This is a genomic window from Paenibacillus sp. LS1, from assembly GCF_026013365.1.
Classification (GTDB): Bacteria; Bacillota; Bacilli; order Paenibacillales; family Paenibacillaceae; genus Paenibacillus.
This window is the reverse complement of record NZ_JAPDOE010000007.1, coordinates 115343-230685: the sequence shown is the minus strand read 5'-3', so window position 1 is coordinate 230685 and position 115343 is coordinate 115343. Positions and strand designations below refer to the sequence as shown.

At 44.0% G+C, this 115343-nt stretch carries 96 protein-coding genes and 1 riboswitch (1 of these 97 cut by a window edge); of the genes, 65 read left to right on the top strand and 31 right to left on the bottom strand.

The genetic code is table 11. The features are described 5' to 3' along the window. Positions 1-123 precede the first annotated feature (123 nt). Positions 124-864, bottom strand: coding sequence for an NADPH-dependent oxidoreductase (locus tag OM416_RS22665; protein ID WP_264933251.1), 741 nt, complete (start codon positions 862-864; stop codon positions 124-126). A 258-nt stretch (positions 865-1122) separates the two neighbouring features. Here OM416_RS22665 and OM416_RS22660 point away from each other — a divergent pair, with 258 nt between their 5' ends. Continuing rightward, positions 1123-1443: a winged helix-turn-helix transcriptional regulator gene (locus OM416_RS22660; RefSeq protein WP_264933250.1), complete on the top strand. Its 321-nt coding sequence runs from the start codon at positions 1123-1125 to the stop codon at positions 1441-1443. A gap of 667 nt (positions 1444-2110) precedes the next feature. Here the strand turns inward: OM416_RS22660 and OM416_RS22655 are convergent. The 3 genes from OM416_RS22655 to OM416_RS22645 all read right to left on the bottom strand — a co-directional run bounded on the left by OM416_RS22655 (position 2111) and on the right by OM416_RS22645 (position 6117). After that, positions 2111-3364 (bottom strand): NAD(P)-binding domain-containing protein, encoded by a 1254-nt coding sequence (locus OM416_RS22655; protein ID WP_264933249.1) that lies wholly within the window; start codon positions 3362-3364, stop codon positions 2111-2113. A gap of 26 nt (positions 3365-3390) precedes the next feature. Further along, on the bottom strand, positions 3391-5061 hold the full coding sequence (locus OM416_RS22650; protein ID WP_264933332.1) for an FAD-dependent oxidoreductase: 1671 nt from the start codon (positions 5059-5061) through the stop codon (positions 3391-3393). Between the two features lie 339 nt (positions 5062-5400). Continuing rightward, on the bottom strand, positions 5401-6117 hold the full coding sequence (locus OM416_RS22645) for a hypothetical protein (protein ID WP_264933248.1): 717 nt from the start codon (positions 6115-6117) through the stop codon (positions 5401-5403). 165 nt (positions 6118-6282) lie between these two features. Between OM416_RS22645 and OM416_RS22640 the strand changes: the two genes are divergently transcribed. The 11 genes from OM416_RS22640 to OM416_RS22590 all read left to right on the top strand — a co-directional run bounded on the left by OM416_RS22640 (position 6283) and on the right by OM416_RS22590 (position 29537). Further along, positions 6283-6618: a hypothetical protein gene (locus OM416_RS22640; RefSeq protein ID WP_264933247.1), complete on the top strand. Its 336-nt coding sequence runs from the start codon at positions 6283-6285 to the stop codon at positions 6616-6618. 155 nt (positions 6619-6773) lie between these two features. Then, a complete protein-coding gene (locus tag OM416_RS22635) occupies positions 6774-7577 on the top strand; it encodes a TnsA endonuclease C-terminal domain-containing protein (protein WP_264933245.1) in 804 nt (267 codons plus the stop codon). Positions 7578-7589: 12 nt separating this feature from the next. Beyond that, entirely contained in the window at positions 7590-9743 is a 2154-nt protein-coding gene (locus OM416_RS22630) for a Mu transposase C-terminal domain-containing protein (protein WP_264933243.1), read from the top strand. After that, positions 9733-11469: an ATP-binding protein gene (locus OM416_RS22625; RefSeq protein ID WP_264933241.1), complete on the top strand. Its 1737-nt coding sequence runs from the start codon at positions 9733-9735 to the stop codon at positions 11467-11469. Before OM416_RS22630 ends, OM416_RS22625 begins: the two co-directional genes overlap by 11 nt. Then, entirely contained in the window at positions 11470-13233 is a 1764-nt protein-coding gene (locus tag OM416_RS22620; RefSeq protein ID WP_264933239.1) for a TnsD family transposase, read from the top strand. 51 nt (positions 13234-13284) lie between these two features. Next, positions 13285-14877, top strand: a complete 1593-nt coding sequence (locus OM416_RS22615) for a TnsD family Tn7-like transposition protein (protein WP_264933236.1) — start codon at positions 13285-13287, stop codon at positions 14875-14877. Positions 14878-15194: 317 nt separating this feature from the next. Then, a complete protein-coding gene (locus OM416_RS22610) occupies positions 15195-16970 on the top strand; it encodes a hypothetical protein (RefSeq protein ID WP_264933234.1) in 1776 nt (591 codons plus the stop codon). A gap of 460 nt (positions 16971-17430) precedes the next feature. Then, positions 17431-21165, top strand: coding sequence for an NACHT domain-containing protein (locus OM416_RS22605; protein ID WP_264933232.1), 3735 nt, complete (start codon positions 17431-17433; stop codon positions 21163-21165). 467 nt (positions 21166-21632) lie between these two features. Beyond that, the gene (locus OM416_RS22600) at positions 21633-22556 is read left to right on the top strand and encodes a helix-turn-helix domain-containing protein (protein ID WP_264933230.1); all 924 of its coding nucleotides are present in this window, start codon (positions 21633-21635) and stop codon (positions 22554-22556) included. Between the two features lie 32 nt (positions 22557-22588). Next, positions 22589-28903 carry a DUF4297 domain-containing protein gene (locus tag OM416_RS22595; protein WP_264933228.1) on the top strand — a complete coding sequence of 2105 codons (6315 nt, stop codon included), beginning with the start codon at positions 22589-22591 and terminating at the stop codon, positions 28901-28903. After that, positions 28794-29537 (top strand): hypothetical protein, encoded by a 744-nt coding sequence (locus OM416_RS22590; protein ID WP_264933335.1) that lies wholly within the window; start codon positions 28794-28796, stop codon positions 29535-29537. The genes OM416_RS22595 and OM416_RS22590 overlap by 110 nt, the downstream gene beginning before the upstream one ends. Positions 29538-30289: 752 nt before the next feature. Here the strand turns inward: OM416_RS22590 and OM416_RS22585 are convergent. Beyond that, complete coding sequence (locus OM416_RS22585; protein WP_264933226.1) at positions 30290-30940, bottom strand: nitroreductase family protein; 651 nt, start codon at positions 30938-30940, stop codon at positions 30290-30292. Between the two features lie 129 nt (positions 30941-31069). Between OM416_RS22585 and OM416_RS22580 the strand changes: the two genes are divergently transcribed. Next, on the top strand, positions 31070-31435 hold the full coding sequence (locus OM416_RS22580) for a MerR family transcriptional regulator (RefSeq protein WP_264933224.1): 366 nt from the start codon (positions 31070-31072) through the stop codon (positions 31433-31435). A gap of 41 nt (positions 31436-31476) precedes the next feature. Here the strand turns inward: OM416_RS22580 and OM416_RS22575 are convergent, their stop codons facing one another. Together OM416_RS22575 and OM416_RS22570 are read right to left on the bottom strand one after the other, a co-directional pair. After that, the gene (locus OM416_RS22575; RefSeq protein WP_264933222.1) at positions 31477-32151 is read right to left on the bottom strand and encodes a VOC family protein; all 675 of its coding nucleotides are present in this window, start codon (positions 32149-32151) and stop codon (positions 31477-31479) included. A gap of 28 nt (positions 32152-32179) precedes the next feature. Further along, positions 32180-33040, bottom strand: coding sequence for a LysR family transcriptional regulator (locus OM416_RS22570; protein ID WP_264933220.1), 861 nt, complete (start codon positions 33038-33040; stop codon positions 32180-32182). Positions 33041-33223: 183 nt separating this feature from the next. Between OM416_RS22570 and OM416_RS22565 the strand changes: the two genes are divergently transcribed. Then, a complete protein-coding gene (locus OM416_RS22565) occupies positions 33224-34420 on the top strand; it encodes a CynX/NimT family MFS transporter (RefSeq protein WP_264933218.1) in 1197 nt (398 codons plus the stop codon). A 27-nt stretch (positions 34421-34447) separates the two neighbouring features. On the opposite strand, the gene OM416_RS22560 is transcribed toward OM416_RS22565, so the two are convergent. Next, entirely contained in the window at positions 34448-35479 is a 1032-nt protein-coding gene (locus OM416_RS22560; RefSeq protein WP_264933216.1) for a helix-turn-helix transcriptional regulator, read from the bottom strand. Positions 35480-35566: 87 nt separating this feature from the next. On the opposite strand from OM416_RS22560, the gene OM416_RS22555 reads away from it, so the two are divergent. Then, positions 35567-36010, top strand: a complete 444-nt coding sequence (locus OM416_RS22555) for a VOC family protein (protein WP_264933214.1) — start codon at positions 35567-35569, stop codon at positions 36008-36010. A gap of 153 nt (positions 36011-36163) precedes the next feature. Next, positions 36164-36757 (top strand): TetR/AcrR family transcriptional regulator, encoded by a 594-nt coding sequence (locus tag OM416_RS22550; RefSeq protein WP_264933212.1) that lies wholly within the window; start codon positions 36164-36166, stop codon positions 36755-36757. 61 nt (positions 36758-36818) lie between these two features. Here the strand turns inward: OM416_RS22550 and OM416_RS22545 are convergent, their stop codons facing one another. Then, positions 36819-38762: an NAD(P)/FAD-dependent oxidoreductase gene (locus tag OM416_RS22545; RefSeq protein ID WP_264933210.1), complete on the bottom strand. Its 1944-nt coding sequence runs from the start codon at positions 38760-38762 to the stop codon at positions 36819-36821. A 782-nt stretch (positions 38763-39544) separates the two neighbouring features. Between OM416_RS22545 and OM416_RS22540 the strand changes: the two genes are divergently transcribed. The 9 genes from OM416_RS22540 to mmuM all read left to right on the top strand — a co-directional run bounded on the left by OM416_RS22540 (position 39545) and on the right by mmuM (position 54385). Continuing rightward, the gene (locus OM416_RS22540) at positions 39545-42649 is read left to right on the top strand and encodes an ATP-binding protein (protein ID WP_264933208.1); all 3105 of its coding nucleotides are present in this window, start codon (positions 39545-39547) and stop codon (positions 42647-42649) included. Then, positions 42627-43751: a response regulator gene (locus tag OM416_RS22535; protein ID WP_264933206.1), complete on the top strand. Its 1125-nt coding sequence runs from the start codon at positions 42627-42629 to the stop codon at positions 43749-43751. The genes OM416_RS22540 and OM416_RS22535 overlap by 23 nt, the downstream gene beginning before the upstream one ends. Positions 43752-43897: 146 nt before the next feature. Beyond that, on the top strand, positions 43898-46378 hold the full coding sequence (locus OM416_RS22530; protein WP_264933204.1) for a bifunctional diguanylate cyclase/phosphodiesterase: 2481 nt from the start codon (positions 43898-43900) through the stop codon (positions 46376-46378). Positions 46379-46541: 163 nt separating this feature from the next. Continuing rightward, positions 46542-47462: a methyl-accepting chemotaxis protein gene (locus tag OM416_RS22525; protein ID WP_264933201.1), complete on the top strand. Its 921-nt coding sequence runs from the start codon at positions 46542-46544 to the stop codon at positions 47460-47462. Positions 47463-47610: 148 nt separating this feature from the next. Continuing rightward, complete coding sequence (locus tag OM416_RS22520; RefSeq protein ID WP_264933199.1) at positions 47611-49323, top strand: spore germination protein; 1713 nt, start codon at positions 47611-47613, stop codon at positions 49321-49323. A 38-nt stretch (positions 49324-49361) separates the two neighbouring features. Next, complete coding sequence (locus OM416_RS22515) at positions 49362-50462, top strand: spore germination protein (RefSeq protein ID WP_264933197.1); 1101 nt, start codon at positions 49362-49364, stop codon at positions 50460-50462. Next, a complete protein-coding gene (locus OM416_RS22510; protein ID WP_264933195.1) occupies positions 50459-51661 on the top strand; it encodes a Ger(x)C family spore germination protein in 1203 nt (400 codons plus the stop codon). The genes OM416_RS22515 and OM416_RS22510 overlap by 4 nt, the downstream gene beginning before the upstream one ends. A gap of 72 nt (positions 51662-51733) precedes the next feature. After that, a riboswitch (SAM riboswitch) is annotated at positions 51734-51835 on the top strand. A gap of 92 nt (positions 51836-51927) precedes the next feature. Then, positions 51928-53340, top strand: a complete 1413-nt coding sequence (mmuP, locus tag OM416_RS22505) for an S-methylmethionine permease (protein ID WP_264933193.1) — start codon at positions 51928-51930, stop codon at positions 53338-53340. Next, a complete protein-coding gene (gene mmuM / locus OM416_RS22500) occupies positions 53318-54385 on the top strand; it encodes a homocysteine S-methyltransferase (protein WP_264933191.1) in 1068 nt (355 codons plus the stop codon). The genes mmuP and mmuM overlap by 23 nt, the downstream gene beginning before the upstream one ends. Positions 54386-54466: 81 nt before the next feature. On the opposite strand, the gene OM416_RS22495 is transcribed toward mmuM, so the two are convergent. From OM416_RS22495 to OM416_RS22475, 5 genes are all read right to left on the bottom strand, one after another. After that, entirely contained in the window at positions 54467-56869 is a 2403-nt protein-coding gene (locus tag OM416_RS22495) for an ABC transporter permease (protein WP_264933189.1), read from the bottom strand. Positions 56870-56871: 2 nt separating this feature from the next. After that, entirely contained in the window at positions 56872-57630 is a 759-nt protein-coding gene (locus OM416_RS22490; protein ID WP_264933187.1) for an ABC transporter ATP-binding protein, read from the bottom strand. 145 nt (positions 57631-57775) lie between these two features. Beyond that, positions 57776-59224 (bottom strand): ATP-binding protein, encoded by a 1449-nt coding sequence (locus OM416_RS22485; protein WP_264933185.1) that lies wholly within the window; start codon positions 59222-59224, stop codon positions 57776-57778. A 20-nt stretch (positions 59225-59244) separates the two neighbouring features. Beyond that, positions 59245-59946 (bottom strand): response regulator transcription factor, encoded by a 702-nt coding sequence (locus tag OM416_RS22480; RefSeq protein WP_264933183.1) that lies wholly within the window; start codon positions 59944-59946, stop codon positions 59245-59247. A gap of 242 nt (positions 59947-60188) precedes the next feature. After that, positions 60189-61019: a helix-turn-helix domain-containing protein gene (locus OM416_RS22475; RefSeq protein ID WP_264933181.1), complete on the bottom strand. Its 831-nt coding sequence runs from the start codon at positions 61017-61019 to the stop codon at positions 60189-60191. 198 nt (positions 61020-61217) lie between these two features. Between OM416_RS22475 and OM416_RS22470 the strand changes: the two genes are divergently transcribed. Beyond that, on the top strand, positions 61218-61994 hold the full coding sequence (locus tag OM416_RS22470; protein ID WP_264933179.1) for a sugar phosphate isomerase/epimerase family protein: 777 nt from the start codon (positions 61218-61220) through the stop codon (positions 61992-61994). A 55-nt stretch (positions 61995-62049) separates the two neighbouring features. Further along, entirely contained in the window at positions 62050-63069 is a 1020-nt protein-coding gene (locus OM416_RS22465; protein ID WP_264933177.1) for a Gfo/Idh/MocA family protein, read from the top strand. 271 nt (positions 63070-63340) lie between these two features. Here OM416_RS22465 and OM416_RS22460 read toward each other — a convergent pair whose 3' ends face one another. Continuing rightward, entirely contained in the window at positions 63341-64288 is a 948-nt protein-coding gene (locus OM416_RS22460) for an aldo/keto reductase (protein WP_264933175.1), read from the bottom strand. A gap of 20 nt (positions 64289-64308) precedes the next feature. Continuing rightward, positions 64309-65313 carry a Gfo/Idh/MocA family protein gene (locus OM416_RS22455; protein ID WP_264933173.1) on the bottom strand — a complete coding sequence of 335 codons (1005 nt, stop codon included), beginning with the start codon at positions 65311-65313 and terminating at the stop codon, positions 64309-64311. 118 nt (positions 65314-65431) lie between these two features. Here OM416_RS22455 and OM416_RS22450 point away from each other — a divergent pair, with 118 nt between their 5' ends. The 3 genes from OM416_RS22450 (at position 65432) to OM416_RS22440 (ending at position 67464) form a co-directional block, all read left to right on the top strand. Beyond that, on the top strand, positions 65432-66271 hold the full coding sequence (locus OM416_RS22450; RefSeq protein ID WP_062836372.1) for an AraC family transcriptional regulator: 840 nt from the start codon (positions 65432-65434) through the stop codon (positions 66269-66271). Between the two features lie 106 nt (positions 66272-66377). Next, positions 66378-66785: an RrF2 family transcriptional regulator gene (locus OM416_RS22445; protein WP_017692155.1), complete on the top strand. Its 408-nt coding sequence runs from the start codon at positions 66378-66380 to the stop codon at positions 66783-66785. 229 nt (positions 66786-67014) lie between these two features. Continuing rightward, positions 67015-67464 carry a nuclear transport factor 2 family protein gene (locus OM416_RS22440; RefSeq protein WP_062836373.1) on the top strand — a complete coding sequence of 150 codons (450 nt, stop codon included), beginning with the start codon at positions 67015-67017 and terminating at the stop codon, positions 67462-67464. 193 nt (positions 67465-67657) lie between these two features. Here the strand turns inward: OM416_RS22440 and OM416_RS22435 are convergent, their stop codons facing one another. Then, on the bottom strand, positions 67658-69037 hold the full coding sequence (locus OM416_RS22435; RefSeq protein WP_264933168.1) for an MFS transporter: 1380 nt from the start codon (positions 69035-69037) through the stop codon (positions 67658-67660). A gap of 206 nt (positions 69038-69243) precedes the next feature. Between OM416_RS22435 and OM416_RS22430 the strand changes: the two genes are divergently transcribed. The 5 genes from OM416_RS22430 to OM416_RS22410 all read left to right on the top strand — a co-directional run bounded on the left by OM416_RS22430 (position 69244) and on the right by OM416_RS22410 (position 72979). Then, positions 69244-69567, top strand: a complete 324-nt coding sequence (locus OM416_RS22430) for an ArsR/SmtB family transcription factor (protein ID WP_062836375.1) — start codon at positions 69244-69246, stop codon at positions 69565-69567. A 145-nt stretch (positions 69568-69712) separates the two neighbouring features. Continuing rightward, on the top strand, positions 69713-69901 hold the full coding sequence (locus OM416_RS22425; RefSeq protein WP_076334054.1) for a hypothetical protein: 189 nt from the start codon (positions 69713-69715) through the stop codon (positions 69899-69901). 83 nt (positions 69902-69984) lie between these two features. Continuing rightward, complete coding sequence (locus OM416_RS22420; RefSeq protein WP_264933165.1) at positions 69985-70905, top strand: helix-turn-helix transcriptional regulator; 921 nt, start codon at positions 69985-69987, stop codon at positions 70903-70905. A 28-nt stretch (positions 70906-70933) separates the two neighbouring features. Continuing rightward, positions 70934-71932 (top strand): C39 family peptidase, encoded by a 999-nt coding sequence (locus OM416_RS22415; protein WP_264933163.1) that lies wholly within the window; start codon positions 70934-70936, stop codon positions 71930-71932. Positions 71933-71956: 24 nt separating this feature from the next. Beyond that, positions 71957-72979: a hypothetical protein gene (locus OM416_RS22410; RefSeq protein WP_264933161.1), complete on the top strand. Its 1023-nt coding sequence runs from the start codon at positions 71957-71959 to the stop codon at positions 72977-72979. 81 nt (positions 72980-73060) lie between these two features. On the opposite strand, the gene OM416_RS22405 is transcribed toward OM416_RS22410, so the two are convergent. Next, a complete protein-coding gene (locus tag OM416_RS22405) occupies positions 73061-74635 on the bottom strand; it encodes an FAD-dependent monooxygenase (protein ID WP_264933159.1) in 1575 nt (524 codons plus the stop codon). A gap of 222 nt (positions 74636-74857) precedes the next feature. Between OM416_RS22405 and OM416_RS22400 the strand changes: the two genes are divergently transcribed. Further along, positions 74858-75574 (top strand): MarR family transcriptional regulator, encoded by a 717-nt coding sequence (locus OM416_RS22400; RefSeq protein ID WP_264933157.1) that lies wholly within the window; start codon positions 74858-74860, stop codon positions 75572-75574. 283 nt (positions 75575-75857) lie between these two features. Beyond that, entirely contained in the window at positions 75858-76046 is a 189-nt protein-coding gene (locus OM416_RS22395; RefSeq protein WP_264933155.1) for an aspartyl-phosphate phosphatase Spo0E family protein, read from the top strand. A 64-nt stretch (positions 76047-76110) separates the two neighbouring features. Here the strand turns inward: OM416_RS22395 and OM416_RS22390 are convergent, their stop codons facing one another. The 3 genes from OM416_RS22390 to OM416_RS22380 form a co-directional block, all read right to left on the bottom strand. Then, a complete protein-coding gene (locus OM416_RS22390) occupies positions 76111-76989 on the bottom strand; it encodes a carbohydrate ABC transporter permease (RefSeq protein WP_017692164.1) in 879 nt (292 codons plus the stop codon). A gap of 34 nt (positions 76990-77023) precedes the next feature. Further along, complete coding sequence (locus OM416_RS22385) at positions 77024-77944, bottom strand: ABC transporter permease (RefSeq protein WP_036668173.1); 921 nt, start codon at positions 77942-77944, stop codon at positions 77024-77026. Positions 77945-78250: 306 nt separating this feature from the next. After that, positions 78251-78532 carry a hypothetical protein gene (locus tag OM416_RS22380; protein ID WP_264933151.1) on the bottom strand — a complete coding sequence of 94 codons (282 nt, stop codon included), beginning with the start codon at positions 78530-78532 and terminating at the stop codon, positions 78251-78253. Between the two features lie 158 nt (positions 78533-78690). Here OM416_RS22380 and OM416_RS22375 point away from each other — a divergent pair, with 158 nt between their 5' ends. The 3 genes from OM416_RS22375 to OM416_RS22365 all read left to right on the top strand — a co-directional run bounded on the left by OM416_RS22375 (position 78691) and on the right by OM416_RS22365 (position 83813). Further along, the gene (locus OM416_RS22375; protein WP_264933148.1) at positions 78691-80451 is read left to right on the top strand and encodes a sensor histidine kinase; all 1761 of its coding nucleotides are present in this window, start codon (positions 78691-78693) and stop codon (positions 80449-80451) included. After that, the gene (locus OM416_RS22370; protein ID WP_264933146.1) at positions 80426-82018 is read left to right on the top strand and encodes a response regulator transcription factor; all 1593 of its coding nucleotides are present in this window, start codon (positions 80426-80428) and stop codon (positions 82016-82018) included. The genes OM416_RS22375 and OM416_RS22370 overlap by 26 nt, the downstream gene beginning before the upstream one ends. Positions 82019-82160: 142 nt before the next feature. After that, the gene (locus OM416_RS22365; protein ID WP_264933144.1) at positions 82161-83813 is read left to right on the top strand and encodes an extracellular solute-binding protein; all 1653 of its coding nucleotides are present in this window, start codon (positions 82161-82163) and stop codon (positions 83811-83813) included. Positions 83814-83935: 122 nt separating this feature from the next. Here OM416_RS22365 and OM416_RS22360 read toward each other — a convergent pair whose 3' ends face one another. Continuing rightward, positions 83936-84178 carry a hypothetical protein gene (locus tag OM416_RS22360; RefSeq protein ID WP_047841627.1) on the bottom strand — a complete coding sequence of 81 codons (243 nt, stop codon included), beginning with the start codon at positions 84176-84178 and terminating at the stop codon, positions 83936-83938. A gap of 279 nt (positions 84179-84457) precedes the next feature. Here OM416_RS22360 and OM416_RS22355 point away from each other — a divergent pair, with 279 nt between their 5' ends. Both OM416_RS22355 and OM416_RS22350 read left to right on the top strand, forming a co-directional pair. Continuing rightward, positions 84458-86173 (top strand): DUF6138 family protein, encoded by a 1716-nt coding sequence (locus tag OM416_RS22355; protein WP_264933141.1) that lies wholly within the window; start codon positions 84458-84460, stop codon positions 86171-86173. Between the two features lie 80 nt (positions 86174-86253). After that, positions 86254-87303 carry a hypothetical protein gene (locus OM416_RS22350; RefSeq protein WP_264933139.1) on the top strand — a complete coding sequence of 350 codons (1050 nt, stop codon included), beginning with the start codon at positions 86254-86256 and terminating at the stop codon, positions 87301-87303. A 143-nt stretch (positions 87304-87446) separates the two neighbouring features. Here the strand turns inward: OM416_RS22350 and OM416_RS22345 are convergent, their stop codons facing one another. Next, positions 87447-88556, bottom strand: coding sequence for a copper amine oxidase N-terminal domain-containing protein (locus tag OM416_RS22345; RefSeq protein ID WP_264933137.1), 1110 nt, complete (start codon positions 88554-88556; stop codon positions 87447-87449). Between the two features lie 199 nt (positions 88557-88755). Next, positions 88756-88962 (bottom strand): hypothetical protein, encoded by a 207-nt coding sequence (locus OM416_RS22340; protein WP_264933135.1) that lies wholly within the window; start codon positions 88960-88962, stop codon positions 88756-88758. A 334-nt stretch (positions 88963-89296) separates the two neighbouring features. Here OM416_RS22340 and OM416_RS22335 point away from each other — a divergent pair, with 334 nt between their 5' ends. The 6 genes from OM416_RS22335 (at position 89297) to OM416_RS22310 (ending at position 94338) form a co-directional block, all read left to right on the top strand. Beyond that, positions 89297-90919 carry a copper amine oxidase N-terminal domain-containing protein gene (locus tag OM416_RS22335; RefSeq protein ID WP_264933327.1) on the top strand — a complete coding sequence of 541 codons (1623 nt, stop codon included), beginning with the start codon at positions 89297-89299 and terminating at the stop codon, positions 90917-90919. Positions 90920-91108: 189 nt separating this feature from the next. Next, positions 91109-91558, top strand: coding sequence for a disulfide oxidoreductase (locus tag OM416_RS22330; protein ID WP_264933133.1), 450 nt, complete (start codon positions 91109-91111; stop codon positions 91556-91558). Between the two features lie 19 nt (positions 91559-91577). After that, complete coding sequence (locus OM416_RS22325; RefSeq protein ID WP_169481422.1) at positions 91578-92021, top strand: FixH family protein; 444 nt, start codon at positions 91578-91580, stop codon at positions 92019-92021. 179 nt (positions 92022-92200) lie between these two features. Continuing rightward, positions 92201-93688, top strand: a complete 1488-nt coding sequence (locus OM416_RS22320; protein ID WP_264933131.1) for an alpha/beta hydrolase family protein — start codon at positions 92201-92203, stop codon at positions 93686-93688. 26 nt (positions 93689-93714) lie between these two features. Further along, positions 93715-94116 (top strand): MerR family transcriptional regulator, encoded by a 402-nt coding sequence (locus OM416_RS22315; protein ID WP_076333610.1) that lies wholly within the window; start codon positions 93715-93717, stop codon positions 94114-94116. Positions 94117-94152: 36 nt separating this feature from the next. After that, positions 94153-94338 (top strand): hypothetical protein, encoded by a 186-nt coding sequence (locus tag OM416_RS22310; protein ID WP_264933128.1) that lies wholly within the window; start codon positions 94153-94155, stop codon positions 94336-94338. Between the two features lie 132 nt (positions 94339-94470). Here OM416_RS22310 and OM416_RS22305 read toward each other — a convergent pair whose 3' ends face one another. The 4 genes from OM416_RS22305 to OM416_RS22290 form a co-directional block, all read right to left on the bottom strand. Beyond that, positions 94471-95148: a succinylglutamate desuccinylase/aspartoacylase family protein gene (locus OM416_RS22305; RefSeq protein WP_264933126.1), complete on the bottom strand. Its 678-nt coding sequence runs from the start codon at positions 95146-95148 to the stop codon at positions 94471-94473. A gap of 96 nt (positions 95149-95244) precedes the next feature. Continuing rightward, complete coding sequence (locus OM416_RS22300; protein ID WP_264933325.1) at positions 95245-96213, bottom strand: ATP-binding cassette domain-containing protein; 969 nt, start codon at positions 96211-96213, stop codon at positions 95245-95247. Positions 96214-96235: 22 nt separating this feature from the next. Then, the gene (locus OM416_RS22295) at positions 96236-97036 is read right to left on the bottom strand and encodes an ABC transporter permease (protein ID WP_264933125.1); all 801 of its coding nucleotides are present in this window, start codon (positions 97034-97036) and stop codon (positions 96236-96238) included. Further along, positions 97033-97809, bottom strand: a complete 777-nt coding sequence (locus OM416_RS22290) for an ABC transporter permease (RefSeq protein ID WP_264933124.1) — start codon at positions 97807-97809, stop codon at positions 97033-97035. Before OM416_RS22290 ends, OM416_RS22295 begins: the two co-directional genes overlap by 4 nt. Positions 97810-98115: 306 nt before the next feature. Between OM416_RS22290 and OM416_RS22285 the strand changes: the two genes are divergently transcribed. From OM416_RS22285 to OM416_RS22240, 10 genes are all read left to right on the top strand, one after another. Continuing rightward, positions 98116-98967, top strand: a complete 852-nt coding sequence (locus OM416_RS22285; RefSeq protein ID WP_264933122.1) for a DegV family protein — start codon at positions 98116-98118, stop codon at positions 98965-98967. 206 nt (positions 98968-99173) lie between these two features. Next, entirely contained in the window at positions 99174-99839 is a 666-nt protein-coding gene (locus OM416_RS22280) for a response regulator transcription factor (protein ID WP_413775818.1), read from the top strand. After that, positions 99836-100768: a sensor histidine kinase gene (locus OM416_RS22275; RefSeq protein WP_264933120.1), complete on the top strand. Its 933-nt coding sequence runs from the start codon at positions 99836-99838 to the stop codon at positions 100766-100768. The genes OM416_RS22280 and OM416_RS22275 overlap by 4 nt, the downstream gene beginning before the upstream one ends. 126 nt (positions 100769-100894) lie before the next feature. Beyond that, positions 100895-101818 (top strand): ABC transporter ATP-binding protein, encoded by a 924-nt coding sequence (locus tag OM416_RS22270; RefSeq protein ID WP_264933118.1) that lies wholly within the window; start codon positions 100895-100897, stop codon positions 101816-101818. Next, complete coding sequence (locus tag OM416_RS22265; protein ID WP_264933116.1) at positions 101811-102509, top strand: ABC transporter permease; 699 nt, start codon at positions 101811-101813, stop codon at positions 102507-102509. The genes OM416_RS22270 and OM416_RS22265 overlap by 8 nt, the downstream gene beginning before the upstream one ends. A gap of 105 nt (positions 102510-102614) precedes the next feature. Next, entirely contained in the window at positions 102615-103427 is an 813-nt protein-coding gene (thiD, locus tag OM416_RS22260; RefSeq protein WP_264933114.1) for a bifunctional hydroxymethylpyrimidine kinase/phosphomethylpyrimidine kinase, read from the top strand. A 251-nt stretch (positions 103428-103678) separates the two neighbouring features. After that, positions 103679-104359 (top strand): response regulator transcription factor, encoded by a 681-nt coding sequence (locus OM416_RS22255; protein WP_169481435.1) that lies wholly within the window; start codon positions 103679-103681, stop codon positions 104357-104359. Then, positions 104356-106104, top strand: coding sequence for a sensor histidine kinase (locus OM416_RS22250; RefSeq protein ID WP_264933110.1), 1749 nt, complete (start codon positions 104356-104358; stop codon positions 106102-106104). The genes OM416_RS22255 and OM416_RS22250 overlap by 4 nt, the downstream gene beginning before the upstream one ends. Positions 106105-106125: 21 nt before the next feature. Further along, entirely contained in the window at positions 106126-106671 is a 546-nt protein-coding gene (gene pssA / locus OM416_RS22245; RefSeq protein WP_076333600.1) for a CDP-diacylglycerol--serine O-phosphatidyltransferase, read from the top strand. Between the two features lie 13 nt (positions 106672-106684). After that, positions 106685-107170: a DedA family protein gene (locus OM416_RS22240; protein WP_062836407.1), complete on the top strand. Its 486-nt coding sequence runs from the start codon at positions 106685-106687 to the stop codon at positions 107168-107170. A gap of 288 nt (positions 107171-107458) precedes the next feature. Here the strand turns inward: OM416_RS22240 and OM416_RS22235 are convergent, their stop codons facing one another. Further along, positions 107459-108112 (bottom strand): transcriptional regulator, encoded by a 654-nt coding sequence (locus OM416_RS22235; protein WP_264933107.1) that lies wholly within the window; start codon positions 108110-108112, stop codon positions 107459-107461. Between the two features lie 217 nt (positions 108113-108329). Continuing rightward, on the bottom strand, positions 108330-109520 hold the full coding sequence (locus tag OM416_RS22230) for a cation:proton antiporter (RefSeq protein WP_264933106.1): 1191 nt from the start codon (positions 109518-109520) through the stop codon (positions 108330-108332). 379 nt (positions 109521-109899) lie between these two features. Between OM416_RS22230 and OM416_RS22225 the strand changes: the two genes are divergently transcribed. The 6 genes from OM416_RS22225 (at position 109900) to OM416_RS22200 (ending at position 113534) form a co-directional block, all read left to right on the top strand. Further along, positions 109900-110472 (top strand): DUF420 domain-containing protein, encoded by a 573-nt coding sequence (locus tag OM416_RS22225; RefSeq protein ID WP_017692198.1) that lies wholly within the window; start codon positions 109900-109902, stop codon positions 110470-110472. 72 nt (positions 110473-110544) lie between these two features. Beyond that, the gene (gene gpmA, locus OM416_RS22220; RefSeq protein WP_264933103.1) at positions 110545-111288 is read left to right on the top strand and encodes a 2,3-diphosphoglycerate-dependent phosphoglycerate mutase; all 744 of its coding nucleotides are present in this window, start codon (positions 110545-110547) and stop codon (positions 111286-111288) included. 216 nt (positions 111289-111504) lie between these two features. Beyond that, positions 111505-111675: a hypothetical protein gene (locus OM416_RS22215; RefSeq protein ID WP_165980418.1), complete on the top strand. Its 171-nt coding sequence runs from the start codon at positions 111505-111507 to the stop codon at positions 111673-111675. Between the two features lie 180 nt (positions 111676-111855). Continuing rightward, positions 111856-112764 carry an aldo/keto reductase gene (locus OM416_RS22210; protein ID WP_264933100.1) on the top strand — a complete coding sequence of 303 codons (909 nt, stop codon included), beginning with the start codon at positions 111856-111858 and terminating at the stop codon, positions 112762-112764. Positions 112765-112849: 85 nt separating this feature from the next. Next, complete coding sequence (locus OM416_RS22205) at positions 112850-113176, top strand: thioredoxin family protein (protein WP_017692202.1); 327 nt, start codon at positions 112850-112852, stop codon at positions 113174-113176. A 175-nt stretch (positions 113177-113351) separates the two neighbouring features. Continuing rightward, a complete protein-coding gene (locus OM416_RS22200; protein WP_264933097.1) occupies positions 113352-113534 on the top strand; it encodes a hypothetical protein in 183 nt (60 codons plus the stop codon). Between the two features lie 269 nt (positions 113535-113803). On the opposite strand, the gene bacA is transcribed toward OM416_RS22200, so the two are convergent. Further along, on the bottom strand, positions 113804-114613 hold the full coding sequence (gene bacA, locus OM416_RS22195; protein WP_169481443.1) for an undecaprenyl-diphosphate phosphatase: 810 nt from the start codon (positions 114611-114613) through the stop codon (positions 113804-113806). Between the two features lie 214 nt (positions 114614-114827). Between bacA and OM416_RS22190 the strand changes: the two genes are divergently transcribed. Further along, positions 114828-115343: the 5' portion of a TetR/AcrR family transcriptional regulator gene (locus OM416_RS22190; RefSeq protein ID WP_076333597.1), read on the top strand. The gene runs 117 nt beyond the window's last position; only the first 516 of its 633 coding nucleotides appear in the window; the start codon lies at positions 114828-114830; the stop codon falls past the right edge of the window.

The following is a 115343-nucleotide window of genomic DNA, read 5'->3' as shown; positions in this document are numbered from 1 at the left end:
ACTTGAATGCTGCTATCTAGATACTCTGTATAGATTAAAAAACTGACGCCAGCGTAGTGCCGATGTCAGTTTTTTTATTTATCTCTGAATCCTTCGAGAAGGATACTTAAATGAAATCCATATTTATTTGTAACTGAATTTTTGTTTTTTGAGCACTTCGCTGGATTTAGGCAGACCTTGTTCGCGAGCAAAATAAGCTGCAACTCCACCGGTCCATGTTTTAGTGGGAAGATAATTCTCTCTGTGTTTCAAGTATTCCGTATACGTTTTTTCGTATTCCTCAATATATGGCAGCTGCTCCGTGTTATATGTTTCTTGATGGAAGAAAGAATTGTAGGGAAGTCGCGGTTTTACATTTGTTTGCTCAGCCGGATGTCCAATAACCAATCCTGCGATTGGAAATACGTACTCGGGTAAACCCAACAATTCTATAATCTCAACTGTACGAGCTCGAATGGCGCCAATAGGTACAACACCAAGACCCATTGATTCAGCGGCAGCTATTGCAAATCCCATTGCAATCCCGACATCCGTTGATCCTACTAACAAAGTATCTACATTGTCTTTAGCTACGAACTCCTGGCCGTTATGTTTAAGAGCTTCACTAATTCTGTAAAAATCCATGTTGAACGATAGAAATACGGGTGCTTCTTCAATCCAGTGCTGACCTCCAGTTAGTTCAGCAATTTTCTTTCTTGTTGAATCATCTCTAACCCCTACGATACTTAGTTGCTGACTGTTACCCCAAGTAGGCCCAGACTGAGCTGCTTTGATGATTGTCTCCAATTGCAGGTCAGTAATATCCTCAGATGTATATTTACGAGTGGATTTATGATTGTTTAATACGGACAGTACTTCGTTCATTTTATATGCCCCTTCGTCTATGGTTATTTTCTTTCCTAATAAAGACTACAATAATATTACTTTCTATAAATCAAAAACGCAATTACTACGATTAATGATACGTAGTATCATTATTCATACGTACTATCATTTATAGTACCATTGACTACTATCGATTTTTTACGTTATCATTGCTGTACTTAACCAATGTACACTAGTAATACTTGATCTCACTATTACAAAAAAAGGTCTAACTTAAGAGGGTGAGGAAACAATTCAATGGAAGAAAAAAAGGATTACGTAGTAAATTGTGCGCTTAATAAAGTGCAAAAAGTAATTGGTGGTAAATGGAAGTTGTTGATTTTATGGTATTTATTAGATCGCCCCAAACGGTTTGGAGAGATTAAACGTGCATTTCCTGACACTACCCAATCTATGCTTACAAAACAACTGCGTGAGCTAGAGGAGGACAATTTGGTGCATAGGGAAGTATTCAAAGAAGTACCTCCTCATGTCGAATACTCCCTAACTAATTTAGGTAAAGGATTCGTTCCTATTCTGGAAAGCATGAATGAGTGGGGTCAACTCAATTTGAACTAGTCATTCTTTTATTAAATCGAGAACGTTAGTACCACCTTTGTAATCTCCTTGAGATATCAGAGGTGGTTTATTTTTGAAGAAGTGCAATGGATTTTAGATATAAGCGAAGCAATCTGGTCGCATTGTAACTAAATAAAAGAAAAAAGCACACAACACATCCTCGTGTAATTGCGGAGTGAAGGGAAGGAATCTGACCGAGAGCTTCCGTATTCCTCTAGGTACTCACAGTAGAGTAGTTAAACTACCCGAGATTCGGGATTTCTGTTAGGGAATTATCTGCTAATACTTTTTACACATGTCAGTGGAGAGCATGAACTGATTGCAGACAAAGATCCTTAGGAAGCATAAATCATTGGTGAGACCAAGAACGTTACTTAATACATTAAGGCTAATACAACACAATTCGGACTTACAGGTGGATACACAGATGTTGTGGCACAAAGACAAGGGGTTTATGTTATGAATGTAGTCGAATTAATCCTTCGCTTGAGATTGTCTTCGTAACAAGGATTTTGACACAGCTTTATGTTCTATACGGATATTCTGGATATGAATGAAGTAGTGATTATGAATGATCTACTCCAGCTCCTCTAAGAGGAGGAATAAAAAAAGTCATACCAGTTGTTAACTGGCATGACCTATTCCATATTATTAGAGATGGAGAAGGTTAAGAGGGGGTCATCCATTCTTCTGGAAAAGAAATAACAACACGGTCAGCATCTGCTTGATTCCCTGTGATTGAAGCCACCACAGATCTAGCTTGTTCATACCCGTTAATTAAGAAAAAGGAGGGAGAGCGACCGAAGCTTTTGGCTCCTATAATATAAAAATTCTCCTCCGGATGTCTTAATTCTCTCTCACCATGTGCAGCCACGACGCCTTTTTTTGCTGCAATCGTGGCAGCTAGCGACCTGGTGCATTCCATGGATGGATCGAGGTCATATCGCAGTTCTCGGAAGAGATGCAGGTCCGGACGGTTACCCGTATTGGCAATGACTATATCAATTTGACCAATCTCTTTCTTCTCATTATTTATAGTGCCTGTAATGGTAAGTTGACCGTCATGGTCCTGATTGATATGTTCGATATCGTAAGGATTCCAAATTTGTAGGATGCTGTTGTTCAACAATTCCTGCAACTGTTCACCTAAACGATAACGAGCTAAAAAACCATGATTTATTTTAGCGTAAGCTTCCTCCGCAGTGGCCTTCCTGTTCAACCAGGTAATTTGAGACGGCGCGAGCTCAGGTTTTCTTTTACGCAGTGAGTTCAATTGGATCAATGAGTTAATCGCCGAATGGCCACTTCCGACGACAACCACATGTTTGTTTTCAAATGAAGATTGATCCTTTCCCAGCACGTCAGGAATGGTGTAGAAGATAGATGATGCCGCTTCACGCTCATTATTGGTCCAAATTCCACTTGAGACAAGCGGATTTGGATTATGCCATACACCTGAAGCATCAATAACAGCTTTGGCTTCAAAGATTCGCATTCCTTCTTGAATTTGAATATGAAGTACAAATGGCTGCTCATTTCTTGTAGTAGATTTCAATTTGTCCATCCGTTTCCTGCTCACGCTTTGAACTTCTGCCTTGACGTAAATATGGGGTTTTATCTGTGGCAGATGACTAAAAGGCGCCAGATATTGCTCAACAAGATCTCTGGCGTAAGGCAGCAGGTTATTTTTGGGTTCATTCCATTCTGTACTGGATCCAAGTAATCGGTTAATGGCAGGGTCCATATTATACATCCAGGGTGAGAACAGGCGAACATGCCCATACTCTTCAAAATGAGTACCGATATGCTCCCCTTTTTCAAACAAAATAAACGATTCCCCTGCTTCTACCAAATGTGCAGCTGCGGCTAATCCAATGGGGCCACCTCCAATGATAGCTACAGGTAAGGAAGACCTCTCCATTTGAACACCTCCATGCTAGTCTGGACTTATTTCTTCTTCGCGGAATCCAAGTAACGGAGGTACTGCTGATAATTCTTATTGCCTCCGGACAGGTTGTATACTTTATCAAACCCCAGATTAATGAGTATGTTCTGTGCTGCATTCCCGGTAGTCCCCTTATTACAATAGGTGATCGTTGGCTTCTTGGAATCCAATGTTCCGGCCTTCTCCCTGAGGTCACTTAGGGGAATATGCTGAGCACCATGAACATGACCTACATTAAATTGCTTCTTGGAGCGTGTATCAATAATTTGATAATCTGCTTCATTACCCACTAGTTCAGAAGGAGATAAGAGGGAACGATCATGACGGATAGCATTATCTAGTGCCATCCCAGTATATAAGACAGGGTCCTTCGTTGTGGAGAAGGGAGGAGCATATCCCAGATCCAGATGAAAGAGATCTTTGACATGAGCTTTAAAATGTAATGCTGTCGCTAGTACGTCCAGGCGTTTGTCGACTCCTTCTTTACCCACGATTTGAGCACCTAATAAACGGCCGCTTGCTCGGTCCGCTATGGCTTTAATCAACAATTCACTGCCATTCATATATTCAGGCTTGGATGGTTTGAGATTGTATAGTACTTCAACGTCCCAGCCATCTGCACGTGCTGCTTTTTCAGTCAGACCCGTTGTGGCAACAGCTAGTTCAAACACGCGGAAAATGCCGGTACCTAGAATTCCTTGAAATTCTAAATCTCCCCCTGTGATCACATCCCCAGCAATCCGGCCTGTTTTGTTTGCTGTGGAACCGAGTGGATGGTAGAACGGCTTCCCAGTAATTGATAAATAACTTTCAGCCGCATCCCCGACTGCGTAGATATGTTCATGACTTGTTTGCATACGCTTGTCCACTTGAATAGCACCTGTCACGCCTAGCGTTAGACCGGCTTGCTTCGCAAGTGTCACGTTAGGTTTAACCCCAGTCGCCAGAATGACCATATCAGCATCGTAACGATGACCACTTGTCGTTTCAACGGCATAAATATGATTAGATTCATCCTTATGGATGTAGCTGACCTCTTCATTCGTATGAACTTCTACACCATTTTGTTGCACGTAGTCCTGTACCCGGAAAGCAACCTCTGGATCAAAAGAAGACATGATTTGACTTCCTCGCTGCAAGAGAGTAGACTGAATCCCTTTTTTCGTAAACTGTTCGACGATCTCCAATCCTATATAGCCTGCACCAATAATTAGGGCTTGTTTCGGCTGGTTGGTTTCAATAAACGAGTCAATTTGCCGCGTGTCCTCCATCGTTCGTACAGGGAAAACATTTGAATATCGGGTATTAAAAACATCCGGAATGACTACATTAGCACCTGTAGCGAGAACCAACTTATCGAATGATTCTTCATGTATTGCTCCACTAGTCAAATCAGTTACAGTTATGGTCTGTTTCACCGGATCAATGGAGTTGACTTCATGGTTAATGTTCATCTGGACGTTGTAGCGTGCTTCAAACCATTTCTTATCACGAGGGATCAGTTCTGATATTTCAGACACTTCATCACCTAAGAAATATGGGATGCCGCATATGGAGTATGAAATATCCGGTCCCTTTTCATAAACAATAATTTCAGCTGATTCATCATTTCTCCTAGCTTTAGCTGCCACGGATGTTCCAGAAGCGACAGAACCTACAATAACAATCTTCATCATTCATCCTCCTTAATTATTATATAAACATATTATCATTCACTTATACAAAAAGAAACCAGATTCATTGCTCTATAGAAGGTGCTGGAGCAGATGACTTAAACAGAACATAAAGCTTAAAGGCTGCTGAGTGTTGCCAATCAAGGGAAGGAGAAACGAAGATATGTTTATTTTGTCATTTTAAGTTTCATACATTCAGAAACCTATGTGTTAAATCATTCCACATTAAGAGGTGAATAATTAAACTCATTTATTAAATAATTTGAAACTGAACCAACTAATAGTGGATTGTATAATACCAATGTCCCTTTCCTTGCGAAGAACATTGGTATATATTATCTAAAATTTAGGGAATGTTTTGGCTGTTCGTAAAATCCTAGCAAGTTCGAGATAGTTGTTTGGTTTAGAGAAGATGAACAATTCAACATTTTGTCTCCAGACCCAAATCCCCATAGGAAGGAGAATAGCAAACAAAACTAAAGGAACAATTTGATCAATTTCTGTCCAATTTAAGTATTTGCTTACTGTTTCATTCCAGAAGGGAAAGATGAAAGCTGTAAAAATAGCAAAAGGAACCCATCCATTTTTTTTAATGGATTCTCCTTCAATGGAATAATAAGCAATGAGATCATCTAGTGCATTATAATCGTAATCATTGTTCTTCAGATAATAGTAAACTTGATCACATCGAATAGAGAAGAGTACCTCTCGATCCAGTTTAAATTTATTTTTACCAATCATAAAAGCTAAATCCTTGTACTGTGATTTGATATGTATACGAGAAGACGAAATGGTAGCTAACATACAACAAAGAGAAATAACCAATAAAGAAACCATAGTTATTCCGTACATAGGGCTTAGATCCGCGTTCCAAAAAGCCATTAACACTCCAGAAACCATGAGTAAAATAATACAAGCCGCTAGTGAGAGTAGAAAAATGCCTTCAAACCATTTTGTACGCTTATTGAATAGCGTATTCTGCAATGTAACATCTTCGAAGCAAATTTTGTACAATTCTCTTTTTAATTTTTGATGTTGAACTGAGTGTCTATACATTTCTATCAACTCTCCTTTATATACCTTATCGGAGAAAGATAATATAAAAATTACTGTTGGAATGAAAGCAAAACAAAAACAATTTAATCGATATCACGATAATTATGTATAAATTATCCGAATGCGGATATAAAAATAGTAATAAAGGATAGGGGAGGATGAAGGATGGATGATAGAGTTGTGGACCAGGAACAGTTCGCATTAGTCACAATACAAGGGATTTGTTTCCGAGATCAATACTACTCTTGTAGAGAAGCCTTGAGGGAACGCTGGTACGAGAAAGCGATGATTAAGGGCTGGATGATAACTATTTCTAAATACAATGTACATGAAGACAAACTGATTCTAAGACCTAATCAAAACAAACCAGATATTATTTGTAGTCGTATCCACGATGTAGAAATCAATACAAAGAATAGGGATGCATACTTTACACAAATGCAACAACTCAAGAGGATGCCACGAAGAAAAAGGCAGAGAAAGGATCGTAACAAGCTGTAGATGTGAGGAGAATATATCTAACTTGCCCATTAGACAAGTTTTTACAAAAAGAGTTAAAAATTCTATTTATCTGTGATATGATGAGGAAAATATACACCATTAGAGGGACACATAACATCAAAGTTATGTGTCTTTTTTTAAGGAGAGTGTGAGAATTGTCAGTTAATAAGACTCACGTTAATCGATTGAAGGATGGACGAGGGCAAGGTAGAGGTGAACAGTATGTTCCTTTCATCCAAGCGAATGACAATAAAGTAGCTTCAGAGGGATGGCTCACCCGTACTTTAGGGTGGCACTCTAATCGGATACACCACACACTCTCAAATTATGAATATCAGTATTTACTTGTTCAGGATTGGTCTGATCAAGTCGTAGATATTAGGGAGCAATACCCTCTAACACCCATTGAAGCTACTCAGAAAATTGCAGCTAGGCTGAATATCAAACATCCTCAACATAAAGGAGAGGATGTAGTTATGTCCACTGATTTTATGCTTACTACGATGAGTGTACATGGTGAGCTTCAGGAGCATCCACGTACCATCAAACCTATTCATAAACTGAACAAAAGAACATTGGAACTATTCGAGATTGAGCGCCAGTACTATAAAGAGTTGAATTTAGGGTGGAAAGTTGTTTTTGATGTTGGGAGGCCTATTTCATTCATACGAAACATTGATTGGTTATACGACGCGAAGCGATTGGAAGGTAGGCCGGGTATGGATCTTGAAGTGGTTAACATGTTAGCAGAACCTCTACTGTATAAACTTCAATCTCTCAGTCGGACAATGTCGATAAGTAAAAAGTGTCTTAACTGTGATAATCAACTGGGTGTAGAACCTGGGACATCGATGTTTATGATAAAACACATGTTAGCTAATAAGAAATGGACAACTTCAATCATGGAACCTATACGAGAGAGTGCGCCTCTTCATATTGAACGTTCAAAAAGTAAATAGGTGGTGTAAATCGTGATTTATATTAACTCTGTTGTTGCTTTTCAAAAGTGTATTTCGGATGACCATGAGGAGATCTCGCTTGAACGGGTTCTCTGGATTTCTCCTGATCAATCATACGTGGTATTAGTAAACATAGACGATAAGCATAAATTACAATTACCCTATTTTCGAGATTATGGAGAACTGCTTCGTTTACTTGAGATGGAGGAAGTGAGTATTTCCTCTTATGAACCGGATCTATTGTTTTTAAATCCTACTGATGAGTATTTAAACAAATATGGAGCTGAGAGAGACCAGAAATTTGAATTAATAAAATCTATTGCGAATAAAGAACCAGAAATTTTCTGGAGCGAATCAAGGGGGAAGCTAATTAGAAGTGAATCAGATCGAACAGGAAAACCACAGAAAACGATTTATCGACTACTGAAAAGGTATTGGTTCTATGGGAAATCAATTAATGGTTTATTACATGACTATAACGATGTAGGGGTCACGGGGGACAATAGAAAAATAAACATAAAAACAGGGCCAAAAACAGAAGACCACAACTTTATTGTGACAGCTAAAGATAAAGAAATATTTAAGTCTGCTATACAAAAATATCATTCGGCATTGAAAATGAATTTAACTGCTACGCACAAACATATGTGTGAAGAGCATTATAATGAAGGATTCTATAGAAAGCATGAGGTTAAGGTCCCTATTATAAATATGACTAACTGTCCATCTATAAAGCAATTCAGATATTGGTATCAAAAAGAGTATAACAAAAAAAGTCGTTTGGCCGCTAAAGTAGGCAACCGAAAAGCAGAGATAAAAGCGAGAGCTTTACTGGGTTCACCTATTGAGGAGATTCATAATCCGGGAGCACTGTATGAAACGGATTCTACACCTGCTGATGTACTTTTACTTTCTTCTGATTATCTTACAGTCATTGGGAGACCTCATGTTTATTTTGTCAAAGATGTAATGAGTCGTTTAATTGCGGGCATGCATATATCTAAAACGAATTCCTGGGTAGAAAGTATGATGGCGTTAGAAAATGCTTCTACGGATAAGGTGGAGTTTTGTGCTAAATATGGAGTGAGCATTAATGAAGAGGATTGGCCATCTAAACATCTTCCTCAAAAGATCGTTGGGGATCGTGGAGAGATGAAGAGCAAGAATTCGAATAATTTAGTGAATTTAAATGTTCGCTTAGCTAATCCTCCTTCGTATCGAGCAGATCTGAAACCATATATCGAACAGCAATTTAGAAACTTTTGTGGACGTGTAAAAGAACTGATACCCGGAGCGGTCCATAAGGAACATCGTGAAAGAGGGGAACTTGATCCTTCCAAAAAGAGTGTCTATACCTTCGAGGTATTTACCAAGATCGTTATTTTATTTGTACTGGAGTATAATCGCAAAGCGCTTAGTGATGATTTTCTAGTAACCAGTGAAATGGCTAGAGATAATGTGGATTTAACACCAATATCCATGTGGAATTGGGGAGCTAAGCGAAGCTTACTCCATGAAGAACCTCGAGAGCTGATTCGATATGTTCTCTTACCTAAAGAAGAGGGAGTTGTAACAAGACGAGGGATTAATGTAAATCAACTAAATTATGCATGTGAGCTTGGGGTTAAGGAAGGTTGGTTCGAAGATGAACAAATAGAGGGTAAACATCAAATTGAAGTTAGCTACGATCCTAGAAATTCCAGTAGTATTTTCATTCGACTCAAAAATGGCTCTATTGTGCAATGCAGTCTAACGGCAAAATTTAAGGAATATGAAGGTATGCATATTGATGATGTGAAATCTATACTAAATTTCAAAAAGAAAAAATTACAAATGGCAAAAAACGAGCGTTACCAAATTGAGTCCGAATTAGATGCTGCTGCTAAATATTTGACTAAGTTGGAAAGAGAAAAAATGAATGAGAAACAAAAGGGAATGCCAAAGTCTAATAGATATAAAAATAAGCGGGCTAAAAGAAAACTAGAGTCTCGTATTACTGGAAGTGAGACTTCTTGGACTGCCCGACGTCAAACGGATGAGAAGGTTTTCACATGTACTGAATCTAAATCAACGTTACAGGAAGATACTTCCAATCCCCCTTTGAGTAAAATGCAACTTTTTCTCTTAAGTAAAAGTAAAGAGAGGCGGTTACCGAATGAACAATAATTCGGATCGATATGTATATCTTAAAGGAAGACAAATAGAGGCAGAGTATTATCCACAAATCATAGATGCATATCAAAATAATCCACTCATAGAAGCTATTCCTCCTAGATTAACTCAAGAGCAACTTTATCAACTTTTATATTCGGTACCCCGATTTACAGGTGATCTATCTCAACTTGATGATGAAGAACGACTAGAACTTGTCCAACAAATTAAACCGATGTATTGGCAACCCCTAGTATCCCATTTCGAAAAATACAGAAATCTATACACAATGATTAAAATTGGATATCAATCTAGAAATCCCATTAGTCCCATGTACCAAAGACAACTTTCCATTGGCTTAGATAAAATATTGTCCGCTGGAACCAATGAATATGGAGAAAATTTAATGGGCAATGTTCAAACAGCTCAACAGATGGCTGATATAGGGTTGAGTGGAATGGGGAAATCTAAATCCTACGAGAGAGTTCTGAGTCTAATACCTCAAGTTATTCACCATACCAGATACAAATCAGACTATTTAGCTTGCAAGCAGGTACTATGGCTTCATATCGAGTGCCCAAGTAATAAATCTGTGGGTGCACTTTGTCGTAATTTCTATTTTGCCGTAGATAAACTCTTAGGCACTTCTTATTATGATGATCTTGCGGAGAAGGATGGTCGAGCTGAGGTGCTGGCGAAAAGAATGTCAAAAGTAGCTGGTCAAATTAATTTAGGTGTGCTTGTTATTGACGAAATCCAACGAATTCATAAAGGACATTCTGGTGGAGAAGCAAAAATGATTGATTTCATCACCGAACTTACCAATTCTATTGGGATACCGATTATTATGATTGGGACATTTAAAGCGTTGTATCTGTTTAAGACATCTTTGGCAAACACAAGGAGGGGGATACCAGATGGTTATGCAGAAAATATAACAGATCGAATGAAGGATGGCGTTGAATGGGATTTGTTTGTACAAGGTCTTTGGGATCTGCAGTACACCAAAAAATTCACTCCTCTTACACCTGAATTAAAGGCAGCGTTGTATTATCATACCTTAGGAATTCCCGATTTTGCAGTGAAACTGTTTATGCATATTCAGTGTCATGCAATATTGTATGAGGAAACAGAATCAATCACTATAGAGATGCTAGAGTCGGTAGCAAGTAAGACTTTCCGACTGGTTCAACCTATATTTGAACGTATACGGGGAGAGGAGAAAGTTGATCCTGATGAATATGAAGATTTGAAGCCCGATTGGATTGTTTTCAAAAAATATATCATGGATGCTCAGCATCGAATAACGATTGACGGTCAACTTTCTGAAGAACACAAGTTAATTTTAATCCAAAATAACCGCAAAGTATTAATTGACCAATTATGTGCCTTTGCAATGAAGATGGGAACTACGTCTGAGAAAGCGATGGCTTTTTCAGAGCAGATTGAATTAGAGAATAGAAATGAAAAAGTCGATGTAGAACTTCTGTATTCCCTGATCGCGCAGAAGGTTCTTGCATATAAAGACTCAGAAACAGAAAATAAAGTAGATCCGATCACAGAAAGTAAACCTCGAAAAGCCAAAATGAAAACTAAAGGAACCTTAGATGCAGATGATATACGTTTCATTTCCTATGGGGCTAATAGACAAGAGAGAACCATTGATGAAGCTCTCAAGCTAGCTGGACTTGTCGCAGCATTTGACGAGTTTGTTGAATTTGCTATTGAGGAGGAACAATAGATGGGGAAGATTATTTATTTCCCACCAACATATCCAGATGAGGACTTCCGTAGTATTCTTCATAGGTATTATTTGAGATCTGCAAAAACATTCACTAAGTGTAAAATGGAACTTTTAGGCGGAAATTCACCAAAAAAGGTGGTGTATCCCATAAATCTTACACAAATAGCACTAGAATTAGGGGTATCAGAAGATTTTACAGATAAGATCATTGAAAATCACACTTTCTTCCCCGTAGTTAAGATTTTTCTCACAAAGATACAACAAGAAAATTTATTACAAGGAATGAAAATATATTCATTAAGAAAAAAACTACTGAACAAAAAATTCAATTCTCAAATCAGTAAAGTGGAAAGATATTGTCCTGAATGCATGTTGGGAGATTTTACTCAGTATCAGATAGTTTATCTTCATAGGATGCATCAATTTGTTTTTCTAAGCCACTGTTTAAAACATGGTGGAGAACTCATTTCTGTATGTACTCATTGCGGAGAACGTTTGGTTCAAAAAGATGGAAAAGAAATGTTAATAAGTCTTAATTGTAACTATTGTAATCATTATATCCCGATAGATAGGGATGTAAGAGTTGAAAATATAGATCAAGGAATACGAGACGATATTGAAACAATAATGAATGAAAAAGAGACAGGAATAAACTTGTTATACTATAAATTTATGATGTGTCTCGGGGCTCGAAATTATATCGATTTTAGAGGAGAGTTTAATTCAGATAAAGACATAATATCCAATTTAACTGAGTTCTACGGTGAAAATTGTTTATCTAAATTTGGTCTATCAGAAGAAAAATTAATTCGGGAGTTTAGGGAAAAACGTTTATTTAACAAAAGTCACATGGGGAATTTTATTGTTATATACATTCTATTGATGCGATTCTTTTCCGGATCAGTACAATCATTTCTAAGTCAAACCGAAATTTATTCAAATAAAATCCCTTTTGGCACGGGTCCTTGGCAATGTTTCAATCCAGTATGTACTTATTATAATAAACCTGTAATTACCAGTATAAAACGCCAAGTACATGAATTAGTCACTGGGAAATTTAAATGTTCATATTGCGGTTGTATCTATATTAAAAAGATGAAATTTAATGAAATGGAGACATCTGAATATGTTATTGAAACATGGGGATCTTTATTTGTACAGAAAGTAATTGAATACTGGGATAAAGGATTAAATTACACAGAAATTAGTGAAGAGCTAGGAATTAAAAAGAGTATATTATACAAATACATGAGGCCTTTTGTTGATTTAAAAAGAAATGCACTTTTAGATAATGAAAAGGATGTCAGATTAGAAGTAGCTTATGCTGAAGCAAATCTTGAAAAAGCAGATAAAGCAGAAAAATACAAAGAGGTTGTCATGGAAACCATAGGGGCACTTGGTCCTGGCACAACTCGATCTCAAATTTCTGTATATACACAAACTCAATTTTCCTGGCTAATGAAGTATGAAAGTGATTGGATGGAGATGCATCTTCCTTCAAAAGAAGCATCTGCTAAAGAGATTAACACTGAAATCTTAGACAGTGAAATTTATGTTGAACTAGAGCGAGCAATTGTTACAATTTATAATGCTAATCCGGTTAGATGGATCGCTAGAGATTCCATTCTTGAACTCCTCCCAAGAATCAGAAGAATCCAGTACAATCGAAACTTGTCCTTACTGCCGCGTAGTAGAGCCCTTCTTGAATCAAATATCGAAACAGATGAAATGTATAAAGTAAGGAATTCTCATATGAGATGAGTTTTTATCCTTTAAGCAATGCAAACAAACATAGGAAGGAAAAAAGAGACCATGATCAACTTTCCTACTCCTTTACCGGATGAATTATTATACAGCATTTTTGCTAGGTACCATGTTAATTCTGGAAATGAAAATAATAGAAAAACATTATTAGATCTATTTTCTAACTCAAATGTTTCTGCTACAACTGCCTACTCTGGTTATCTTCATACGTTAAACACTCACATACCAGGGAGGGCAATACCTATTGTGTATTTATTGGAGCATCACACGCTAATTCCATATTATCGTCCCTTTATTCAAGAAGCTCGATTTAATCGAATATTTTACACGTTGGTACACTCCAATTGTCAATCTATTTATATGTGGCTAGGACTACCTCCAAGCGGAGTAGAAAGGCCTCTTTTTCTTAGGTACTGTGGTCAGTGTGTTTCAGCGGATCGTTTAAAGGTTGGTGTTGCTTACTGGCATCGTTCTCATCAACTAACTGGTGTTTCGGTGTGTATTGAACATCAGTGTTACCTTTTAGATTCTTCGATTCACTATGCACAAAAAGGAAAGAAACATGAGTTTATACCACTAGAATCTATACTTCCAGAAAATATTCCGCTCGCTCTCGAAGGAAGTAATAAGGAAGTTGATATTGCTCAAAGATCTATTGATCTTTTAACAATGACTTATGAGCCACTGGGGCTTGAAGCAGTCAGAAAACACTACTTATACAAGCTTCAAGAGATGGGATTTCTAACTGCTGGAGGAAACATCAGATTTATGGATCTTATTCCCGAGTTGAATTCCTTCTATGGTTCAGCTTATCTTAGAAATCTAGGCAGCCCTCTAGATATAGGTAGCCAGTGTACATGGCTACACAAAATGTTGAGGAAACCTCGGCATGCAACACATCCTTTAAGGCATATTCTAATGCAGTATTTTTTAGATATGAATACTAGGGACCTAGTGGAGAAGAAACAGTACAGTAAGGCTAATGCTTTTGGTAATGGTCCATGGCCCTGCTTAAACAAAGCAGCATCCCACTTTGGGAGCAAAGTAATTGAATCTGTCCGTGTGACAAGGTGTTCGGATACCTCAAAACCTGTTGGCACGTTCCAGTGTAGCTGTGGCTTTATATATTCACGTAGAGGGCCGGATCAATCTGAAACGGATATTTTTCGAGTTGGCAGAATTAAGCAGCTAGGTGCCGAATGGATGGAGAAATTAAATGAATTATCTCTGAATCCTGCTTTGAGCTTACGAGAAAAGGCCAGAAGGTTGGGGGTTGATCCCGGAACCGTCAAAAAATACTTGAATTATTCAGAGTCAGCTAAGGATTGTTCAAGTACTAATCGAAGTATTCGTCACAAACCTAAGCGTCAAAGGAAAAATTATGGTGACAAGAGAGTGCCATACCAACGTGTAGATTGGAAAAAAAGAGATGAAATTTTAGCGCAGAATATTGAAAAAGCAGCTACTACATTGAAATCAAAATACAATCGTCGGATATCGCGTTCAATAATCGTACAAAAGCTTCATTGTACGACGATGATTCACACTAAACGAGAAAAATTACCTCTTAGCCGTGCGAAGCTTGAGCAGGTAATTGAAACAACGGAACAGTATCATGAGCGTAAGCGTTTGATGGGATAATATGAGTCTACAACAATCTAAATGAGCAATGTATGTATTGTCTAGATCTGTTTTTTAATGAAACTCAGATGATAATAACAATATTAGGAGTGAATTAGGTGATATTCGAAATAACTGATGATATGATAGAACAAATTAAAAATTGGGATTCATGTAAACCTATTGATGTTTCAGGGGCGAAGTTCTCGTACATTTTTATTCCCACAGCCATTGGTCTTGTGATTCAAGTAGAATGCGATGTTTGTAAGAGAAAATTAAAGTTTTGTGATGATGATTAAAATAATCATTCTGGATATTTTCAAAAGGAGAATTGGCTGATGATAAAGTTTGTAATGATTAATAAGAAAGACAGCAGTAACTTTGATTTTTACTCCTATACAGAACAAATTATGGAAAAAGTGAAATTAGATTTGAATTCAAATAGTTTAGAGTTCTATTCAAATAAAGAGGCAATACGTAAAGCGACCTTTGAATACAAGCAAACGGATTTTTTTGTTAACTTTACTGTCCTTGCTACTTATGAAACCATCCAACTTAAAGTAGATGTTATTCTTCCATCTAAAGATCCATCGAATCTTGAATTACATGATTTAAAGATAAAAATTAAAGATTTGATGATTGATGACTGGGAGCAATGTGTTTGGTTGGAGGATACTCAATCTGAACTTTTTGCCGAAGAATTATATAAGAAAGTACATAATGTAGAGAATTCTCTGAGAAGACTTATCAACAGTATAATGTTCTTTGAGCTCGGGGGGGACTGGTGGGAGAAGTATATGCCAGCTGACTTGATCAATAAATATAACGAAAGAAGTGACAAATACAGACGTCGAACTCCTAGTTTTGACAATATACATACAAACCTGATGTCTATTGATACAGGTGATTTAACTCGAATTTTGAATTTTAAGACATATAAGATCAAGAGAAATAGTTTTTTTCGCGATCCTGATGGTTTGAATCCATTTGAAGATTTTGCTGAACCGATAAATGTTTTTTCTCGAGACGAAAAAGAAAGGCTTTTTATTTTCCAGAACTTAATGAACAGTATCTTTTTTAACACTAAATCAATTGAGAAATTACACCCTACCTTAATAAGGGAATTAAAAGAACAAATGGAAGTAGATAAAAATTTTTGGGAAGATTATTTTCTTCCATGGTTTTCATGTGATTTCAGAAAATTTGATGGTCTTTGGAGCGAGTTTAAGACAGATCGTAATCATGTAGCTCATAATAAACTTATAGATTTAAGATTAAGGGATAAGTTCAATAAAAGCATGAATGAGCTCCAAAAATTGATCGCAGATGCCGAGGAGAAGTTTGATGCATACACGGAGACTGAGGCAGCAAGTTACGTGGAAGAAATAAGATTTGAAGCAGAAGTTATGGAAAGGCAACAAGCTGATGATTGGAGAGATACTATAGAAGAAGCAACTGGTATTCGTATTCTTGATGAGAGTGAGATTATTTATGAATTCGATGAGCATTTAAGCACCATTTTTGATCACCTGAGAGACATGTTTTATTATCGATCCGATTTGGAGATCTCATATTTTGAGACTACTCTTAAAGAGGAAGCTATTATCTTCATCATTGAGCATAATATAACAAGAGATGATATAAAAGTGAGTGTTCTGCCGGATATCAATTCATCTGCAGGGGAACTAAGTACAATAACTTTACAAGTGATAACAAATGATAAAGAGGAAATGTTTGATATATATTATACAAATGGAGAAGCAGAGTATAACGACGAGCAAACCAATTATATGCCTTTAGTTTATGATCACTGGGAGGTCACATCTGGATTATCTAAAATGGAAAAGTTCATCTCATCTTTGGTATCTTCAGATTTTCCAGAAATCACAGAAGATCAGATCGCTAGTGTACCTTGTCGTTATTGTGAATCCCGTTCGGTTTATTTTAGTGAGGAAGATTCAGACGCAGAGAGTACGTTAAGATATAAGACCGGGGAATGCCTGAATTGTGGAAGAGTAAATACACTAGGTTTTTGTATGAGATGCGATAAAACTCTAAACCAAGAAAAGGACGGACTTTGTGATGGTTGTGTAGCACACATGGATGCGCAATAAAATGAATAAATATAATATAACTTATATGTGACATTGGTAACTGTTAGATCAAAAGAATCAGTAAATAAATAATGTCAAAACAAAATAATGGTCCTAATGACGACAAGTCATCCGGTAAGTAAGATCATTAGAGATATGAGTGGTCAAAAAGCTCATTATAAGGATCTATTTGATAATGAATATCTCGAAATTACTCAAACCAAGAATAACTTTTAGAATTCGACACCATGATTATATTTATAAGCGATGTCTTTCATTGATTTCAATTTCAATTCAATACTTGGATTAGTCCTATAGATGCACCCACATTTGCTCCTTTTTGATTCACCATACTAAACAAAAAGAAACCTTGCGGAACAAGGTTTTCTTTTTGTTGTCTTTTGAAGGTAGATAGCATTTTTTTGTCGAAATACAAACTTAGCATGATGATTGAGAATATGGATATGAAAAAGGAGTTACTATGAGCACGACTCAATATAATTGGACCCGTTATTGTTATCCAAGAGGAATAGATCCCAACTCTTTTTTGCATGACGGTTTTCTAGTTGACCCAGATGAGAGCTTTACGGCACAGCAACATCCTGAACTGGTGACGTTATCAGAACTGCAGGACCAGCAATGTCTAATTTTGCTGGGTGAGCCAGGCAGCGGTAAAAGCACCGTTTTCGTTGAAATGAAAGATCAGTTAGAAAATACAAATTCATACGTAATTTTCGTAGATCTAAAAAAGATTACCACCGACCAATTCTTAAACAACAGCATCATTAACAACGAAAAGTATGCGGATTGGAAGCAAGAGCAGAACAGTAAATTATATTTGGTGTTTGACAGCTTTGATGAAGGATTCATGCAACTACAAGTCCTATGCAATTTGTTGGAAGACATTTTGGATCAACTGGACGTTTCCAGACTATACCTCCGAATCGCTTGCAGAACTGGGGCGTTTCCGAGTGGCTTGGAATATAATCTGGAGTGTAAGTTCTCAAAAGGCAACGTCCATTTTTATAGACTTGCGCCGCTCAGGGAGAAAGACGTGAAAGAAGCTAGCATTAATCACGAGCATGCGTCTCAAACATTTGTTTCTCAAGTGAAAAAGCATCGAATTGAAGCGTTAGCTAGCCGACCAGTTACGCTGCACATGCTTCTGAATACATGGAACGATCAGCCGATAGTCAAGAAGGAGCTATACGATCGAGGTTGTTATAAGCTTTGTGAGGAAGTAAACCCGGATCGAAGAGCAAAGAGGTTTATTGCTGGGCGACTATCCGTGGCGCAAAAACTGGAATACGCAGCGAAGATGGCAGCGGTTTGTATGTTGACGAACCGACATATCATTCACACTGGCTTGGAAGGAGGAGCGCACCAGATCGGCACCATCCAATTACGGGACGTGCAGAACGAATATGACACGAGAGTGATTACTGAAGCCGATTGGAATGAAGTACTGACTACAGGGCTATTCGTCGATAACGGACCCGAGCAGTTGACGTGGGCCCACAAATCGTATGAAGAGTTTTTAGCCGCCTATTATTTGAATGCTAGTGGAGTGAAGACAAAGCAACTACTACATTTTTTTATGCACCCCGGCGATTTTGAAGGCCAATTCGTTCCTCAACTTCATCAAACAGCCGCCTGGCTCGGTGAATTTAATGAGTCTTTTCTGAATGAACTTGTTGACAAACAGCCGGAGCTTCTGTTTCTTTTCGATCGGTTTCAGTTAACAGTTGATACAAAGAAAAAATTCGTTTTGTCGGTGTTCAACAAGTCGGATCCGGATTACTCCAGGCATTATTGGGATAGTGATCTCATTAAAGAGCTTAGGATTCCAGAAATCATAGATATCGTAAACCATTGTCTTAGCGATCCGGCAAGTTCGGATTTGGCTAAAAGAACTGCTCTGAATTTTGTCTATTACAGCGATATGACCGAGACGATAAGTACGATACTTGATTGTTTCCACAACTGGGATGGAGACTTGCTAGACGAAGTATTCCCCGTCCTGTATAAATTATGTCCAGATGAGCAGTTGCGGCCGATGAAGTTTTTTCTTGATAACTATACCTATCGGTACGATCATATGTGCTTTCCCCTGTTAAAAAGATTGTATCCGAATCATCTGACATTAATGGAATTATTGGAATACATGCTCGACTTATACGTACGAGAAGATACAGTTTCTGAGCATATTCGTTCAATTGTCCAATCATTATGCTCGGAACAACTAGTAACGCTTAGTGATACGATACTTGATTCACCCGAATATGTGAATCGGAAAAATTCATCCTCTGTCTATTTGGAAGTGTACAAAGTATTGCTCAGTAAATTTGACGAAAGTGAAGAAGAGTTGAAGAAACGTATTGTGAGGCTAGAGGACAGCTTAAGAGAAAACAATTTCCTAAAGTGCGCGAGTAAGCCTGAAAAGGAACAGTTCACTGAAAAACCAGCAAAATGGTCGCATACCCCGCCAGTTTTTCAGCAAGAGGCAGCATTGGAACTATTAGATCGGATGGAAAGTGGACAAACCAATGCCTGGGGCTCATTAATAAAACAATTAAATCCTCGTGATTGGAGTAATTTATTCAGCTCTGATCCAAGTGATTTCTCGCAATTCTTAGGTTGGAAACAAGCCAACGAGGATTTGAGAGCGCGTATACTGCTAGCAGCAAAGCAGTTCATTATCACTCCTTCTGCAAGTATAGAAAACTCCGATCGGTACGGATACATAATGAACATGCTTGACGCCATTCAGCTTGTTTTTATGAATGAAAGGATGTTTTTTGAAACGTTGTCTCCAGAAGCTGTGCATCGATCCTTAGATGCCGTCACCAACCCACGAATCAGTCAATATGTGGATGGTATGGAGATCCTCAAGATGTTTCATTGTCTCCATCGGTTGGAGACGTTAAATGGTATTTTTCGTTACGTACGCCAGTTATCTTGGGGATGGGGAGCTCGATATACAGTAATCAGTCAACTCGTGAACTGTTGGGACGAGGATACTGCTACGCGGTTGCTAACACTAATGCAGGACGAAACGATTGATCTAGAAGCTTTCGGGCTTATCATCAGCATCTTACTTGAGCAGCGTCATCCTATGATAAAGCAAATCGTGGAGTCACTTGTGGACAAAGGACGGAACCCTTCCAACGTACAAGTAAGAGAACGTGCATCAGAGGCACTGGCAATTATGATGGATTTCTCTGAAGACGCAGGTTGGGCACTACTGAGGCCAATCATGCAAGAAGATAAGGAATACGGCAAAAGCATCATCGAACGTTATTTAGCAACATTCCGAAACTATTCCTTTCAGGAAAAGTGGTCATCGGAAGCAATTGCCGAGCTGTTTGAATGGCTAAACGTTAACGAAATTGATTACTCCTATACATTTAATAATTTAAAAGCACTGTTAATTAGTGAGTTGAAGGAGCGTAACACGGAGGAGTCCTATCGACAGATCAAATTTCTTAGTAAGAAGTTGCCGAATTCGGAACATGTACAATCAGTGTGGTCATTCATACGCAATGACTACTTGAAAAAATCGTGGAATCCTCCGCTACCTGAAGCAATTATAAAGACGGTTCACGGGAAAAAGAGAATGCCGATAATTAATGGGCAGCAACTTATTGAAGTCGTCAAAGACATTTTGGAGGACTACGAGAGAATGCTTCACTCAGATAATCCGCTCATCTTCACAATGTGGAATAAAATTGACGACAAGCAAGTTCCGAAGACAGAAAACGAGTTTTCTGATTTAATCAAAGCGCGTCTAGCAGATAAACTGCTTGAATACGGAATCATCGTCAGTCGGGAAGTGGAACAAAGTCGATATGATTACGCAGGAGGGAGAAGGGGAGAGAGGATCGATATTAAAGTAGATTTGTGTACGACCCAAAAAGAAACGATCTCACTGATAATAGAAGTAAAAGGTTGCTGGAATGACTCACTGAAGACTGCAATGGAGAAACAATTGGTCAGCCGTTACATGGAGAACCAACATTGTGACTACGGCATATACTTGATAGGGTGGTTCCTATGTGCTGGATGGAAGGACCCTACTGATACCCGACTCAAGAAGACTCCAGCTATGCAAATTAACGACGCCAAACAGTTCTTTAGTCAGCAGGCTGAGGATTTGTCTGGTGCATTTAACAAGCATGTCAGTTCGTATGTCTTTGATGCCACGATTAGAAGTTGAACCGGTGAGACATAAATATTGATTCGAATTCATAATCAAATTCCTACTTTATAATGGTTAAAATTTGTACAACTGAATTGAAAATTTCAACATATTCAAACAGGGGGTCCGAGACATTAAGTTGGGCTCCCTTTTTTAAATTTTGAAAATATATTGTACGTCTTATTGAGTTCAAAAGTGCTGATTCATAGAGAGATATAAGTATCGAAATGAACATCGCAGAGAGCTGTAGAACATTTCTTTATTAGTGGGTAACTATAATGAAAATTATTTATCAACTAAGTAGTGAATTAGAAGAGCAATAAGTACATTAGCAAGATCAATTCTCAATTTTTCAAAATACTTTATAGTTCTTATTAGATGAGAACTTTTGTGAATAAAGTAGGATTTTCTTGCATGATGTCGAATTTTTACAGTAAAGATGTAAATATATAGTTTGTTGTACATAGATGTATAGTGAGGTGCCTATGGATAAGATTGTTGAGTTAATTGAATCAGGGTATGAGTGCGAATTCCTGGACTTTAAAGAGAGACAATACCATAAAGACAAAAGTATGGATTTGCTTATGGATATAATGGCAATGGCCAATTCTCGGCATAATGGAGATAAATTCATTATTATTGGAGTCAAGGATCGACCAGAAGGCAAGGATATAAAAGGAATTGATCCAAAAGAATTTATAGACTCATCTAATTATGTGCAGTTGGTTTTAAATAATATCGAACCCGAAATACAGTTTGATTATTTCAAATACGAATATAAGGGTCTAGTGTTAGGTATTTTTAAAATTTACGAAACAGACAATAAACCATATATGATGAGAAAGAACTTCAGTGGATTGAAAGAGGGACTTTGCTTAATTCGTAAAGGAAGTATGAATACAATTGCTAAACGAAGTGACTTCGACTATATGTATTTAAACAAAGGACAATTTGAAATAAGTTTTCTTGAACAGACACTACACGCCGTACACGTTACAGAAGGTTGTGCTTCTATAGAAGTTGTATTAACAAATACAACAGAATTGCCTATTACGATAATTGGTGGCACCTTATATGTCCGCAATGATCAAGGAATAGAACTCTCAAGGCATCATGTATATGGATTTGATAAATTTATAGGTGCAGACTTCAAATTAGTGTTATCACCAAAAACCGAAAAAGTTGGACACTTAATGGTGGGCTTTGAATCATCAGACCCATTTAGACTAAATATTGATGAACACGGAATATGTGCTGAGGAATACGTATTTGAGCTTCTATTAGTGGATGCACGAGAGAAAAAATATTCTGTAAATATCAAAAATGCGAAAATTTTTGCAATTGGTGACTTTCTTTGGAAGGTGAAACGGCAGAAGGGGATCCCGCATAAGTTTCGGATGCATAGATAATTAAAAATACTGAATAGTTGGGTGGATAGTTTATGGAGAACGAACTTGTTAGATATTCAAGGGCTGGTGATGTTTTTCACTATCGATGGGCTGCCCGCCGTTGTCTGCAATTAATCTCACCCCAATCTCGAATCAATAGAATTGTGATTGAGGGTTCTAAGGAGAATAAACTTGCAGGAGAGTATGTTATTGATGTTGCTGAGTACTCTAGCTCTTTAACGAGAGATGGATTTCAAGATGTAGCATACTATCAGTTAAAACACACTACGGTTCATAAAAATAATCCATTTGATCTTAGTGGACTTAAGGGAACATTTGAAGGATTTGCTCAGAGATTCCTAGATATGAGTGGTTCCACAGCAAAAATTGATGGTGTCATTTTTGCTATTGTTACAAACAGACCGATTAATCGCAATCTTAAAAATAATATTGAGAAAATATCTGCTGGTGAAAAATCCAGTTTGAATTATATAAAGACATTAGCAAAATATACTCAGTTAACTGGTGAAGATCTAAAAAGATTCTGTTCTTGTATAAAATTCGTTGACGGTGAAGGGGACTACAATACACAGAAGTATAAACTTCATGTAGAAATCTCTCAGTTAGTTGCAGGAATCATTGATAACCCAGAAATAGAGAGTATAACAGGGCTAGTTCGCGATAAGGCATTACCTGGTACCAACGGTGACATTATCCGTGAAGAAATACTAGAGAAATTTAACATAACCTCCGAACGTGATCTTTTTCCTGCTCCAGCTGAGTTTGAGGAACTTGAAACCTTCGTACATAGAGAACAACATGAAGAGTTGTTGAAAACCATCTTAGAATCATCTGACCCCATAATCATACACGCTCCTGGAGGAGTAGGAAAAACGACATTTTCTCGTCAGCTAGCTAAATCATTACCTGTTGGATCTTTGGGTATAGTATATGATTGCTTTGGTGGTGGACGTTATCGTAACCGAAGCGAATTTAGGCATCATCATCGCCAAGCATTTGTTCAAATTGTTAATGAATTGGCTGTACAAGGTCTTTGCGATCCACTTATAGTGAATTCCGGTGCATCTGAAACAGATATATTGAGGAAGTTCCTCGATAGAATTGAAACTGCAGTTATTGCTATGAAGAAATCAGATAGCAAGGCAGTACTGGTGTTCCTATTAGATGCAGCCGATAATGCTGAAATGGCTGCGGCAGAATTTAATGATAACTGCTTTGCTCATGAGCTTCTCCGTGAACGTATAATAGAAGGAGTTAAAGTAGTTGCCCTTTGTAGAACTGAGCGCATACATTTACTCCAGCCGCCTAGTAACATCATAAGGCTTGAGTTGAAGCCATTTTCGGAGAAAGAGTCTTTTGATTATTTAAGGTCCTATCACATCCAAGCATCTATAGAGGATGGATTGGAATTTCATAGGCTTACCAGTGGCAATCCACGTGTACAGTCAAATGCCTTAAGTTTAAATGGTAGTACGCTTACTGAAGTATTCGCCAGTCTTGGAAAAATGGGATCCACTGTCGATGAACAAATTGAAGGACAATTAATGTCAGCAATCGATTCAATAAGAGATAAACTTCATGATAACTACAGAAAACAAATCGATTCCATATGTATTGGTCTTGCGACATTACCTCCCTTTATTCCTCTGAAGGTGCTATCTAGAGCAGCTGATGTTGAGGAATCTACTATAAGAAGTTTTGTTGCAGATATAGGACGTCCCTTATGGCTTTCTGATTCCTCAGTTCAGTTTAGAGATGAGCCTACGGAAACTTGGTTTAGGGAAACTTATGCAGCATCGAAGGAACAAATAGAGTTTTTAATTGAACAAATCAAACCATTTGCTAACGAGTATTCATATGTCGCTTCTGCTATGCCTTCTCTGTTATTACAAGCAGGGAAGAACACCGATCTTGTTGAATTAGCTTTATCCGATAATTATCTTCCCGATAATCCCATTGATAAGCGAAATATTCGAGTATTTCGTCTTCAATTTGCGTTTAAGGCTTCGTTGAAACAAGAAAGTTTTGTTGAGGCAATAAAATTAGCTTTACGAGCAGGTGAAGAAGCAGCCGGTGATAAACGACAGTTCGAACTTCTTGTAAGCAATATTGATCTGATTGCGCCTTTACAAGATGAACAACGTGTACAGGAATTTGCTTTTCGTCGTTTGTTTAGTGGTTCTTGGAGAGGATCAGAGAATGTTTACTCAGCAGCGTTGTTATCAACAGTCAATAATTTTAGAGGGGAAGCCAGAAGCTTTCTTAGGGCTGCTGAGAACTGGTTAAGTCTATACTTCCAGGATAGAGATAAGAAAAAAGAAGAAGATATTCCATTTCATCATGAAAAACTAAAAAATGAAGAAATTATGGAACTCGTATACGCACATTTTAATTTACATGGGGTAGAGAGGGCCTTCAAATTTCTTATGAGTTGGCGACCGAAGAAGGTTATCTATCATGTTTCTAGGCAACTATTTAGACGGCTTATGGACCTAGGGGAACTATCTGCTGCAATGCAGTTTGCAAAACTTGGTTCACGTAATCAGTATTTAATAATTGCTTTTGTACATGAGTCCTTAGATATCGGACATATTCCCAATTCTGATGTAATCTGCTCTTGCCTTGATTTACTCACTACAAAACGGGCTAGAATTTCAAAAATACAAAATACCTTTCAAGACACGACACTTCAATCTCTTATCTCATTTCTTGAATCTTGCGCAGCAAACAAATTACCGAAGGGGAAAATCATCAGGGTTCTGAATCATTATTTCCCTCAAAGTGCCTCACGGTCTATTACAGGCGATTACGATAATAAAGATCGTGCAATTTTTATGCGTGCCCTGGCATTAAAAAAAGTATTACTTTCAGATCTCGAATTTGATATTAATGAATTGCTTCCAAAGGATCTACAACAGAATAGAAAATATAAGGATGAACAAGAGATACGGGAAATAAAAGAGGTAATTGGAGGATTATTACCTTGGTATGTGCTGCGGATACGCTGTTTAGCAGGGGACATTCTTGATTTTGATAATGAAGTAGGGGAAGTAAAAAAGAAGTCAGGATCAGCAACATCAATTCGATATAGAGAGTATGATAGTTTACCAACGGAAATAGCTAGAATATGTTGTGACATCTTGATGTTTCATGAATTTTTAGGACAAATGTCAATCAAGACTTTTTATGAAGATTATATAAAAAATAAAAAAATATATCTTCCTGATCATCTGAAATTAGTTCGTTCTGCTTTTCGATTAAGTCACTTAGCTGAACAAAAGCGAGACTTTGAACAAAGTGCTTATGAAGCAATCCTTTCTGCTACAGACATTGGCCCAGAGGAAAGGGCAAACTGCTACATTGATCTTGCAAGAGCATTAATTAGTGTAAATCGTGATGATGCGGCGGTTTATTTCAATTTTGCCATCGATGCTGTTTCTAAATTTGGTGATGAGATGGTCGAGAGATGGGAAGCAGTTGTTTCTCTAGCTAACCAAAGAAAGGTAGATGAATTTGCATCTAATGATTTAGCTTACAGATTTATACGTTGTGCAGAGCTTATTGGAGAAAATGTAGCCCGAGAAAAGTATTGGAACAGAGACGAGGCTATTAGAACTTGTATTCGATTGTCTCCGATAACTGGAATAGCAGCATTGAGTAGATGGAGAGACCGGGAAGTTGGTTGGTTTAATCAACAATTAAATGCTTTATCTGAGGAAATTGTAACAAGAGGGTATGTTGGACCAGCTGTAGCATGGTCTCTGTCTGCGTTTATGACAGAGTTTGAAATAGGGGATTTCTCAAGACTTTGTATAGAGAAGGAAACAGAATATGAAAACCGGAAGTATATTTTTGATTCAGTCATTAGAGAACTAAGGATAAACGGAGTAGAAGGGGAAGTTTGGAAGAGAATTAGTGAAACGGCGAAAAAGTATTCTTTACAAAGTGATCTGTTGGATGAAGTTAATGCTTATAATCGCCAGTTTATTGAAGAAGAATCTAATGCTTCAAAGCAAGAAAGTGAAAGTACTTTCTCGCTCCCTGTTCAGTTGGAAGAAAGCGCAGCAATTGATTGGAGCGAACTACTTCATGATTTGGACTTGGTCTCATCTAATGGATTAAGACAAGCTATCCTACGTTATGAAGGAATTCCTCAGACTTTGCGAAACAGCAAATCCTTATGGAGTGAAGTCTACAAACGAATTCCGGACAGTGAAGCGAAGAAATTTTTGTATGAGCTTATAAAAGTTGATGAAGCTGATTTCTATGATATAGAAAATGCACTTTGGTTAGTGCCCGATGAGTGGCATCGCAAAATGAGTATTAAAATTGAGTGGTCTCAAATCTTACAATTCGTAGGGAAAAGATTTGCAATGTATCTGCTCGAGAGAGGATCAATTTCATTTTTCACTAGTAGACTTCATCTAGGAGCGGAAAACATACCCTCTATTCAAAAAGGAATAATCGAAGGGTTAGCAACCCATGGAGATTTGGTACATGCAAGTACATTTTTTGGATTTGTAGCCGTTGCTTCAAAACATATCTCGACACAGGAAGCAACTGATTTACTTGACTTTGCATTATCAAGATTTGAACTTCATATTGATTCTGATTACGCTGATGGACCCTTTACACAAACGCTCTTACCGTCAGTTCAAATGGATAGTGCGTTTGCAGGTTTTATTTGGTCGGCTTTAGGTTCTCCAAAATCTTCAACTAGATGGTGTGCAGTTCATTGCGTTCGTAGACTTGCAGAAGCTCAATGTACTGGAGAAATCGATGCATTAATAGAGTGGTTAGAAAGGGATAATGTTGATTTATTTGGGGCGGCTAAATTTCCTTTCTATAACTTACATGCGAGACTATATTTATTCATTTCATTTGCTCGAGTATCCATGGATAACCCGCAAATTTTACTACGTCATAGCAATGTGTTCTACAAATATGCCTTGAAATCTTCTCCTCATATGCTTATTGAAAAATATGCAACTGATATTGCACTCAATATAGAGAAGGCTTACCCAGGGACTTATTCCAAAGATGTGGTTGAATCTTTGCAAAAAGTGGGGAAGAGTCAATTCGATAAGGTTGAATTAGATGGACGTTGGGACAAGCGAGATAGTTATTGGCATGCTAATGAGACGATTGATACTAGTTTAGATTTTCATCATGGGTACGATATTGATAGCTACTGGTTTGAACCATTAGGGAGAGTATTTGGTATCTCCAATAAACAAGTGGAGGATCTTGTTACCGATATTGTTATTAACGAATGGAATGTGGAACATGATGGAGGGTATAAAAATGATCCGCGTCACTCATTGTGGAGATCGTCTAGTGAACAACAACAAACTTATCATAGCCAAGGAAGTTATCCAAGAATAGACAATTATAATTTTTATCTGTCATATCATGCTATGCTTGGCGTAGCTTCGAGGCTGTTGGAGAAGATGCCCGTTGTTCACAGTTCAGATTGTTACCAAGATGAGTGGTATGAGTGGTTACACAGGCACTTATTGACTCGTATTGATGGTTATTGGCTATACGACCGTAGAGATCCTATTCCTCTGTATAGAAGGGATTGGATTAATGAAGTGAGAAATCCAGATTGGCGCGAAGAGTTATCAACTGATGATTTTCTTGATGGTGTATTGTCTGAAAGAAACGGAGAACTATGGCTAAACGTGTTCGGATCTTGGGAGGATGGAGATAGTGAGAGATCCGAGAGTTTCAACATTGCAAGCTCTCTCGTATCATCTGCCACTGCTCAATCCCTTTTGTATGCATTGAGCACATGTTCAAATCCTCATGATTTTAAGTTGCCTGCTTACGAAGAAGATGAAATGGAAATAGAAGTTGGTTCTCATAAGCTTAAAGGTTGGGTATATCAAGAAGAAGCATATAAGCGTCTGGAAAAGTTCGATCCACATTCTGCTAAAGTAGACTATCCGCCTTATAAAATAGGGAGCTCAATCACTGAGAGAATGAAGATATCTTCTGACTATGAGAAGAGAGAATGGACTTTGGCTGATGAGAGTGGAGCATCAATAGTTTGCGAAATCTGGGCGCCTATTCATGATAGTCATGAAAATGAGGAAGCGCGCAACGGTAATCGACTAACAGCATCACTCTCATTTCTAAAAAGACTTTGTATTGAATTCCAAAGTGAATTAATTATTGAAGTTCAAATTCAAAGAAGATATAGACAGAAGTCATACATGAGAGGGAGTGAATCAGATGAGTATAAGCCACCGCTTAGCAAATTATTTATCTTCTCAGCCGATGGAAGACTCAGAGATACAGAAACGTACTATGAACTTAGGCAAATCGCTAGTCAAAGAGCTTAATTTGGATGACGGTGTAGATACTCTTGCTCGTTGGATGGCGCACTATATTTCGGAACAAATTGTAATCGCCGAAAATAGTTCAGGTATTCAGAAACAAGAGGCAGAAGAACGTTGCTTTGAAACGATATTAAAATTATGGAATCATAGATCAGCTTTCCCTAGGGGTTCAAGGCCATTTGAAAGTTTTGATCCTATACTTCGAACACTAGCGCGACTTGATCCTGAGAATGATCGTCATTTCTTCTTTGAAAATAGAGAGGATACAACAGACAAATTCCCGGAAGAAGTTCAGAAGTGGCTAGATATTGCCGATGGAATTGATGAAGCAACGCGTGTGTGGCTAAAATATGTTTTTGAACAAGCTGCCTTAGCTGCAACTGATGATTTTACAATTGAATGGTTAGAAAATTCAGCAGTACTCCAGGAAGAAGACAACTTCTCTCTAATATTTCGAGAATTGCATAGTGATATTGATGATATTTGGGGAGAAGGGCAAAAAGAAAATGAAAGGAAGCGAAAGATTATAGAATCCAGGATTGGGAAATTAGAGTCTTTTTCAGAGTTGAACGAATTGTTATTGGGTGAGTATAGGGATGAACTTAAGAGTATGAGTAAGGATACAGCGAGTAAGTAATATCAGTAAACTTATCTGTTGATTAAAAGCTCTGTAAAATATTTCACATCGGTAACGAATAATGATGTATATAAGTATCAGTTACTGAAGAATTGGATTAAAATGTTGTTTTCGTTAAAAGAGTGATGAGTATGTCGTTTCTCAATGAAGCACTTAATTTAGCGTATTTATTTAATTGAAAAATTGTATTATTATGGGTTTACCAACTATAATGTAACTTTTCAATATGGAATAATTTCATTTACCAACTATAATGGCACTGTAATTTGAGTCAAAACGCTGAAAAAGTGCGATAATACGCGATTTTTCATTTACCAACTATAATGTCACTGAACATTTAAGTTATGTAAAAAGGGTCCTGATGACAGTTGTCATTAGGACCCTTTTTGTTATGAAACCTTTCCATTATGAGCATATCCATTATGAATCTATCATTAAAGTTCCTATGTCGAAATCAGTAGAGGAGAGGGCACATTTATGAAATCCTAAGACTGATAGCAGAGGCTATAGGATAAGTACTCTGATGTTATAGGGACGCACAGAGAGTTTATCTATTTCTCAAGAATAATATACAAAAATAGTTGTTATATGAACTTATATCCTTAATTCAGAGATAATACATATTAATGACTCTCCACAAGATCAGTTTTTAACGGTATGCCTATGAGCAACAGGATGATTTGCAATGAGTGTGAGTAATGCTCATAAATAGCGTTCTCCATTGTCATGTTTGTTTTGAAATTTACTATTGGTTACGCCCAAGTCGTAATCGTTTCAACCGGGAGACGATAGGAAGGATAGCCTTCTTTGGCTGCTTTCCCTATGGAGATCAACATCACGGGCTGGAAGCGTTCTTTATCCAAGCCAAAAACTTCAGCAATCTGGTCTTTGTCATAGCCGGCCATAGGGTTCGTATCATAGCCATGAGCACGGGCAACGAGCATGAGCTGCATGGATATGAGGCCTGAGTCAATGAGGTTCATATCACGCAATTCGGATGCGTTTATGTTCGCATAATAAGGTTTTACCTGCTGCATCTGAATATCCATGATGTCTTGTGGCATATATCCAAGTTCGACTGATTTGCTGAAAATCTCTTCCATGTATTCAACGTTGTTGGCATCGTAAAACACGGCAATGACAGCGGAAGACGTTAGTGCCTGTGTCTGGTTAAAGGAGGCCAGTGGTGCAAGCTTCTCTTTGCCTTCAGCACTGTCGATAACAAGAAAACGCCAAGGTTGCATGTTAATGGCCGAAGGGGCACGTGAAGCTTTCGCCAGTATTTCGGTCATCTCCTCGCGGCTGATCTTCACTTCAGGGTCGTAGACTTTAATGGAATGGCGCTCCAAGACGATGTTATCAAAATCATTTGTTTTGTTGAATTGGCCGGTAATCGTGTTCATATTGAAATCTCTCCTCGTATCTATATTGGTGAGAGTGGGGTATAAATTATATCTCCGTCTGTCTCACTATCAGGATTGTAAACTATGAAGTATACTTTATAGCAAGAAAAAGAAATGAGGATGTTCCATATGAAAATTAGTGAAGTGGCGAGCAGGGTAAACCTTCCGATATCCACGATTCGGTACTATGAGAAAATAGATATTATCACGGATGAACATGTGCTGAGAGATCATAATAATTATCGAATATATGCGGATAGCATTATTCAGCATCTAGAAGTGGTCAAACAATGCTTAGCTGTTGGTTTTACGATCCATGAGATCGAATCCATGATCTCTAAAGACGGGTTTTCAAGTAATGATCAAGCGAGCATTATCCAAGCGAAAATATCAGAAATTGAAGAAGCACAAAAACAATTAGAGAATTCCAAACAAAATCTGTACGAAATTCTCAAATCGGATATCACGTGTGAGGATGGTTTTGGTAAGTATTGAGCCGGACCTCCCTCTTGAGCTTGTCTTAGTACGTTCTAACATCAGATCGATTTAATTGTGTACAAACCGTCCTGTAAATGTAGACTACCGGGCTGTCCCGTTTCAACCTTCACCTTAGTGGCAAATATACCGGGCATGCGGCCGTCTGGGAACCAGGGCATCTGTTTATCAATAACAATAAACATGCCTTCTGCATCACCCGTGGGGGAAAATTTCTTCCCGTCTCCGGCAAAGGGTTCAAGGTGATAATGCCCATTCAATGTGCTCATCGTCTCAGGAACATCGTCGACAGGCAGACCAATTTCACTAATACATAGCAGATGCTTCGCTTCGAAAGCTTCATTGACTGCATTATCGAGTGAGTGGTGAGCGATGAATTCCATCAAGTTACCATTTGGATCATAGAAATAGAAGGCTGTTGCATCCCAGTAGGGGAAATAAAATTCATCTTGTCCATCTTTGGAAAGCAACGTAAGGTTACGGTCGTGGGCCCACGTTTTCGCATCAGCGAGTGTATTCGTTGGAATCGTAAACGCTACATGATAGTACGGCTTCTCCTTTTCTGGAGCCTTCTTGAATGAAAGGACCGAGTCTCCTACACGAAATGAAACGAATGTTGTATCATCCTCCACAAGCTCCAACTCCAGTCGTGTACCGTAAAACTCCTTTATGGCCTCGATCTGATGTGCCAACAAACACACTTCTCTTATTATCATTTCAGTCTCTCTCCCTTTAAACTCATCTTTAATTGAAATACTCGATCGTTTTCTCAATAAATGCTTTTGCTGATTGTGTCAGATAACGGTCGGAGCGATGGATGATCTCAAAGTGTCGGTATGGCGGATCGTCTGTAATTCGAATACAACGTAGCGTGGGCTCATTCATGGCCTGGATCAGAGGATAAGGCAGCAGTGTTCCTCCCACGTTGGCTTTGACCAGGCTAATGATGGAGGTCGCCGAGCTGGTCTCCATGATGGTGTTTAGGGTGAATCCATATTTACGGCAATAACCGTCGACCAATTCTCTGCCCGTAAATCCTTCGGGGAACATCACCGTTTGGATATCACGCAGTTCCTGGATTTCAATTGTGCTGCGTTCAGCCCAATCATGATTCTCGGAAACGACAAGTACATATTCTTCACTGCACAAAGGAATGCGGACAAGCCGATTATCAGGGGCAGACGTGATCTCGATGCCAATGTCGACTTCATTTTCCAATACTTGATTCACGACATAGATCGAAGAGATCACCTTCAATTGTACCTTGGGGAATCGGGCATGAAAATCAACGAGCAGTGGAGTGAGACGGTAATCCAAATCTGATGGAAGAACACCGATAACTAATCGACCTCGCTGATCATTGCGGAATTCAGCTAGCGCATCCTGAGTATTCTGTAAATGCCGAATCATCTGTACACAGTGCTCCAGAAACAAAGTTCCAGCCTGGGTCATCACAATCTTTTTGCCGACACGGTCAAATAAAGGAACACCAAGCTCATCCTCCAACCCACGTATTTGTTGACTCAACGTAGGTTGAGATATGCCAAGTTTCTCAGCTGCCCGAGTAAAATGAAGCTCCTCGCACACGGTAATAAAGTTTTCCATCTGACGAAACTCCATGTAATCACCTCTAATCATTGGTTTTAGTAATCATTTTAATAGAAACAATAGTATTGTTCAATCATTATGATGAATCTATACTTAGTCATGTACCACTCAAAGATCCTGGTATTAACAAATAGGATCTTTGGTGAAGGCAAGAATACTACTACCATGAGGTGATTCATAATGAAAATTTTCTATATTGTCTTGGCTCTTATTCTGGCTTCACTGAACTTAAGACCACCGATTACCTCCATATCTCCTCTCATGAGCACCATACAGAATGATCTGGGTTTGAGTGGTATGACCGCCAGTCTGTTAACGACATTACCTGTATTATGTATGGGCATATTTGCTCCGTTCTCTGTAAGACTAAGTAGAAGGTGGGGGAACGAAGGTGCCATTGTGCTGGCTTTAATCTTTATTGGGATAGGGACAGGATTACGTTTGTTCGTGGGCGCAACTCCATTGATGATGTTCACTTCTTTTCTGTCCGGTGTAGGGATTGCATTGGCAGGTCCGCTTTTGTCCAGCTTCATTAAGCAGTATTTCCCTAACCGAGTGGCAGCCATGGTGGGCATCTACTCTACTGCAATGGTGATGGGGGCCAGCATTAGTGTGGGATTATCGGTTCCGCTCCAGCATACGCTGGATGGATCTTGGAGAGGGTCTTTAGCCACATGGGCATTACTCGCAGCCATTGCGTTGCCGATCTGGTTGAAATTAGCTTGGTCTGCGCGCACAGAGCGACAATCTGGACAAACTTCAGCTGTCATTCATGCATCACTTCCGGTAAAGAACAGGCGTGCATGGGTGCTAACATTGTTCTTCGGGCTGATGGCAGCAATCTTCTATTCATTAACCGCTTGGCTTGCGCCAGTCATTCAAAGCCAGGGATATAGCCAGGAGACTGCTGGTAACATCCAAACGTTATTTACATTGATATCGTTGCCCTCAACGTTATTCATTCCGATGCTTCTACATCGGTACCAAAGACGTGTATTTTGGCTTGTCGGATGTGCAATGTTGGAGTTGATTGGTGTCCTGATGTTGAATCTCTCTGTCAGCCCGTGGCTCGCGGCGATCCCGCTCGGTATTGGTGCAGGTGGACTGTTCCCGATTGCACTGATGTTACCGATCGATGAGACAAGCAATGCTCAGGAAGCCAGCAGCTGGTCTGCTATGACTCAATCCGGTGGCTACATTCTTGGAGCACTTGGGCCGCTTGCGATTGGTTGGCTCCACGACCTGACAGGCAGCTTCATACAAGCATTTTATGGTTTGGCTATCATCATCGTGCTGCAGATTATCGTTCAAATAGCTATTGGTAATAAGAAAATCTCAAAAGTTGTTGACCATGAGCAGGAGCTAAAAGGCATGTAAAGTAAAATGGATATAGAAATATGATCTTTATACATGATCCAACAAGTCCATATAGTACTGCCTTAACGCTTTCTGTAAGATGATGGGCTCCATAATCTTCATCGATTTACCATAACTCGCAAGATATCTCACAATGAAATCAAGCTCATGAGGTTCATACGAACCTACAAGAAGCATTTGTCCCGGTTCATTGCCCGATTCGTTGGCGTGTATGATCTGCATGGATGGAAAATGTTCTTGCTGGAAAAGTTCAACCCCGGCTTCGTCGATCCGACATTGAAATGGAATAGCATCTTGTGATGGTTCCCACAACGAATGGGTATCCTGTACATGAAGTTCAATAACAGGGGCCAAAGGTTCGATGTCGGACAATTCAGCTGAAGTGATGCGGTCGCAACGGAATACACGATATGCTTGCTTTTTCAGATCATACGCCTGGCAATACCAATAACCTTTCCTGGCATAGATCGTGATGGGTTGGATCGTGCGGATGTTGGAGTTGGGTGGCCGCGAAGATGAATCCGATTGCTCAGTATCAGGATGGTTTGCAGCAGATGACCTTTGATCAGGTGATCTCCGTTGTCCAGGATACGTAATCTGGATCACTATATTCTGCACAGCAGCCATCAACAAAAACTCCAAATACGCACTATCGCGGATCTGCTCCGTATGTCGGAAGGAAACCCGATGTTGAATGTTCTCAATATCCTGTCGCTGCTTGTCGGATAGTGCGCTCATAAATTTCTCATGAATGGTCCGGAAAGAAACCTGAAAGGGCAAGCTGGTGAAGCTGCGGAGGGCCTGCATTGCAAAATAAAGGGCATGAAGCTCACCCGTATTAAACGAAATGGGAGGCAGCTGCATCTGTTGCAGCAGTCGGTATCCGCCGTAGCGTCCATATTCGGCATAGATGGGTGCACCCAACTCTTCCAATGAAGCGATATCTCTTAACGCGGTCCGCTTGGAAATCTGGAACTCCTGCATGAGATCTTGCAGGGTGAACTGTTGTTTTTGATTAATAAAGCGAAGCATCTGGTTCATGCGTTCTGATTTTTTCATATCGAACCCTCTTAATGGTGCCATGAGTTGGCACCTTTCGTAGTTATAGTGATAAGTGTAATCCAATAGGAACAAGGAGGCAATATAATGAATTTTGAAGTGATACCATTTTTGTCGATGAACGGGGATGCGGCGGCAGCCATTGCTTTTTATGAGGAGTTTCTGGGCGCCAAGGTGATATTCAAGAAAAGCTATAAAGAGATGAAGGAGATGAACCCGGGCTTCGAGTACCCTGCCGGTCAAGATGAATATATTACACATTCGGTACTGGAGATTGGGGTCAACAAAATCATGATTGCGGAAGAAGCAATGGACACAGAGAGAGCATGGCAGCTGGGAAACAGCACATCATTATGTATCCAATCCAAGGATAAAAGTACAATCGATCAACTGTATCATTCTCTGGTGCAACATGAGGGTGTGAAGGTACTGGTACCTTACGAGCAAAATGAATTCAGCCCAGGATACGGCATTGTGCGTGATCCGTATGGCATTGCGATTCAGCTGTGTGTGACGGTGCATGATTTTTAGAATGAGGTGAGGAGTCGTTTCATTCATTTATGCCTCAAGTGAACATTCATCACTAAAGCTTCACTTCAGTAGCCCCATAGATTAGGTATAATCTACAGTAGAGGTTTGGACAACAGAGCAGGATGTCTGAGCAGAGAGGGGCTGGGGGTTGAAGTGAGAAAACAAGGAGCTATTGGCAAAGAGAGCAGGCTTCGTCTCCTGGAGGCAGCAGCAGAGGAGTTTGCATTGAGTGGGTTCTACCAAACAAAAATAAGTTCAATTGTTGCTCGGGCAGGGTTAACACAACCTGCATTTTATCTGTACTTTGAGAGCAAAGAAGCTGCTTTTGCAGAGCTGGTGGCAGATTTTCGCAATGGCCTCAGTCAAGCAGTTCGCGATAGTCATATCGGGCCGGGAAAGAATAGGGAGGACCTTAAGGAAGCGGTCGTGGCCTCGTTGGAGCAGATCTACCGATTCCTCGGACGGAATCCGGCATTGACCCGAATTGGATTGTATCTGTCCCCGGAGTCCGTGGGCATCAAGGCTGAGATTGCCGGACTCATGGAACAGAATCTGATTGAAGAACAGCAAGCCGGATATTATCGGCAGGATCTTGATGCGATTTTCTTTGCGGAATGTCTGCTGGCCATTATTGAACGGTTAACCCTGATTAAGCTGTTGCCGGGTCACGAAACGCCTTCGCAGTTGGCACGGCAGACGCAGGATCTCTTTTTCTACGGCATATTGGACATGCAACAGCGAAGCTAAATGAGTTCAACAGGAAGAGCCAGACCCGTATTATCGGAGTCTGGCTCTTTTTGGATACGAGCTAAATGGCGCTCGCTGCGTAAAATCCCGAACGAACGGCAGTACCTACTTTGCCAATCTTAACGCAGTCGCCCATAAGGCTGGTTTTGGTTCCATACTTGGCCCGGATCAGCTCAGCGATCGTTGTATTCTTTCTCATCCCAAAGGCGTTAATGATCGTATCCGCTTCAATGAATACTTTGGAGCCATCGGCTCTCTCTGCATGTAACCCATTGGCTTCAAAGGAGAGGACCTTGTGTCCACCGAGAATGGTCACTCCGTAGCGATCGAGCATAGGCATCAGTGTTGCACGGTTAATGTACATCACATCTTGCCCCGCTTCCGGGCGCATCTCGATGATGGTGACTTTTTTGCCTTCCATAGCCAGCTCAAGTCCCAGATCGCAACCGGTTAAACCCCCACCAGTAATGACAATATGTTCGCCGCGCACAAGTTCTTTTTGTAAATGGGCCTCAATGGCTCCCACGACATTATCGTTATCGATTCCAGGGATTGGAGGCACAAGAGGTACCGCTCCTGCACCGATGAAAATATGATCAGCGGCTTCAAGTGCCGGGTCATCCGGCTTGATCTCATGATTTAACTTCACTTTCACGTGAAGCTGTGTTAACTGCCGCTCATACCAGCCAATCAGGGCGCGTAACTGGCCTTTGAATTCCGGGGTTGCTGCACTGGTGACCTGTCCACCGACAGAGGCCTCTTTTTCGTATAGTGTAACTTCATGCCCTCTGAGTGCTGCTACACGTGCCGCTTCCAGACCGGATGGTCCTCCGCCTACAACAACGACCTTCTTGGCAGTCTCCGCCGGATGAATGGCGAAGCGTTTTTCGTTGGCTGCCTGAATGTTGACCGCACAGCTGATTTTGGTATTCCGTTCGATGATCCGACCGATGCATTCCTCGTTACAACGAATACAAGGACGAATATCCTCCCTCAAATTATCCCGCAGTTTGTTTGGAAGCTCGGCATCGGCAATCAATGCGCGACCAAACATGACGAAGTCCGCATTCCCGGATTCGATTAAGCGGACAGCACTCTCCGGTGTATGGCTTCCCGAGTTCAAAATAGGAATGTTCACAACCTGACGAGCAGGCTCACACATATAGTCCATACAAGCATCACCCAAGTAAGCTGGCGGGAAAATGTAATCAATTCTTTCGTAGGAGCCTGCATCAATATCAACGGCATCTACGCCAGCACGTTCGAGAATCTGCAGCATCTCCAGACTGTCCTCGACTGTACGTCCCCCTTCAAAGCGATGATCCAGTGCCATCCGGAACAAAATGGGCATGTCCGGACCCACAGCTTGGCGTATGGCCTTTACGATCTCAACCGCGAATCGCATCCGTTTCTCTGTCGTGCCGCCATATTCATCTTCACGTTTGTTCCAGATCGGCGACATAAACTGATCGATCAAATAACCGGCATGGGCATGAATTTCGATCCCATCAAAGCCCGCCCGTTTCAGTCTGGCTGCCGAATCGGCGAATTGCTCCATAATGGTCTTTATTTCTTCCACCGTAAGTGGATGGCATAGAACTTCCGGATTATATATGGCGGGGATGGCCGAAGCCGATACGGGAGGTTTCCCCGAACGGTCTGGTAGCGCGTTGCGTCCGGTGCCGCAGCTGAGCTGAGCGATAATTTTGGTGCCATAACGTTGGACTGCATCGACCAGATCCGTGAGCAATGGAATGACATAATCCTTCTCCACAATGCCTTCCAATACACCCTGGGCCAGATCTTCCGTCAAAAATTGTGCCCCTAGAATGATCATACCCGCGCCGCCTTTGGCGCGTTCCTCATAATAATCGATTTCTTCCAGGGAGATGCGGCCATCGGGGCTAGCCGAATTGGTTCCCATAGGAGACATGACAATTCGATTCTTCACTTCCATGGTTCCGATGCGGAATGGGGTGAACAGCTTTTCATAAGGATAATTCATGTGTGTGTCCTCCTGTTGTTAATAAGTATTGGATGAATTGAATAGACAGAAATATTGGATAGAAGTACAGGTTACTCGCGAGTAATATAAGTGATAAACCCATCGTAAACGTTCAGCAATAAATTATAAGTGAAATAAATCACAATCAATTCATGTTGTCTACATTTATGGAGCAGAGTATAAGTTATGAATCATTTGGCATGAAAAAATAGCAGACTTAGGCGCAGATGGAAGAAGTGATGGTTATAGCGGACCTCTTTTCGTGTAAATCATATAGGTAAGGATTTCGCAGTGTATAAGCATGTTCTATGGATAAAGGAAGAAGGGATAATAGGATTACGAGAGGTATCGACCATATTGGAATAACTGTGCCGGATATGGAGCAGGCAATCAGTTTGTGTATGGAAGGGCACCGTGGGGGATGCTGATCGAGCTGATCTCCTACCCTGCAGGCATACAATATCCCAAACACAGTGAAGCAAAGCGCTGGACACCACCTGGCAGCGCGATATGAGGAAAGACCAAGTAAATGCAGGCCGAAAGAACGAAGTACGTTAAAGATGAAATTAATTAAAGAAACAGGACGATGTTATGATAAATCGTCCTGTTTCTCATGTTTACAGAGTAAGAACAGCCCCTAAAGAATAGGCAAAATGTTAGCAATGTAGAAGTGTATGCTCCTATGCTTTGTGTTACGATACGTACATGTAGACAGCGATCGGAAGGTTGTTCTGTCATCACATGATTAATCACAGGTACGTTTAACGGATGGGGATAAGCTATTGAGTCGCACACGTTTTATTACATTTATTATAGGTGTCGTTGCCTTGTTTATCGCACTAAATGTGCTCTCTTTTCTGGAGGATGAGCATGCTCCGAAGGCGCATGAAGGGGTACTGGATCTGCGTCAGGTCGGAGGTTTGAAGGAGGGCGATATCGCCCTTAATGGAGAGTGGTTGTTTTATCCCGGGCAGTTACTGGATGGAACAGAGAAGACGAGTGCTCACGAATATATCGCGACCGTTCCTGGCAATTGGCAGTCCGTCATTGAACCTTATCTTCACCAGGGTGCGTTCGGGTATGGGACTTATCGTTTGAAAATATTGCTGGATGCCGAAGGAGAATCTGCACAGCAGATTGCCTTGCGTGTTCCCTTAATTCGTACAGCCCACACGTTGTTTGTTAATGGGATACAGATTGGTTCGAACGGAGTTGTCTCGACAAGCGCTGGACAATATACTCCCCAAGTAGAGCCCTATATCTCACATACGGAGATAAGCGGTTCCGAAGTGAATATTGATGTACAGGTAGCCAATTATGATTTTGCGAATAGCGGGGGAATGATCGAACCCATTCACATCGGCAGTATGGATGCTATATACCAATTGCAGCAGAGGAATGTGGCTTTTGAATTTGGTATTCTGGTTGTATTTGGTTTTCTGAGTATGATTTTTGGATTCATGCATTATCAGTCACCGCGAAGCGGCTGGATCTATATGTCTCTTTTTTTCATTAGCATGATGGTCACCAGCTCGTATCAGGGAACCAGATTATTATTCTGGCTATGGCCTGACCTTACATATGCTACGGGCTTCATTGTATATTTTCTGTCCATAGTCGGTCTCACGTTCTGGATGTTTATGTTTGTCGCCTGTCAATTGGAAACGGTGATTAGACGTTGGGTGAGATACGCGGTGTACATCTTCAACGCGGTCTTCATTATCTTGCTATTTATCTTGCCAATTGACATGGTGTCACATCTGGTCGTGACATTGGTGATCCAAAATGTAGCCGTATATAGCTACTCTTTAGTAATCCTGCTTCGGAGTTTCCGAGGTGGCGATCCTGTTGCTGGACATCGTTTTTTGGCCTTTTTTATATTTGCCGCACATAGCTTGTCCAATCTATTATTACAGCTCGGTCTCACCCACATGGGTGACTGGTACTTTATTCAGGTCTTTCTCTTCTCGGGTTTGTTTATTCTAATGTTTGTGCAGCAATTTGTACTGACCTATAGACGCTTGAAGCGGCTATCCATTGAGATGAAGCGTGTCGAGCGGTTCAAGAATGAATTCATGGCCAATATTTCGGATCAAATGAAGACCCCGCTTCAGGCGTTAATTAGTATCGCGGATGCACGCCTTCAATCAGACCATCACCTTACAGCCGACCAGAGACAGGACCTGCAATTGCTTACATCGGTCGGCTGGATGATGCGCAGCATGGTGGATGATTTACTCGACTTTTCGCAAATTCGTGAGCAACAAATATATTTGACGATCCGGTCCGTTGATTTCTACGCATTAGTAGATGAAGTGGTGGAACGTGTCCGATATATGGTATATGACCATTCCATAGAAATTACAAGTCGTGTGGATAAGACACTGCCACGCGTAGCTGCCGATGAGCAACGCTTGCATCAGATTCTGGCAGGTGTGCTCCAGCATAGCTTGAAGGTTACCGTTACGGGGACGATCCAGGTTGAAGCTGCAGTAGTGAACGGGATGGTTGAAGTTCGTGTCCATATGCAAGGGGATGTCATTTCATTGGAGCAGACCGCGCTTACCCGTGCGTTGTTCGAATCCAGGCTGGATCAGGATCATGCACATATGCATCAAAATCCGGATGCTCCAGGGTTATATCTGGTCAAGGCATTAACGGAATTGCATCATGGAACGGTACATGTACCCGACAGTGCATCTGGAGTAATGGACATCATACTTACGCTACCGTTAAGTGCAGATTCATTCAGAAATGAAACACAAGTTGTATTGTCACCTATGGTTGAGCAGAAGGCGGCAGTTCAATCGGTTGATAACCATGCTCTGAATTTGCCAGTGAACCGAAGTAATCGATCTCTATCCAGTATGTACCATATTATGATTGTGGATGATGATGCGCTGAATTTGAATCTTTTGCTGCCTATTCTGAATCTGGATGATTATCGTGTGACTGTGGTGAGAAATCCAGAAGAAATCATGCAGAGCATGCATCCATTGGATGAAATGGACCTGATTATCGTGAATCGTACGTTGTCTGGCATATCAGGTACCGTCATCTGTGGCAAAATCCGTGAACAGTACACTATGTTTGAGCTGCCCATCCTGTTACTCATTTCTGCATGGCAAGGGGATCGCGCTTTGGAAACGGGTCTGGCCGGGGCTAACGATTTTCTGCGCAAACCGGTGGAAGGTTCCGAACTTCGTGTACGTGTACGTACCTTGTTACAGATGAAACGTTCAGTTGCCGAACGCATTCGCATGGAACTGGCCTTTCTACAGGCGCAGATCAAGCCGCATTTTCTGTTCAATACTCTGAATTCCATTGCAGCACTAAGCAAAAGCAAACCTGCACAGATGAATGAACTGCTCAATGAATTGGGCAATTACCTGCGGGAAAGCTTCCGATTTGACAACACGAATCCACTGACGCCTTTTGATCGGGAGTTAAAATTGGTGCAATCCTATCTACATATTGAAAAGGTTAGATTTGACGATTGGCTGGACTTTAAGATTGAAGTGTTGACCTCAACTAACTTCCGGGTCCCTCCCCTGACCATTCAACCTTTGGTGGAGAATGCCGTACGGCATGGTATTATGCGACGTGCTGAGGGAGGACGCATTCTGATTCGGGTTACGCGGGAAGAACCATTCATTCTGATTACGGTGAAGGATGATGGAGTAGGCATGTCGACGGAAACACTGGAACGGATTATGGAGGGGCCGACGGTCGAAAGTGGAATCGGCATCCGAAATATTGAGCGTCGACTCAAACAGCTATTCGGATGGGGACTGCTCATACATAGTTCCCTGGAACAGGGAACCGAGATTCAAGTCCGGCTTCCAATAGAAAAGGTGGGATTTCATGAAAGCGATACTGGTGGATGATGAACCGCTCGCGTTGAATCATCTTGCGGAGGAACTGGAGCGCATTAGCGATCTGGACATTATTGGGAAATACCGCAGTCCCAGACAGGCTCTGGAGTATATCATACAGGTTCGACCGAATGTGGTTTTTCTGGATATCGAGATGCCTGAGATGAGCGGAATTGAGCTGGCTGAGCGCATTCTGCAACAACTTCCAGCGACCCAAATTGTGTTTGTCACGGTATATGATGAATATGCAGTCAAGGCGTTTGAACTCAATTCTCTGGATTATCTGCTGAAACCGTTGCAGACAGAGCGGCTGGAGAAGACGATTCATCGATTGTTGCTCACATCAGATCCTACTGAACGGTTCCCGGATTCACAGGTTATACTTCATTGCCTTGGTCCATTGCAATTTGAAAAGGCGGGGAGTCCGCCGATCACTATACGTTGGAAGACGTTCAAAGCCCAGGAACTATTCTCGTTCCTCCTGCAATATCGAGATAAACCTGTTCGCAAGCAGGTGCTGCTTGAACAACTGTGGCCTGAGATTGAATGGAAACGTGGAGTGACCCAGCTCTATACGGCCATCTACCAGATTCGCAAACAACTGCAGGCTGAGCAGGTTAATATCCAGATTTCCAATCTCGATGAAGGATATATGCTGCAATTGAACGGGGCATCCCTGGATATGGACATGTGGGAGAAAAGGGTAGCCGAAGCGCCTGCCGTTACAGCGTTAACGATGGATCTTCATTTACAAATTTCATCTCTCTACAAGGGTCCATATCTGGGGGAAACAACGTATCTGTGGGCCGAAATGGAGCGACGCCGACTGCGCAATCTCTGGCTTCGCCATGAGAAACAAATTGCAGATTATTATATCGCTGCCCATCAGGATGAAGATGCGGTTGCACATTATCTCAAAATACAGCGCATGTTGCCTGATGAGGAAAATATATATGTGGTTCTGATGAACCTGTATCATCGACTCGGTGATCGACGTTCGGTCGAGGTTCAGTATAGCCTGCTATGTCGTATGTTGAGTCAGGAAATGGATATGCTCCCTCATCCCGCTGTTCAGGAATGGTTCGAAAGCTGGAAATCCAATCGTTCAACCTAAGCCTACTTGCCCTAGCAAGTGGGTTTTTCTTACGGTCCACTGCCTGCGGAAGTCATTTTGCTTGGGACTTATGGTTCAGGTTTCAGAAATGTTTCAAATCGATGTTCTATAATGAAAGAAGTAACATGTAGAGAGAGGCATCGATAATGGAACATACCCTGGAACACAGTATTCAACATGGCATGGGTTCACATGATAACGTACTTGTCCTGATTTCATATTTGATTGCTGTTGTGGCTTCGTATAACGTTCTGGACCTCACCAGCAGAATTAACAAAGCCAGCGGTAAAAGTCGTTGGTTATGGCTATTTTTTGGAGCAATTATCATGGGTATGGGCATCTGGTCCATGCATTTCGTTGGCATGATGGCGATGTCACTGCCATTTCCCGTTTCTTATGATCTTGTCATTGTGCTGATCTCTGTAGCTGTAGCCATTGTGGCATCTTTTGTGGCGTTGCTTGTAGTCTCCCGGCAGAGGCTGCCACTGTTACAGTTATTGGGTGGTGCCTGTCTGTTTGCGCTCGGTATCGTGTTGATGCATTATATCGGGATGTATGCGATGCAGGTGGAGATTCGATACGATCCTATGTATGTCATGTTATCGATTATGATTGCATGTGCAGCTTCAATTACAGCACTGTGGTTATCGCTATATTTTCTTAAATCGGATACACGTCATGATGTTTGGAAAAAGGTTGGAAGTGCCCTCATCATGGGAGGGGCTATTGCGGGTATGCATTATACAGGCATGATGGCAGCGCACATCGAATCGGATATGCCCCCGAACCGGGTGATATCTTCGCTAAACACAATTCTCGACCAGAAGCGTCTAGCCTATTTTATTTCCATGGGTACGTTATTTACGCTGGGATTGTCGATTGTTGGTCTGTACATATCAAGACTGTTTTCCAAACAGGAGTCGGAGAAGCAAGAGAATGAAAAATGGTATAAATCGCTCTATGAGCATAATCAGGATGGTATTATTTCTATCGATCTTCACATGCGAATTGTCGGAATTAATCCAGCAGCAGCTCGAATTGGTGGTATTAAGGAGAAACAATTAAAGGATCAATCCGTAAGTACTCTATTAACCATGGTTGTGGAGGAGGATCGGGAACGCATCAGGCATATGTTCGTACGTGCTACGGATGGTGAAGAGATGAAGTACGAGACTGTCATCTATAGCGCCAAGCAAGAACGGGTTGAACTTGGCGTTGTGCTCGCACCTGTCATTGTAGATGAACAAGTCGTGGGAAATTATATTATTATGAAGGATATCACGGACGAAAAACGCGTAAAGGTGAGAAACTATCATCTGGCTTTTCATGATGAGTTGACCGGACTGCCCAATCGCAGAATGTTTAATCAGAGGTTATCGGAGACGATTGAATCTCATCGTTATGAGCAAAAACAGTTTGCCGTCATGGTCCTTGATCTTGACCGATTCAAAGTTATTAATGACTCTCTTGGACACATCTATGGAGATCTGTTTCTTCAGGAGATGAGCCGACGGATTAAGGATGAACTGAATGGTGAGGATGTAACGCTTGCCCGAATGGGTGGAGATGAGTTCGCGATTCTTGTTCATCAGTACACTAGTCTAGGAGATATCACCCGCGTGGCGGAACGCATCATTCAGGCGATTGCGAAGCCTTGTTATCTAAAAGAGAGCGAGTTCTATGTTACGGGCAGTATTGGTATCGCCGTATTTCCGGACCATGGGCAAGATGCTGTAGAATTGCTGCAGCATGCGGATACGGCCATGTATGAAGTGAAGAAGAATGGCAAGAACGGATATCAATTCTTCTCTGCCGAATTGCATCACGAGCTGCGGGAACGAATGGTGCTGGAGAATGACCTTAGAAAAGCATTGGATCGAGGGGAATTCGTGTTACATTACCAACCTCAGATTCAGACAAGTGAAGTCAGCATGATTGGTGTCGAAGCCTTGGTACGGTGGAATCATCCGACCCGTGGATTATTGTATCCCGGCACGTTCATTTCGGTTGCAGAAGAGACGGGCATGATTATTGAGCTGGGTAACCGGGTGCTGCGGGAAGCCTGTATCCAGATGCGAAATTGGCATGAGGCAGGGGGACCTTTGATTCCGGTGTCCGTAAATCTGTCCTCTCAGCAATTTCATCAATCCAATCTGGTGGAACAGGTTCATCAGATTTTACTTGAAACGGGCTTGAGCCCGCAGTATCTGGAATTGGAAATCACGGAAAGCATGATGATGGATGCGAGGGCTTCCATTGAAATTTTGAACCAGTTAACCAAGCTTGGAATCCGGATCAGTCTGGACGATTTTGGAACAGGTTACAGTTCATTTAGTTATCTAAAAATGTTCCCGATTCACAAAGTGAAAATTGACCGCTCTTTTATCCAGGATATTGCGGTTAATCATAGCGATAGAGCCATTGTTTCGACTATGATTACAATGGCGAAACAATTGAATATGGATGTCATTGCAGAAGGCATTGAAACGAAGGGACAACTGGATATTCTGACCGAACAGGATTGCAATGAAGTGCAGGGGTACTACTACAGCAAGCCATTGCCAGCGGATGAGGTGGAGCAGATTTTCTTTTTGCCCCAGCGGTCGGGTAAAGTATTGACGTTCTGAAAAATGACACATAAAAAATAAACGGCAACAGGTGATCCAAAGTTCTGCAAATCGGGTATCAATAGTAGAGTCATTTAGAACCTGATGGATACATATGTTGCTGTGATCGTTGTTTTGCTGGTTAAAGGCTGTTTATTATGGAATAAACTGTGGGGGTTATGAAGTGCCTATATTAGATATGGAAAAGAAAGATGTTGTCACCGATGCACTGGTCATCAAGGCGATGGAGAAAAGTCTGGCGATCATTCGATTCGATATGGATCGACGGGTAACTTATGTGAATGAAGTCTTTGCCCAGACGATGGGATATACGGTAGATGAGATGTATGGCATGAAGCATCAGCAGCTATGCTTCGGGCATTTTGTGAACACCCCAGACTATGACGCTTTTTGGAATAGCATATTTAATGGTGTCAGCTTCCAGGACAAGGTTGAACGCAAGGATGCAAAGGGAAATCCGGTATGGCTTGAGGCGACCTATATGCCAGTCTTTGATGAGACGAATCAAAAAATATTGGGTGTTTCCAAAATCGCCACTAACATTACCAATCGACAGAACAATATTTCAGTCGTGGTGAATGAATTGAAAAGCATGTCCCATGAGCTAAATGGGCAGGCAGATGTAGGTATTGAGCGAAGCCAGGAATTAATGTCCAGTATTTCTTATATCTCAGAGGTGTCGGCTTCTAACCGTGCAACGCTGACTCATTTGCAGGAACAGGCTGGGTCGATTCAGGGCGTAGTACGAACCATACGCGAGATTTCATCACAGACGCAGCTGCTTGCGTTAAATGCTGCCATTGAGGCCGCACATGCAGGAGAATTCGGACGAGGATTCGATATCGTGGCCAAGGAAGTAAGGAAGCTGTCTGCTATGGTGGAGAATTCAATTAATGAGATTCGTGATAGCGTAACGGGGATAACGAAGGAGATTAGTAATATCACAGGCGGTACAAAAAAGGTAGAGGAATATGTGGAGCAGAGCCAGAAGCGGATTGAGATCGCTTTGAATGATTTTACGGCCATTGCTTCATCAGCTCACTTGCTGGATGCCAAGGCAGAGCATGTGACCAGAATCGTATAATAATATATAGCAGAGCGGTTCCTTATACAGGAACCGTTTTTTTGTCGTTCTGTACACAAAGAAACGGGAATTTTTGTGAACAATCCGGGAAACAATACTCTGGAATACCTGCAGGTTTATCAAGTAGAGAAATGTTGGGGTGAGGGTGATGTGGTCAACAATTGTATCCTACGTGCCGGAAAGTTCCATATGGATTCAGGCATTTTTGGTCTTTATCATTCCGATTGGCATTACCTTGACCATGCGCGGGATCAATGCTGCCATTAAGCGTGGAAGCTTCTCTCGTACGAAGCGACCTTCCGTATCCTCGAAGGATATCTCGCCAGCAGCCGCAGGGCAGGGACAGGGAACCGAGACAGGGCACTATGCCAATATTAAATTAACCGATAAGTACAATACAAATTTGACTAGTGTAAAAGAAAGTTTTGGACTCAATTCAGACGTGCATATTCGGGAATTTACCATTAGGGGTACGAATACAAGGGCTGCGGTTGTATATACCGAAGGTCTGGTAGATCAGGATTTAGTTGATGATCACTTGATTACACCGTTGATGTTAGAAGGTGTTCCTTTACTCAAGCAAGAGGGTTTTCTTCATCCAGACAACGCACACTTACTGTCAGCATACCTGCAAGATCAATTACTGCCTGTCAGTCTGGTTGAGGAAACCAAGTCTCTCCAAGAACTCGCAATTGGCGTGCTTTTTGGGAAAAATGCACTGTTGGTTGATGGTTTGCCAGGAGCTTTATTAATAGGCGCTCATAAGATCAAATCACGAGGTATGAATGAACCCTTGTCAGAGGGATTGCTTCGTGGACCACGTATTGGTTTTACAGAGCAGTTAAGCGATAACACAGGCATTCTGCGTCGTTATGGTACGGATCAGAGTCTGTTTATTAAGAAGTATGAAGTGGGTTCACGGATCAAAAAAGATTTGGCGATAGCCTATATCCAGGATATTGCAGATCCCAATCTTGTTGCTGAAGTATGCAAGCGAATTGAAGAGATGGATATGGATTCGATGTTGGAATCAGGTTATGTAGAACAGCTCATCGAAGACAATACTCTGAGTCCTTTTCAACAGGTACTGAATACGGAAAGACCTGACCGGGTCATCGGCGCTTTGCTGGAAGGTCGAGTGGCTATTCTATTGGATGGAACACCATTTGTGCTAGTTGTACCGGTGACCTTTAGCATGTTGCTCCAATCTCCTGAGGATTATTATGAACGCTGGATTCCTGGAACCTTTTTGCGAATGCTGCGTTTTATGGCGGCTATGCTGGCATTGCTTGCTCCTGCACTGTATATCTCGTTTATTTCGTTCCATCCGGGACTTATCCCGACCAAGCTGGTATTGACGATTATTGAAACGCGTACGGGAGTACCATTTCCTTCGATCATTGAAGTACTGATCATGGAACTTTCGATTGAGATTCTGAGGGAGGCAGGGATACGGCTACCTAAGCCGATTGCGCCTGCGATGGGTATCGTTGGAGGTTTGATTATTGGTCAAGCAGCGGTACAGGCGGGTATCATAAGCCAATTTTTGGTTATTGTCGTTGCGGTTACAGCTATCTCCTCCTTTACGATCCCCGTCTATAGTGCAGGGTTAACATTGCGGATTCTGCGATTTGCCGCCATGTTTAGTGCAGCTATACTCGGACTATATGGTGTTGTAATGTTCTTTCTGCTTGTGTGTACACATCTGGCACGACTTTCGAGCTTTGGTGTACCTTATGTAGCTCCAGCGGTTCCTTATCATTTGAATGATTGGAAGGATTTTGTTATCCGTGCTCCGTTAAACATGATGAGAATGCGTCCTGATATGACTAATCCAATCGACGAGGACCGAAAAGAATAATTGAATTCCATGGACAAAAGGTCTGGAGGTGAACTAAAGTGAATGGCTCCCAACAAAAGATAACCACGACACAGGCTGTTGTAATTATTGTAAATTACATGCTTGGCGCCGGAATATTGACTTTACCTCGAACGACCAGCAAGGCTGTCGGAACACCGGATGTCTGGATATCCATTATTCTGTCTGGGCTCATTATCACGGGCGTCGGCATTATTCTGGTTACCCTGTGTCGGAGATTTCCGGGGAAAACCGTGTTCCAGTTCACCCGTGAAATTACGGGGAGCTGGATCGCTTACATACTGGGCGGTGCCATGATTATGTATTTTATGGTTATCGCTGCATTTGAAATTAGAGTTATGGCTGATGTAACCGGAATGTATCTGCTCGAACGTACTCCCACCTGGGCAATTGTAATGGTCTTCATGTGGATCGGTATATATTTGATTTCAGGAGGGCTTGGCGTCATTGTACGCGTGTTTGAGATCATCTTGCCGATTACGATCATTATATTTGTCATTGAAATTCTACTTAGTAACCAACTATTCGAGATTGGTAATCTGAGACCTGTGCTCGGAGATGGCATTATGCCTGTTTTCAAAGGACTGAAGCCCTCACTACTGTCATATACGGGATATGAGGTGATGTTAATCATGACTGCCTATATGAAAAATCCGAAGAAAAGCAATAAGGCGATGAGCTGGGGGATACTCATATCCACCATTATTTATTTGATCACGGTTGTGATGGTTATAGGCAGTTTATCGCTCGATGGGATCAAAACTCGAACCTGGCCAACGCTTGATTTGGTAAGAAGCTTCGAGATTCAAGGTCTGATATTTGAACGATTTGAATCCTTATTACTGGTCATCTGGATTATGCAAATTTTTTCGACTACAGCGATTACACATTACTGCGCTTCGGTGGGCATTCGTGATTTGTTTCGTTCCAAAAAAATCAAAGGCATTATGTACGGTCTGCTTCCGTTCATTTATTTGACGGCAATGATGCCCAAAACGGTGGACGATACCTTTGCACTTGGGGATATGCTGGGCAATGCATCTGTATTTTTATTTGGCATTTTACCTCTGGTGTTACTTTTAATAAGTCTGATTCGCAAAAAAGGAGGCAAGCATGCATGATTCCATTCCATATGCTCATACGTGTAGTCTCTGCCTTGTGTATTCTGTTAATGCTGTCCGGATGCTGGAGTAGCCGAGAAATAGAGGATCTAAGTCTCTATGTTGGTCTTGGAATCGATGTCGGCAAAGAGACTGAATTCGAGAAAGACATCGCTGCTCAGGGAGGCTCATATCCCAAGAAGAACTATTTGACTGCTACGGTGCAGATCGCTCCGGGCTTCTCCAACAGTCAATCGAGTCAGCAATCCGGTTCGCCTTCTTCCGGCAAAACATCCTATGCCAATGAACAGCTTTCCGGAGATTCCTTGTTGCAAATCTTCCGCCAGTTTGCGTTAAGGCGGGATCGGCCTCTCATAGGACATCATCTGAAGGTGATCGTCGTTTCCAAGGATATTGCCAAAAAATATGGTTTGGACCAACTGCTTGATTTTGTTCTTCGAGATAATGATATTCGCCCCAACTGTCTAGTGTTAATTAGTCATCGTCGTGCAGTGGATGTGCTGACATCACAGGACCCTTCACGAATACCAGCATTTTATCTCACAGGCATTACGAACAATTCTTATATATCCAATAAAATACTTGATCCGGTTCTACTATCTAAGTTAGACGCTCAAATGCAGTCCGGATCGAGCTTCCTGCTCCAGAACGTATTAAACTCCGATGGGGAGGACAAGTTCTCAGGAGGCAGCATCTTTGATGGAAAAACAACCAAGTTCATCGGGGAGCTTAGTCAAACGGATCTAGAAGGATTATCATGGCTCAATCCCAAGAAAAAGGGGGGCGTCTTAAAAACACACAACAAAGAAGGATTCACTGTGTTATACGAAATGAAGAAGAAAAAAGTGAAAATCACCCCAAAGGTGGTGGGGAATGATATTTCATTCCATGTAAAAACTGAATCTGAAGGCTGGCTGATGGAGGATTGGCGTGCTCCTGAGGAAGAGGAAAAAGGTGCTTATCTCAGAGAACTGGAAAAGGAATTTGCTGATCTGGCTGAACAACAGATTCGACAGGTGTTATACAAACTCCAGCATACCTATAAAGTGGATGTTGCGGATTTTCGGGATAGCTTGCGTATTAAAGAACCTAAAACATGGAAAAAGGTCAAAGGTGATTGGGACAAAATCTTCAGCAACGTGCCAATTACGTATGATGTGAAGATCACCATCACCAATCCGGGGTCTTCCACCGAATAGTGCAGCGTGGAACATTTATTATTTAAATGTTGACACATTCATGATAGATCGCTATATTTATAAAAAATCATTTTCTTATCCAGAGAGGTGGAGGGACTGGCCCTTAGAAACCTCAGCAACAGATCTGAAGGATACTGTGCTAATTCCAGCGGGTGAAAGCCTGATAGATAGGAGCGTTTGTTTTTATTTGTCAGTAACGGCGCACTCTTTAGGAAGAGTGGGTCTTTTTTGTTTTTTCTGGATGAAGAAGTAGGGGAGCAGCAGGTATGGAGAACAACAACGACAAAGGGCATTTTCAGCGAAAAATGCAGGCACGACATGTGGTCATGCTCTCTCTCGGAGGAGTCATTGGAACGGGATTATTCCTCAGCTCAGGTTACACCATTCAGCAGGCGGGACCACTGGGAACCATTCTGTCCTATCTGATTGGAGCCATCGTCGTATATCTGGTGATGCTCTGTCTGGGTGAACTATCTGTTCACATGCCAGAGACAGGAGCATTTCATAGTTATGCAGCCAAATATATCGGACCAGCAACAGGCTACACGGTGGCTTGGTTATACTGGTTAACCTGGACTGTTGCGCTTGGCTCCGAATTTACAGCCGCCGGATTGCTGATGCAACGCTGGTTCCCATCGGTAAATGTATGGATCTGGAGTGCGCTTTTTGCACTAATGATCTTTCTGTTCAATGCATTAACGGTGAAATTATTTGCGGAATCCGAGTTCTGGTTCTCATCTGTAAAAGTAGTTACTATCGTAATCTTTATTATAATCGGTGGCGCAGCCATGTTCGGCATTATTCCGATGGCAGACTCTGAACCGGCTCCATTTCTATCGAATATTACGGCATCCGGGTGGTTCCCTCATGGGGCTACGGCGATACTGATGACCATGCTTGCTGTAAACTTTGCATTCTCGGGTACCGAGTTAATCGGCATTGCCGCCGGAGAGACGGAGAATCCGGAAAAGACGATACCGAAAGCCATTCATACGACGCTGTGGCGTTTGGTTATTTTCTTCATTGGAACGATTGTAATCTTGTCTGCTTTGCTTCCTATGTCGGATGCTAGTGTACTGGAAAGCCCATTTGTAGCGGTAATGGAGCGGGTAGGTGTACCCTATGCAGCAGACATTATGAACTTTGTTATTCTGACGGCGATTCTCTCTGCGGCCAATTCAGGCCTGTATGCATCTTCACGGATGCTCTGGTCTCTGGCGGATAAAAGAACGATCTCCCCTTGGTTTGCCAAATTGACCAGAAGCGGAGTGCCATTGAATGCAATTCTGATCAGTATGGTTGGTGGTGCGCTGGCTTTGTTATCGAGCATCATTGCGCCTGGTACCGTGTATATTACACTGGTTTCCATTTCAGGTCTGGCTGTTGTTGCGGTATGGATGAGCATCAGTGCTTCACAATACATGTTCCGCAGACAGTATGTACGCGAAGGACATGCGGTCAAAGATCTGGTTTATCGCACACCGTTGTACCCCGTGGTACCGATTGTTTCATTTATATTATGCCTGGCTTCATGCATAGGTATTGCTTTTGACCCGACACAGCGAATTGCGCTGTATTGTGGGGTTCCATTTATCGCAGTGTGTTACGCCGCTTATTATCTGACAGAACGTGCGAACAAGAAAAGAGGACAAGTACATGACGCAAGCAAAACAGATTAATCCCATAGAACAGATCCTTCGTGAACATCCGGTCATGATTCTGGATGGAGCGCTGGCAACGGAACTCGAACAGCATGGATGTAATCTGGACGACCCGTTATGGTCGGCTCGTGTGTTGCTTGAGAATCCGGATGTAATTGTTCAGGTCCATGCGGATTATTTTCGAGCAGGAGCCGATTGTGCGATTACATCCAGTTATCAGGCGACGGTGGATGGCTTCATCAAGAGAGGAATTGGAGAGCAGGAAGCGTTAGACCTGATTCGCAAGACGGTGGAGCTGGCTGCAAAGGCGAGAGATGACGTATGGGCAGAAGTACAGAGTGGTTTAGTAGGGAGAGAAAGCCCGACAGATCAGCTTGTAGAAGCTACTTCGGTACGTGCAGAGATGCTGGAGAATGGGGAGCATATAACAGATCGTACAGGGGATCGTGAGGGAGAATGTCTTCGTTCACGTCCAATTATTGCCGGGTCTGTTGGGCCGTACGGCGCCTATCTGGCGGATGGATCGGAGTATGTGGGACATTACGGCGTATCGGATAAGACCTTGGCTGAATTCCATCGTCCGCGTATAGCGGCGTTGCTTGAAGCGGGTGCTGATATTCTGGCTTTTGAGACGATTCCATCCTTGCAGGAAGCACAGGTGCTGGTTAATTTACTGAAGGAGTTTCCTCATGCGTATGCCTGGCTATCTTTTTCTTTAAAAGACGGGACAAGCATCAGCGAGGGCACACCCCTTGAGGTATGTGCACAGAAGTTTGGCTCCGAGCCGCAGATTGCGGCGATTGGCCTGAACTGTGCTCCAATGGAAGTAGTGACGGAAGCCGTAGGTATTCTCAGCCGTGCCAGCGACAAACCTGTCATTGTCTACCCGAACTCGGGAGAAGTATACGATGCAGCAACGAAGACGTGGAGTGGACAGGGGACCTGTGGCAGCATGAGTGATGCTTCGGAGCAGTGGGTTGCAGCGGGTGCGAAAATTATTGGCGGCTGTTGCCGCACGACGCCACATCAGATTGGTGAACTTGCGAAGAAGTGGCGGAAATAGCTCATATCATTATGAAAATCCCTTCCACATTCTATAGAGGCGTGGAAGGGATTTTCTATTGTGTAATGGCATCGTATTACATTATTCGATAACCAGCATACGTGGCGATGTCTCTCGAATGATTCGGGAAGAAAACCATGATCCAAGACCTGCTGCAATGATGCTTAGGCAGGCGAACAATATCATTCCACCCCAATTCATAATCAGTGGAAGCTCTACGATACCATAATTGGAAAGCACCATTTCGAGCAGAAGAGGTAGTACATATACGCCTACGAAAATACCCAGTATCGCTCCCATGGCGGACAGCACAACCATTCCCATGGTGAGCGATAATCGGATTTGACGGGATGTCATTCCCAGCGATTTGTATATCCCGTACGTTCTGCTCTCTTTGCGGATATTGATTCGACAGGTACTGAAAATAATGATGAACGTCACAATGATGAACAGCAATCCAATCAGGCTCATCGGATAGATCAGGATGTTCGCAGCTTCAGCGTAAACTGAATCAAGCAATGTCTTCTGGGTAACTACTGAAGCAAAATCCTTAAATTGCTCATTCAACGCCCTAACAACCTTATCTGCTAGTGCGAGATCCTTCACATTAATGAATATGGCATCAAATTCACCATAACCCGGGTTTACACTTCTCATGGCATCGATGGTGATTCGGCCTGAAACAGACATGTTGGCAATCGCCTGATAGATGCCTGTAATGAGGAATGTACGCTTTTCTCCTTCAATATAGATGTCGATGAGATCCCCGAGATCTTTGTTTGATGTTTTGGCGACACTTACACCAATGGCAATTTCATTTGCGTGCTGTGGGTTATCCCCTCTCAACGTTTCGAATCCAAGTTCCTGATAGCTCCCGTCCATTACACTCAAGTTGAGACTGATGGATTGGCCCTTTACTGTTGCCGAAGACTCCGGGCTAATTACACCAGAGATGTTCCCTTGCCAGCCCACATTGCTGATCCTTGAGTCCTCTTCTAACGCTTGCTTCAGCTCAGCCTTCGGGAATGTACTTCTGTTTACCACTACTGCTGCGATGTTGGCATTGTCATACCCCCATTTAGCTGCTGTCTGTTCAATTCCGATTATACTGGACAGCAGCACATATCCTAAGACCAGTACAGAGGAAGCCATGGTGGTCAGTAAAAGTGTGAGAACAGAACTTTTGGTGTTTTTGAACACATGTCGAAGTCCAAGGACCGCAGTCACAGGTAGTCTTGTGAACCCCATCCAGTGTGTCCATGGGGAATTCATTTTACTAGCCACCCGGCTGTGATCTGTCTCCGACATACCATAACGAATAGCCTGCACGGGCTGTATGTTGCGTGCCTTTTTGGCGTATAACACAGTGAACAAAATCACTAGAGCAAATAGAAGTACACCAGCCAGTATGGCCGCTTCCAACCCTTGGACTGGAATATTCTGATTATCGACTCGAAGAGAGGATACGGATATATTAATAATCCATTTGGATATCCATACACTGAGAGCAAGACCTGGGATAATCGCTGTGATGGACAGTAACGCATATTGAATAACATAGGTGCCTATCGTTCTCTGGGAAGTTAGCCCGAGTGATTTGAGAATACCTATCGTTCTGTAATTGGCCAGAATGGCATCCGAAATCGTGAACCCGATGGTCATCAAAGCGATGGAGAGCATGACAAAACCCATGAATATCATAATGAAGCCAATAACCTGGTTGATGATCAGATAGAAAGAGGCAATAGCCTCGAACTCCATTTTGGATTCCAGAAACGGAGTGCCTGTCTCACGATTGTACCTTTCCCAATATTCTGAACTCATGCTGTAATCGTTAAAATGGATGCCCATCATGTGATTCTCGTTACCTGCGAGCGCCGCGAGATCACGTTGATAATCGGCTGGATTCATCCAGACCCGTGCTGTATTGGAGAAAGGGGCTCCGTACGGTACATCGATTACAATGCCAGACACATTCAGATTCAGTGTTTGTGAGCCGGTTTTGAAGCCAATGGTATCGCCTACCGAGATATGATAGCCATTCGCCATGGAAGTTGGGATCCATACGCTTCCTTGTTCAGGAGCCGAATGCTGTGTACCACTTGCAAATACAAGTTCATCTACACTCCACGGAGGAGGCGGGGTATTCATCATGTACAGATAAAGGTTAGGGATGTCAGTGCCGCCAAAAGTGATGCCCGACAAGATGCGATAAGTAAGCAAAGGTGAGACTTGAACACCGTTCTGAGCAGCCCACCAGTCATGTACAGCGTGCGGATCATTCAGTCCTTTCTCAAACGTCAGGATCTGATGGGATCCATGGGTGCGAGAATGCATTTCCTGAAACTGATTGCCCGTGTTCGCCAGTATGACAATAGCTGTGGATACAAGAAGTGTCGAGAGTAGCAGGAGTATGGCAATCAACGTATTTTGTATTTTGTTCCTACTCAGATACGACAAGCTAAGTTTAAACATGACTGCCATCGTTATTCCTTCCCCGTAACCAAAGCGAAGATAATCGCTTCACGATCTTGAATTTGATGTTCGTCATAGGTATCGAACTCAAGGATTCCACCAATCTTGCCGTCCTGAATATAGATTAGGCGGTCTGCCCGGCAGGCTGCTTTTATATCATGCGTAACCATAACAACAGACTGTCCCTTGCGGTGGATATCCGTAAGGATATCGAGAACGGTTGTGCCGTGTTCCATATTCAGGCTTCCAGTCGGTTCATCCGCAAAGATGATATCCGGCGAATTAATCAAAGCCCGTGCAATGGCTGCTCGTTGCTGCTGTCCTCCAGATGTCTGGGAGGGGAGGCGGTTACGCTGTCCATCAATATCCATGGCATTCATCAGCTCAGCAGCCCTGGATTGGATGTCCTTCTTTTTGTTTCCTGCAATATATCCCGGTAAAGCAATGTTCTCTTTGATGGAGAGGTCTGGGACAAGATTGATGCTCTGATAGATATAACCGATTCGGCGCGTGCGGAAGTCGGACATTTCTCGTTCACGATAAGCGTCGATCCGCTGGTCACGAAAATAAACCTCACCAGCTGTAATCTGATCCAGTCCGCTAAGCAGATATAAGAGGGTTGATTTGCCAGAGCCAGAGTTACCCATGATGACCGTGAATTCCCCTTCATAGATATCGAGATCAACATTACGGATGGCATGATGTTGATCACTTCCGCTGTTGTACGTCTTGCACAGATTCTGTGCACGGATAATCACTTTTTTGGACAAGTCGAATCACTCCCGAGTGCAGTATAGGATTCATTCTAGAGGAGGGATGTTGAGGAAGCCTTATCAAATTATGAATAAAGTATTACTGACTTCCGAGTTGAAGCGAAATTAAAGGCACTTGGTATAATAGCCACGCCAGTGTGGCTCAGCAGATCGGCAGATAGAACCGGAAGGTCGTACCTTGTCCTTCTTTACTCGTGAAAGAAATATGGCCTCCGTGTGCTTCAATAATGCTTTGGCAGATAGAAAGTCCCAGTCCCGTACCTTCCTGAACACGTTGGTCTGCATGACTCGCTTGTCCTCTGAAATAACGTTGGAAAACAAACGGCATATCCTGCACACGTATGCCCTGACCCGAATCAGCGATGGTCACTTTCAGGTGCCCGGATTCCAGTTCCGAGTCTATACGTATCGTGTCTCCCCGAGCTGTATGCTTGAGGGCATTGGCGACAAGATTGGAGATGACTTGTTCAATTCGGATAGTGTCGATAGCGATTAACACATTGGGAATGTGGTTGGACTTGGGCCCGTCATAGACAAGACCTCTTGTAAGTATTACATGTTCAATAGGTTTCAACATAGCGTCAAGTACAGGACCACTGTACTTTTCACGGGGTTCCACCGAAATTTGCCCCAGTTCCTGAAGTGCATGAACCAGCAGATCCTCCACAAGCCGGGCTGTTTTATCCGTATGGGTCCGCATGACTCTCATATATTCCATTAGCGTTTCCTGATCGTTGCATAGTCCTTCCTCAATTGCTTCTATGTATGCTTTTATCGTGGTAATCGGTGTCTTAATATCATGAGATATATTGGTGATGAGTTCCTTTTGTGCTTGTTCCTGCTGGATGCGCAGCTCGTTCATATGCTTGATTTCCGTACGCATCAGGTCAAACATGGCATACACTTCGCCCAGTTCATGGGTCCGGTTGTACTGAATCTGTTCTTCATAATTTCCTTTGAGGATGGATTCTGCATGCAGCTTTAATTGATGGATGGGAGAGAGGAGCTGCTTGTCCAGTTTTTGTTTCATCCAGAATAGTAATAAACCCAAGATCAGTGACACGAGCAATAGTACGCTAATCCATATAATTGGAACAGTCATCGGTTTCTGAACCGTAACCATAGCTTGGGGGATGGAAAAAAGGACATTGCCGATCTGACTTCCCACGGGTCCGTCCATCACGGGAAACGCAATATTAAGTGATTTGGTACCATCCGCAGCCTGCGCGGCATGATGCAGATTATAATGAAGGGATGAACGCAGATTAACTTGGCCTCCTTCAGAGCTGAGGTCGGAGGACAGCATTACTGTTCCGTCCAAGTTCACATAGTTAAACAGAACCCCGCTCTCTCTTGCGATGGAACGTATGTCTTCACGAATGTTTTGTTCAGTGAGATGTTGATGAGTTTGCTCCAAAGCGAGTAAGATCGGATTGACCTTGAGGCGAACCAGATTCATGGACAGACTGGATTTGTCTGAATTTTGATCTTGTAATAGCATCATCGACAGTGCGACGATACTTGAAACCATAATAATGAGAAGCCCGAGTGTTGTTAACAACCAGCGTCTGGACCAGGTGTTTAATGACATGCCCATGTCTCCTATCTCGCTTATTCATAATTGAATTTGTAGCCGACACCCCATACCGTCTTCAGAACGGTCGGATGTGAGGCATCCGCCTCGATTTTTTCACGCAGTCTGCGAATGTATACGGTTACGGTATTTTCATCACCATAGGTTGCATATCCCCAGATTGCGTCTAGCAACTGGGCTTTGGAGAAAACTTGATTCTTATGGCTTGCCAGATAATGAAGTAATTCGAATTCTTTGGCAGACACAGATACTTCTGATCCGTTCAATGTAACTTTATAGGCTTTCTTATCAATCATAAGGTTTCCAAGATGCAATAGATCTGTTCTATCATGATCTGATGTCATGCTGTCGTAACGTCTAAAGTGGGCATTGATTCGTGCTAACAGTTCGCTCAGCGAGAAGGGCTTCGTCATATAATCGTCTGCTCCAAATCCAAGGCCAAGTACCTTATCGGTATCACTGCCTCTGGCACTCAGAATAAGGATGGGGATATTATTGCGTCGTCGAATCTCACGGCACACCTCAATTCCGTCCATATCTGGAAGCATAATGTCTAGAATAATGTAGTCCGGTTGAATAAGCTCCATAATCTGAAGCCCGTCTTGACCAGTCGCTGCCACGGCGGCTTCATATTGATTTTTGGTTAGATAATCTCGCAGGATACGCGAAATATCTGGTTCATCCTCGATGATGAGGACTTTGCGCGGGTGGGTTAGCATATGTATCGCTCCAGTATGATAGATGTGAGTTTAATGGGATATGTATGAATTTGTAAGATAACTGTCTCTATAATTGTACAGCCTTGTTCTGTGGGAGTCACATGAAAAAATATTGAAGTGAAATTCATTCTTATAAAAAACGGTCTGACTTTCAGGCTTACTAGTAGCTGTTCACAGTTTACCGTATCAAAATAACCCATGAACCTGTTTAAGGTCATGGGTTTCTGATCTGATACTGCACGTCATACATGCTCCAGATCATCAATAGGCTCATGCTGTCTGGATTTGAGATACTCCGCGGGAGACAAACCGAAGTGTGCGCGGAATACCCGATGGAAATAGGAGTAGCTTGCAAAACCGCAGGATTCCGCAATATGCTCCAGTGTCATTTCACTGTATTTCATGCGTTCCAGTGCCGCATTCAGACGGATCTCAATCGCGTATTGAATCATGGTCTGATTGTAATGCTCCTTAAATAAACGCACTGCACGTGACAGGCTGAGTCCGGCATAACGTGCCGCTTCTTCAAGTTTAAAGGTAACCGTGGCATGCTCCTCAATAAAACGTTTTAACTTCAACGCAGAGGAAACTGCCCGATCCGTCTGAATATTCTCCGTGATTGCCCGGTCGATATACAGACATAATCCACGTAGTAACGCATCCTTTAGCTCCGCATTTTCCTCAAGAGGTCCTCGACGCTTCTCAAGTAACATATTTCGCCATAGGCTGATCAGCTTATCATCAAGTCCTATCCGGCTCACGGTAGATCGATGCTGCCGTTTCCACCAGTTCTCAATCCAGCTTCCCTCGCAGAACAGATAATAATCTCCGCTGGACAAACGTCCTTCTTTATGTGGTTCATCGACCACGAGATGATAATCGTCACCAGGCTTGAGCAGCAACAAATCCCCACTGGTCATCCTGAATTCTTTATCTTGTACATACACCTTGCACGAGCCTTCGGTCTGCAGACGGAACAGATAGGTTTGCAGCTCGCCCTTCATATTATGAGTGAACGCCTTATAGTGGTATGAGTAGTCACAGATCAGCACAGATGTCTCTAACGTATCCAAAGATAAAATCCCCCAATATGTACATCCTGCATGCATTCAAATGGGCTACATTCAATAGATGCAAAATGATGGAAATAAAATTTGATCAGATAGTTCATGTTCTGACTATATTGTATATGTTCATTCTAGCCTGTTTTGCGTTAGGATGATACCAGATAGAGCAATGAAAGCAAATTTGAGAACAGAGGTGTATCCTACATGAAAAAACTTAATGTTGGTTTGCAATTGTTTACACTCCGTGATGAAACTGCAGCAGATTTTCGTGGTACGTTGCGTAAGGTAGCGGCCCTTGGATATGAAGGCGTGGAGTTTGCCGGATATGGCGATATTCCAGCTGAGGAAATGAAAGCGCTACTAGATGAACTTGGACTGAAAGGATTCAGCAGCCACGTTTCACTACATGCGATGCGCGAAGACTTGCAAAAACAGATCGATTACCTGAAAACAATTGGTGCACAATATATCATTTGCCCTTACCTGATGCCAGAAGATCGTCCTGAGAATGCAGAAGGCTGGACCAAGCTATTCGCTGAGTTACAACAATATGGAGCTGAAGCAGCAAAGCAAGGATTGATCTTCGGTTACCATAACCATGACTTTGAATTCCATGGTCAGGTTGGCGATGCCAATGCCTTTGATGCCATGTTTGCTCAAACATCACCGGAAGCGGTAAAAGTGGAAATGGACGTATGTTGGGTACAATTTGCGGGACAAAATCCGATCGAGTATATTAATAAATATGCGGGTCGTTTGCCGCTGCTTCATCTGAAGGACTTCAGCAAAGACGAACAGGGCCAGATGAAAACACTGGAACTGGGACAAGGTTCGGTTAACCTGCCAGCTGTCATTGAAGGCGCTACGAATGCCGGCGTGGAGTGGTTGATCGTGGAACAAGACGTATGTCAGAATCCTCCACTTGAGAGCGTATCCAATAGCTACAACTGGTTGAAAGAAAACTACCTGAACCAATTCTAATGGACCATCGAACCATGAAAAATGCTAATCTATTTGTCAAAGGAGACTTATGTACATGAGTAAAATTAAAGTTGCTGTATTCGGCTGTGGAGCCATTGCCGAGCGCAGACATATTCCAGAGTACGCTGCCAATGAGAACGTAGAACTTATCGCTTTTGCCGATCCGATCGTGGAGCGTGCGGAGAAGATGGCCGAGACTTACGGCGGTAAAGCGTACTCCAGTTACGAAGAATTGCTTGCTAACGAAACGGTAGATGCCGTTAGTGTATGTACACCGAACTATCTGCATGCGCCAATGGCGATTGCTGCTGCTAATGCAGGCAAGCATGTATTGGTTGAGAAACCAATGGCGGTATCCACTGAAGAAGGCGAGCAAATGATCGAAGCTGCCAAGAAAAACGGTGTGTATCTGATGGTTGGACACAACCAGCGCCTGATGCCTCCTCACGTGAAAGCAAAAGAAATTCTCGACTCCGGTAAACTCGGTAAAGTCCTGAATTTCCGTACTTCCTTCGGTCACCCGGGTCCGGAAGCATGGAGTGTGGACGGAGCTGAAAGCTGGTTCTTCCGCAAAGAAGAAGCCATTATGGGCGCTATGGGCGACTTGGGCGTACACAAATCAGACTTCATCCGTTACTTGCTGAACGATGAAGTATCTGAAGTAGCTGGTTTCATCAGCACACTGCACAAAGAAGGTACTAAGGTTGACGATAACGCGACTTGCTTGCTTCGCATGAAGAGCGGAGCGATCGGAACGCTGGTAGCGAGCTGGACACAATACAGAGCCGGAGACAATAGTACAGTTCTGTGGTGTGAGAATGGTGTTATGAAGATCGGAACAGTCGAAGGCGATGAAGTTATTGTTGAGCTGACCAATGGTACAGTTGAGACATACAAAGTCGGTGCCATGGCTACCAACGAGAAACAAGTGCCGAGTGGCGTAATTGACGCTTTTGTAGAGTCGATTGTGACCCAAACACCTCCAGCAATTTCCGGGGAAGAGGGTTTGCGTTCTCTGCAAGTTATCCTGGCAGCATTCGAATCCGAGAAAACAGGTCAGATCATTAAGCTGTAATTCAACCGAATGACAGTGCAATTTCTAACATTTTATATGTCTTAATCTATGATATAAGGGACTTATCTCAGAGAAGTGTTCTGGGGTAAGTCCTTCTCTATTTCTTCCCAGGCAAGTGTGGGAAAGTGAACAGTATATATGGTAATTTGTGCAACAAGGTTAAAGCATCTAATCGCTTGTGCAGAACAGAAAGAGGCTGACATTTCACGCTATCGCGGAATATCAGCCTCTTAGAGTCATTAAATTGAATGATAGAATGTTTAACTTTCTTTTAGATGCCAGCTGGCACATTACTGCCCAGATCCAACCATGAGATTTCAGCAGGAGTCAGCGTGATACGGGAACCTTCATCACAGGAGAGTAGTTCTGCCTGATTCTGAGCACCGATCAGCGCACAGGTTGGGAACGTCTGATTCAATACATAAGCGAGTGCAATCTGAATTGGTGTTGTTTTCTTCGAATTCGCCAATTGTTCAGCCCGGCGCAAACGTTCCCAGTTGCCATCACTATAGAATACACGCACCAGATCGGCGTTATCTCGAACTTCAGGTGTGAATCGTCCAGTGAAGAAACCACGTGCTTGGGAGGACCAGGACAGCAATGGTAGCTTGGTTTGCTCATGCCATGCCAGCGTCTCTGCATCTGCTGACACACAGCCTTCCCAGAAAGGTTCGTTTGCTTTGGCGAGACTGAGATTCGGACTGCTGAAGGTAAAACCTTTCAGGCCATTCGCCGCAGCGTACGCATTGGCTTCCTCTAGCCGTTGCCAGGTCCAGTTGGAGGCGCCGATCGCGCCGATTTTGCCGGAATCAATATGTTCGTTCAGTGCTTCAAGAATAACACTGACAGGGGTATTTGGATCATCCCGGTGCAAGGCATACATCTCTACGTGATCTGTCTGAAGACGCTCCAGACTTTCCAGCAAATCACTACGGATGGCATCGGCGTTAACACGTGGTCCATTTTGGTCATGATGTGCGCCTTTGGTGAGAATGACAATCTGGTCGCGGTTACCGCGTTCCTTCATATAACGACCAAGGACTTCTTCACTTTCTCCATCACAATAAATATGAGCTGTATCTACGGTGTTACCGCCGATCGACAGAAAAGCATCCATGTTCGTAGCTGCTTTATCGTAGGCATCATGCACGAAATAATCGGTTCCTTTAATCAGTCTGGAGACGGGTTTACCTGCACCAGCAATTTCGATATATTCCATAAGTCAGTTCATCCTCTCGATTATAGTGTAATTCGTGTACGTTGTTCCGCTGAACGAAGGCAAGCTTCCAATACTTTCATATTAGCTACCGCATCGGAAGGAGCGAAGCGCAGATCCTTGCCCTGAAGTACGGCACGTGCCATATCATCTCCCTGAAGAGAGTAGTGGTTCACTTGCGGAACCTCAATCTCTCTGCGTTCACCGCCAGCTGTTACATAGAAGTTCGAACTGTTATCTTGCTCGCTGACAAATGCGGAAGGGACTTCAATAATGCCCTCGGATCCCAGTACTTCCAGTGTGTTGCGGAAGGCTGCCCACATGCTGCTGTCAAACGTCACGCCAACGTGATTATCGAATTCCAGCAGTCCGGATGCCATCATATCGACCTGATCATGCTGTGGGGAAAACATGCCAATCACGGTAGCTGCACTTGGTTCTTGACCAAGCAGCAGACGTGCTACGCTGATGGAATAACATCCGATATCATACAGTGCACCTCCACCCCAATCCCGCCGAAAGCGAACATTGCCGGAAGCATTGGAATTATTAAACGAAAATGTACTATGAATACCGCGGATCTCACCGATCTCACCGCTGGCGATGATATCCCTGATCTGATCGTAACGTGGATGATGGCGGTACATGAATGCTTCAGCCAGCTGCACACCTGCATCTGCACAAGCTTGAACCATCTCCTGAGCTTCCTGCTCAGTCAGAGCCAGTGGTTTTTCGCACAAAATATGTTTGCCTGCCTCAGCAGCCCGGATCGTCCATTCCCGATGCAAATGATTCGGTAGCGGGATATATACGGCATCGATGGAATCATCTGCGAGCAAAGCTTCATAACTGCCATAGGCCTTGTCGATCCCGAGTTGATCGGCCGTCTGTTTGGCTTTATCTTCGTCCCGACTAGCGATCGCGGTGACTTCATTCAACTCGGATTGCTGCAAGCCTGGAATGACGGATTCCACAGCAATGCTAGCGCTACCAAGAATTCCCCAACGCAATTTTTGAACTGAATTCATGTGTTGTATCCTCCTGTGTATAAATGTATATTGTGATTATAAGGAATAGATGATCGAATTAAAATGATAATATATTGAAGTTAGTTAACACAATATTGTTAAGTAAGGAGAAGTCGTTATGATGAGGCAAACGGTATTGCTAACCCTGCAGGATATTCCATATTTTTGTTATCCGGAATCGGTTGGACATTATATGGAACATCCCCAGCATTCCGTATTACGGGAGGCAGGCGTACTAAACAATTTTAATATTCACTATGTCGCTGCAGGCAAGGGATACGTGGAAGTGGACGGGGTGGTGCATGAGCTTCGCGCAGGTCAGGCCGTGCTTTATTTCCCGCAACAGCGACAGCATTATTATAGTAGTGAAGATGACCCATGGGATGTGAGATGGGTTCATTTTTACGGTGAACGTCTGCATGATTATATGATCGAGCGGGGGTTGCATCGCAATCTGCTGTGGACGCTACGGCAGCGTAGCTCATGGGAAGAGGCTCATCTGGCTTTGTTGACTGAAGCGGAACAGAACACCATGCTGCGTCCTGCTCAGCTATCCACACTGACTTATGCCGTACTCGCCGAGTTCGTACAGCATGCGGTACCTTTAAAGAGCACACGCACCACAAGTAAGGCGGAAAGTCGGGTTCTTGCGCTGCTTCCACAGATGCAGCAGGAGGCCTGCCAACCTTTCCTGTTACAGGACTGGGCGGATCTCGCAGGTGTGAGTTCGTATTACTTTTGCAAAATGTTCAAGAGTGCTGTGGAGATGACGCCCATGGAATTTATTACTCGTTCACGGCTACAGATGGCAAAGCAATGGCTGCTGGAAAGGCCTGCGGCTAACATTGGACAGATCGCGGAGGAAGCGGGGTATCCCAATGCCAGTTATTTTAACCGCCAGTTCATGGCCCATGAGGGGATGACACCTACGGATTATCGCGGATTGTATCATAATTAACCGGTATCCTTTCGATGTTGCCAGCGCTTGAAGAGTAATGGTTTGACAGAGAGCTTAATCAAGTCTATTATGGATAAATTAAATCCGTGTATAATGAGGTGCCCTCATGAAATATTCAAAAGCGACAAATTATGCTTTGCATACGATGCTTCATCTTGTAAGCACTGCCCCTGAACAGCTGGTTAGTGTACATCAACTTGCAGAACTGCAGAAGGTATCACCAACCTATCTGTCCAAAATACTGACCAAATTGGTTAAGGCGGGTATGATCGAATCTACTTCTGGCGCCAATGGTGGCTATCGTCTTAGTCGTAAAAATCCGGACCCTTCCTTCCTGGAGATTATTCATGCGATTGAAGGTCAGGCGTCTCTGTTCGAATGTTCCCAGAATCATAACGCAGGCTGCTTGATCCAGCAGGTAATGGTGCAGGCGGAAGAAGAGATGGAAAGTTTTTTGAACAATAAGAAAATGTCAGAACTGGCTTCTCAGATGAAGGGTGCACATTCCCTGTAATTTAAAACTTGCAGCTAGAAGTGAAGCTTCAATCGCCGTGGTTAACTCGTCTGGAACATAGTATATCTAGATCTTTCCCCATCCTCACGAGAGGCAAGGAAAGATTTTTTTGTATTGTAGGTATTTCGTTGTACCTCATAGAAGTCGAATGGTACAATAAGGAAGGTATAGTTGCATACATACTTGATTCAATCTTACATCACATTTTACATCTCTGGAGGGACAACACATGAGCCAATCAACGATTACAGGACTGGAACAATTGCTCGCACTGGAAAACATTCGGAATACCAAGGCGCGCTATTGCCGCTATATTGATACGAAACAGTGGGATACCTTGGGTGACGTGTTCGCTCCGGATGCAATCGCTGATTTCAGCACAGAAGGCAATCCGATTCCGGTATTAACAGGCCGTGATACGATTGTACAAGTATTCCGTGATCTGGTGGATGTTGCCGTAACCGTGCACCATGTGCATAGCGCCGAAGTTGAATTTGTATCCGAGAACGAAGCGAAGGTCATCTCCCCAATGGAAGATTGGGTAACGTTCCCGGAGGGCAATGAGAACAAATCGTTCCACGGATTTGGGCACTATCATGAAACTTTTGTCAAAATCGACGGCCAGTGGTACATCAAACATACGAGTCTGAAACGTCTTCGTCTGGACCTGTTTGAATAGTATAATCTTTTAGCAGAATATCGAAGTGAGCAATATTAAAATAATAGCCCCGAGGAGCGTGATGAATGCGTCCTTGGGGCTTTTTTGTGTTTGTGGGAGAGGCCAGTTGACACATATATAGAAAATAGGCAGAAAAAAAGCCAGGTTCAGAACCCGAGGGTCCCTTCCTGACTTCTTTCGGTTAAATGAGATGTTAGATCCGGCTACTTTTTTCCGTGACTTTCCGTGACTGCATTCTCAGATACACCTGAGAGAAAATAACCGATGCGAGTGCGACCACAGTCATTCCCCAGAAAATATTGGTGTACGCTGAGGATAGCGGCATATTCTGCATCGCCGTCAATGCTACACCAGTAACAGCAACACTGAAAGCACCGCTGAAGAATTGACTGAGTTGGAACAGCCCCATACCTGCACCGACCTGATCCATGGTCAGATTGCCTGACAATTCATTGGACACGCTGGTGGTCAGGGAAGAGAAGCCAACGCTGAGCAGGACATAAACAGCCATAATGGCGTAGATGTTATTGTCTGCAAATAAGGCGAATAGCCCGGCAGCTGCCAGTAGCAGCCATGGTGCAAACTTCAGCAGCAACGTATTGCCGTGTCGGTCAATCATGCGGCCGATCCGGTTGGAGAGCAGCATAGACACGACTGCACCCGGGAAGATGACAAGTCCGGATTGAGCAGGTGTCAGTCCATACAGATGCGCCAAAATTTGCGGCAGCAGGAACAGCGTTGAGAAGTTATTGATGTACGATACAATCCCCAGCGAGCTGAGCATCATATATTTTTTATCTTTGAACAAAGCAGGTTGAACAAATGGATCTGCCGCGCGCCGAATTCGGAGCCAGAACAGAAGCAGTGCCGCAGCACCGATGACAAGCGTGAACCACTGACGGGAAGTCAGGAATAACAGCACACCCGTAGTACCGATGGCGAGAAGCACGGCACCCAGCAGGTCAAATGAACCTTTTTGCGGTGTTTCCCGAGGAAGCAGTTTGAAGAATACAGGAATCAAGAACAACGTTAATCCTGTAACGATAAACAAATCATGCCATCCCAGAAATTGTGTAATACTTCCGCCGATGACGGGACCAAGTCCAAGACCCAGTGAACTGGCGGACATGATGACAGCCATCGATTTACCCCGACGATCATTCGGAATGTACCGGGTAATTAGCACAATGGCAAGCCCCGGAACCGATGCAGCACCCGCAGCCTGAATCAGACGTGCAATGAGCAAAATGATGAAGTGATTACTGAAGAATCCTAGAACGGATGCAGCACCAAGTAAAGTCAGCCCAGTCGTGAATAATGTACGGATGGGTATGAAATCGGATAGACGTGAGAACGTAATCGAGGAAATGGCAAATACAATGGAATACCCTGTAACAATCCAAGATGAAGCGACGGATGTAAGCATAAATTCGGCTGCAATTTTAGGCAAGGCCAGATTAAACATCATTGTATTCATAACAACGAGTACAACGGTGAAGCCAAGCAAGCTTACAATCAATCCTTCCTGTATTCCGGTCCGTTCCCCTGATGATGCGGTTGCGGTGTTGTTCATAAAAAACCTCCTGGAGTGATGTGTATTTCGCAACATTTCAGAAACGGTGTGTAACATTTGCAAAATGTAGTATGATGTTAATCCCGTGCCTGACAGCAGGGGATACATAACGAAATCATTAAAGTTCGATTGGTGTCGAACATTAGAAATATATCATGGATCTGTGTTAAAATACAATGGATAGTCTGAAAAAAGGAGACTACAATATGAAGATTTTACATCATCCACAAGTATCAGATATTGAACTTTCCTCCGTATTGTATGCATTAAGCGACCCGACCCGTCTTGGGATTGTTGCGGAAGCAGCGAGAAGCGGGGAGCAGCCGTGCAGTCATTTTCATGCACCTGTTGTGAAGTCAACGATGTCGCACCATATTCGGACCCTGCGGGAAGCCGGAGTTATTCGGGTCAGAGTGCAGGGCACACAGCATTTTCTCACCCTGCGGTCCGAAGATCTGGAAACGCGATTTCCAGGACTCTTGCAACCATTATTGCAGGCCGCAGCTCAGACGAGCACAGATCTTTCCTAAATGTTGTCCTTTCTTCAGGTCGAAGAGGGGACATTTTTATTTTCTTTTGAACTACCTCTAATACTGCTGCGACATTCTGTGTCGTACCATGCCCTATATAATAACGGTGAACACACAAACCATATCGAAAAGAGGTTCACAACCATTGGCAAAAACCAAAAGAGGACGCATCTTGTGGAGTCTTCCTTCCAGGGGCCGGGGAACATGCCCGGTGTGCAGCAGTACCCGAATAAAATTGTTGTATACGCAAACAAAAACAGACGGTACAAGTCTGAAAGTATGCAAGAAATGCTCCAAAGCAGTGCAATCCAGAGTGGATAAGGCACACGTATAACATAACGGGCCTGTTCTTCGGAATGGGCCATTTCTTTTGATATAATCGAATATATTAGGAATGGATGAGATGGGGGCGGGAAGATGAGTAACATGCATCGGATTCACTGGTTTGACGAACAGATTCGGGGTGGACGTTTTCCGAACAGCAGCTGGCTTGCCCGTGAATTTGAAATCTCCCGTCGTCAGGCTCAGCGTGATATTGAATATATGGCAAGCTCCCTACGAGCTCCTTTGGTATATATGGCGAAATATCGGGGCTATTGTTATGAGGATCAGACTTTTCGATTGCCCCATTTGTATATGACCGAAGAAGAACAGCGTGTGCTGAAATATCTGGCGCATCGCTATCGGCATTATGATTATGATCAATCGGACGCGGTGAAACGTGTAGCACATTTGCTGGAGCGTTTTACGTTGGAGGAACAACAGCTGGGAAGTAGCGAGCTTCCGGTGTTTTCGGCGCAACCGAAGCAACTGCAATTCTTTGAATTGTTGTCCCATGCCATAACTGACTTGCGCAGAGTACATATTCATTACAGGGATCATGATGGAGAACGGCAGTTTTCCTTGTGTCCATTGAAGATGATATCCCAGTTTAACGCCGATTACGTAGTGGGTTATGAAGCAGATCCTGTGCAGCAAGTGGCAATTCGCTTGGAGGGCATTGTTCATATAGCGATCTTGGATGAGAGATTTGAGTACAGGTCAGATGCTCTCCTAGGTGGATGGGAAGAACCACTGCCTGTGCGTAAACCGTTTGTAGCTGAGATTCGCTTGAAGGAATTGCAGCACATGGACCTATGGCAAGGATATCGTATTCGAACTAGGCAAGATCTGATTTATTCGATTGAATTTTATGACACGGAGGCTTTCTTGCAGCATTTGTTTATTAGCGAATGGGAGGAACTTTTGTCTCCTGCATGGCTTAGACGCAAGCTTCAGCAAAGCGCAGAAGGATTAATGGACAGGCTCGCGATACAACGTAAGCAAAACGTGGAATAAACCAGTGTAGAGAGGAGAAGATCCGTCCTTGGCTGAGAATATTTTAGATAACCTCATCATGAAGCGGGAGTCCAAATCGTACGTGGATAGTCTGCATGCGATACTAACCCATACGGACCAGTTTCAAGGTTCCAAGGTTGTACTTGCCGGATATACGGGCATGGCTTTCAAGCTGTCAGTACATCGCAGACTACTTCCCATGTCGGTTACAGCGTATGGACAATGGGGGGAGGCACATCGTCCCGGAGTCGATAACCTGGGGATATTCACGATCTGGGATGGGGGACGTACACGTCATTCCACGTTTGGTTATTATCAGCAGGATGCAGTGAATTGGGTGAGACGGAGTATTGATGAAGGCACTGGTGTGATTTACTGGATTCCTGAGTTCGGTGTTATTCATGGATATGATGACAGTGACCGCATCTTTTATGTGCAAGACGGATGGAGCAAGGAACCGCAGATTTTGTTGTATGACAATTTCGGCTTAAACTTTACTGGATTTTGGTATTGTCAAATGTTTGGTGATCAAGTCCGCATCCCTGAACAGCAGATGCTGCTGGAATCCCTGCGACTGGCGATTGAGGATTGGGATATTCCCTATCGTCTGTTACCTGATCAGAATATTGCTTCAGGTAAAAAGGCATATGATGTGTGGGTGGAGGCCCTGCGGAGTGGGAATTTCGATGAATCGGGTGCGGCTTATATATTGGAATCCTTCTGCCATTCTCGAACCGAAATACGAATGTATTTGCAGTATGTTCGAGGGATATGGAACGAACTGGACCAGGCTTGTGCATGTTATGAACAGCTTGGGACGTTAATTGACCAAATGAAGGGATATATGGTTCAGGAGGAAAATAGACGTGTCTTGCGGCCAGACACCACAGAAGATTTAGCCCAGGTACTAGTGAAGGCGAAAGCACTGGAAGAGCAGGCTATTGATTATTTTCGAGTGATATCCAGGAAGTATCCTGACCTTAAACGGTCCACGATATCACGGTGGGGAGCACATTCCGCACGATAGGATGAGAAATGAAGGGCGTGAAGGATGATGGCGACAAAAGTAGTATTGCAGGACTGGATTCACTCCCCGCAAACTATGAATTCTGCTGATGCAAATAGATCATGGAGCGGTGTGAGTACGTATACAGATGCGATGTATCGCATTTTATTACATAAACAGTGGACGGATTTCCCACACCACATGATTGCAGGTATGACAGCAAGTGCATTCAGACTAGTGGTGGATCGGCGTCTGACGGCAGAGTCAATCTCCGCATACAACTGGATGGCAGAGAACTTTGTCGCAGCTGACTTCATTGGCGTGACGGCGAGCCAGGCAGCGGGCTTTTCGTTCGAACCAACCTTTCCCCTGTATCAGAAGCAGGCTCTGCTGGACATTAAAGCTTCCATTGACCGGGGCGTAGGTGCGATTCTCTGGCACGATCAATTTGTCATTGTTACTGGATATGATGATGTGGAACGGGTGTTATTCATCTGTGAAAGTAAAGGCAATGAAGTTATTCGTCTGCCCTATGATTCGTTTGGAAGGAACAGTTCACCCTACTGGTACTATCAGGTGCTGGAAGCTTGTGCACCCATAGATCTATGGGAAGTCTGCAAGGAATCGTTAATCCAGGCCGTTTACAAATGGGAAACCCATGACTACATGCTGCCGCCCCAAGATTATGCCTGTGGAGCGGCTGCGTATGCCACTATTGCTGCTGTTTTACAGTCAGGAGCATATGACGCAGAACAAGCGGCAATTGTACTTCGCTATTATGCCAAATCAAGATGGGATATTGCCTCTTATGTGGCAGGACTTAAGCATCTGTCCATTCAAATGGACCGGGTTATAAACGAGTATGAGCTACTCGCAAATCTGTATACAATGATCGTTGAGGTGATAGATGACTCTATCTCTTGGGATTCGAGAGAACCAGAATCTGTACAAAGCGTGATTGATCTTATCCGGAAGGCAGGGGCTACGGAACAACGTGCCATTGATTCCATCAAACATGCCTTTCCTGAGACGATAGGCAATCGTTTTAAGGATGTTGGATTAAGATAAATATAACAAGTAGTTTATCTGATGTGATAACCGGGCCGAAGCGCCATTTGATGCTTAAAGCGCAGTTTTAATATTTCACACTTAACGTGGCGGGGTAACCATGCTGACTACATTCTCAAATTCCGTCTGCCAGTCGCTCTTGATGATGCTGCCGATGTAACCATCGGGTCGAATAAGTATCAGCGTGTCGCTGTTAATGCCGTAGATGTCAGTCAATTTTTGGGTGGTGTCGTTGATAACATTCTGTTCGGCTTCATTACCAGTACCGACGATGTATCTGTGCAATTCGGCACCACTAGCCGGCCAGATCAGGTCAGGGAGGATATGAGCGGCATTGGCTCCAAAAGCAAGCAATGTGAATTGTGGTCCACGGAGAATTTCAAAAAGTCGTCTTACCCCGCCTGGGCCGATGCATGGAGCATCGGGTGCTCGATCTCCGACCTGAAGTGACTTGGTCGCTGATGAATTCTCAGAGCTAAGTGGACCACCATGATACGATAGTGTGAGCTGACGTTCTTCGTCACCGCGTTTGAGACTGGCAAGGCGTTTACTATCGAGCTTGGCGTACAACTCGCTGGATTTTCCAAGTACGCGTGCGGCAATAGGTTGACGTTCAGCTTCATAGCTGTCAAGCAAGCGATCGGGTGCGCCAGCAATGACCTGACCTATCTTCCAGCCGAGGTTGTAAGCGTCCTGTACACCGGTATTGAGTCCTTGCGCACCGGCTGGGGTATGGACGTGGGCTGCATCGCCTGCAAGAAAGACCCGGCCCGACCGATAATGCTCGGCAAGTCGCACGTTGGGACGAAATACAGAACTCCAGGTAATATCGTAGAGCCGTAAACCAGTGAGTTTGTGGAACTGAGCGGCAAGTACAGCCTCGTCGAGGTCTGGGTTCTCGTCTTCTCCCAACCTGATCATGACTTGGAACTGGTCGGAATGTGGCAGAGGACATGCTCCGACAAATTTACCTTTTGTGCGTGGCCACATATGCCAACGACTGCGCGACAACCCATCGATTGTACCGTCGATGATAAGCATTCGATCCGATTCGGTGGTCTCTCCCACAAAACGAATGCCAACACCTTTACGAACGGTGCTGGAACCACCGTCCGCCCCCACCAGATATCTGCTGCGAATCTTCTCCCCTGAAGAGAGCGTCACTGTCACCCCATTGGCATCCTGTTCAAAAGAATCCACCGCGTTGTTAAATTCAATATTCAGTCCCTGACGTTTGAGAAGTCGGTGCAGGATGGCATCCGTGCGGTGTTGAGCCAGCAGAAGAATATTCGGATAAGGTACATCCGGTGTAGGTTTATTTCGCTGTTGCATGCGCCATGGCACGGTGATCGGCCCGAGATGAATACCTGCGAGAGGATAAGAACTTCCCTCTGTATGAGCATCACTCAGCACGCCGAGGTCCTCCAAAACCTCCTGGGTTCGCGGCTGTACTCCCTTGGCACGAGAGCCTTTAAAGGCGTGGGGAGCCTTGTCAACCAGCCGGACACGAAGGCCGCGGCGCAAGAGATCTGCTGCTAATGTAGATCCGGTCGGGCCAGCGCCTGCAACCAATACGTCGATATTGTAATCTTCCCTCGATGGACTCACATTTCGTTCTTGCTTCTCTTGCGATGGATTAAATCGTATATCTGTCATTTGTAATGTTCCTCTCTAAATTGGATCTGAAATAAAGTTCTGTTTCTAATAACTAACGGACTATGAAAATTACAACTTATTGTTTCTAAGAAACAATAAGTTTCCTTGCAACAATATTAGTTTAAATTCTATTCAATTGTCAATATTGTTTCCTGGAAACTTTATTTGTGAACCTGTCCTTGATATACTGGGATGAAGTTCATTAGTGTTGGAGGAAAAAGGATGATCAAGCCATCAAACTATCACAATAAAGAGCACCTGATTGATGAAGTGCTGGAAGCTGTGAAAGACATACAGATTAAATTCCAAGCGGAAGATGACGAAGAGAAGGAATGGCTGCTCAAGAATAGCCCTAATCCGGAAGTTCAGGAGTTAGTCGAAGAAATGACGGTTACCATGCTGCATGTGCTGGATGCCATTGGAACACTTGAGCCTGTAAATGGCATAACCATTTCGAAGCAATTCGGCTTTTCCAAAGGCACGGTTTCTAAAATCACCAAAAGGCTGGTACAGAAAAATATCATTCTGCCTGAATACCTGCCTGATAATAAAAAAGAAGTCTTGTTTCGCATGACAGAACGGGGTCAAGACATCTATCGTTTGCATCAAGCCATGCATCAACAAATTGATCTTGGCGCAAACCGTTTTTTGCAGCGATATACCGAAGATGAATTGCAGTTCTTAGTTCATGCTCTCCGTGACACGGCACAGGCGTCCTGGTTCAATTCGGAAAAGGATGGGCCATCCATCGTTTCTAGTGAGAGGATGCCCTATGGCGATGAAGCTTCAAACGATAACGATAATGAGAATACGGAAGCAGTGACCATTAACGAGGAAATGAATGAAATTATGGGGATGCTTGATACGTTGAATTCCCGTGATTTGAAGAAGGCCAAGGCCGTTCTTGAGGATGTTTTTTTTGCGAAATATGAGGATTAGCGTACGTAAGCTGCTGAGTACGCTCATATTCATCTCGGCATGTGACGTCGTTTTGGAAAAGAGATAAACGTTATAAAACCGGACAGGTCGTGGCCTCTCCGGTTTATTTGCATTGAACATAAATGCAGATCAGGTCATGTAATCCACAATAATAATAAATTTTACAAGAAAAAATAACCAAAATTTTAATTTTGGGGTAATCCAAACCCCCTCTTGTTCCGAATATTATATTAGATGGTCTTTTTTGGATGATGGATATTTAAGGACAACAGGGGGCGGGAGTATGGTACATAATCCGGAAACCATTCAGGAATGTATCGAACATGCACGGCAAAGACTCTACCAGATTGCAGCTCAGTATCCGGAACTATGGCATCCGGAGGTTATTCGCCAATCCATGGTGCTGGATGAGTTAATTAATGAGTATAACAACGCAACTCGCGGGAGAACAATCGCGAATCAATTGAAATAATGAACTTGTAGTATGCAATTTTAAAATGAAGAAGAATCCCATGACGGGATTCCTTGTGTTTGCCTTACTCTTTTACCGCCCCCAGCACAATCCCCTTCACGAAGAAACGCTGCAAGAACGGATATACGAGCAGGATTGGGAGAGCGCCGATAAAGATCTGAGCTGCGTTCACCGTACGCTGAGACATGTTCTGAAGCTGCGTTGCATCCACGTTCATGTTGGAGAAGTCCTGCTGAACGATAATGGTCTGCATCAACGTAGCGAGTGGATATTTGGAAGCATCATTCATATAGATCAACCCGTCGAACCAAGAATTCCACTGACCTACCATGGTGAATAAGGAGATCGTCGCAATGGCGGGCATGGATACAGGCAGATAGATTTTGAATAACGTCGTTATATGGTTGGCTCCATCGATAAATGCGGCTTCTTCCAGCTCTTTTGGCACGTTACGGAAGAAGTTCATCATCAGAATCAGGTTCCAAACAGCTACCGCTCCCGGCAAAATCAAAGCCCACATCGTATTAATCAGTCCAAGCTTCTGGATCAAAATATAGGACGGAATCAATCCCCCGCTGAACAGCATCGTGAAGATGAAAAACCACGCATATAACGAACGCCCTTTGAAGTGCAGACTCTCCTTGGATAACGGATAAGCCGTCAGGAAAACAAGTGTCATACTGAGCAGTGTTCCCAGAACAGTACGCTGGACTGAAATCCAGAGTGCACTGAGAAAGTTACTGTTACCAAATGTTTTGGTATAGGCGTCCACCGTAAAATCAATTGGCCAAAGTGTCACTAGATTGGCGGATGCTGCCGCTTTACCACTGAAGGAAACCGCCAGAATATGGACCAGCGGCAGGATGCACAGGATCGAGACGGCCGCGATGAATATCAGGTTGAAACCATTGAATATACGGTACCCGGTTGTTTTGTGATACACCTTGATTCCTCCTTAATGCGTTATGCTAACTCTTTTAAAAAATACGGTAATTGGCGATTTTGTACGCCATCCGGTACGCAGAGATGACCAAGAACATCGCGACAAATGATTTGAATAGTCCAACGGCTGTCGCAAAGCTCATTTTGCCATTCAGAATTCCCATCCGGTAGACAAAGGTATCGATAATATCGCCTTTTTCATATACCAGCGGATTGTACAGGTTGAAGATCTGGTCAAAGCCTGCATTCAGGATATTGCCCAGCGATAACGTACCTACTACGATAATCATCGGCACGAGTGCAGGCAGGGTAATATGTAATGTCTGTCTAAGTCGTGTTGCCCCATCTACCTCCGAAGCCTCATATAATGCGGGGTTAATACCCGCAAGTGCTGCGAGAAATACAATCGTTCCGAATCCAAATTCCTTCCACACATCACTAACAACTACCGTTACACGGAACCAGTCGCCATCCCCCAAAAAGAAGATCGGTTCAACGCCAGCCGCCGCCAACACCTGGTTTACCAGCCCGCCTTCCGGTGATAACATGTCGAGCAATATACCACCCAGGACAACCCAGGACAGGAAATGGGGCAGATACACCAAGGTCTGTGAGAAACGTTTGAACGTGGAGTTCCGAACCTCATTCAGCAAAATGGCGAACACCACGGGGGCAACAAGTCCGGCCACAATTTTCATCGAAGCAATCAGTACCGTGTTCCAGATGACCTGAACGCTGTCGGGATATTCGAACATGAACCGGAAGTTGTCCCAGCCGACCCATTTGGAGCCAGTGAACCCCAGCCACGGTTTGAAGTCTTGAAAAGCAATAATAATGCCGCCCATGGGCACATAGGCGAACAGCAAAGTGAGAAGTACAGCAGGCAGCAGCATCAGATGCAGCGGCCACGTGCGTTTGAAATTCCAGCGGGTACGTTTGCGTGGATGGGGTGTCATTTTTCGCACCGGCGTATTGGTTGTTAACGGTTGTTCCATAGCCATCAGGGTCCCTCCTTTATCTCGTCCAACCCCGGGCAACATGAGGCGAGCAAGCCTCTGCACGGAGTGGAGCAACTGAATTATAACAACGGAAAAGGGCGGACTATAGAACAACATTTCAATGCGGATGTTGAAATATTAACTTGTTGATGGAAACGACAAAAAGGAGCATCCGACTGTAAAGTCCAATGCCCTGTCTTCAGGTTGTGTTCCTGCCATATGTTATCTGCTTCCGATATGCCCTTCATGCTGAACGTCCCTATATCATCTCACAATCGAGCCATCATACTGCGTATCAACGGTACGAAGCGCTGACTGCACCTCGGCCACCAGACGTTCCCGTTCTTCATAGAGGGGGGCTTCCTCTTCCTCAAAATCAAACTGAATCGCCCGAACACTGCCTGGAGATAAGGTTAATTCATGAAATTGTAACTCAAACAGGAAAGTAGCATCAAAAGCCATCCCATCCCGATCCCGATAACAATACATCGTGGAGATATCTTCCTCTTCAATGTGCAAAATGCCTTGTTCTGTCAGTTTCATCATAGGGCCCCCTCACGAAATGTTGATTCACTCCCAGTATAAGGGAATTACAAGTCGCAGGAAAGCGTGTGAATATAAAATCATATAGAAATGTAAGGGTTTTCAATATAAAATAGGACTTCGGTGTAGAACGACTTCAAATTCAGGGACAGGGTGAAACGATGAAATTCACAGTATTTGCGAAAACGGTCATTCTCTTAATCTGCCTGCTGGTACCCATTCTGTTGCTCTATACATACGCGAACCAGGAAAATGTGGATATGGTCGTTGAAGAGAAACAACAGTCGAGTCTGAACCAGTTCAATTATTTCAGTTCCCAGGTGGATAAAAATATCGAGCAGCTCTCGCTGTATGGCCTGACCTTGCTGCGAGATCCGAGTATCCTGCATTACCGTTACATGACGGATTCAACCAGCCAATATGAGAAAAACAGCATCTATCTGGATATTCTCGACAAATTATCATTGTACCAGTCCACCAGCCGCTGGAAGAACGATATTACCATTGTGCTGCCACAAGCGGAACTTGTGTTATCCACCATGTCCAGCCGAACGGTCTACGATGAGAAGATGTTGACGTTTCCGCAACCAGGCCAATGGCAGTTGGAGCAGGGGAGTTTCACCTACTTTTTCACGGATAACTACGAGTGGAATGAAAAACCAGTGAACACAGGCGTGCGAACGGTGATGGAGATTAATTTTGACCCGATGAACGTGGTTGCCATGTTGGATGATTTTAAAGAAACGCAGGGCGGAGATCCTTTCTTGTTAGTACCGGGCAATGAGCCGTTGCTGAACCGTACGGCGGACTCCGAACTGGTTGAAGCGATCATGCGTGATATCCCCTTTAACGGACCGGAGAGAGAAGGTAATCATCAGCTGGAGGTAGGCGGCAAGCAATATCTGGTCAGTTACGTGCACTCCAAACAGCTACAGGCAGTATACGTGAATCCGTTGGTATTGGATGATTTGCTAACCCCGATGGATAAGAGCCGAAATATGTTTATTACCTCCATTTTGCTACTGCTCGTGCTGAGTATCGGGGCTGCGCTGCTTTTGTATCGAAAAGTCCAGGTGCCAATCCACCGTTTGATGAGAGGGCTCCAACAGATTCGCAAAGGGCAGCTGTCCACACGGATTCCAGTCGATCACTCTCGTGATGAATTCGCGTACCTGACCCAGAGCTTTAACCATATGGCGGAGCAGATTCAGGAACTGATCGAGAAGGTATACGAGGAACGTATTCGCTCACGTGAAGCAACATTGAAGCATCTGCAATCACAGATCAATCCGCATTTTCTATATAACTGCCTGTTTTATATCAAAAATATGACCCAGCTCGGCAACCGTGAAGCGGTTATTGCCATGTCGCTAAGTCTGGGAGACTACTATCGCTACATTACGCGGGGCGAGAATGACATGACAACTGTGGAAGAAGAGATCCGGCTGCTGGACCATTATCTGTCCATCCAACAGATGCGGACCAACCGGCTGACCTACGAAATCGCTGTAACGCAGCAACTGATGCAGCTTCACATTCCACGACTGCTCATTCAGCCGATCGTTGAGAATGCGGTGATCCACGGCATCGAGCCGATGGAAGGCAGTGGGCATGTCGTTGTAACGGGTATGGCAGTACCCGAAAATATTGAGGGTCGGAAATATACAAGATATAGCCTGTTTGTTGACAATGATGGTGTCACGCTGACAGCGGAAGAGATTACCGAATTGGAACGGGAGATCAATGAACCAATGGGCGAGGAGATCGGAACAGGCACGTGGAATGTGCACCAGCGTCTCGTTACGCGATATGGGCTGTCGTCCGGGCTTCATTTTGGAGCGATTCCCTATGGTGGACTTAGTGTAGAAATTCGATGGTTTGAGGAGGAACAACCGCATGATGAATCTGATGGTGGTAGATGATGAACATTCGGCAGTGGAGTCGATAGCCGTCTCCATACCATGGAGGGAACACGGGATTGGTCAGGTATTCAAAGCCTATTCAGTCAAAGAGGCACTGGAACATATGGCAACACACCAGGTCCATATTATTATCACGGATATTCGCATGCCGGGTCTGTCCGGTCTGGATCTGGTCAGTCATATCCGGCAAAAGTGGGAACAGACGAAATGTATTATTTTATCGGGGCATGCTTCCTTCGATTATGCGAAGCAGGCGCTCAAACACGGGACAGTCAGTTATCTGCTCAAGCCGGTCCGGGATGAGGAACTGATTGAATCCGTGCAGCAGGCTGCTGTGCAGATTCGCCTGGAGGGTGAGAAACAAATGCTGCATCAGCGGGCCATGTATTCGGTGAGGGAACATCTGCCCGAGAAGCGGGCGGAGCTGATGAAGGATGTGCTGTTAGGGCATAAATTTGCGGATGCTGAACTCGAAGGCAAGCTGGAGCAATTGGAGATCGGGTTCCGTCCACAGGATAAAATGCAGCTGCTGCTCATCCGGTATGATGACCATCAACCCACACATAAAGCATTTCGACTGATGAAATACGCCATCTCGAATGTGGTGGAAGAGATCTACGGAAATACCTATCATCTCTGCCATACGGATGACGCCTACGATGATCTGGTCTTCATGGCCAGTGCCAAACAAACTCAAGCCGAACCGGAAATGTTAATGGGCAGACTTGGAGAGCGGTTGATCCACAGTGTGAGGCAGTATCTGAACGCGACCATTTCCCTGTCCGTTAGTCGTATGGGGCGTTTCCCAGATCAGGTGCCGCAGCTATATCATCAAGCCGTCAGTGCACTTCGCAAGCAGGCTGAGGCTGGCAAAGGATTACATCTGAATGCGGCGGCAGGAACCAATGGGGCCACGTTGAAGTCTCTTGCAGCACTGTATGAACCGCCGGGTCTGACGACGTTACTGGAAGCCGGGCGCATGGAGGATGCACACCGTAAGATTGATCAGATCTTTGCCGAACTGTCGAACAGTGTGTTCCCGGAGCATGTCTATGTGGCTTTTCATTATCTGGCGGCGGCATTCTCCTATATGGCTCATCGGGAAGGAAGGCAGTTAGCCGAAGTGCTTGGGGAGCAGTACCAGCAGTTGCTCAAGGATGGTTATGGCATCTCGCTACGCAGTCTTGAAACATGGACTCGGTCTGTGATGCAGCAGTGGGCAGAGAGTACAAGTGATGCGGGACAGGATGCCGGATCAACGCTGATCCGGCAGGTGCAACAATGGATCGACCATCATCTGGGTGAGGATCTATCGTTACAAGTCATTGCCGGAGAGGTGCATCTGCACCCGGTATATCTGTCGAAAATGTACAAGCAATCCACAGGTGAAGGCATTAGTGATTATATTATCCGTTCCAGAATGGAACGTGCGGTTCACTTGCTGAAGCATACGGCGATGAAGATCTATGAAGTCGGTCAGGAGGTGGGGTACAACAACACGCCTTATTTCATTCAGGTGTTCCGCAAACATTATGGACTGACCCCGCAAGATTTTCGGAACGGTTAACAAATCAATATGAACATTGAAATTGTGATATATGTTTGCCTCCCCGGCTGCACTATCCTTTTCATGTAAGGTGCATAATGCCACATGCAGAGGTGCATTTGGCACAAAAGGGTATCCAAGTTACCTGAGGAGGGGTTAGTTCATGTATAGAAAAATGATGACGGCATTGCTCGCAATCACGATGGTTGCCGTAACGGCATGCAGTTCGGGGGCCAAGGAAGAACCGGCGAAGGAAGCCGCTGCACCACTTGCTCTGCAAGACGGGAAGTATGAACCGGCGGTACAGATGAGTTATTTGCGGGCCTGGAATGATGATACGAAATTCAAGAACGGGGAAACGGCACAAAACAATGTGCATACCAAATGGGCCAAGGAACGACTTGGCATCGATTTGACCACACCGTGGGCCGTATCGGTGACCAATGATGCATTTTACACGAAATTGCGCTTGTCCCTGTCGGCTAACGAGGAACTGCCGGATATCGTCTCCATTCGGGGGGACTACAATCTGGTAAGGGAATTAATTGAATCGGGCAAGTTTGCCAATGCGGGTGATTTGTTTGACCAATATGCTTCGGACACATGGAAACAGGCATCTGAATCGGCACCGGAAGAATGGTATCCATACATGTATGAGGGCGAGCGTTACGGTATTCCGATCTTCGATTATGCCTACAACGGCGATTCGGTCATGTTTATCCGGGAAGACTGGCTGAAGAAGCTGGGACTGGAAGAACCGAAAACAATGGATGAACTGGTTACGGTCATGGATGCTTTTACGAATCAAGACCCCGATGGGAACGGCAAGAAAGATACGTATGGTCTGACTGTCGGCATGAAGAATGCGCTCAATACCTGGATGACGGAATCTGGCTGGATCTTCGGCATGTACAACACGATGCCTGGACAGTGGAATGATGCTGGAGACGGAACGCTGCAATATGGCTCCATCCAGCCAGGGGTGAAGGAAGGTCTTGCGACGATGAAAGATTGGTTGTCCAAAGGCTATCTGCCCAAAGAAGCAGGTGTCTATGACGAGATCAAAGCAGCAGAATTGTTCACCGCAGGCAAAGCTGGCATTATCGTGGGACCACACTGGATGCCGAATTGGCCGATTGATGATGTGAAGAAAAATGTGGATGGTGCCACGTACAAGGCCATTGCTTTACCTACAGGACCAACAGGCGAGAGCCACCAACATGGTTCTGGTGCAAGCAATGGGGTGGTGCTGATTAACAAAGACATGGCGAACCCGGAGATTTTCTTCACGTACCAAAATTATCTGTTCGACAACTTTGCTAATCCGGAAGTGGGCAGCGAGTTCGAACATGGCTTTGCACAAGGGTATGACTATGACATCGTGGATGGCAAAGTCGTTGGTGAAGCTGAAGTGAAGGATGGCGTATCACCACTCAAATATACGATTACGTATGATGGTGCTCGAATTCCGAATCTCATGATGGATACGCTGGCGGAACTTGCGAAGGGTAAGGAGCCGGAGACTCCTTTTGAGAAAAATACCAAGATTGCCAACAAACCCGAAGTATTTGTAGCTGCTGAAGTCGTCGTTGCAAATAAAGATAATGCGATCAAGAGCAAGTTCACGGGAGCACCGACCGAGACGATGAAAATGAAACAGGATGCGATCGACAAGCTGGAGAAGGATACGTTCAGCAAGATCATCTATGGTCAGGTGGGCATTGAGGAATTCGATGCGTTTGTGACGAAATGGAAGTCCATGGGCGGCGATGATATTACAGCCGAGGTGAACGAGTGGTATAAGACAGTTAATTAATCAAAAAAGCAGGGTAGAACTGATGAATTCATCAGTCTACCCTGCTTTTTTGTCTCGATTAACGTTTATGGAAAAATAGATCCTTTGGAGTTATAACTAACAATCTATATCGTACAGATCGATTATGACTCACAGCGGACAAAGGTAACGTTTTTTCCTAAAATCACATTTTCCACCTTCCATCCGGCATTTAACCAGGATAGTGCCTGTGTATGATTATTGGAATTATTCACCCACCATTGTTCGCGATTATACGCTGTAGGGGGTAACGTAAATCCGAGGATTTCCTCAAGCTCTGCATATGTAAGGGTGATTGAAACCTGATTCAAATAGTTTTCCAAGGGAAAGTATTTGCTGTAGCTCATTTAGTCGGACCTCCTAAAAAGGAATACAATGATTATACAACGTGGGGATGATGATAGCGAGAGCATACATAGATGTGAAAGCGATCCGTAGATCTCCTTGACTAGCAAGTAACCGTGCGTAAGCCTTATTGTTCCGGGTGAGCTTGAGAGAGTAAAATAATAGGTAATATACGAACATCAATACGTATTTATAACATAGATGCCTTGGATTGATCCGGGATTCATAGAGGTTCAAGTGTGGTTGGTGAACATTAGATGCATGGGAAAGTAGGAGATTAGATGAGTACACTTTATGATCAGGCAATGGAAGAGATGATTACGACGATCCACGAATGGTTTGATGAACAGGAAAAGCGGGATGATCTGGAAAGTGTTGTGAAGCGAACCACGCTGCAAATGGGCATCTTCAATGATATTGTGCTGGATTACAGACCTGGACGGACCACAGTAGACAGTCTGGATTTAGGTTTGGATGATGGTTTGAAATCGAAGCAGGCAGGAGCCTTTACAGAGGAACAGGTACGTAATGAGATCGGGCCAAAGCTTGTAGAGGTTGTTCAAGGCAGATTGGACAAGCTGGCTAATACACCATTGATTGACTATCGATTTACCTTTCGTGGGAAATTTCCAACAACCGAAGGTAGGCTGCAATTGATGTTACTGGAATGTATTAATGAAGAGAAAAGACAGCTACTCCTTGAACGTATTCATAGCTATGCAGACAAGAAACTGGAACACGGTACATATCCAACGAAGCGCCTGGAATCTTTCTTTTTGACGAGTCATCTGCTCGATCCGAAGCTGTTCCCAGAGTTGGATGTGGCATGGACGATCAGGCAGTATGACCGGATTCAAGAGTTGAACCATGGTCGTCCGGATGCACTTGCGGAGCATCGTGGTGAGATTACTCGTGCGGTGACGGGATGGGCGGAGAATCAGTTTTTACCACAGTATTATGATGTACAGTCTTCGGCTTATCGTACCAACGAATATTCGCTTAAGCCAGAAGCAACGCTTCAATTGAACATCGAAACACAGGCAGGTCAACATTCGGACGAGCACGGAAAGCAACAAACACCCGGGGCTCAACCAATAGATCTGCTGTTATACGCGGCGGTCATGATTCTACGTTTTGAGCCTAGTTATAGCAAATCCAAAGGTGTGACTTTCCTGGAACTGGCGAAGCAACTCGGTTGCCCTCGTGCAGAACGCATGATGACGGAAGGTAGCGGGACGTATGCAAAGGAAGATATTCATGTGAAGACGGAAGAAGTAGAATGCAAAGCGAATGATGTATTTGCTCTGATGACCATTCACATTCGTAAGGAAGAGGCGAGTGCCTATCAGCAGGCACTTACCTTTATTACTCATTTATTGAAGCAGGGCTTTCCGAAAAGTTATAAGATCAAGCTCAAGTCCAGTGTTAAGCAGTATTTGCCGATCAAAGGACTCGCGAAGTCGGATACCCACCGTTTCTTTGCTAATGCACTGGAGTACCCGGAGCTGTACCCACTCTTAGAAGAGTATGCACGTGAAGCTATCCAAGAGTTCGAGTTTTACGAAGATACCGAGGGGGAGAAAAGCTGTATGCCGGGCAGTTATGCAACCTTTGGATTGGGGCTCGTGGATGAGCGGTATTTCCCGCTGGTTGAATATTACATGGGTGAAGTGGATGATGAGCATCAGTTAATTCAGGATAAATTTATTGCTGGATTTGTAGAAAAACAGGGTGTAACGTCCCAATCTGTACCTGCGTTAGTCGCCAGCTTGCGTCGTGCGACTGATAGTCTGAAGCTAAAGATTCAGCCCGAGCTGGAAAATGAGGAAATACTCGAACAGTTGGTTAGACAGATTCAAGGACTCGAGCATTATGAAGTAGAACGTGTACTTTTTCCGATCTTCGGCAAGGTGGAGAAGATATCAACGCTCGCTCGCAAGGCTGAGGGAAGACGGAAGGAATTATTGCTGGAACTGTTGCAGGCCGCGGGGAAATAAAAATATAAACAAGTAAGATTGCGTCGCACAAATAAGCATTTCAGAGAAGAGAAAGTGTATAAGGAAAGGCGGGAGAAGTTATGGAAGCATTGCAGCGAAACGTGTGGCAGGGGCTGAACGCTCAGGACAAAGAAGAATGGATGCGTAAGCTTGTTCGTCATTTACCGGAAGGTATGGTATATGAGGGTCTCGAGACATTTGAACGATTCGGTCAGCGGATGGAGACAGGTGTATTTACGGAGGATGGGCTGAGATTTGTATTTGTCCCTGGGGATCAAGTAACACTAGGCTGGGATCGTTGGCAGCATGGTATGAACCAAGAGACCTCAACCGACCTGCATGAAACGGTCAGTGAGTATGGTGTGGAGGACGTGGATTCGTTTCTGGCGAGTCAGATGTCACCTGTGAGAGAAGTTACTATTGCGCCGATGCTCGTGGAATGCGAACTGATCTTGCTTGGCTGGATTGAAGTGTCCGAGGAGGAAGCACACGCGCAGGAAGATCCTGATTTCCCGTCAGCACTGGAGCAGTTTAAACAATCGGAAATACGTGAATATGAATTGCATCAACAATTCCGTCTGATTCGCCAAAGTGAGAATGAAGTCCGAATTCTGTGGTTCAACGAAGGAATAGAATTAGAAGATGTTGTGAGGGAGGAAGCTGCAGCGGGCTTTGGTTTGCTGACCGAAGACGAATGGGAGTATATCTATGGTGGCGGTTGTCGCACGTTATTTCCCTGGGGGGACAGCTTCGACTATACGATGAGACTGAGGCACTTTGGAAGTCCGGAAGGCGTGGATGAGATTGTGGATGGATCGATAGATATAGACGCTTCACTGGTTAAAGAAGATGATCCTCCATACGATCTGGAACTACCGAATTTCTTTGGGATAAAGTTTGCTGGTGATCCCTACAAGTATGAGCTTACACTAGATTCGGCTGGAGACGTGATGCCCAAAGGCGGAGACGGTGGGAGCCTGATATGTGGTGGAACAGGGCCGTTGGTCGGTTTCTTGCCTGCTGCTGCGGTCTATTATCGAGACGTTAATGCCACTGAACTCGACTGGGAGGATTTGATGGATGCGATGGTGTATCGCAGGGTTGTTCGTTTAACGGAAATGGCACTGTAATTATGACGAAAAGTTTCCATCAAGCTGTGGTTGCATATACGATGATGAAAAGGTCTTTGTAGCAGAGCTTGAGCGTATTTAACACACATCAAATCAGCCCCAACTCATAGAGCGGGACCGAAATGATGTGTGTTTATTTTTGTTTATTTCACTTTTTGTACGGACACTGCCATTTGCTCCAGTTGAGTGTGAGTCAATTGGTTATTCGGTGAGCTGATGGTTACATAACGATCATCCAGCTTGAATGTGAGCATATCTGTTTGGTCTGGTGTATACCATTTGGCTGATACGCCATTAGGCAGTTTAACTGTTTTGCCATCATAGCTGAACGAGTAGTCTTTAGGGGATACCGTTACATTCATATGATTGAAAACAAAGTTTACACCATCACCGCCAGCACCTACGCTTTGGAACGTATCTCCAGCAACCATATGTTGTGGGGCATAGGCTGTTGTGAACCCGTCAAACTTCGCAAATGCTTTGCGAATGTTATCCAATTGTTGCTTGCTGTAGTTCACATCTGCGAATGCAGTGATACCTTGATCGTTGTTGCTATTTGCTTTCTGAACAGAGACAGCGACTTGTTGCAGCTGAGCTTGGCTCAGCTTATGATCCGGCGAGCTAAGGGTAACGAAACGATCATCCAGTTGGAATGTGAGCATGCCCGTTTGATCTGGTGTGTACCATTTGGCGATCACGCCATTGGACAGTTTCACGTCTTTGCTTGTATAGCCGTCCGAATAATCTCTTGGAGACACATCCACTTTCATATGGTTGAAAACAAAGCTGACGCCATCGCCACCCGCACCTACACTTTTGAACATGTCACCTGCGATCATCTGCTGAGGTGCATAAGCGGTCTCGAAACCATCGAATTGTGCAAAAGCCTTTTGAATCGCCTCTTTCTGTGCTGCGCTATACGTTACATTCGTCAAGGCTGAAGGATTGCTTGTCGCTTGGCCGATAATGACCTGTCCTTTTTTGCCATCATAGGATACAGGTACGTGCAGTGCATCAGCAAGCGCTCGTACGGGCAGATAAGTGGAGTTGTTATAGGTAATTGGCGCAAGTTTATTTCCATTGCCATCGGTTGGTGAGTAAGCCGCTCCATCGACATTAAAGGTGATTCCATGGTTAAGGTATGCAGAGATTTTCTCCAGTTGCGTTCCGGCAAATACGCCCGTTGCTCCTGTTAATGTCATGCCTAGTACCATCATCGTTGCTACGGATTTCTTCATGTTTTTTTTCATCATATATCTCTCCTTCAAGTTGGGGTTTGGTTTGTTTAATGGGCTCGCTGTCCCTTATGGCTTTATATTAAACCCCGAACATATCCAGAATAATTCTGAATTATCTCCAACTTGTAAACATGTGCATGTACATGGAAAATGTAGAACGAAACTTGAAGTTGCTCAGCCTGTTGGAATGTATTCTTTGCCGAATCGAAACATTTTAGTTAAAAAGATAGAGGATTAGTCCGCCAAAACCAAGTACAATCGCACCGACGTATACATAGGAAAGTTTACTGAGGTTTTGCTTTGTGCGGCGATCATATTCGGGATTACTGGTCTGATTGGCTTTCGAATTTCCGATGATCATGGTAGCAACACCTCCAAATAAGGCGATACCCACAATTAAAATATAAGGCAACCAGGTCATGAATGGACCTCCTTCACGAATAATATGATTCTCTTCATTGTACTTCAAGTTAACCTTTGATGTAAGCTTTAATTGAGAAATAAAGGGAAATGAAGTGCCTATCTTACAGAAGGTATATCGTCTCGGATAGGAAAGATCACTGCAATTTTATATTTTTTTAATCCGAAAAATCCTTGATATCAAAGGCATTCGCGGCTTTCTTCACTGAAAGCTGCGATTTTTTTTGCCCACAGAGTGATCCAGAATAGAGAACCCTGCGTTACACCCTATGAAGACGACGACGAGGAAAGAAATTATACACAAAACATAATCGAGGAGTGAACACGTAATGAAAATGAAAATGAAGAAGTTTATCGCACCTGTACTTAGCTTGACACTGTTGATGCCGGGTATCGCTGGAGCTGCTTCCGCGCCACAGACACCGATGACCATGATGAAAGCATCCGTGAACACACCTGCAGCTGACCTGAGAGCGAACCTGGATCATCTGTTGTCCGAGCACTTTGCACTCGCAGTAACCGCAATGGCGAAAGCCTATGATGGAGCAAAAGACGCAGACGCAGCTTACAAAGCACTCGACCAAAATGCACTGGATATGCAACCGGCAATCGCCTCCCTATACGGTGACGCTGGTGCCAAAGAATTCGAACGTATCTTCCGCGCTCATAATAAATACACAGATGATCTGGTGAAAGCAACCAAAATGGGCAACCAGGCTGGGATCAAACAAGCACAGGCAAACATCAACGGTTTCGTGGATGAATTCTCCACATTCCTGAGCACAGCTACCGAAGGCAAGTTGCCAAAAGCAGCAGCCAAACAGGCTCTGCAAGTACATGAAGATCTCGTGCAAAAAGTATTCGATGAGTATGTAGCTGGAGATTATGCTGATGCATACAAGGCTTACCGTGAAGGTTTCAAAGAAATGTTCGACGTAAGTAAGGCGCTCTCCACGGCCATTACTACACAAATGCCTGAGAAATTCGAAAATACCAAAGCGGATACAAAAGCAGCTGATCTGAGATCTGCACTCAACCACTTGGCTTCCGAGCACTTTGCGCTTTCGGCTCTGCAAATGCAAGAGGAGTTCGATGGACGCACAGCAGCCTCCAACGCACTGGTTAAAGCTGAAGCTGGAAACACAGCTGACTTCAAAGCAGCGATTGCTTCCGTTTACGGTAACGATGGTGCCAATGCTTTCGAAAAAATTTGGGTAACGAACCATGTTAATGCGCAAAGCGATTATGTAAAAGCCGTTAAAAACAACGATGCTACCGCTCGTGCAGCAGTAGAGAAACGTATTGCTGGATTCACAACAGAGTTCGCTACATTCCTGGATTCTGCAACAGCTGGCAATCTGCCAAAAGCAGCAGGACAACAAGCACTGACAACGCATGAAAATCAAGTACAAAATGTATTGAATCAATATGCGGCAGGTAACTATGATGCTTCTTACACAACGAATCGCGAAGGCTTCAAAGTGATGTTCGGTGTAGGTCAAGCTCTTGGTAACGCCATCGTGACTCAATTCAATGACAAATTCCAAGAGCCAACAACACCTGCACCAGCGCCAGAGATGACAACGGTTTGGATGCAATTGAACAGCAAAATGCTGAAAATTAACGACAAAACAACCAACATGGACACAACACCAGTACTTTGGAAAAACACAACATACATTCCATTGCGTTTCCTGAGTGAAGGTATTGGCGCGACAGTGAAATGGGACAAAAAAGCACAACAAGTAACGGTAATGGCTGGCGATGATACCCTTGAATTCTGGGTGAACAACAACGTTATGGAAGTGAATGGTGTGAAGAAAAACGTGGGTTCAACTGTATTTGTAAACAAAGATGGACGTACGCAAGTACCCCTGCGTTTCATTGCTGAACTTCTGAACTGGGACGTGAAATGGGCCCAAAAAGATGGCTCCATTACACTGACTAAATCCATGTAATACAAAGTGTTGCATATGAATCAAGCAAAAGAGCTGCCCCATACGGCAGCTTTTTTGTATTCACCCAAAAGTTTCAAATATTTGGTATAATCATCGAGTAATGACCTACATAACAGCTTGAATAGCCGATGGAGTCTAGAATGAGGTATGATAATTTGGTATAAGCAAAATGAAAAGGGGGACAGAGGAATGAGTACATCATCAAAATCGGAGCGCCCAGCGAAAAATGTGGATACCCGCTTATTTGTTGCTTGGGCCGTTTCCGTTATTGCAACAGGGGGCAGTCTCTATTTCAGTGAAATCAAGGGCTTTCTTCCATGTGATCTGTGCTGGTACCAGCGTATATTCATGTATCCACTAACGATCTTGCTGGGCATTGCCTACTTTAAGGATGACGTGGGCATCACGAAATATGTACTTCCACTTAGTTTCGTCGGTGGCGGCATTTCGTTATATCATGTAACGATCCAGCGTATTTTTTCGGCTACAGGTAATGCCGTGGCATGCGGTAAGGTTCCATGTTATACCGACTATTTGAACTGGTTTGGTTTCATTACCATTCCGCTACTGGCACTAATTGCATTTATTATCATCATCGTGATGCTGTGGGGCATCGGTAAAACACCAAAATCTTCTTGATAAGAAAGGATAGATGGTGATGAGCGGACAAGCTCGTTGGTTCATGCCCTTCCTGGTGCTAATCCTTTTGGTCGCTGGCTGCTCCTATGAGGAGCAATCTGCTTCTGGGGAGATGCCGGAGATGATCCGGGTGAAACTCATGATGCCGGATAAGGCGAAAGTGAATGAAGAGGTTGCCTTGCAGATCAAACTGACACAGGGAGAACAGCCTGTAAATGATGCGGATCATGTACAGTTTCAGGTATGGAATGAACAGGATGAACCCGAAGCACCTTCATTTGATCAAGGAATGATGAGTGCCGAAGAGCTTGAATCTCGGGGAGCGACGAAGGCTGTATCTATAGGCGATGGTATATATGAAGTGAAGCATGCGTTTCAGGAACCCGGAGTGTACGTCGTTCAGGCGCATGTGACCTCAGGAGCGATGCATACAATGCCTCGAACAAAGGTAACCGTAGAGTAGTCATTTGTGGTCACCCGATGAATATACCGTATAAGTGCATTCGGGCTGAATGTAGGGTATATTTACCGTGTGTTTCATTTGTCTTGCTTCATCCATTTTTCGTTCATATATTCAGCCTTGACCTTGAAGTATACTTCAAGGTTTATTCTTTTTTTATCAAGAATATTGGAGGCTGAATAATGAGAATTTTAGAATGGATTCTAGTATTGGTAAGCGTAGCTGCAACGGTATCCATGCTGGTGTTTCCGAAGCGCCGAGCAATGACAGTGGGTATACTTTCAGCTCTGGTTCTGGCAGTGCTTCTGCATGGCGTAATCAATTCATTTCGGCTGCAGATGATACCAACCTATATCGTTACACTTGTATTATTCATAACGTTAATCATTCAACTCATGAAATCATACCGCAGTGGCCGTTATGTTCAAAGCGTGCAGCAACCCAACCGTCGTTCATGGATTAAGATGACGCTGGCATCGATTCTGGTTCTGGCTTTCAGTGCAGGTTCATTCATACTGACCTGGCTGTTACCTGCCTTTACGATGCCTGAACCTACCGGCACATTTGCGATTGGCACGTTTTCTCAACACCTGGTGGATGAATCTCGTGAAGAGACCAAAACACCTGAGGAAGGAGACAAGCGTGAACTTATGATTAATGTGTGGTACCCATTAGATCAGGAGGCCGCTCAAGGGCTGCCACTGGAGCATTACCCGAGTGAACTGGGCGAAGCGATTAGTCTGGTGTTCGGCATTCCGTCTCAGGTGTTCAGTTATCTGGATACCATTCCAACACATGTGGTACAAGGAGCTGAGATGTCCGCCGTCCAGAGCAAGTATCCGGTACTGCTATTCTCGCCGGGTATCCGCTCAGCCCGTTTTCAGAGTATGACAATGATTGAGGAGTTGGTAAGCCACGGTTACATTGTGGTGGGGATAGATCATCCGTATACGTCAGCACGGGTTACATTTCCCGATGGACGTATAGCCTCCTATGAAGCCGATCCAGATTTTGCAACGTCAGAGGAATTGTATCAATATAATGTACAAGGCATAGGTATCCGTGCAGCTGATGCAAGTTTTGTGCTTGATACGCTTACCCAGTGGAATTCACATGACCCGAATCAATTGCTCGAGGGCAAGCTTGATCTGGATCATGTGGGCATCATGGGACACTCTTATGGTGGGGCAACGACAGCGGAAGCACTGGCGCAGGATGAACGGTTTCAAGCAGGACTTAGCCTGGAAGGCGGATTCTGGGGAAAAGTCTCTACGACAGCCCTGAAACAGCCGTTTATGTATATCATGTCGGGTGGAACGGCCAAAAGCTTTGATCCGAATGCTTCGTCCAAAGATAAAGTGTTTTACCCCGAGTTTGAGCCGGATCTGGATCGAGTGATGACGAGCAGTCTGAATGATACCTATTATCTGACGGTGGAGAATTTCTTCCATCAGAGCTTTACGGATATTTCGTTAATTTCACCGAAAATGTTTGCCAGAGGCATGACGCCAGAACATAATGTGGATATAACAAGATCCTATGCGCTGGCATTCTTTGACCGTTACCTCAAAGGGGAAGAGCAGCCGTTGCTGCAAGAGTCTTCGACGAAATTCCCCGAGGCTACCTATGATACTACGTATACCAAGATACGCAACGAACAAACACAATAAATCCGCAGAAGGGTGGAGGAGTAGGCATGGAAACCATGACAAGAGGAACGTTGGCCAAGCGTACCGGTGTGAGTATGGCAACCCTCCGTTATTATGAGGATAGTGGAATTCTGCCTGCTCCCCGTCGTTCCTCCAACGGATACCGGGTGTATACTGAGGATTATTTGGTCAAAATTAAGTTCATTAAGGATGCCCAGCTACTGGGTTACTCCTTAAAGGAAATACAAGAGACCCTGCAACTGCTCAGCCAGGAAGATATGGAAAGTGATACGTTAAAAACACTCGTCTCTGACCGAATCGCTGATATTCAGAAGCATATCGATCACCTGGAACAGATGCAGATTCATCTGGCCAGATTGCTCAAGACGCCAGAAGATGATATCCACAACTATATTCAGTCGTTCAGGGTGACACAGAAAGAGCCGTAATCACGGCTCTTTTCCTGTTTAGGAGAAAACAAGCGATTGGCTATACATAAGGAACAGGGGATAGGCGTCGTATTATTGTCCAATTATTGTTTTGCATCAGCCTCTATTATGGATGAGTATCTGGATGTGATATTCAAGTTTATAACTAAAAAAGAGCTTTATCCACTCATGCCGCTGGACCCTATTGGTAAACAAATACTAGAATCAATGATGCAGAGATAAATGCAGAAATGGTCCAAAGTAATGGGAAACGAGGAACAAAATTTTAATACCTCCAAGCAGAGAGCAACTGAGGATGTACTTCGGGCGTTCTCTGCTTGGAGGTTTCTTTTATTTGTATCTTCATGATCTCAATCAAGACATGCCCGCTTCACGTAGAAAATGGTGCACAATCTCCGTCTGATACTTGATACGTGTCGCGCGTTTCAGACTCCAGCAGGTCTCAACCGTAACAGAGCGGGCTTGCAATATTCTTGAAGCTGCTGTACGAGCAGATCCTGGTAATTCATGCTGCTTGAGGTTAAAATGACGATCACGCATCGCAATCGACCGGTTCATCCGTTCGATAACTCTCCTGCAGGCCGGAATCGTCCGACTGCCGGGATTGGTAATCAGCGTTTGTCCGAGCACTCGCGAACTAAGCTGCGATAGGCCGTTGGCTTCATGCAGATCGAGCCACCAGTCGGCCCGATGTTCACGCGCCAGCTGAAAAACCGCTGCAGCCAATGAATGCTTGGCCTTACCCGACATACGACGTGGAAACGTACGATTTAGATCTGGCTTGCCTCTGATTTTCTTTGCGTAGGCTTGCTGGTTCACCCGTGGCACGATAATCAGCAGCCCTCGCTGAATGACAGGGCGACCCGTCGCACAATCATCTGCGAGCTTTTGTGCAGCGGCCATACTCGCTGTTTCATTCCCGTGAACCCCGGATGTAATGAACATCACCGGTCCCGGCATCATGCCACGTACGATGTAATAGGGAGTAGCGTGTGCGCTGGATGCTGCCAGTACATGTTTGGTCACAAGCATGACGCTTCACCTCCGCTATTACAGTACGTCATGTCCCTCTTTCATGTAACGGCAGAAGAACAGGTCTTCATCCAATTTCATCACAAAATGGGCCGACTAGTACACCCGATGAATGATATCTTCAAAATCAGGTTCTTTCATCTCTACATCTTCAATCTCACCCCAATGTTCCAACTGTTTGAGAATGTCCATTGTGCTCCATTCCTTACGGTTCACTTGGGTGGTGACGATCTGTCCTTCCACTCCTGTAATCTGTATCGCAGACGACACAACATCTGGGATGTGAAACGCGCCCCGGAACGTTACCCGAATCAACGTAGGCAGTCCGATGGTTTCGCGAAGCGATGAGATCGTGCCGTCATATGTCAGTTGACCATGGTTAATCACCATGACCCGGCTGCATAACTGCTCAATGTCGTCCATGTCATGTGTGGTCAGCAAAATCGTTTTGCCAAACGTTTCATTTAATGTACGTAGAAATTGGCGAATGTTCCGCTTTGCGTTTACATCCAGTCCAATCGTCGGTTCATCGAGAAAAAGCAGTTCCGGATCATGCAGCATGGAAGCTGCGAGATCTGCACGCATGCGTTGTCCAAGCGAGAGCTTCCGGACAGGCGTGGCCCAGAACGATTCAAGGTCCAGCAGCTCGGCGAACTGGGACAGCCGTCTCTTTTTGTCCTCGGCACGGACGCCGTACATCTCGGCCAGAATATCATATGAATCTTTCACGGGCAGATCCCACCAGAGCTGGCTTCGCTGTCCGAACACAACGCCCAGTCGACCAACGGTCCTGCGCCTGTCCTGATGCGGGTTCATACCGCCAAGCCGTACCTCACCCGAGGTCGGGTGGAGGATACCTGTCAGCATTTTGATCGTGGTAGACTTACCAGCCCCGTTCGGACCGATGTAGCCTACAAATTCCCCTGGGCCGATATCAAAACTGATATCGCGTACCGCTTCCTTGGACACATATTCACGTGAAAATAACGTACGTAACCCGGAGAAACGTCCTTCGCGAATAACAGGAGTTTTGAATTCCTTTTGCAGATGCCGTGCTGTGATCATGTTCATGATTCGTTTCGCCTCCTTAGCTACCTGTACTTTGATATTTGGTCATTCCGAATTGCCAGAAACGCAGACTTGCAGCCAAGCTCAGTATGGCAACTGCCGCAACAGCTACAAGAACCCAAGCTCCACCTTCACCCCGTAACAGGTAGAGTGACGGAATGTAGTTGACGAAGCCCACTGGAATCACCGTTAGCAGAATGCCAGACATCCATTTGGGATATAACGTTAGCGGATATTGGGCAGCCGTTCGTGCTGCATCTTCCGTGATCGTCTGTAGCTCCTCAATGCGTGTGGTCCAGAATCCGAGTGTGGCGGTAGCGAGTCCAATGGAAAAGAGAATGACTGCCCCCGTCAGGATGATGAACAGGGAGAAAGGAATGGCAGTCCAGCCGATCTGTCCGCTGTGCATCATGCCTGCCAGAGACCAACAGAGAATGAACCCACCTTGCAAGACTTCCCCAGCCATGATGCGAAAGTTCTGCGGTAGCAGTGCCAGCAATACGGGCATGGGACGGGTTAACAGTTGATCAAGCTCACCGCCTACCAAGTATTTTTCCAGATGATGAACCTCGTTGCCGAATGTGCGGTACAGTGTTTTGGATAACGTCATGATGGAGAAGAGATAACCAATTTCATGCAGGGACCAGCCTTTAATGGCTCCGAATTTGTGCAGCACCAGAGCAACCATCAGAAACTCGGAGATCTGTATTAAAGCGGCCAGTACGGACGCCATGATAAAATTGAACTTGTATTGCATCCGGCTGCGGATGCTTGTTTGAATGAGCATTTTATATAAATTGAACCAGGAAGTTTGCTTCATCCGCCCTGCACCTCCACTTTACGACGTAACACTTGAGTGATCGCAAGACAGATCAACGTCATGAAGACACACCAAAGCAAGGTTCCCCATAGCAAGGAGCCATCTTCGAAACCAAGGTAGATTCGGGTAGGTACATAGAGCAGGAAAGGGTAGGGTGATAGCCAGGCCAGTTGTTCCAGCCAGTCCGGCAACCATTCTAGCGGAATGAAGAAACCAGCCAGCAGATTCATCATGGCGTGATTGCCCCAGTGAAGCCAGGAAGATTCCGTGGTCCACATCGACGTAGCACCAATGATGTAGTTCATGCAGATGGACAAGTATGCGGCGCCGGCAAGACCAAGTGCGGCATAGAACAACGTTGAAACGTCTGAGGGCCAATCCAGGGAAAAGACAATGGAGAAGAGCAGGTAGATCGGAATACTTTTGTACACGAACTGGTAGGCAATTTGCCCCCATTCGCGTGCCATAAGGTGGGTGAACAGGTGAACAGGCCTCATCAGATCCAGTGCGATCTGCCCTGTCCTGACGGATAGGGGAATACCTAATCCATTCGTGAGAAAACCCGAGATCCAGAGAGAGGATTGCGTGAACGCAATGTAACTGATCATCCCCTGTGTCCCGTATTCTCCGAGCGTGTGATCGGCCCCGATGCCGATCCAGAGGCAGGCGTACATGTAACCGAACATGGCGCTTGCCAAGTTATGGACCATGTGTGCCCCGCGGTATTGCAGATTCCGGGAGTAGGCTTTGGAAGCCAGAGTGAAATAAAGCATGTGACACCTCCGATAAGTGGATTGAACGGCTTTTCCGTTCACTTCAGTCAAGGCGAAAAAAGAGAGAAGGACAACAGCATACCAATTTATTCCTTCACAGGCAAGACATTTTTTTAGCTAAAAATGGAATTAACAGGGTTGTTCATGATTGCGCCACAAGACAACGGTCTGTCCGTTCCTTTATAATTGAGAGGTAGTATCGCAAACGTTTACAATGTGAAATATTCAAATTTTAAATAAACCGCCGGGCCTGTGCCTGACGATTGAGGATACAGAACGAACAATCCGGCAAGAGAGAAGGATGTCATGAAGAAAATTGCATGGGTCACCGATAGTACCAGTACACTGGATCCCGTTTTTGCGGAGCAGAATCATATCTACATCGTACCGCTGCGCATCGTATTTGGAGAAGAATGTTACCGGGAAACCGATGACATTACATCTGAAATGTTCTATGAGAAACTTGCGGAGGCTTCACGTGCGAGCAGTTCGCAGCCGCCCATTGGCGAGTTCATTGAACTGTATGAGTCGCTCAAAGACAAGTACGATGAGATTATTACGATTCATTGCTCTACTGCGCTTAGCGGAACGCTGCATACGTCTATGCAGGCTGCAGAGATTGCAGGAGTGACGGTGACCGCAATTGATTCAAAGGCAGGTGCCTACCCTCACCGTGAGATGATTATGCAAGGACTGGAATGGCAGAAGCAGGGATGTTCGGCTGCCGAGATCAAAGTAAATATTGAACAGATGATTGATAACATGTCCTTTTACCTCATACCGGCCAGTCTCCAGCATCTTCACCGCAGTGGCCGGGTGTCGGGCACACAGCTGATCATCAGTCAACTGCTCAAGATCCATCTGTTGCTTCGATTCGAAGAGGGCAAAGTGGTTGTGAATGAGAAGATTCGCACGTTCAAGCGGACGAAAGAGCGCATGCTGGATATGCTCAAGCTGGATGTGGAGAAAGTAAAGCATGTGTGCATTATGCATGCGAACAATCAGGAAGAAGCCGTCACGATCAAGAAGCAGATTGCCAGTCTGCTCCCTAAATTAAAGACCGAAATCATGCCATTCATCCCTGTAGTAAGTATCCATGCAGGCGCAGGAACCATTGGACTGTGCTGGATACACAGCGAGAACGGATATAGAGATTAGACGCACAAACCTTCATCTATAGACTCTCATAGACCTGGCAGGAAACACACTTGATGTCAAAGTGGTGATCCTGTCAGGTTTTTTCGTATGTCATTGCCAATTCAAACAAACTGTGAGGTAATAAAGGAAAAAATGTTCATGTTGGAGGGGAACTCGTGTCAAGTCACCGCTTGTTGCTTGTGGAAGATGATCGTTCAATCAGTGAGATGGTCGGACCTTATTTGGAAAAAGAGGGCTATGACGTCACGTATGCATATGACGGCTTAGAGGCAGAACGTCAGTTCAGCCAGTCACAACCGGGGTATGACCTGGTTATTCTGGACCTAATGCTGCCTCACAAGAGTGGGATGGATGTGTTGCAAACCATTCGGGCAGTCAGTTTGGTGCCTGTGCTCATTTTGTCTGCGAAGGATGGGGAAGTGGACAAAGCACTGGGGCTTGGCTTCGGCGCTGACGATTATCTGAGCAAACCCTTCTCATTAATTGAGTTGACTGCTCGCATTAAAGCTGCCATTCGCCGCGCCAATTATATCGCTCAGCCTGTGGCTGAAGTGGTTAAAGATCAGCGTATTTACCTCGGAGGGCTTGTGGTCGACATGGAGACATACGAGGTGGAACGTGAAGGTACACCCGTCAAGCTGACGTCCAAGGAATTTGGCATTCTGAAGCTATTGGTTACCCATCCTGGTAAAGTATTCACCAAGGCCCAAATCTACGCTTCAGTCTGGAATGATCATTATTATGGAGATGAAAATATCATTAACGTGCATATGCGTCGCCTGAGAGAAAAACTAGAGGTGGACCCTTCGGCTCCCCAGTATATCAAGACACTCTGGGGCATCGGATATAAGCTGGAGGCGGAGCAGGCATGACACTGATTTTTGCCATTACAACAGGTATTCTAGCCATTGTGGTCATTGGATTGTGGATGAGATTGCGGGAGCGCAACCAACACCTGTCTTATATTCATCAGAAAATATCCACTATCTTGGATCAAGGTACCTTTGAGCGGTTGCTCGTATTCAATAGTGATGATCAAGTTAGCCAGCTTCTGAAAGACATGAACCAGCTGCTGGACCATGCGCACCGCGCGAAGGCCGGTTATGCGAACCAGGAGAAGGAGATGCGTAACATGCTCTCCAACATTTCGCATGATCTGAAAACACCGCTCACAGTTGTGCTGGGTTATAGTGAGACCTTGCTGCACAGTCCATCATTGACCGATCAGGAACGGAAAGTAATGACGGAGAAAATACAAGATAAGGCGCAGGAAGTTTTGCATTTGATCCATTCCTTTTTCGATCTGGCGAAGCTGGAATCTGGAGACACGGAGCTGGTGCTTAGTCGAGTTAATATAAGTGAATTAAGTCGGCTGAAGATGCTCTCCTTTTATGAAATGTTGACCAATCTCGGATTACATGTGGAGCTGGAGATACCTGACGGGGATATCTTCGTGCAAGCGAATGAAGAAGCTCTGGACCGTGTGCTGGATAATCTCATTACCAATGGGATGAAATATGGAGCAGAAGGTAAAGTACTGGGGCTATCGCTCGAACATTCGACAGATGGACCTGTGACGCTACAAATCTGGGATCAAGGAAAGGGGATTCCTGAAAGTGAGCATAGTCGTGTGTTCGAACGCATGTATACCCTGGAGGATTCCCGCAATCGACTCTATCAGGGCAGTGGCCTTGGTCTGACGATCACGAAGCGGCTAGTGGAGCGGATGGGTGGAAGTATTCATTTACATAGTGTGCCATATCAACGGACTGTATTCTCGGTTATCTTAAAGGCTTGGTAGAGCCTGTTTTGGGGTTTCAAGTCAAGCTTAAGGTTTTTGTAAGATTTGATTAATAAAAAAGCAGACTTTTCTCTTTACAATACAGATATAGGAACCCGGACAGGGGACGTAAAGGAGAACAAGACGATGACTTATATCGCACGAACGATAGATGTGACCAAAGTATATGAAGGGGTAGAGGTTGTATCCAACGTCAATATGAATATTAAGCAAGGTGAGATCTATGGGTTTCTCGGTCCGAATGGTGCAGGCAAAACAACCATCATGAAGATGCTGACCAATCTCGTCAAACCAACAACAGGGGAAATTGAACTGTTTGGGGAAAAGCTTACACCTACATCCTATGAAGTGTTGAAACGAATGGGCAGCATTATTGAATATCCTTTTTTCTATGATAGACTATCTGCTCGTGAGAATCTGGAGCTTCATTGTGAATACATGGGGTTCCACAATAAAAAGATCATCGACAACACGATGGAAACGGTAGGGCTGAAGGATACGGGCAAGAAACCGGTCAAGGACTTCTCCCTGGGTATGAAACAGAGGCTGGGATTGGCTCGTGCACTTATAACCACACCCGAATTGCTCATTCTGGATGAACCGATCAACGGATTGGACCCAGTAGGGATCCGGGAGATGCGAGATTTGTTCAAGCGCCTTAGCAATGAGTATCGCATTACCCTGTTGGTCTCCAGTCACATTCTTGGCGAGATAGAGCAGATTGCCGACACGGTTGGTGTCATTCGCGACGGTCGATTGGTGGAGGAAGTATCGATGGAGAGCATTCGTGGAAGTCAAAATGAGTACATCGAGTTACAAGCGGTAGATATTCGCAAAGCGACCTATGTCATTGAACATCAGCTTGATTTGAGTAATTATAAACTGGTCGATGACCATACGTTACGCATCTATGATCCGGGAATCATTCCATCGGAATTGAACACCAAGCTGATTCAACATGGCATTGAGATCGAATCGATATCCAAACGGGCTCATTCCCTGGAAGAACACTTCATGAAGCTGGTGAAAGGGGATGAAGACGTTGCTTAAATTGATCAGGCTTGAGATGCGGAAGCACCGCTTTGCACGGAATTTTGCAGTTGCAGGTATTGCCAATGTAGGCATTCTTCTTTTTCTGATCATGATTGGATTTGTGGATATGGGAGCAGAAGATTATGCCTATGCCAGTTACGAGACCGCCTTTATGATTATCGATACGTTTGTGAGAGCGACGTTTATCATATTTGCAGGTACTTTATTATCCAAGCTGGTGATCAGTGAGTATAAAAATAAAACGATGAACGTCATGTTCACCTATCCAATCCAGCGTCATAAAATCATCGCTGCCAAATTGATTATCGTGTTCGTTTTTACATTTGTGATGATTGTGGTTAGCGATCTGTTGATGGGTTCACTACTATTCATTGCTAATCAATTCTACAGCTTCATTCCTGGCTCATTAACGAATCAGGATACACTGGGATTTCTGTTGAAGTATGGTATAAGTTCCTTATCGGCTGCGAGCATGGCACTCATTCCCTTATTCTTCGGTATGCGTAAGCATTCAGTAACAACAACAATGATCTCGTCCATTCTGTTGGTATTGATTGTCTGCTCCGGATTCAGCGGGTCGGGAGGTTCCATTCATTCGCTTATTGTTATCCCGCTGACCCTTGGAGCTGTAGGTATATGGATTGCTTCGATGTCCATGGTACGTTTGGAGACCAAAGATGTGAATTGAATCATTAGGAAAACCATGCTCTGTGTGGCTTCAGATGCCATTGACATCCGCTCGTACAAGGGATAGGATAATGTCAACTGAGACACAAAGGAGAATACAACTACCATGACGATTCCAAAAACATTAACAATAGCTGGTTCGGACACGAGCGGCGGTGCAGGGATTCAAGCTGATTTGAAAACTTTTCAGGAGCTGGGTGTGTATGGCATGACCGTACTGACTACGGTTGTGGCAATGGAACCCGATACATGGGATCACCAGGTCTTTCCTGTGGAATTAAATGTAGTTGAAGCCCAGCTTCGCACTGTTCTGGACGGCATCGGTTTTGATGCAATGAAGACAGGTATGCTCGGTTCTGTAGATATTATTGAACTGGTAGCGAAGCATATCCGCCGCAGTGGCCTGCCACAGATCGTTATCGATCCGGTAATGGTCTGCAAAGGTACGGACGAAGTACTGCAACCGGAAAATACGGAAGCAATGATCGAATTCCTGTTGCCAGGTGCCGATCTCGTTACACCTAATCTGTTCGAAGCATCCCAACTGGCGAAGAGTGGACCGATTCGCTCCAAGGAACAGATGGAAGCAGCAGCAGCAGCAATTCATGCCCATGGTTCGAAGCATGTTCTGATCAAGGACAGAGGTGTGATCAATCCGGGTAAAGCAATGGATCTACTCTATGATGGAACCAACTACGAATGGTTTGAAGCCGATGTTGTCGGCTCCGGATATACGCATGGTGCGGGTTGCACGACGTCTGCGGCTATTACCGCAGGTTTGGCTCGTGGTCTTTCAGTGAAAGAGGCTGTTCGTGAAGGGAAAGCCTTCGTGACCAAAGCGATTGCCGGCGGATTCCCGCTGAACCGTTTTGTTGGTCCGACACTGCATGTGGCACACCGTCTGGAGCATCAACACTAAGTGTTACCAGTGAGCACGCAGTCGTGCATCACGTCTGGTTAACACACTTCGATTTCATTCAAGTAGCTGTCAACGAGCAGGAAGATTGCTCGTTGACGGCTTCTTTTTTGTGCGAATTTTGATAAAAATTAGTAACTTTTGGCTTATATTAATCGTATATATCATGGAGTTCATTCCAAAACATGTCTGGACACATGAACGACACATGGAATAGGTATGTTATCAACAGAAATTGAAAAGGAGAGTCGGTCATGATCAGAACGGTGCTTCTGGTGGAAGATGAAAGCCGCATTCGTGAGATTGTGGCCGATTATTTCATAAAAGAACAATGGAACGTCATAGAAGCAGAACATGGAGTACAGGCATTGGAACTGTTGGCTCTGCATGAGGTAGATCTGGTTATTCTGGATGTTTTGATGCCTGAAATGGATGGATGGACATTATGCGGGCATATTCGCTCCCAATCGACCGTACCTATTATCATGCTGACTGCGCGGTCTGAGGATGACGATAAAATTCATGGATTCCAGCTGGGCGTAGATGATTATGTCACGAAGCCATTCAGTCCACGTGTGCTGGTTGCACGTGCAGAGACATTAATGAAGCGGGTTGAAGGTTCATTTGGACGAGAGCAGGGTGTGATTCGCTTCGGACAGGTAACCCTTGATCCATGGGCTCGGCGACTGGAGAAGGACGGCATTGAAGTGGAGCTTGCACCAAAGGAGTATGATCTGTTGCTCTATTTGGTACGAAATGCAGGCATTGTATTGTCCCGGGATGCCATCCTGAATCGGATCTGGGGATTTGATTTTGAAGGGGACTCACGTGTTGTGGATACTCACATCAAGAAGCTGCGCAGCAAATTAGGTGATGAAGCCAAGTGCATTCGGACTGTAATTGGCACCGGATATCGTTTCGAGGCAGAAGCATGAGAAGAAATGGCGTAACAATGAAGCTTTTTCTGGTGATGGCAGGATGTCTGGTACTTTTATACGGAACGACGGTTTTTGCCCAGTTGGTCTGGTTTCCCGACTTTTATCAGCATCAGAAGGTCAGCAGTATGAAGAAAAAACTGTCCAAGTTCGAACAGCAATATTCCAATGGACATTGGAATGATTTGCAGCTTGCGAAGGAAACCGGGAAGTTCATGCGTCAGAATCAGTCACATCTGGTCATTCTGACGAATACCGGAAGATTGGTTAATGACCCGTTCCACATTACGCTGCTTCAGGAGGACGGGAGTCAGGTGAAGGTGTCCTTGTCCTTGTTTATCAATAGTGAGAATGCAGGCTGGATTACATCCCATCTGAAATATGGGCAGGAACTGAAGGTGCGAGGCCCGGCGAGCGGGTCCATGGTCTACCCATTCAAAATCCAGGATGCCACTTCTGCTGCATGGGGAACAGAAAGCTTTCAGGAATCGATTGAGCCAGTGAAGGAATGGTCAGGTGTATTGACCGAGGTGGTTCTTCCCAATCTGGCAACGTGGAGTCAGAGACAGGGACTGCTGGTGCAGGCACTGGATAGCCGCTTCCCTTTGTCCACCGAAGACCAGCTTGCCTTGGCGAATGGCAAAATGCTCAATGAAGAATGGACGGATAGCTGGAGTGGTGTTCGGAATGTCATCACCATTGCTCCAGTGCATCGTTCAGGACCTGAGCAACAACTGATCTTCTCGCTTACTTCTCTACAAGAGATGAGGGAAGCGAACGAGGCAACACGTTTGTTCTATGGGTATTTTGGTATTGGCGCATTTATATTGATTCTGTTACTGGCATTGCTTCTGTCCCGAATCGTAACAAAGCCGCTGCTGGCTCTGAACCATGTCGCCAAGAAAATGTCTACGCTGGATTTCACGGTGAAATCACCTATCCGGCGTAATGACGAAATCGGCAGTCTGTCCAATAGTTTGAATGCATTATCGGGGACTTTGGGTCAGACATTGGAAGAGTTGAGGCAGGCCAACACGCAGATGCGTACAGATATGGAAATGAAGCAGCAGATTGAACAGCGTCAACGCAAATTTTTTGCCGATGCATCGCATGAACTCAAGACACCAATCAGCATTATCAAAGGGTACTCCGAAGGGCTGAAGGATGGCGTGAGTGAGAGCAAACGGGAGCGTTACATTGAGATCATCGCCGATGAGACCATCAAAATGGAAACAATGGTTGAAGAGATGCTGGATCTGGTGCGACTGGAATCTTCAGCGGTTCAGCTGAATACGGATGCTGTTGCACTGGCTGACATGATTGAAGATATCGCCGGCCGTCTGGGTCCGCAACTGAAGGACAAAGGACTGGATGTGGTGCTTGTATCCACAACAGAGCAGACGGTGGAAGGTGACCGGAGCAAGCTTGAGCAAGTTATTTTCAATATCATGATGAACGCTATACGCCATGCGATACCACATACCGATATAACTATTGAGATCAGCAGACGTGACGGTTTGGTTCACATTTCCATTGAGAACAAGGGCGAGCAGATTGCTGAAGCTGAGCGGCAGTATATATGGGAGAGGTTCTACCGGGTAGAGCGCTCACGTAATCGCAAAATGGGGGGAACCGGGCTCGGGCTGGCCATTGCGAAGCAGATTCTTGATCTGCACGGGTGCAGTTATGGAGTGGAGAATACACCGGATGGAGTCCGTTTTTATATTATTTTTCCTAAAGCCTAGTACGAAAGGGAGTCAAATCTTATGAAGTCTTTACCATCGATTTTAACCTTGGGGAATCTGAGTTCAGGCATGCTGGCAGTCATTATGGCTATTCATGGTGAATTTGCCCTGGCTGTGATGATGATATGGGTAGCGATGTTCTTTGATCTGTTTGACGGGTTTGCGGCCCGCAAATTGCATTGTGAGGGTGAGTTCGGCAAAGCCCTGGATTCGCTTGCGGATGTAGTTTCATTCGGAACAGCTCCTGTGCTGATTCTGTATCTGAATTCCATGAATGAAGTGAGCGTGCTGGGGATGGCACTGACCGCATTGTTTCCGGTTTGCGGTGCATTGCGGCTGGCTCGTTATAACTGTCAGAAGACAGCAAGCAGTGGTTTTGTCGGGATGCCGATTACATTTGCAGGGGGGCTGATGTCCTTTTTCGCGCTTTGGAGTCCTTATTTCACGCATGGTGTAGCTTATCTTGTCATTATTGTACTATCCGGTCTCATGGTGAGCCAAATCCGATTCCCATCACTAAAACAAGTGCTAGCCTCTCATGAGAAGGATATTGTGGAACCGAAATAAGGAGCGAGTCAGTATGGAATTTGCAAAAGAATTTATTGGTCAATATGGTTATTTCGCAATATACGGACTACTGGCTCTTGGTGTCATTGGCATGCCGATTCCGGATGAGGTGATGATGACGTTTGTCGGATATCTCGCCTCCATCTCGGTATTGAATTACTCCGTATCCATCGCCGTCAGTTTCGGTGGCGCATTTACCGGTGGGCTGCTCAGCTACATGATCGGCAAGAAAGCGGGCAGGCCGCTGGTTGAAAAATACGGCAAGTGGGTCGGCGTCAACGCCAAACGATTCAGCAGGGTGGAGTCGTGGTTCCTCAAATATGGATATTGGTCCATCATCCTGGGTTACTTCATTCCAGGCATTCGTCATCTGATGTGCTGTTTCTCTGGGATTAGCAAGATGGCAATGGGCAGGTACGTTCTCGTATCAGGCATTGGTGCATTTGTATGGTGTGTTGTCTTTATCTCCATTGGTTTTTATGTCGGTGTGTTAACTTAAAATGGGACAGCCTGTTGCAACAACGGGCAAAGATCGAAGACCTCTTGAGTGTAAGGTGGTCTTTTTTTGTTTTTCTATGTATGGTCGGAGACACTCCTTCAAAACTCTAACGAACTCAGATGAGCTTATTACCTAGATTTGAGCAATTTTGAAATTCTAACGAATCTCAGCCACCTTATTTCACGAAAAAGCTCGCAAAAGTGTCCAGTTTTACTCCATATCATTACAATAAGGTGTCCTGAGTTCGTTAAAAAATGGATATGCCCCATATCGACGAAATAGAGTGTCTCAGGTTCGTAAGATATAGGTTCGATATCGTTGAGTGCCACTAGCGACATTTAATACTTGTTGATCCATCAGGCTATGAAGAACTCTTCGAGCATGCTGATCTGTGATCCGCAGGTGAATTGCTAGTTCTGATGGGGCAAATGGACGGATGATGCGTCTGGCATAACGAACAGTTTCGGCTTCAAGCCAATTTAACGTTACCGGAACGTCCGTAGCAATAAATTTCCCCATAAAAGACAGCACAAGCTGTTGGCACCGTTTCGGTTCGTCTTTTATGGAGAGATAAGCGATCGGCAGAAAAATCCAATCATCAAGCGTTAGCAGACAATGCCGCCAGCATAAATCTTTAAAACGCCGTACATCCAGATCACGGGCATGTGGCCCGTATCCTTGAATCTCAATACCTCCTTTAACGCCGTTACCTGGCAGATAAGCCAGATCCAGATACCGGTAGCCGTTATGAAAGTCCCGTACCTCCCATTCCGGTTGCAAATGATTAAAGTTTTTCATCACCGGAAACCAGACTGAACGCAAAAATTCCAATGTGCCATGTTCAAGTCCATTTTCTAGTCTGGACAGCACTCTGGGGTTCGTTTCCTTCTCCAAAAGCGAGTGCATCCAAACTTCGTAAGCCTCATCAAAATCAATGCTCATCGTCTTCATCTCCTCTAAAAATAAAATAAAACGAATGTGAACAGGGCTTCAGGTCGTCATGTGAAAATACAAAAAGCCGCTCTGACCATTTCCAACCTTCGCGTTGAAGGAGAGAATGGATCAAAGCGGCGTGTGCTTCACGACCAATATATTGCATATCTAAAGCAAGTATAGCTTTAAATACAGAATAATTTCAATACCTCTCAATTAACTACAGTTACCCACTTAAATGAGATTCTTCAATTCCTCTTTCAACTCGCTTTTCCCCTTTTTTGCGAGCAAAGGTGATTTTGAGGAGTGGTGGAGTGACCAGTGTAGTTACAATGACCATGATCACGACGCTCGTGAAGTATTCCGGATCAAGTAATCCGGAAGCAAGTCCGGTTGAAGCGATAATGAGCGCAACCTCACCTCTTGAAATCATTCCTGAGCCAATGGCCAATGAAGATGCCATATTAAATCCGGTCAGTCGTGCACCGGCTCCTCCACCGATCAGTTTGGTTACAATGGCGATGAGGCTTATAACGATAATAAACCAAATCTGTGAACCTACACCATCAAAGGTGACATTTAAGCCGATACTGACAAAAAACACCGGAACAAAAATTCCGTAGGCAATCGGTTCCAGTTTGGTTTCGACTTCATGTTTGAAGTTAGTTTGAGAGATGGCGATACCAGCGGCAAATGCACCAATGATTCCAGCAACACCCATCCACTCTGCGAAGTAGGAGAATCCGAAACAAATGATCAGTCCCGCAGTAATGACGGTTTCGGTTACCTTCAGTGGTGCCATCCACTTCATGATGCGTGGAACAAGGAACCAGCTGGCAGCGATGATGATAACAAAGAATAACAGCTTTTTACCAATGAGCAGAGTGATTGAAGTGTCTCCTCCACCTGTACCTAACAAGCTCATCATCACGGCGAGAATAACGACGACTAGGACATCATCGACGACAGCTGCACCAAGGATTGTTGTACCCTCACGAGAGCTGAGTTGATCCATGTCTTTCAGTGTCTGAACCGATATACTGACGGATGTGGCACAGAATAAAAGTCCAAAGAACAGTGCGTGTGTCTGTGACATACCGAAGGCTATGGCCGAACCGTATCCTCCGATAAATGGTAAAATAATACCGCCCACAGCAACCGCAAAGGCTGCTTTCCAGTTTTTCTTCAATTGCTCCAGATCTGTTTCCAGTCCGGCAATGAACATCAAAAGTAATACCCCGATCTCCGCCATATAATGCACGAAATCACTTTGTTGAACCCATCCGAGCAGGGCGGGTCCAAGAATGACACCAACAATCAGTTTCCCCAATACCGAAGGTTGACCCAGTCTTACAGACAAGTCTCCGGCGAGCTTCGTAAAGATCAAAATAAGTGCAAGAACCAAAATAAATTCCATAGATGTGCTCCTCTCCAGCAGTAGCGTTTATAGGTTTACCTGTCCAAGGGGGGATCATTCCAAGCCTTTAGAACAAAAAAAAGGCATGAAAACGGCGCTTGTAAGAGTGCCGCTTTTATGCCTGAAAAAAGACAAAGAGGGCCCTTGGTGACAGGCTCCTCCAGTTTCAACGCGTATGTGATTAATTGCATTAATTATACCACAAAAGCAGGCTGGGGTAAATGGCAGCCAGATTGGATTTGATTGAAAATGGCCGCAAAGGGGCATTTTATAGGGGAGTGCAGCGGTTTTTGTTCAGAGTGTTGTCACTTAACAGCCCGGAATTGCCGAGATATAATGATATAGAACATAGAAGTTAGGATATGAGGAGGATTTTGCATTGGGCAAAAATAACAAAGGGGAACCGAACATTCCATCCCCGACGAGCAATAAAAATTTCGCAGGCATCATTATCACAATTTCCATTCTTGCTAATGTCATTATTTTATTACTGTTCTTCGCACCGTCCATTGGTTACAAAGGTGATGTAACCTTTGATATTACGGTGTTACCGAGGTTTAATGCCGTGTTTAACAGCTTTACCTTCATCTTCTTGCTCGCAGCGCTTATTGCTATTATCAAGCGGAATGTGAAGCTGCACAAACGATTTATTCTTGCTGCATTCTCAACAACGTTGTTATTCCTCGTGACATATCTGACGTTTCATTACCTTTCTCCAGAGACGTCCAAATACGGCGGCGAGGGCATCATTCGTTCCATTTATTTCTTCATCCTGATCACCCATAGCATACTGGCAGCCCTCATTGTTCCATTGGCGTTGTTCACACTCGTGTGGGGTTGGACGAATCAATTGAAGAAACACCGCAAAATTGCACGTTGGACGATGCCAATCTGGCTGTATGTGAGCTCTACAGGTGTCGTGGTATACCTGATGATGGCACCATATTATTAATGTGATGAATGTTTCACTGTGCTAATTAGTTTGACTTGCGGGTAATGTTTCCATGGAAGGAGGTTCACGCTTATGTACAGAGTTGTTTTGATTCGCCATGGACAGAGCATGTGGAATGTAGAGAATCGATTTACCGGTTGGACAGATGTGGATCTGACGACGGATGGTTACGCAGAAGCTCGTAAAGCAGGGAAGATCATGAAGGAACAGGGGTTTGATTTTGATTACGCCTATGCATCTGTGCTGAAACGTTCTATTCGAACACTCGATATTGCGCTGGATGAGATGGACCTCATGTGGATTCCCATTACGAAGACCTGGCAGCTGAATGAACGCCACTATGGTGCACTGCAAGGACTGAACAAACAGCAGACTGCCCTGAAGTATGGGGAAGAGCAAGTGAAGGAATGGAGACGCTCCGTTAGCGTATCTCCCCCGGCACTGGACGAAACCGATGATCGATATGTGCAGGATCTAGACAAGTACAAGCGGCTCGGGTGCACCATTCCGTTTACGGAGAATCTGATGGATACATCGAAGCGTGTGCTGGAGTACTGGAATGCGGAGATTAAACCGATGGTGTCGGCCGGCAAAAGAGTGCTGATCTCTGCGCATGGTAACACGCTCCGTTCACTCGTCATGCATCTGGACCAATTGTCCGAAGCAGACGTGATGGCGCTCAACATCCCAACAGGCATTCCGCTTGTTTATGAGTTGGATGAAGATCTGCATCCCATCGGTCACTTCTATCTGACCGCGGATGGTTCGACCTACAAACATGAAGAAATGACTCATGTGGCAGCGCCGTCTGATTAATTGGACATGGACATATGTCTTAATTGTGTGAAAGCTTGTTTGACTTATCTCGTTCGGTTGATGTTTCAACAGGACGATTGGAAGATGACCGCTGAATTGAATTCCGTGGTCATCTTTTTTTTGCGCGATCAAGCTTGCACTTCGTTTCGTTTTGCTCCCACAGGGTAATTGTCAAACAAGACACGATGTACATTTATCCTGAAGGAGGAGAAGCACATGTCTAAAAGAAGAGGAATACTTATGACGGCTATCGGAGCAGGTGTAACTTATCTGATGAGGAACAAACAAGCAAGAGATAAGCTGTTCAGCACCGTTTCGGGTATGATGAAAAGCTCCAATTCGTCGAATGGAACAAGTAAAACCAGACCACGTGTGGAAGTGAAATAGATTGCGATAGTTCACCTATCGATTGAATTAAAATGATGATCATGAGAAACCTGGAGATGAAGTCGTTCCAGGTTTTTTTGTGCAATTGAAAGCCACCTTTTGTTTTGGTGAGGCATGCGATTTTTGCCAGCAAGAATGGTACAATGGATACTTGCAGAACGTATGGAGGGAGATACACATATGAAGAAAAATCGTCTGGGCACATCCGAACTAATGGTGTCTGAGATTGGGCTGGGCTGTATGTCGCTCGGAACCGATATGGAGCCCGCTATAGATCTAATTCATGAAGCTCTGGATCACGGTGTCAATCTGCTGGATACAGCGGATCTGTATGACGAAGGGCGTAATGAAGAAATTGTAGGACAAGCTATTAAGGGACGTCGGGACCAAGTCGTTGTGGCGACCAAAGTAGGTAATCGTCGTATTGCTGGCAAGGAGGGCTGGTCTTGGGACCCATCCAAAGCCTATATCAAGCACGCTGTACATGAAAGTCTGAAACGACTGCAGACCGATTATATCGACTTGTATCAGCTGCATGGCGGAACCGTGGACGACCCCATCGAAGAGACGATCGAAGCGTTTGAGGAGTTGAAGAAAGAAGGACTCATCCGGTATTACGGTATCTCTTCCATTCGCCCCAATGTGATTCGGGAATATGTGAAGAGGGCATCGATCGTCAGTGTAATGAACCAGTATAGTGTTGCTGACCGCAGAGCAGAAGAAGAAGTGCTGCCTTTATTGGAACAAAAGGGGATCAGCGTAATTGCCCGTGGACCTGTAGCTAGCGGTGTGCTCGCTGATTCCGGATCTGCCAAGGCAGATAAAGGTTATCTGGATTATACACCAGAGCAACTATATACCATTCGGCAAGGGCTAAGTCGTCTGGTCACGGATCAACGCAGCATGGCTCAGACGGCTATTCGCTACGCGTTATCCCATCCTGCCGTAGCAGCAGTTGTCCCTGGTGCCAGTTCAAGAGACCAGTTGCTGCACAATATTGCCGCTTCGAATTCACCCGCGCTCACAGCTGCGGAAATTCAGGAAATACGGGAGCTAAGTCCCGCTAATCTGTACAAGCAGCATCGTTAACTTCAGTAAGACTATTTTCAATTGTAACTATACAAGGTACAATGAAGATCAGCCAAAAAAGGAACATATAAGGGAGAGAAGACATATGGAAAGAATTCAAAGTGAACAACAATATCTCGATACAATTAACTCTGATGGTTTTACCGTCATTAAATTTGATACAACCTGGTGTCCGGATTGCAAAAACCTGGATCGTTTTATCGGGGATGTTATCGACCAGCATACGGATAAAACCTTCTATGCTCTGGATGCAGAGAAGTTCCAGCCGTTTGCCGAAGAGAATGGCGTACGCGGCATTCCAAGCCTGCTCGTTTTCCAGAACGGCAAGAAGATCGCACATCTGCACAGTAAATGGGCAAAAACACCTGCTCAAATCTCCGAGTATCTGGAGACGCTTGAATCCAAAGTTTAAGCATACGAAGACCCTTCTTGTCCCGTGACAGGAAGGGTTTTTTCTGTTTCATTCCAGCCTGCCTGACATGCATCCGAATAAGTGAAGCTGAGGAACAACGCTTGTTTAGAATTTGTTCAGTGCTCCCATGTATACTGTGAGAACAAACTGAATATTTGGAGTGAACAAGATCCGTATGAAGAATGAAATTTTTGAAGAAATGCATCAATTAAGTCACAATGATGACCGAAGATACCGATTATTGATGATCGGAGTAAAGCAGTTACTACAGGAACAAAAAGAGAATAGATATAATCTGCTTGAGAGATTAAAGGCTCGGAAGAAACAGCGGAATATTCAAGTGAAAGAGTGGTACTAAGTCAGATTGCTTTTCAGAAGTGAATATGAATCTGGATGTCCATAATACATAGTAAACCTAATCGATATTATCAATGATCCACCCGAGCAAAAGAAGGAAGTAATGAAGAATACGACTTCTTCTAATTACAGATATTCCTGTCTCTGAAGCACCAACAGAACCATCAAGAAACAGAAGCATAGCACAGAATATAAAATATGGCGGCCTCGTTCCGAATGGAATGTAGGCCGCCATTGATTTTGCCTGTCTACTAAATTGAATTGTAATGATTACATCAAAATAATAAAGAACACGGCTGCCAAGACGAAGCGATATACAGCGAAGACGGTCAGGCTCAATTTTTTCAAAATGGACAAAAACGTCTTGATCGCCAGCATGGCGACGATGAACGCAGCGATGAATCCAATCGCAAAGATTGGGAAATCACTACCGTTCAGGTGATCGATACTTTTGTACAGGTCATATCCCGTAGCACCAATCATAATCGGCACAGACACGAGGAATGTGAACTCGGCAGCGGCTACACGGCTTACCCCTGCAAAAAGACCGCCTGAGATCGTTGACCCGGAACGGGAGAAGCCTGGCCACAACGCCAAGATCTGAAATAGTCCCACCACAAATGCCTGTTTGTAGGAAATATCATCGACATCATGGGTAGTAATTCGGGCACTCTTGCGACTCCAGCGTTCGGCTACAATCATCAATATACCACCAATAACGAGGCTGTACAGCACTGTCTCCGGACCAAATAAATGTGCTTTGATCCAGTCGCGGAATACAAGTCCGATGACTACGGCAGGAACCATCGCCAAGAAGATATGTCCCAGATTAAGGCGGCGGGAGTATGACCTTGTCCCTCCGGTGAAGCGGAACATATCAATGAATTTGTTCCAGTACAGTACTACAACAGCAAGTACAGCTCCGAGTTGAACAACCACCTCAAACGTTTTGACTGACTCGTTGTCCTCCGATAAACCCAGCAAGTGGGCGGTCAGAATCATGTGTCCAGTAGAGGACACGGGCAAAAACTCAGTCAAACCTTCGATGATGCCCATAATAATGGATGATATAATGTCCAATTCTCTTCCTCCTTGAAATGCAGGTGACAGCACAGGCTATCCTGCTTGACCATGCCTGTTCATTTGAACAAGACTATCACCTATTATGATCACAAATGCGCTCAACTTCAACTTATGCTTGTAACCATTTGTTTAAAACTATATTGACAAAAACCTAGTTATCCCATAGGATATAACTTAACTGACTGACTGATCAATCGGGAGGGTTACATGAATGACCAAAATTAACGGTTTGGAACCCGGTGAAGAACGCCGGGACCAAATAATTCGCATAGCGATGGAGCGATTTGCAACCCAGGGCTACCATCAGACGAAAATTTCCGATATCGTCCGTGAAGCGGGTGTTGCGCAGGGAACGTTCTACTGGCACTTCAAGAGTAAAGAAGCCATTGCTTCGGAGATTGTATTAACGGGCAAGGAGAAGTTACTTGAGTCAATTGGGCAAGGATACCGCAAGGATGCCGGATCAGTAGAGGATATGGTGAAAGCATCGGAAAGGCTATTCACCGACTTGTTCTCATTTGCTGCGCAGAATCGTTATTTTATGGAGCTGTTGCTCAAAGGCATCGTGACCGAAGAATCCGTACAACGTCTGGTCGAGGAGACACGTAATGCCGTCGAGACAGCGTTCCGTCACAATATGGAACGTGCCATCGAACTCGGCATGTTGCCTCAGGACATGGATGTGCCGCTTCGGGCCGCATTGTTGGTAAGCATGATTGAAGGCATG

Excerpts from the sequence above, each read along its gene's own strand:
- OM416_RS22665 (WP_264933251.1), bottom strand. The coding sequence starts at position 864 with ATGAACGAAGTACTGTCCGTATTAAACAATCATAAATCCACTCGTAAA.
- OM416_RS22660 (WP_264933250.1), top strand. The coding sequence starts at position 1,123 with ATGGAAGAAAAAAAGGATTACGTAGTAAATTGTGCGCTTAATAAAGTG.
- OM416_RS22655 (WP_264933249.1), bottom strand. The coding sequence starts at position 3,364 with ATGGAGAGGTCTTCCTTACCTGTAGCTATCATTGGAGGTGGCCCCATT.
- OM416_RS22650 (WP_264933332.1), bottom strand. The coding sequence starts at position 5,061 with ATGAAGATTGTTATTGTAGGTTCTGTCGCTTCTGGAACATCCGTGGCA.
- OM416_RS22645 (WP_264933248.1), bottom strand. The coding sequence starts at position 6,117 with ATGTATAGACACTCAGTTCAACATCAAAAATTAAAAAGAGAATTGTAC.
- OM416_RS22640 (WP_264933247.1), top strand. The coding sequence starts at position 6,283 with ATGGATGATAGAGTTGTGGACCAGGAACAGTTCGCATTAGTCACAATA.
- OM416_RS22625 (WP_264933241.1), top strand. The coding sequence starts at position 9,733 with ATGAACAATAATTCGGATCGATATGTATATCTTAAAGGAAGACAAATA.
- OM416_RS22620 (WP_264933239.1), top strand. The coding sequence starts at position 11,470 with ATGGGGAAGATTATTTATTTCCCACCAACATATCCAGATGAGGACTTC.
- OM416_RS22615 (WP_264933236.1), top strand. The coding sequence starts at position 13,285 with ATGATCAACTTTCCTACTCCTTTACCGGATGAATTATTATACAGCATT.
- OM416_RS22610 (WP_264933234.1), top strand. The coding sequence starts at position 15,195 with ATGATAAAGTTTGTAATGATTAATAAGAAAGACAGCAGTAACTTTGAT.
- OM416_RS22605 (WP_264933232.1), top strand. The coding sequence starts at position 17,431 with ATGAGCACGACTCAATATAATTGGACCCGTTATTGTTATCCAAGAGGA.
- OM416_RS22600 (WP_264933230.1), top strand. The coding sequence starts at position 21,633 with ATGGATAAGATTGTTGAGTTAATTGAATCAGGGTATGAGTGCGAATTC.
- OM416_RS22595 (WP_264933228.1), top strand. The coding sequence starts at position 22,589 with ATGGAGAACGAACTTGTTAGATATTCAAGGGCTGGTGATGTTTTTCAC.
- OM416_RS22590 (WP_264933335.1), top strand. The coding sequence starts at position 28,794 with ATGAGTATAAGCCACCGCTTAGCAAATTATTTATCTTCTCAGCCGATG.
- OM416_RS22585 (WP_264933226.1), bottom strand. The coding sequence starts at position 30,940 with ATGAACACGATTACCGGCCAATTCAACAAAACAAATGATTTTGATAAC.
- OM416_RS22580 (WP_264933224.1), top strand. The coding sequence starts at position 31,070 with ATGAAAATTAGTGAAGTGGCGAGCAGGGTAAACCTTCCGATATCCACG.
- OM416_RS22575 (WP_264933222.1), bottom strand. The coding sequence starts at position 32,151 with ATGATAATAAGAGAAGTGTGTTTGTTGGCACATCAGATCGAGGCCATA.
- OM416_RS22570 (WP_264933220.1), bottom strand. The coding sequence starts at position 33,040 with ATGGAAAACTTTATTACCGTGTGCGAGGAGCTTCATTTTACTCGGGCA.
- OM416_RS22565 (WP_264933218.1), top strand. The coding sequence starts at position 33,224 with ATGAAAATTTTCTATATTGTCTTGGCTCTTATTCTGGCTTCACTGAAC.
- OM416_RS22560 (WP_264933216.1), bottom strand. The coding sequence starts at position 35,479 with ATGAAAAAATCAGAACGCATGAACCAGATGCTTCGCTTTATTAATCAA.
- OM416_RS22555 (WP_264933214.1), top strand. The coding sequence starts at position 35,567 with ATGAATTTTGAAGTGATACCATTTTTGTCGATGAACGGGGATGCGGCG.
- OM416_RS22545 (WP_264933210.1), bottom strand. The coding sequence starts at position 38,762 with ATGAATTATCCTTATGAAAAGCTGTTCACCCCATTCCGCATCGGAACC.
- OM416_RS22535 (WP_264933206.1), top strand. The coding sequence starts at position 42,627 with ATGAAAGCGATACTGGTGGATGATGAACCGCTCGCGTTGAATCATCTT.
- OM416_RS22530 (WP_264933204.1), top strand. The coding sequence starts at position 43,898 with ATGGAACATACCCTGGAACACAGTATTCAACATGGCATGGGTTCACAT.
- OM416_RS22520 (WP_264933199.1), top strand. The coding sequence starts at position 47,611 with ATGTGGTCAACAATTGTATCCTACGTGCCGGAAAGTTCCATATGGATT.
- OM416_RS22510 (WP_264933195.1), top strand. The coding sequence starts at position 50,459 with ATGATTCCATTCCATATGCTCATACGTGTAGTCTCTGCCTTGTGTATT.
- mmuP (WP_264933193.1), top strand. The coding sequence starts at position 51,928 with ATGGAGAACAACAACGACAAAGGGCATTTTCAGCGAAAAATGCAGGCA.
- mmuM (WP_264933191.1), top strand. The coding sequence starts at position 53,318 with ATGACGCAAGCAAAACAGATTAATCCCATAGAACAGATCCTTCGTGAA.
- OM416_RS22495 (WP_264933189.1), bottom strand. The coding sequence starts at position 56,869 with ATGGCAGTCATGTTTAAACTTAGCTTGTCGTATCTGAGTAGGAACAAA.
- OM416_RS22485 (WP_264933185.1), bottom strand. The coding sequence starts at position 59,224 with ATGTCATTAAACACCTGGTCCAGACGCTGGTTGTTAACAACACTCGGG.
- OM416_RS22480 (WP_264933183.1), bottom strand. The coding sequence starts at position 59,946 with ATGCTAACCCACCCGCGCAAAGTCCTCATCATCGAGGATGAACCAGAT.
- OM416_RS22470 (WP_264933179.1), top strand. The coding sequence starts at position 61,218 with ATGAAAAAACTTAATGTTGGTTTGCAATTGTTTACACTCCGTGATGAA.
- OM416_RS22465 (WP_264933177.1), top strand. The coding sequence starts at position 62,050 with ATGAGTAAAATTAAAGTTGCTGTATTCGGCTGTGGAGCCATTGCCGAG.
- OM416_RS22460 (WP_264933175.1), bottom strand. The coding sequence starts at position 64,288 with ATGGAATATATCGAAATTGCTGGTGCAGGTAAACCCGTCTCCAGACTG.
- OM416_RS22455 (WP_264933173.1), bottom strand. The coding sequence starts at position 65,313 with ATGAATTCAGTTCAAAAATTGCGTTGGGGAATTCTTGGTAGCGCTAGC.
- OM416_RS22450 (WP_062836372.1), top strand. The coding sequence starts at position 65,432 with ATGATGAGGCAAACGGTATTGCTAACCCTGCAGGATATTCCATATTTT.
- OM416_RS22445 (WP_017692155.1), top strand. The coding sequence starts at position 66,378 with ATGAAATATTCAAAAGCGACAAATTATGCTTTGCATACGATGCTTCAT.
- OM416_RS22440 (WP_062836373.1), top strand. The coding sequence starts at position 67,015 with ATGAGCCAATCAACGATTACAGGACTGGAACAATTGCTCGCACTGGAA.
- OM416_RS22435 (WP_264933168.1), bottom strand. The coding sequence starts at position 69,037 with ATGAACAACACCGCAACCGCATCATCAGGGGAACGGACCGGAATACAG.
- OM416_RS22430 (WP_062836375.1), top strand. The coding sequence starts at position 69,244 with ATGAAGATTTTACATCATCCACAAGTATCAGATATTGAACTTTCCTCC.
- OM416_RS22420 (WP_264933165.1), top strand. The coding sequence starts at position 69,985 with ATGAGTAACATGCATCGGATTCACTGGTTTGACGAACAGATTCGGGGT.
- OM416_RS22410 (WP_264933161.1), top strand. The coding sequence starts at position 71,957 with ATGATGGCGACAAAAGTAGTATTGCAGGACTGGATTCACTCCCCGCAA.
- OM416_RS22405 (WP_264933159.1), bottom strand. The coding sequence starts at position 74,635 with ATGACAGATATACGATTTAATCCATCGCAAGAGAAGCAAGAACGAAAT.
- OM416_RS22400 (WP_264933157.1), top strand. The coding sequence starts at position 74,858 with ATGATCAAGCCATCAAACTATCACAATAAAGAGCACCTGATTGATGAA.
- OM416_RS22395 (WP_264933155.1), top strand. The coding sequence starts at position 75,858 with ATGGTACATAATCCGGAAACCATTCAGGAATGTATCGAACATGCACGG.
- OM416_RS22385 (WP_036668173.1), bottom strand. The coding sequence starts at position 77,944 with ATGACACCCCATCCACGCAAACGTACCCGCTGGAATTTCAAACGCACG.
- OM416_RS22380 (WP_264933151.1), bottom strand. The coding sequence starts at position 78,532 with ATGATGAAACTGACAGAACAAGGCATTTTGCACATTGAAGAGGAAGAT.
- OM416_RS22375 (WP_264933148.1), top strand. The coding sequence starts at position 78,691 with ATGAAATTCACAGTATTTGCGAAAACGGTCATTCTCTTAATCTGCCTG.
- OM416_RS22370 (WP_264933146.1), top strand. The coding sequence starts at position 80,426 with ATGATGAATCTGATGGTGGTAGATGATGAACATTCGGCAGTGGAGTCG.
- OM416_RS22365 (WP_264933144.1), top strand. The coding sequence starts at position 82,161 with ATGTATAGAAAAATGATGACGGCATTGCTCGCAATCACGATGGTTGCC.
- OM416_RS22360 (WP_047841627.1), bottom strand. The coding sequence starts at position 84,178 with ATGAGCTACAGCAAATACTTTCCCTTGGAAAACTATTTGAATCAGGTT.
- OM416_RS22355 (WP_264933141.1), top strand. The coding sequence starts at position 84,458 with ATGAGTACACTTTATGATCAGGCAATGGAAGAGATGATTACGACGATC.
- OM416_RS22350 (WP_264933139.1), top strand. The coding sequence starts at position 86,254 with ATGGAAGCATTGCAGCGAAACGTGTGGCAGGGGCTGAACGCTCAGGAC.
- OM416_RS22345 (WP_264933137.1), bottom strand. The coding sequence starts at position 88,556 with ATGATGAAAAAAAACATGAAGAAATCCGTAGCAACGATGATGGTACTA.
- OM416_RS22340 (WP_264933135.1), bottom strand. The coding sequence starts at position 88,962 with ATGACCTGGTTGCCTTATATTTTAATTGTGGGTATCGCCTTATTTGGA.
- OM416_RS22335 (WP_264933327.1), top strand. The coding sequence starts at position 89,297 with ATGAAAATGAAGAAGTTTATCGCACCTGTACTTAGCTTGACACTGTTG.
- OM416_RS22330 (WP_264933133.1), top strand. The coding sequence starts at position 91,109 with ATGAGTACATCATCAAAATCGGAGCGCCCAGCGAAAAATGTGGATACC.
- OM416_RS22325 (WP_169481422.1), top strand. The coding sequence starts at position 91,578 with ATGAGCGGACAAGCTCGTTGGTTCATGCCCTTCCTGGTGCTAATCCTT.
- OM416_RS22320 (WP_264933131.1), top strand. The coding sequence starts at position 92,201 with ATGAGAATTTTAGAATGGATTCTAGTATTGGTAAGCGTAGCTGCAACG.
- OM416_RS22315 (WP_076333610.1), top strand. The coding sequence starts at position 93,715 with ATGGAAACCATGACAAGAGGAACGTTGGCCAAGCGTACCGGTGTGAGT.
- OM416_RS22305 (WP_264933126.1), bottom strand. The coding sequence starts at position 95,148 with ATGCTTGTGACCAAACATGTACTGGCAGCATCCAGCGCACACGCTACT.
- OM416_RS22300 (WP_264933325.1), bottom strand. The coding sequence starts at position 96,213 with ATGATCACAGCACGGCATCTGCAAAAGGAATTCAAAACTCCTGTTATT.
- OM416_RS22295 (WP_264933125.1), bottom strand. The coding sequence starts at position 97,036 with ATGAAGCAAACTTCCTGGTTCAATTTATATAAAATGCTCATTCAAACA.
- OM416_RS22290 (WP_264933124.1), bottom strand. The coding sequence starts at position 97,809 with ATGCTTTATTTCACTCTGGCTTCCAAAGCCTACTCCCGGAATCTGCAA.
- OM416_RS22285 (WP_264933122.1), top strand. The coding sequence starts at position 98,116 with ATGAAGAAAATTGCATGGGTCACCGATAGTACCAGTACACTGGATCCC.
- OM416_RS22280 (WP_413775818.1), top strand. The coding sequence starts at position 99,174 with ATGGTCGGACCTTATTTGGAAAAAGAGGGCTATGACGTCACGTATGCA.
- OM416_RS22275 (WP_264933120.1), top strand. The coding sequence starts at position 99,836 with ATGACACTGATTTTTGCCATTACAACAGGTATTCTAGCCATTGTGGTC.
- OM416_RS22270 (WP_264933118.1), top strand. The coding sequence starts at position 100,895 with ATGACTTATATCGCACGAACGATAGATGTGACCAAAGTATATGAAGGG.
- thiD (WP_264933114.1), top strand. The coding sequence starts at position 102,615 with ATGACGATTCCAAAAACATTAACAATAGCTGGTTCGGACACGAGCGGC.
- OM416_RS22255 (WP_169481435.1), top strand. The coding sequence starts at position 103,679 with ATGATCAGAACGGTGCTTCTGGTGGAAGATGAAAGCCGCATTCGTGAG.
- OM416_RS22250 (WP_264933110.1), top strand. The coding sequence starts at position 104,356 with ATGAGAAGAAATGGCGTAACAATGAAGCTTTTTCTGGTGATGGCAGGA.
- pssA (WP_076333600.1), top strand. The coding sequence starts at position 106,126 with ATGAAGTCTTTACCATCGATTTTAACCTTGGGGAATCTGAGTTCAGGC.
- OM416_RS22240 (WP_062836407.1), top strand. The coding sequence starts at position 106,685 with ATGGAATTTGCAAAAGAATTTATTGGTCAATATGGTTATTTCGCAATA.
- OM416_RS22235 (WP_264933107.1), bottom strand. The coding sequence starts at position 108,112 with ATGAGCATTGATTTTGATGAGGCTTACGAAGTTTGGATGCACTCGCTT.
- OM416_RS22230 (WP_264933106.1), bottom strand. The coding sequence starts at position 109,520 with ATGGAATTTATTTTGGTTCTTGCACTTATTTTGATCTTTACGAAGCTC.
- gpmA (WP_264933103.1), top strand. The coding sequence starts at position 110,545 with ATGTACAGAGTTGTTTTGATTCGCCATGGACAGAGCATGTGGAATGTA.
- OM416_RS22215 (WP_165980418.1), top strand. The coding sequence starts at position 111,505 with ATGTCTAAAAGAAGAGGAATACTTATGACGGCTATCGGAGCAGGTGTA.
- OM416_RS22210 (WP_264933100.1), top strand. The coding sequence starts at position 111,856 with ATGAAGAAAAATCGTCTGGGCACATCCGAACTAATGGTGTCTGAGATT.
- OM416_RS22205 (WP_017692202.1), top strand. The coding sequence starts at position 112,850 with ATGGAAAGAATTCAAAGTGAACAACAATATCTCGATACAATTAACTCT.
- OM416_RS22200 (WP_264933097.1), top strand. The coding sequence starts at position 113,352 with ATGAAGAATGAAATTTTTGAAGAAATGCATCAATTAAGTCACAATGAT.